Here is a 106499-nt window from a genome sequence, read left to right as displayed (position 1 = left end):
CGACCTGGCTACCGAATTTCTTGACGACCATAGAGCATTGGAACCACCTGATCCCATCCCGAACTCAGCAGTGAAACGATGCATCGCCGATGGTAGTGTGGGGTTTCCCCATGTGAGAGTAGGTCATTGTCAAGATTAAATTCCAAAATCCCTGTCTGCTCACGCAGACAGGGATTTTGTTTTTGTGGCTGAAAAAGAGCGTGCACGCCATCTCAACCACATAGCGCGCAGAACCAGTGTTTATGCTGATTTTTTTGTCAAAAAAAACCTGCGGACATGCTGTTCGCAGGTTGGGGTGAAACTAAAACGCTAATTACGAAATTATTCGCCGCGATAAATGCAGCCGCTGGTACAGGTTTCGTGAATTCTTATCGCTGACAGCTCTGGCAGCAAAGGTTTTAGCTCCTGCCATATCCACTTGGCAAGCACTTCGCTCGTTGGATTTTCGAGGCCAGGAATGTCATTCAAATAATTATGATCAAGCTGTTCATATAGAGGCTTGAAAATTGCTTTGATCTCTGAAAAGTCCCGGATCCATCCAGTCGAAGCGTCTATTTCACCGCTTAAATGGATTGCTACTTTGAATGAATGGCCGTGCAAGCGTCCACATTTGTGTCCTTGCGGGACGAAAGGAAGGCGGTGCGCGGACTCGAAGGTAAACTCTTTGAAAATTTCCACAATGTTCGAAGCTCTTGAAGAAAAGGGTCTTTCACGTGTGTGATGACAGCAGAAATAGAGTCTAACAGTTAACCCCGGTATAGCGCTCAACCTGCGCGGAACCGGAGTATGATCAGCGACAAAATGCCTGACATCTTCAGTTTAAGTTAAGCCATGACCCGTAGAGTTAACACCTCCAGCATGGAACACCATCCTCTGCGCTGGACAACAGGAGATTCCATGTACATGAGCGGGCGCGCTATAAGTCTGCTGGTTTTTATGCTTTGTGCTTTTTGCTCGCAGGCTATGGCGCGGGATTTGGGGCAGGATGAAGCGCTGCGTCTGCGTCAAAAAGGGATTATTTTGCCGTTTGAACAGTTGGTAGACAGAGCCCTTAAGCGTTATCCGGGTTCTCGATTATTGGAAGTCGAGCTGGAAAAAAAACACGGTCGTTATGTGTATGAAATCGAATTGTTGACCACGCAAGGCGTTGTGCGAGAACTCAAGTTCGATGCCCGTAAAGGTGAATTGTTCGAAGATAAGGAAGACGACTAATGCGTTTGTTGCTGGTTGAAGATCATGTGCCATTGGCTGATGAGTTAATTGCTGCCCTGACCCGTCAAGGGTATGCCGTTGACTGGCTTACAGACGGGCGTGATGCTCTCCATTCGGGGCAAAGCGAACCGTATGATCTGATCATTCTTGACTTGGGGTTACCAGGCCTTCCAGGTATCGACGTTCTGCAGAAGTGGCGCGCAGGTGGGGTGACTACGCCAGTGTTGATACTCACAGCGCGCAGTTCGTGGGCGGAACGAATTGAGGGCCTAAAGGCGGGAGCTGATGATTATCTGACCAAGCCGTTCCATCCAGAAGAACTGCAATTGCGCGTGCAAGCGCTGTTACGCAGGTCTCATGGCCATGCCAATCAACCGCTTTTAACCTCTGCAGGCCTGCAGTTGGATGAAGGGCGTCAATGTGTCACCCGGGACGGGGTCGATATTCAACTGACTTCTGCCGAGTTCCGATTGTTGCGGTACTTCATGTTGCATCCCCAACAAATCCTCTCTAAAAGCCATCTTTCGGAGCACCTCTATGATGGTGAGACAGAACGTGACTCCAATGTATTGGAAGTGCATGTAAACCATCTGCGCCGCAAGTTGGGGCGCGATGTGATTGAAACTCGCCGCGGGCAAGGATACATATTTGGATCAATCACCCCATGAGGTCGATCCAGCGCAGGCTTAGCCTTGGGCTTGTCAGTGTGTTGCTGGTAGCGGGCCTTGTGGTGGGGCAAGTTAGCCTGTGGTTATTTGAAACCGGTTTGCAGCGTTACCTGGAATCAGGTTTGCAAAATGACAGTGAAAACCTGTTGATTGCATTAAGCCGGGGGCCTCAAGGATTACAGCTGGACGAGCGACGTCTTGCACCTGCTTATCAGCGTCCGTTTTCCGGGCATTACTTCAGTATTGAGTTTGGTGATACTCACTGGAGATCTCGATCCCTCTGGGACAGTCAACTGCCAAAAACAGCCCAGCCTGGCTTGAGCGGCACACTTCAGCCGGGCCCTGAAGGCCAGATGTTGCTCGTGCTGCGCAGTGACTACAAACGTTTAGGGCAGGTGGTTTCCATCACGGTTGCCCAAGATTACTCGCCCATACGCGCCAGCCTGCGGCAAGTACAGCGCATTGGATTGGCCATGGGCGTGGCAGCGTTGATAATCATCCTGATGCTGCAACGTGTAACCGTACAACGTGCACTGCGGCCGCTGGAGATAGCCCGTAAACAAATAGCTCAGTTACAGCAGGGGCAGCGCTCTCAGTTGGATACACAAGTCCCTCTTGAGCTGGAACCGCTGGTCAAACAAATTAACCACCTCCTGGCGCACACCGAGGACACCCTCAAGCGTTCACGTCATGCATTAGGCAATCTGGGGCATGCTCTGAAAACGCCCTTGGCTGTGCTGATGAGCCTTGCCAACGACGCACGCCTCGCAGCTTATCCCGACATTCAGCGCACATTACATGACCAGCTGGAGCACATTGAGCAGCGCATGAATCGTGAGCTTAATCGGGCACGGCTCGCAGGAGATGCCTTACCGGGTGCCCAGTTTGATGCCGACGCTGAATTACCTGCGTTGCTCGCCACTTTAAGCATGATTCACGGCCAGCATCTGGCGATTACCTTTGACTCACCGCCGAACCTGCATTTGCCCTGGGATCGCGAAGACATGCTTGAGTTATTGGGCAACTTGTTGGACAACGCTTGCAAATGGGCGGATGCACGCGTCGAGCTGCGTCTACGGCAAACGACTGCCGGGTATGACATCGAAGTGCAGGACGACGGTCCAGGCATCCCGGAGGCAGAGCGCGATCAAGTGTTCAGTCGCGGTACGCGTCTCGACGAGCAGACGGCTGGCCATGGCCTTGGGTTAGGGATCGTGCGCGACATCGTCGACGCATGGGGCGGGAGCATGCAATTGACGACAGGTGAGTGGGGCGGTTTATTGGTCACCATCCAACTGGTGCAGCGTGCAAACGGGGCGACGACAGCCTGAGGCATGTCGTCGCCTTTGCACAATCAGACCCTGAACTGATCCATGAGTGTCTGTTGTTGATTGGCCAGTTCGTTAAGCGACTGACTGACCCGCGCCGATTCGTTTGCCTGTTCAGACAATGACTCGGTCACGTCACGAATAGTCGACACATTGTTGTTGATCTCTTCCGCGACCGCGCTCTGTTCTTCCGCCGCACTGGCAATCTGCAAATTCATGTCAGTAATGACTGTCACAGCATTGCCGATTTGCTGCAGTGCAGTCACGGCTTGTCCGACCTGTTCAACACTGCCTTGCGCTTGACGATGGCTATTGCTCATCGAACTCACCACCACCTGCGTGCCAGCTTGCAAGTGCTCAATGACCTGACGGGTTTCCTCGACCGATTCCTGCGTGCGACGAGCCAGGTTGCGTACCTCATCAGCCACTACTGCAAACCCGCGGCCTGCTTCGCCTGCGCGGGCCGCCTCAATAGCAGCGTTCAGCGCGAGCAGGTTGGTTTGTTCGGCAATCGCGCGAATCACTTCAAGTACCGATCCGATTTTTTCACTGTTGGCGGCCAGTCCCTCCACTTGGGTCATGGCCTCGCTCATGTCTGCAGCCAAGTGATCGATGCTGCGGGTGGTGCGATCAATGATGGTCAGACCTTCACGGGTTGCCTGATCCGCCTCACGTGCAGCTTGCGCGGCCTGAGCAGCGCTGCGGGCGACGTCTTGTGCAGTGGCGCTCATTTCGTGGGATGCCGTGGCGGCCTGATCGACCTGACGGTATTGCTGTTCCATGCCAGCGCTGGTCTGCGTGGCAATCGCCGCCGACTGATCAGCCGTACTGCGCGCATCCTGTACGGAGCGTTTAACCTCGGCGATGATCGGCTGTAATTTCTCCAGAAAGCGGTTAAACCAGCCGGCTAACTGGCCTAGCTCATCTTTTTTATCGTACGTCAGGCGCCGCGTCAGATCGCCCTCGCCACTGGCAATATCCTCCAGCATATTTGCTACGCCAAGGATCGGGCGAGTTACGCTGCGAGCCATCAACCAGACAAGCACCAGGCCTATCACCGCTGCGAGCAAGCCCAGGCTTAACTCCATCAATGCCCCGGCATTGTTGCGTTCATCAAGTTCGGCTTGCAGGGTCTCGGCAGGACCGACCAGAACTTTTTCAGGTACATCCAGTAAAACGCCCCACGGCTGGCTCCCCGGAATCGGGTAGAAAGGCGTGAGTACTTTCAGCCGGCCATGATCCCGTATGCTTTGGGCTTGCCCACCTGTGGCCATCATTTGTAGGAGCTGTGCGCCATCATTGCTGTCGACGGCGTCCAGACGCTGACTGAGTTTGCTGGCATCGGCACTGTAGCCAGCCAGCAGGCCGACCGAGCTGATAATCCCGACATGGGTCTGGCCGCCATAGAGTTTCTGGCTGGCCTCCTGGCTAAGGGCTTGCAAGCTATTGAGGTTGATATCCACCGACAGTGACGCAATCACTTTGCCGTTTACCATGAGCGGAAACACAATGCTGGTCAGCAGCACGTTTTGCCCGTCTATTTCATAAAAATAGGGCTCAATGATGCACGGTTTTAGCGTCTTGCGCGGGCATGTGAACCACGTGTTATTGGCCTGTCCGCTTGGACCGGTAGTGGTATCGGCCATATCACTTTCCGGAAGCGCCATCGACGTCAGCTTGCCCGGCGTCGGTTGCGACCAATACAGGGCAAAACGGCCCTTGTCGTTACTGCCCAGTTCTTTCTGATGATCAAACAGTGGGTCCTTTCCATCCAGTGCGTTGGCTTCAAACACCAAAGACAATCCGAGCAGGTCCGGATTTGCCTGCAAGGCCGCCTTGACCTGACGGGTCAGGTCTTCACGCAAATCAAAAGCATCCAGGAAACGCTTTTCCGATTGCTCACGCAGAAAAAGAACCTGTCGGGCGAAGCCATTTCCATATTGGTACGCATCCATGAACTGACGACTGATGGCCAACGCTTGAGCTTCGCCCTGAGATTCGATTCGGGCCTGGGCAGACTCATTAAGCATCTGGGTGCTGGAGGCTTTAACCAGCTCCGAGTTGTGCTCCATGCGATAAAGGGACAAGCCCACCAGCAACGTCACAATCGCCAATAAACAAAGTCCGGAAAGCAGGGTGATTTTCCATTGAATGGAAAGCTGTCTGATCGACATGGAGACATCCTAAAAAGAGGCTTTGTCTGTTAGCGGCCGACAGACGCATTTCTTTACCGTTGAAACCTGAAATCAGGCTTTTTAAAATTTGATTTGGCCCTGTATTTATTAGGGTTAAAGCCGGATGGATGGGGTTTGAGCACGACGCATGGCACGCGCTTTGACAAGGCGGCGAAGCTGCTGCAAAGTGTGCGCCCTCAAATAAATCCTCCTTTCCAAATCCGGCGACTGGAACAGCAGTCTTTTGCCCGGAATCATCTGCATGACGGTGTTTTTCCGTCGTGTGTGCCATGAGGTTGTAATGATAAATGCAGTTGTTGCCGCGGTCGGCATCATGTTGGTGCTCAGTCTGTCCCGTGTGCATGTGGTCATCGCCCTGATCGTCGGTGCTGTCGTTGGCGGGCTGGTGGGCGGGTTGGGTGTCGAAGCCACCCTGAATGCGTTCAACAACGGGCTGGGCGGTGGCGCGCAGGTCGCGCTTTCGTACGCGATGCTGGGGGCGTTCGCTGTCGCCATTGCTAAATCGGGCCTGGCACATGCCTTGGCTGACAAGGCACTGACACTGGTGAACACGCAACAGGCCGTTGGCGGGAATCGGGTGAAGTGGCTATTGATCGTCCTGTTACTGGTGGTGGCCATCTCCTCGCAGAACATCTTGCCGATCCACATTGCGTTTATTCCTTTGCTGGTTCCGCCGCTGCTGTATGTCCTGACCAAATTGAAAATCGACCGTCGTCTGATCGCCTGCGTCATGACGTTTGGTTTGATCACGCCGTACATTTTTTTGCCCGTGGGCTTTGGCAACATCTTTCTCAACCAGATCTTGCTGGCTAACGTCAGCAAAGGTGGCGTAGACGTCAGTCAGGTCAATGTCACCCATGCGATGGCCATTCCGGCATTGGGCATGTTGTTCGGTTTATTGGTCGCCGTGTTCATCAGCTATCGCAAAAAGCGTGAGTACGACTTGTCGAAAATCGAGCAGGTCGAGCAAGTTGCCATTCGCTACAACCCGCGCACCCTGTTGGTTGCCGGGGGTGCCATTGCGGCGGCATTCATTGTGCAGTTGTGGCTGGGCTCGATGATTATTGGCGCCCTGATCGGCTTCCTGATCTTTTCAGCTTCGGGCATTGTGCGCTGGCGTGAAACCGACGATCTGTTTACTGAAGGTATGAAAATGATGGCCATGATCGGCTTCATCATGATCGCCGCCTCGGGTTTTGCCGAAGTGATGAAAGCCACCGGTGAAGTGAAATCGCTGGTCGAAGCTTCTGCTGGCTGGATCAACCACAGTAAAGGCATCGGCGCACTGCTGATGCTGCTGGTCGGCTTGCTGGTGACCATGGGTATCGGTTCGTCCTTCTCGACAGTGCCCATCCTGGCAGCAATTTTTGTTCCCTTGTGCGTGCAACTGGGCTTCAGCCCAATGGCCATCGTTTGCATCGTCGGTACTGCTGGCGCATTGGGGGATGCCGGTTCGCCTGCTTCGGACTCAACCCTCGGCCCGACCTCCGGTCTGAACGTTGACGGCCAGCATCACCATATTTGGGATACCGTGGTGCCCACCTTCCTGCATTACAACCTGCCGCTATTGGCGTTCGGCTGGGTGGCGGCGATGACGCTGTAAACCGCTTGCCCGAAGTACCTGAATAAACAAGTTGTGTGGCGGGTCTTAACTTTGAGCGTTTCAGGCCGTTAACGCAGTACGTAGTCCCTAAATAGAGTAAAAGCCATGCGCCTGAGCCTGAAGGCAAAAGTATTGTCCCTCGCGGTGTTGCCGGTCTTGTTGTTTGCCCTGGTCATCAGCCTGACGACTGTCTGGATTTTGCAGGACCAGGCCGACAAGGAAGTTGAGGAAACCCGGCAACGCCTGCTCAATGATGCCAAGGCCACCTTGCAAAGCTACGTGGAAGTGGCGATGAGCGCGATCAAGCCCCTCTACGATGCGGCGCAACCCGGGGATGAGGCGGCACGGGCGCAGGTGATCAAGTTACTTTCCAACATTACCTATGGCACTGATGGGTACTTTTTCGGCTACGACTCGCAGACGGTGCGCCTGTTCAAGGGCAATAGCCCGGAAGGCGTCGGCAAAAACTTTCAGGACAACCGCGACCCGAATGGCGTGTACACCAACCGCGAGTTGGTACGCGTGGCCAAGGATGGCAGCCACTATGCCCAATACAGCTCATCATTGCCGGGGAACGAGCACGTACTGGTACCCAAGCTGGGCTATACCGAATACTTGCCCAAATGGGACATGGTGATAGGTACCGTTGTTAATCTGGATGGCATCGAAGCGCAGGTTGCAGAGGTCGAGGCGGGTGTCAAAGAACGCATGCGGGGCATGATCCTTAGCACCGTGGCCATCACCGTTGTCGTCCTGCTGGTGATCGCGGTGATTGGCATGCTCGTAGCCAACACCATCCTGCGACCGTTGCACCTGATGAAAGCCAACCTGGACGACATTGCAGCCGGAGAGGGTGACTTGACCCACCGTCTGGCAATCACCAGCCAGGACGAGCTCGGCGAATTGGCCAGTTCCTTCAACCGCTTCGTGGATAAAATTCACGCAATGGTTCGCCAAATCACTGACATGACATTTCAATTGACAGCGCTGGTCGGGCAAGTCTCTGAGCAGGCCCACCGGTCTGAGCAGGCGATGGAGCGTCAGCGTCACGAAACGGATCAAGTGGCCACCGCCATCAATGAAATGTCCTCGGCAGCCCAAGAAGTGGCACGCAGCGCTCAGGGCGCTTCCGTAGCGGCACAGAAAACCGATGAAGAAGGCCAAATGGCCAAGCGTGTTGTCGATGGCAGCATTCAGCAGATTCATGCGTTGGTCAGCGATATCCGCAGCAGTGGGTCTTCGCTGGACAGTTTGCAGCAGGATGTAACCTCTATTGTCAGCGTGCTGGGTGTGATCCGCTCGATTGCAGACCAGACCAACTTGCTGGCCTTGAACGCTGCCATTGAGGCTGCGCGTGCGGGTGAAGCAGGTCGAGGCTTCGCGGTAGTCGCCGATGAAGTGCGGGCGCTGGCCAGCCGTACACAGCAAAGTACGCAAGAGATTCAAGGCATGATCGACCGCCTGCAGCAGGGCACTGATGAGGCCGTCCAGGCGATGCGTCGATCGAGTGAAGCGGGTGTCGGGACTTCGGAGCAAGCCAACCAGGCAGGCGAATCACTGGACGCCATGGCGCAATTGATCGGCACCATCAACTCAATGAACGCACAGATTGCCAGTGCAGCAGAAGAACAGACAGCGGTCGCCGAAGAGATCAATCGCAGTGTTCACCAAATTGCTGTTGCCGTGGATAACGTGGCAGACGAGACCCAGCAAAGCGCTCAAACGACTCGCAGCCTTGCACAGTTGGGGCAGCGCCTCGGAGACCTGGTAGGGCAGTTTCGTATTTGATTGACAGATGCTGCCGAAGACAACGCACCTTTCGTTATCTTCGGCAGCGGTTTCAGGTTCAGGGTAATTCGATGCGGCCCATCTCGCCCGGCACGATTGGCCATTGCCCGGCCGCCCAACGCGCCCTGGCCCGTTCAATGAGTGCCTGATCGCTGGCGACGAAATTCCAGCTCATCCGGCGCGGCCCATCCAGTGGCGCGCCGCCGATGATTACGACGTGACAGGGGCTGTCAGCGCATAACGTCACGTCCTCTCCTGCCGACAGCACGTTGAGGGTGCGCACTTCCAGCGGCTCGCCATTGGCTTTCGCATCGCCTTCCAGCACATACACCGCACGCTCTTCATGCTCGGCCGGGATCACCAGGGTGGTCGCGGTTTGCATTTGTACGTCGGCGTAGAGCGTGGGGGAAAGCACGGGTACCGGCGAGGTCAGGCAAAACCCGGAACCTGCGATCAGGCAAATCCTTACACCCAGGGAATCGCTCACAGGCAGGCTATCAGCCGGGTGATAGCGATAGTGGCCAGCTCCTTGTTCCTCCTCTTTGGGAGACGCAAGCCACACTTGCAGCCCATGAATGTCAGAGCCGGCAGACAGAAAGGGTTCAGGGGTGCGCTCAATGTGAGCAATGGCGGCCCCTGCCGTCATCCAGCTGACGTCACCCGGACCGACGTGTTGATCGGAGCCCAAGCTGTCCTTGTGCTGCAAATGGCCTTGATACAAATAGGTCAACGTCGACAGACCGATGTGAGGATGCTGTCGGATATTCATACCGCGGCCTGGCAGATAGCGGGTGTGCAGGATGTGATCAAAGAATACAAAAGGGCCAACACTGCGGCATTTGGCAGAGGGTATTGGGCGCAGAATAGGTTGGCCTTCCACCTCTTCAGCACGGGGGCGAATCACGGTACGCGCAGACATGAGCCTGCTCCGGCAATCAAGGAGCGTTGAGCATACCCCAACGCTCCTTGTTAGCGCGTACCGTTTACTGGCTGAACGCGCCTTCAGACAGGTGCGTTTCAATATCAATGTGAGCGGATGTCATCAGTTTGTGGACCGGGCATGCCTCTGCAATGCTGTACAGCTGCTTGCGCTGAGCGTCCGTCAAAACGCCCTTGAGCGTCAACTTCACCATCAGCTTGTAATGGCCTTTTTTTTCCCGTTCCGCATCGTGCGTGATCTCGACGGTCACACCTGTCAGCGGAATGTCCTCTTTCTTTGCATACATCTTCAGTGTCAGCGCTTTGCAGGCGGCCAGTGACGCATCGAAGTAATCGTGAGGGGACGGCGCGCTTCCTTCGCCGCCCACACTTTTAGGCACATCGGTAAACACTTCGTAGTCATCGATCTTGATGCTGTGACGAAAACCATCATGTGACACAGTATTAACGGTAACAGTCATGGCAAACCTCGGCTTGGCAGTGAATAAATGTCCTGATCTTTATAGAGCATCTGGTGAATTCTGCGTTCCATTTAAAAACCGTCGCATGAACCCCTGAGGCCCTGATCGGGTCTACCTGTATCAATAATTGAGGATGACGCATTGAGATTCACAGCAGTGTTTTTGGCTTTTGGGGCGTTGGTGGTCAGTGCCGCGGTGGATGCTCGCGAATACGCCTACAGCGACGCGCATTTGCATTACGTGGATTTTTTCCAGGAAACCGCAGGCATGCCAGAACTGCTGCGAGCGATGGAGAAAAATCGCATCGAACACGTCATGATTTCTGGTATTCCAGTGGCAAAAAAATGGCATGAAGACGAGCCCAAGCGTCCTCGTTACTACGCCGGCGATGACGCTGACGCCTATTGGTACAGCGCCACCGATGTGTGGGTTGCCGAGGCGGTCAAGCAACTTAGCGCTGAGCAGCGTCGGCATTTTCACCCATTTCTGTCCGGCTTTAATCCGAATGACAAGAACTCCGCAGCGCACATACAGCGCATGCTCGACCTCAATCCGGGTCTGTGGCAGGGCATTGGCGAGGTATTCACCCGCCACGACGACCTGACGGCATTGATTTCCGGGGACACGCCGCGCGCCAATAATGAAGCCATGATGCGTATTTACACCTTGGCGGCCGAGCATGACCTGCCCGTCTTGGTGCACTCCAATATCACCTCCAAGCGTGAAAAAAACCCTTTGTACCTGGCAGAAATTGAAGAACCGTTGGGGCAGCATCCGGATACGCGCTTCATATGGGCACACGCCGGTACGAGCGCCGAGATTCATCGGCATCAAACGCAGATGGATTTTTTATTACCGACGCTGACACGACTATTGGCAACGTACCCCAACCTTTATGTCGACCTCTCCTGGAGCATGCTCACGCCTTATTTGCTGGATGAGCAAGGCAAGCCAAGGTCGGAGTGGGTGGCGTTAGTTGAGCGCTTCCCTGAGCGCTTCATGCTGGGGTCCGATGTAGTGGGACGTTTCGACAAATTAGGTCAGGAAATGCGAAGTTTTGATCCCTTTTTAAATGCGCTGCCTGTTGAAGTCGCTCACAACGTCGCTAAGGATAATTTTTTGGCGGTCTTACCAAAACATCAACCTTGAATGGGTCCGTTAGCGCAGATGCGTAACATTGTTTAAGTGAGTGCGGCCAGAGGCCTGGATGGAAGTAACGCGCATAAGCATGCGTGTCAGTTCAATGATGCCTCTGGGCGCGCACTCACGGATGCGGGTCAATCTGTTGGTTTACAATCCGCGAGGCGCGGGATCATTCATCCGATGATGTAATGACCTTGGAGAGTGTTTAGTTTTGCCAGCGCGGGATTGTAGTTTATTGAGGAAGACAGTAACTGAAAGTCGATTTCTCTTCTTTCACTGCTTGTTTTGCGGTCGGCGGCGGACCATGTAAGTTCAATTTCTCCGGTGTCTTCATTATGGGTGCAAGCTGTCCAGGGTTTTTTAAACAGAATTGTTCCTGGCGCCACTGTAAAAGAGACGCGCCAATAGCTGACATTCTCATCAGGTAAGTCAAGGCTAATCTTGTGGCTGTAGACGCGCCTCTTGCTGGCGTAGTCTTCCCAACTGGCCAGCAGCGCTTCTCGCATATTCAGTTCTACCCGGGGATCAAAAGGTGCTCTGACTCTCAATGGGGTAGAGACGCCTGGCACCCCTTCAGGGCTGTAATACGTGAATGTACCCAGCTCTACCACGCTTGCGTCTGCAGGTAAGCCACGAGGTGTCACCGTGACGAAAATCTCGGGCTTCCAATGTTCTGAATTGTAGGTAGGTGTGTAGTACCAATGTCCGTCACAACCATTGGCATGCGGTTGGTAACCATATTGCGTGTTGTACATGAAAATGGAGTCAACTTTACTGCCGTTGTGCATGACCGCTTCAATCCTCGCCCCGATGCGCTCCTTTTCGCCTGTTGTTTTTAGCTTGATAGTGAGTGTGCTCTTAACGCCATTGATGGCGTCTGGTAACGCCGGTTGCGTCATGTTCGTCATGATCGGTTTCATCGCTCTTCCTTGTGCGCGTGAGTATTTATGTTGAATAGGACTGTATTAACTAACCGTAGTCGATGCGAACCGTAATGCAGTAAATCGATGTTATTAAATGTGACTCAGTGCATTCAAATAATCAGAACTTACGGGCGCTCTATCCGCAGTAAATGATTCTGTTGTTTTATGGCGTTAAGGGGGCGTGATCGGAAGTGGTCAAGTGGAGGGGTAACAGGCACTTAGTGCAGCGCTGTTTTCAACGCTCCAATACTACGGATGTAGCAAAGTAGCGGGCATAAAAAAGCCCTGAGCATGTCAGGGCTTTTTTAATGAGGCCAGGGATGAGCTTATTTGCCAGCCCAGCGCTTCAGAACCAGCGTGGCATTGGTGCCGCCGAAACCGAAGCTGTTGCTCATGACAGTGTCGATTTTTGCATCTTCACGGGTTTTGGTCAGGATCGGCATGTCAGCGACCGCCGGGTCCAGTTCCTCAATGTTGGCCGAGCCGGCAATGAAGTTGCCTTCCATCATCAGCATGCAGTAGATCGCTTCGTGAACGCCTGCGGCGCCCAGGGAGTGACCCGACAGGCTCTTGGTGGAGCTGATGGCTGGCGCGTTTTCGCCGAACACTTCTCGCACGCCTTTCATCTCGGCAATGTCGCCTACCGGGGTCGAGGTGCCGTGGGTGTTGATGTAGTCGATAGGCGCGTCAACGGTAGACATCGCCATCTGCATGCAGCGAATGGCGCCTTCGCCGCTTGGGGCAACCATGTCGTAACCGTCGGACGTTGCACCGTAACCTACGATCTCGGCGTAGATTTTGGCGCCACGGGCCAGCGCGTGCTCCAACTCTTCAACCACAACCATGCCACCACCACCGGCAATGACGAAACCGTCACGCTTGGCGTCGTAGGCACGTGAGGCTTTTTCCGGCGTGTCGTTGTACTGGCTGGAGAGGGCGCCCATGGCGTCAAACAGGAACGACTGGCTCCAGTGCTCTTCTTCACCACCGCCGGCAAATACGATGTCTTGCTTGCCCATCTGAATTTGTTCCATGGCGGTACCGATGCAATGAGCACTGGTGGCGCAGGCAGACGCGATGGAGTAGTTCAGGCCCTTGATCTTGAACGGTGTAGCCAGGCAAGCCGATACGGTGCTGCTCATGGTCCGCGTTACACGGTATGGGCCAACACGTTTCACGCCTTTTTCGCGCAGGATGTCGAGCGCTTCCATCTGGTTCAGGGTCGATGCGCCGCCCGAACCGGCAATCAGGCCGGTACGCGGGTTGGAGACTTGCTCCTCGGTCAGGCCCGAATCAGTGATGGCGTCTTTCATGGCCAGGTAAGCGTAAGCAGCTGCGTGGCCGACGAAACGATAAATCTTGCGATCGATCAGTTCTTCGAGGTTCAGGTCAATGGAGCCGGAAACCTGGCTACGCAGACCCATTTCGGCATATTCCGGGTTGAATCGGATGCCAGGGCGACTTGCACGCAGGTTAGCGGAGACGGTCTCTTTGTCATTGCCCAGGCACGAAACGATGCCCAGACCAGTGATAACGACGCGGCGCATGCGGATAACCCTTAGAAGTTGTCAGTTGAAGTGAAAACGCCGACGCGAAGGCCTTCGGCGGTGTAAATTTCGCGACCGTCAACGGTCACCGAACCATCGGCAATGGCCAGGTTCAGCTTGCCTTTGAGCACGCGCTTGATATGGATGTTGTAAGTGACTTTCTTGGCGGTCGGCAGTACCTGACCGAAGAATTTCACTTCACCCGAGCCCAAGGCGCGGCCACGGCCCGGCAGACCTTGCCAGCCGAGGTAGAAGCCCACCAGTTGCCACATGGCGTCGAGGCCCAGGCAACCTGGCATCACCGGATCACCTTCAAAGTGACAGGCGAAGAACCACAGGTCAGGGGTGATATCCAGCTCGGCGACCAATTCACCTTTGCCGTACTTGCCACCCTCTTCACTGATATGGGTGATGCGATCCACCATCAGCATGTTAGGGGCGGGCAGTTGCGCGTTACCTGGGCCGAACAGTTCGCCGCGGCTACAGCGCAGCAGATCTTCCCGAGTAAAGGCGTTTTGTTTGGTCATGCGAGCTCCTCAATAATCCCATGCGGCAAGGTGGGGCAAATCTTCCCGACCAACTGAAACATATCGGCTTCAGTTCGCCAGCCTACACATAGACTATTGCGTAGTAGTGAAAGTCACAGCGCCAAGGGCACAAATGTACACTTGTTCACTGAAATTTAAATTCAGGCCGGTTCAGGGCCCCAATCGGGTGCCTAAGACTGCCGCACTTTTAGGTTTTACGCCAGTCGCAGGTAGGCTAATAGCCATAAGTTACTGGACCCAGCGCAGCAGTATTTGTTCCAGATCAGTGCGTTTGAACGGCTTGGCCAGGTAATCGTTCATTCCGGCTTGCAGGCACGCTTCGCGGTCGCCCTGCAACGCGTTGGCAGTCAACGCGATAATAGGCACGTCCCTGCAACCCGCCAATTGGCGGATCTGTCGGGTCGCCTCATAACCGTCAATGACCGGCAGCCTGCAGTCCATCAGGATTGCAGTAAACGCTTCAGTGTTGGCCCGATGGATGGCCTGAGCACCGTCACTGACCATGCTCACTTCATACCCCAGGCTGCTAAGCATGGCTTCGATAACGGTCTGGTTGACCGGGTTGTCTTCCACCAGCAGTACCTTGCGTCCTTTAATGCATGCGCTGTCCGCAGTCATCGTCGGCCTTTGGTTAATGGCAATGCGCTGGTGCAATTCCAGGGGGATTTCCAGGGTGAAGACTGAGCCGTGAGCTTCTTCGCTCTGGGCAAGCAAGCGACCGCCCATGCGTTCCGCCAGGGTGCGAGCGATGGGCAAGCCAAGCCCGGTGCCACCGTAACGTCGTGAAATCGAACTGTCGGCTTGCTGGAAAGCCTTGAACATCGACTCAAGTTTGTCTGCGCCGATCCCGATCCCGCTGTCGCGTACCGTGCAAGTGAACCAGATGAGTTCATGATCCAGCGGTTGCCAGGCAGGCTCGATGCTGACTTGACCCTGCTCGGTGAACTTCAGTGCGTTGCCGATCAGGTTCACCAGTATCTGACGAATCCGGGTTGGGTCGCCCAGTACATGCAGGTCCTGCAGACCGTCCGCCATGTTCAAGTTCAGTTTCAAGCCCCGCTGTACGGCACTGTGCTGAAAAGCTTGCGCGCAATTGCCCACCAGCTCGGCAAGGTTGAACGGGATTTGCTCCAGCTCCAGGGTTGAACGCTCGATTCTGGAGAAATCGAGGATGTCATTGATCACTTTGAGCAAGTGTTCCGTGGACTCCGATGCCAGGGCGGCGTACTCGGCCTGTTCGTCTGTCATGTGGGTGGTTTCGAGCAATTGCAGCATCCCCAGAACACCGTTCATCGGGGTCCGTAACTCATGGCTCATCATGGCCAGAAAGTCGGTTTTTGCGCTGTTGGCGCGCTCTGCTTCCTCGCGGGTCTGTATCAACTGGGCAATCGCTGTCTGCTGTTCACGGCTGGCCTGTGCCAGACCTTCTGCCAGGTTATTGATGTGCCGGGCCAGGCTGCCGAGTTCCCCATCGTCAACCACCGGTAAAGGCGTGTTGAAATGGCCCTGTTGAATAGCCTTCACCGCATCGCTCATGTCGCTGATGGGGCGGGAGAGGTTGGAAGCCAGGCGCCGGGCCAGTAAGTAGGTAAAGCCCAAGGCAAACAGCGCAAGTATCATGGCTTTTAACAGGATGTCCTGCTGGCGCTGGTTGAAGGCATCACTGGACATGCCGACCAACACCCGCCCCAGATAATCCTCGGTCGCAGGTGTCATGGGATCGTTATCGGGCTTTCCTGAAATGCTCTGCACCCTGACAGGCGCCTGAAACACTTCCACATCGTTGCTGCGCCCTGTTTCATTCAACGGTTGCTCTGCATGCACCAATACGTTGTTGCCCCGATCCTGAACCTGGACGAATTGCACGTGCGGTGTGTTCAACGAGGCTTTCATCAAGGTTTCCAGCACATGCGTGTTGCCGGAAATCACCCCGAACTCAGTGGCGGGGGCCAGTTGGTTGGCAATCAGCTGGCCTGTGTGGTTGAGCTCTTGACGCAAGTCCTGCAGGCGCACGAAGGTAAAAAAGCTGATGAGCAGCAACGTCAGTAGCAGGGCGGGGCCCAAACTCATCATTTGGGTGCGGGCGTGAATATCCCAGCGGCGTCGGTCAGCCATGAGTGTGAGGTTCCGTAAGCCGGCGCCAGGGTGCCGAGATCAGCCGTGACGTGCAGTCAGTCATGCATGTGTACAGCCAGGCTGCCTCGTGTGTGAATGAATGGGCGGCATGTTAACCGAGCTGAATCAGTTTTCCAGTCAAAACCCTGCACTTTCTGAGGGAACAGACGCGCCTGGTCGCTGCAGGGGGGACTGGTCGCAGCGGATGTGCTCCGTATAATGCCGCCATTGCCACGGCTAGATGGATAACGGGATTGCTATGACTGAACAGCGCGCTATTGCGGTCTTGGGGGGCGGGAGTTTTGGCACCGCGGTGGCCAACCTGCTGGCGGAAAACGGTCACCCGGTACGTCAATGGATGCGCGACCCGGTGCAGGCCGAGGCGATTCGGCTTAACCGTGAGAACCCTCGTTACCTTAAAGGCATCAAGATTCATCCCGGCGTTGATCCGGTCACTGACTTGCAAGCCACCCTCGACGCATGTGAATTGTGTTTTGTCGCCTTGCCTTCCAGCGCGTTGCGTACTGTGCTGTCAGCGCATGCCGATCGCTTGAGTGGCAAGATGCTGGTCAGCCTGACCAAGGGCATTGAAGCCCACAGCTTCAAGCTGATGAGCGAAATCCTTGAGGAGATCGCCCCGCAAGCCCGGATTGGCGTGTTGTCGGGGCCTAACCTGGCGCGCGAAGTCGCGGAGCATGCGCTCACGGCCACGGTCGTTGCCAGTGCTGATGAAGCCCTGTGTACGCAGGTTCAAGCGGTTTTGCACGGTCGCACGTTTCGCGTATACGCCAGTGCCGACCGCTTTGGCGTAGAGCTGGGTGGGGCGCTTAAAAACGTCTATGCAATTATTGCCGGCATGGCGGTAGCCCTTGGCATGGGGGAAAACACCAAAAGCATGTTGATTACCCGTGCCTTGGCAGAAATGACGCGATTTGCTGTCAGTCAAGGCGCCAACCCGATGACATTCCTGGGATTGGCCGGGGTAGGCGATTTGATCGTGACCTGTTCTTCCCCTAAAAGCCGTAACTATCAAGTGGGGTTCGCCCTGGGTGAAGGCCTGAGCCTGGACGAGGCGGTCTCGCGCCTTGGGGAAGTGGCGGAAGGCGTCAACACGCTGAAAGTGCTCAAGGCCAAGGCCCAAGAGCTGAATGTCTATATGCCGTTGGTGGCGGGTCTGCATGCCATCCTGTTTGAAGGGCGTACCCTCAATCAGGTGATTGAAGTGCTAATGCGGGCCGAGCCCAAGACAGACGTCGATTTTATTTCCACCAGTGGTTTCAACTGAGCTCGACAGGAGCAGCCCATGAATGACAATCCGAATGCCCCCAAGTACGAATCCATAGTGTTGCGTGTGCTGTGGATGCTGGTTTTTCTGCTGGTTTGGCAAGTTGCGCAGTTAGTACTGGGCGGCCTGGTACTGGTGCAGCTGATTTATCGGCTGGTGTATGGCGCACCCAACGGCGGTCTGATGAATTTCGGTGACACGTTGAGTCAGTATTTGGCGCAAATCGGCCGCTTTGGCAGTTTTCATACTGAGCAAAAGCCTTGGCCTTTTGCTGACTGGCCTGCATCCCGAGCGCCAGAAGGTGAAGCGCCGTATGCCGAGCCTGCGTCGCAGACCAAGCAGCCATGAAGCTGTGGATTTTGCGTCATGGTGAAGCGCAACCGCACGCCCCCCGTGATGCGGAGCGCAAGCTCACCGAGCTTGGGCGTCAGCAGGTAGTGCGCAGCGCGGCCCACTTGATAGGCCAACCGCTGGATTGCATCCTGGCCAGTCCGTATGTCCGGGCTCAGCAGACGGCCGCCCTCGTGCGCGACGCGCTGGGCTTTTCTGCGGCTCTGAAAACCGTGACGTGGCTAACCCCTGAAAGTGATCCCAAGTTCGCCGTCAGCCAACTGCCGGATGCCGGTAATGTGCTGTTGGTCAGCCATCAACCCTTAGTAGGTGACCTGATCAGTCTGTTGCAGCATGGCCACTGTCGGCAGCCTCAACCTATGCACACCGCCAGCCTGGCAGAGCTCGAAGGTGAGTGGCCGCTCGCTGGCAGCCTGCGCTTGCTGCATGTGTGGCACCCGTAAGCGCAGCACGTCGCATCGCTGACGAGCCCCATTCAAATACGTTCTGCGTTGATTGCCCTGAACCGGCCCCGGCAAGCGGCACAGTTGCGCCCTCGACATATTTTGTGGCAAGACTGTATGCCTCTCACCGATCAAGGACTGAGCAATGAGCGTGTGGACAACCCCGCCAGATCTGGCACATCTCAATGCACTTCGCAAAAACTCCATTTGTGAGGTGCTGGATATCACCTTCGATGCGTTCGATGACAACTCCATCACCGCGAGCATGGTGGTCGATCATCGCACCCATCAACCGTTTGGCCTGCTGCACGGTGGGGCATCGGTGGTATTGGCTGAAACCCTGGGGTCGATGGCCAGCTATATGTGCATCGACCCAAAAAAGTTTTACTGCGTAGGACTTGAAGTCAACGCCAACCACCTGCGCGGTGTGCGCAGCGGGCGAGTGAGCGCGGTCGCACGGCCTGTGCATATCGGTCGAACGACCCATGTCTGGGATATCCGTCTGACCGATGACAGTGGCAAACTCAACTGCATTTCCCGGCTGACAATTGCGGTTGTACCCCTGGGTCAAACACCCCCGCTCGCGGAGTAATCGGCCAGGCGATGGCCGTAGTGGCGTCATTGATGGCGCATACGGTCGTTGCTGTTAAGAATTTTCCTACAGACAATAAGGCTAATTCCTAGTTTGGATGCCTTATATGTCCCGGCAGATTTTCTTCGCCCATGCCAATGGCTTTCCCTCGGGCACGTACGGCAAATTGTTTGCTGCCCTGGCGCCTGACTATCGTGTGGCGCACCTGCCCCAGCACGGGCACGACCCGCGTTTCCCGGTTGACAACAACTGGCGCAACCTGGTCGACGAACTGATCTACCACCTTGAGCAGCAGGAGGGCCCGGTGCTGGGGGTGGGCCACTCATTGGGCGGCATGTTGCACTTACATGCGGCCATCCGTTGCCCGCAGCTCTACAAAGGCGTGGTAATGCTTGATTCGCCGGTCTTGACGCGTACGGATCAGTGGGTGATTCGCGCCGCCAAACGCTTTGGCCTGATTGATCGCCTGACGCCTGCCGGGCGTACCTTGGGCCGTCGTGAAGAGTTCACTGACCGCGAGGCTGCGCGCGCGTACTTCGCCGGGAAATCGCTGTTTCGCAGCTTCGATCCGGAGTGTTTCGACGCCTATCTGGAGCATGGTTTACAGACGATGGATGACCGCTTGTGCCTGAGCTTTGATCCCGCCACGGAGATCGATATCTACCGCAGCGTGCCCCACACCAGCCCGGGTCTGGTCACGCAATTGCAGGTACCGCTCACGGTGGTGCGTGGGCGCGACAGCCGGGTGGTTATGCGCCATCATGCCAACGCCGTAGCGCGCTTGCCGCTTGGTGAAGCCTTGAGCGTGCCGGGCGGGCATATGTTCCCGCTTGAGCAGCCGCACGATACTGCCCGCTTGTTGAAGATGATTTTTAGCCGCTGGCAAGCCCGTAATTCCGGCCTTTGAGAGTGTACGCATGAGTCCCGTGGTTGAAGAGATCCGTCTGAGCCTGCCGCATATTGAACTGGCGGCGCATGTGTTCGGGCCCGAAGACGGCATTCCGGTCATTGCGCTGCATGGCTGGCTGGACAATGCCAACAGCTTTGCGCGATTGGCGCCAAAGCTACACGGATTGCGTATTGTGGCGCTGGATCTGGCCGGGCATGGCCATTCCGCCCACAGGCCACCTGGGGCCAGTTACTCCCTGTGGGATTATGCTTTCGATGTATTGAGCGTGGCCGAACAGCTGGGCTGGGAGCGTTTTGCGCTTTTGGGCCACTCCTTGGGGGCGATTATTTCGGTGGTGGTGGCCGGTTCGTGCCCTGAGCGTGTCACGCATCTGGCGCTCATTGATGGTGTGATGCCGCACACCGGAACTCAACACAACACCGCTGAGCGCATGGGGCAGGCGCTGCAAGCCCAACTCCAGCTGAACCACAAACGCAAGTCGGTGCACAAAACCTTCGACCGTGGCGTCGAAGCGCGCATGAAAGGTATGGTCGCCGTCAGCCGCGAAGCGGCGCAGTTGTTGGCTCAACGCGGGTTGATGCCGGTGCCGGGCGGATACAGCTGGCGCAGCGACAGCCGCCTGACGCTACCCTCACCGCTGCGCCTGACCGATGAACAAGCCCTGTCTTTCGTAGAGCGTGTGAGTTGTCCTGCCACCCTGATCGTGGCCGAAGAGGGCATGCTGGCCACCCATCCCGAGCGGCTGGATAGACTACCCTTTAACCTGGAACGGTTACCCGGTGGCCATCATTTGCACATCAATGACGAATCCGGGGCAATCCTTGTTGCAGACTGTTTCAATCGGTTCTTCGCTGCTCCTTGACTTGCGGCGACCAACTGCCGAGGCTTGGCGGGTTGAAATGGGAGACAACCATGATAGATCTCTACACCGCTGCGACCCCGAGAGGCCACCCGATCTCTTTCGTAAACAGGCTGATTCACCCTTCACCTGCGGGTGACGCGTGCCGATGAAATTGACCAATCGCTTGATCGGCGTACTGGGTTTGAGTTGCCTGAGCCCTTTGTTGTGGGCGGCCGATGTACCAGGCAGTCAGGATTTGCAGGACGTGCCACGGCTGGCTGACGCACAAATTGTCGATTACACCGTTAAGCCGGATGTCGAGCGTATCTACCCGATGGGGCCGATCCGCAAAATAAGCGGGCGCCTGCGCTTTGACGGGCAAGTGGATGCGCGGGGGCAGACCACCGCTATCACGTATGAACTTCCCACCGGCCATTCGGCCACCGAAGCCTTTACGGCTGCGCGCAAGGCGCTGCAAAACAAGAACGCTGAGTTATTGTTCTGGTGCCAGGCGCGGGACTGCGGAGAAAGCAGTCTTTGGGCCAATGAGGTGCTAGGCAACGCCAAACTGGTGGGCTCCGATGAGCAACAATCCTATCTGTTGATCCGGATGGCCGCCCCAGAGCGCAATCGATTGGTGGCGCTGTATGCCATCAACCGGGGTAACCGAAAAGGGTACCTGCACGTAGAACAGCTCGTGGCCACTACCGATCTCGGGGTCTTGTTGCCTACGCCTGCAACGCTGCAGCGTCAACTGAAAACCACCGATTCGCTGGATTTCCCGACGCTGACGCAAGCGCCCGACGCTCCATGGCTGCCGTTAATCAGCCGTGCTTTAACGCTCGATACCACCACGCGGGTCAGTTTGAGCGGCGTCAAGGCGGGTGCCTGGCGTGAGGCCCTGATCAAGAGCGGCGTGCGCGCCTCGCGTCTTGAACTGAGCGACAGCGAAACCCCAGGGTTGCATATCGAGTTGCTGCGCTAAGCACTGCCCACGACGGCTACACTTCGCGTAGCCGTCGTCTTTTTGTTTTCGAATTTCTGTGGAATACACATGCTCAATAACGATCGCCTGCTGGTGCAAATCCTGCTGCTGGTGTTGTTCGGTGCCAGCCTGTGGGTCATGGCACCTTTCTGGTCGGCCCTGTTCTGGGGGGCTGTTCTGGCGTTTGCCAGCTGGCCGCTGATGCGGTTGCTGACCCGTTGGCTCAATGGTCGCGAATCATTGGCTGCTGGCATTTTGACCTTGGGGTGGATGTTGCTGGTGGCCGGACCGCTGGTGTGGCTGGGTTTCAACTTGGCCGATCACGTGCGCGACGCCACGACGTTCGTGAAAGATGTGCAGTTGGAAGGCTTGCCCGAAGCGCCGGCATGGCTGGCTGGCATTCCGCTGGTAGGAGAACGGCTGGTGGGCATCTGGGACACCATCGATGAGCAGGGCGCTGCGATGATTGTCGCGGTCAAACCGTACTTGGGGCAGGTGGGTAATTGGTTGCTGGCCCGCAGTGCGCAGATCGGCGGCGGGATCCTGGAGCTGACCCTCAGTATTGTCTTTGTGTTCTTTTTCTATCGTGATGGCCCGCGGCTGGCGACATTTGTACACCGTTTACTCGAACGCCTGATCGGTGAGCGCGCGTCTTACTACCAGGAACTGGTGGCGGGCACTATTCAGCGAGTGGTCAACGGGGTGATCGGTACGGCGGCGGCGCAAGCGTTGCTGGCGTTGATCGGCTTCCTGATTGCGGGCGTGCCGGGTGCGCTGGTGCTGGGCCTCGCCACGTTCCTGCTCAGCCTGATTCCGATGGGCCCGCCCTTGATCTGGATTCCGGCCACGGCATGGCTGGCCTGGAAAGGCGATTACGGGATGGCGATTTTTCTCGGTATCTGGGGCACGCTGATCATCAGCGGCGTGGACAACGTGCTCAAGCCTTACCTGATCAGCAGGGGCGGCAACCTGCCGTTGGTCATTGTGCTGCTAGGGGTGTTTGGGGGGTTGATTGCGTTCGGCTTTATCGGCCTGTTCATCGGCCCGACCTTGCTGGCGCTGGCCTACAGCCTGCTGGTGGACTGGAGCGCCAGCCATCAAAACAAAGCCCAGGGTTAAACACCCCCGCATGCAATGATGAAGGCGTGAGGCTGCGGCGCATCGCAGCCTCACACGTATGTCAGACGCTTTTCACGATTTTCCCTTCAACTTCGTCCTTCATGCGCAGCAATTCATCGCCTGCGCGTTCAATGTCAGAACGCACGCTGTGCAGTTGCTGGCGACTTTTTTCCAACAGGCGTTTGGTGGAGCTGTGGCCGGTTATGCCGCGCTTGAGTGCCATGGCACCGATGCCCACTTGGATCAGGCCGATAAACCCGCCGCGGCGAATGCCTTTGCCGAGCATGACCACGCCGCCCGCCAAAGAGCCCACGCGCTCCCAGCCCTCTACGTTTTGATACGGCACATCGTTATAGGCCGGGGATTCAATGCGCTCTACAGGATTTCTGTTGGTCATGCTCTGTCTCCAAGGGATGGTGGATACAGAGCTGACTGTCAGCGAAGGCGTGTCGTTCCCTTGAAGGGCATGTGGGGGTCAGAATTTAGGCCCTGATCGGGTGTTGTTACCCTTGGCCAAACGGTCGTAAAGCACCACGTTGACGGTGGCCGCGAGGTTCATGCAGCCGTTGGTCGGGATGTAAATCACATCCTCACACCAGTCCAGTATTTCTTTATCCAGTGAACCGTCTTCCGGCCCGAACACATACAGCGCACGATCCGGATGGGTGTACTCAGGCAAGGAGCGGGCGCCCTCTACCAGCTCCACCGCCACAGGAATGCAGCCCAGTGGCAGGATCTTTTTCAAGTCATCAATGCCAATCAGCGGAATGTCCTGATGCACTTTTTTCGTGTCGGTGACGAAGTCTCGGGCGCGTTCATAGCGCTTGCCGGTGTAGAACACTGACGCCACGTTATAGCAACCAGCCGCACGCATCACCGAGCCGACGTTTTCCGGTGATTTGGGGTTATACAAACCAATGCAGCTGTACCGTTTGTTCGCCACGTGCCCGAGCCCTTCAGAAAAAAGACGCGAGTATACGCCTGTTGAGGCTGATCCGGAGCCGCCCAGTCGGCTGCGGCTCCGGCAGGCGCGTGGCTATTCGTCCTTTTTCATCAACCCGGCCAGTGCGGCGAACGGGTTGTGGGTGGCCTTGGCCACTTTCGGGCTACTGGTCGAGCTGTCCGAAAAGTATTGCTGGTCGGTGTAGCGCGAGTGTTCGTTGTCATGGCAGTACAGGCACAACAACTCCCAGTTGGAGCCGTCCTGCGGGTTGTTGTCGTGGTTGTGGTCGCGGTGGTGCACCGTCAGCTCACTCAGGCGTTTGCCTGAGAACTCACGGGCGCAGCGGCCACACACGTGCGGGTACATTTTCAGGGCTTTGTCGCGGTAGCCCATTTCACGGTCACGCTGGGCATCGGCCAGGATGCGATCCAGCTTCGCGGTATGGGAGGGAGGGTTGGCCGAGCTCATGGGTTCACCTTTCAAGACGAATGACGGTCAGGTCGTTTAGTTTAGCTGTTGATCAGCCTTTGATTTTTTCAGCAATCCAGATGGTATGCCGCGTGCCTTTGTTGCCGTGGGCGAAGACTTGCACTTCCTCGGCCTTGAAACCGGCCTTGCGCAGTTTGTCGGAAAACTGCCTGTCTGCGCTGGCGGACCATACCGCCAGCACGCCTTTAGGGCGCAAGGCCTTGGCGCATGCGCTTAACCCGCCAGCCGAGTACAGCCAGCTGTTGGCTTTTTGAGTCAGGCCTTCGGGGCCGTTGTCGACATCCAGCATGATGGCGTCAAACCCGTTGGGTTCGGCTTGCAGCACATTGGCCACGTCTTCCTGGCGGATCACCGTGCGCGGGTCCTGCAACGGATTGCCGGCTTTTTCGCCCAGCGGGCCGCGATTCCACTCCACCACCCCCGGCACCAGTTCCGCCACCACCACTTCGGCTGTTTTGCCCAAGTGCTTGAGAGCGGACGCCAGGGTGAAACCCATGCCCAAACCACCGATCAGCACGCGCGATTGCGGACGTCCTGCGACCTTGCGGCAGGGGATTTCGGCCAGAGCGTCTTCCGAGCCGTGCATGCGCGTGTTCATCAATTGGCCGCCGTCGCCCCCCTGGATCTTGATCACGAAGTCCTCGCCATACTCAAACAGGCACAGGGCGCCGCCGTTATCGGGGATCGGAGTGGTGTCGAGCAGAACAAAACGTTTCATGGGTATCTCATAGAAGAGGACAAAAACCGCAGGTTACGAGTAGCCTGAGGGCAGACAAGCCGGTCTGGCAACGGAGTGACTGATGAAACGCACTATTCTAACGGCCATTGCAGGGGCGGCGCTCTCGATAAGTGCAGCGCAAGCGGGCGGGTTAAGCCCGGTTCCCGTTATGCCGGTAACCCCCGCACCCGGTTCGCCCGGCACTGCGACCCCCACGCCTTATCCGCAGATTACTCCGCGGCCAGTGCCCAAGCCCGTGGCAGGCAGCGGCAGTTTGATCCCGCTGCCACCCATCGACTTGCCCCAACCGCCACCCAAAGACCAGCCCTTACCGGGGCTCGACAGCAAAGACCTGAAAATCAAGCCGGCTGCTGATTGAGCCCGGCCGCGGCAACAGGTGCGGGCTGTTGGTTAAATGCCCAGCACCTTGAACACAAATGCGTATTCCAGCGCCACGTCGCGCAACGCCTGATAGCGTCCGCTCATACCGCCGTGGCCAGCGTCCAGTTCAGTCTTGAGCAGTAACAAATTGTCGTCTGTTTTGCTGGCGCGCAATTTTGCCACCCATTTGGCCGCCTCCCAATACTGCACGCGGCTGTCGTTGTACCCGGCAATGACCAGCATCGCGGGGTAAGCCTGTGCCCGAACGTTTTCATAAGGCGCGTAAGCCTTGATTCGCTCATAGACGTCGGGCTCCTGCGGATTTCCCCATTCGTCATACTCGGTAACGGTCAACGGCAAGTCAGGGTCGAGCATGGTGTTGAGCACGTCGACAAAAGGCACCTCGGCAATGGCCGCCTTGAACAGCTCGGGGCGTTGATTGAGGACAGCACCGATCAACAGGCCGCCTGCGCTGCCGCCACTGATGACCAGTTGCTCGGCCTTGGTCAGCCCTTGAGTTATCAAATGCTCCGCGCACGCGATGAAATCGCTGAAGGTGTTGTGCTTGTTCTCCTGCTTGCCTGCGCGATACCAGGCTTCACCCAGCTCGCCGCCGCCCCGTACGTGAGCGATCGCAAACGCCACGCCGCGATCGAGCAGGCTCAGGCGCGCATGGGAGAACCATGGGTCGAGGCTTTCGCCATAGGCGCCGTAACCGTACAGGTACAGCGGCGTCGGCTGGCCAAGGGCGCTGCGCTTGACCACCAGGCTGATCGGCACCTGGGTGCCATCAGGGGCGGTAGCCCACAGGCGCTGGCTGACGTAATCGTCGGGATTGAACGGACCCAGTACCGGGGTTTCCTTGAGCACGCATTGCTCGCCAGTACTCAGCGTCAGTTGACGCACGTGCGCGGGGCGGTTCAGCGCCTCATACCGCAGGCGGATATACGGGTTGTCAAATTCAAGACTGTCTTGCACATACAGGCTGTAAGCCGCATCGGGCAATTGCACGCGATAGGGCGTTCCACCGTGCGGGCGGATTTCGATGATCGGCAGCCCACCTTCGCGCAGGCTTAAACACAGGGCGTTGGCATTGAGGGTCAGGCCTTCGAGCATGACCTTGTCGTCGTGGGCGATCAGCAACTGCCAGGCCTCGCGGGTCGGCGTAGACCCTTGAGCGTGATACAGCGCAAAGTTGATGCCGTCCTGATTGGTGCGGATAAACCAGCTCCACTGACCTTGATACAGCCCGTGATCGACGCTGTAATCGTGGCCTTCCACACGTGGCGCGAGGCAACGGAACGGGCGTGTCGGGTGATCGGCATCCAGAACCCAGTTCTCACTGGTGGTTTTGCTGTTGAGCAGCAGGATGAGCTGGTGCTCTGAGCTGGAGCGGTAGCAATGCAGGAAAAAACGGCCATCCGGCTCGTGGAATACGTCGTGCGCGCCCGATTCTGTGAGGGTGTGGCGCAACAGTTTGTGCGGACGATGGGTGTCGTCCAGGGTTGCGAAAAACAGCGTCTGGCTGTCATTGGCCCAAGTCATGGTGCCATCGCAGTCCTCGAACGGCAGCTCGGTCACCGTGCCGCTGGCGAGTTCCTTGACGAACAGGCGGTAGGTTTCTTCGCCGCTGGTGTCGAGGCTGTAAGCCAGCCGCTGATGATCCGGGCTGATGCTGAACGCGCCCAGAGATAAAAAACCGCCCTCGGCCAGCGCATTTGGGTCCAGCAGCAATTGCTCCGCTGTTTCGTCTACCTGCTGGCTGTCGTCGGCCGGACGCGGGCAACGGAAATGACGGGGGTATTCTTCTCCTGCCTGGGTGCGGGTGTAGTACAGATAAGGGCCCCAAGGCGACGGCAATGAAAGATCGGTCTCGCGAATGCGGCCCTTGATCTCCTCAAACAATGCTTCACGTCGCCCGGCTTCGTCAGCCAACTGGGCTTCCTGATACTGGTTTTCCGCTTTCAGGTAATCCAAAACCTCTTTGCTGTCGCGGTTTTGTAACCACGCATACGGGTCTGAACCTTGAAGCGTGGGTGCGACTGGAGCGCCATTTGCGTAGGTAGATTCGGTCATTTAGTGCTCTCGGAAACCTGAATGAAAAGACGCCGTGCTGACGGCGGGGCAGCCGCACTGGCTAAAAGCCGTTATCATAGCGCCTCATTGCCTGCCGACCATGGATACCATGACCGAGAACGACTATCTGATCGCCTGGGGCCTTTATGCCTTAGCCGCTTTGGGCTGCCTGCTCGTAGGGTGCCGCCTGACCCGCTTCATGTGGCGCTGGTTGCGTGAACCGTTGCGGGTGCTGATGGCCGTGCTGCTGTTCAGTCCGACCATCATTGACCCTGTCAAAGAAAAGTTTGCACCTGCGATCGCCATCACCGCCCTCGATCTGGCGTTCAAGGTGGGCAACAACGCATGGCGGGCCGTGTCCGACTTGTTGATGTACACCATCATTGCGTTTTGCCTGTACGGGCTGTTTGTGCTGATTCGCTGGCCCATTGAGCGCGCGAGTAAAGCCCGGCGTGCGCAAGCGGCGGCGGCCGAGCAGGCCCGCCAACACGACCCTGAAGACGATCAGCCCTTCGGTACTGCTGGAGACGACCGCTACGGCCGTCCGGTAACGCCGCGGGTCAGCGGTACTACCCGGGTTGAACCCAGGTTGTAACTTTTTTCCGTCGAGCCTGAATGCGAGAGTGCGAGCGTGTGTGAATTACTGGGCATGAGCGCCAACGTGCCGACCGATATTGTGTTCAGCTTCACCGGCCTGATGCAACGCGGCGGGCGTACCGGCCCGCACCGCGACGGCTGGGGCATTGCATTCTACGAGGGGCGCGGGCTGCGTCTGTTTCAGGACCCGGCTGCCAGTTGCGACTCCGAAGTCGCACTGTTGGTCCAGCGCTACCCGATCAAAAGCGAAGTGGTCATTGGCCACATCCGCCAGGCCAATGTCGGCAAGGTCTGCCTGTCCAACACCCATCCGTTTGTGCGCGAACTGTGGGGGCGCAACTGGTGCTTCGCCCACAACGGTCAGTTGGCTGACTTCAATCCGGCCGTCAGTTTCTATCGGCCGATAGGCGACACCGACAGCGAGGCCGCCTTTTGCGACGTGCTTAATCGGGTACGCGAAGCGTTCCCGGAGCCGGTGGACGTCGAAACCATTCTCCCGGTGCTGGTGGCGGCGTGTGCGGAGTATCGCGGCAAAGGCGTTTTCAACTGCCTGCTCAGTGATGGCGACTGGTTGTTTTGCTATTGCTCGACCAAACTGGCGCACATCACCCGTCGAGCGCCCTTTGGCCCGGCGCGGCTTAAAGATGTCGACGTGATCGTGGATTTTCAGGCAGAAACCACCCCTAATGACGTGGTGACGGTCATCGCCACCGAACCGTTGACCGAAAACGAAACCTGGACGCGCTATGCGCCGGGCCAGTGGGGCTTGTGGCGACGCGGCGAATGCGTCAGCCAGGGCACAACCGAATAAGGATGGGCAAGCATGTTCCTGAGTTACCTGCGGTTGGTGTTGTTCACCCTGGGCTTGTTGATCGGCGTGCAAGTGCCGGGTTTTATCAATGACTACGCCAATCGTGTGGAAGCTCACCTGATTGAAGCGCAAACCGGTTTGGCCGGGTTTCAAAACACCGCCAACCAGTTTTTCAACGGCGACTTGCAAGCACTGGTGGCGCACTATCAGGACAGCGAAGACCCAGTGTTTCGCAGCGATGCGTCAAGCCTCAATACGTTGTTGACCCGTCAACGCCTGCTGGATAACCAGTTCCAGGCCATGCAAGGGCCGTGGTACATGCGCGCCCTGCAAGTGGCATATGCGGCAGATCCTGCGATTCGTCAGGAAACCTTCGACGCATACACCTATCAGGTGCTGCTGTCGCCCACCGCCATTGGCTGGGCCATGGCCGGGGCTCTGCTGTTTTCCTTCGTCATCGAAGGGGTGTTGCGGCTCATTGATTGGGTGGTGCTGGGCGGCAAGCGTCAGCGCGAACGCATTGCGCGCCGTGAGCGCAGTTACTGAGCCTCTAAACCCGTCGTGGCTGCCTGAGCCGGCCATCGCGCACCGGCGGTTCGGTAGCCGCTAAATAGCGGCCCCCCACGGCAATCAATTTTTTTTATCCCGGTGTCCGGCTTTTATTAGTTGGACGAACAGCGTACGCCTGTCGAAAAATGTCCTACTTCTAAATTATAAAAAACACCACAGGAGCATCATCGTGAGCCGCCTGTTATTGAACTGCGACATGGGTGAAAGTTTTGGCAGCTGGACCATGGGCCTGGATGCCGAGGTGATGCCCTTCATTGATTGCGCCAACATCGCGTGCGGCTTCCATGCCGGTGATCCGGGGATCATGCGCAACACCGTGGCGCTGGCGCTGGCGCACGGGGTGCAGATCGGCGCCCATCCGGCGTATCAGGATCTGGCAGGATTCGGCCGTCGCTCCATGGCTTATACCGCGCAGGCGTTGCAAGACCTGTTGCATTACCAGATCGGCGCCCTGGATGGCATCTGCCGTGCTCAGGGCACTCGCGTCAGCTACGTCAAGCCCCACGGTGCGCTCTACAACGACATGATGGCCAACCCCGAGCAGTTGCGCGCGGTGGTGCAGGCCGTTGCGGCCTACGACGCGAGCCTGCCGCTGATGCTGATGGCGACCCGTGATAACAGCGTCGCACACGCCATCGGCGATGAGTTTGGCGTCACCCTGTGGTTTGAAGCGTTTGCCGATCGCGCCTATGACGCGGCTGGGCACCTGGTCTCGCGTCAACTGCCGGGCGCGGTGCACCACGAGCCGCAGCGGATCGTTCAGCAAGCGTTGACCCTCGCCGCAGGCCAACCGCTGACAGCGATTGATGGCAGCCCCTTGCACCTGCACGCTCACACGTTGTGCGTGCATGGCGACAACGCCAGTTCAGTGGCCGCCGTGCAGCACATCCGTATGGCCCTCAACGGGCAATCGGCATGAAGCCGCGTATTGAGGTGGCAGCCATCGACTGCCTGATGTTGCGGCTGTTCGACGAGATTGCTGAACACAACATGCCGTGGATGCTGGCCGCCACAGAGCGGGTGCGCAGCGGCTTTGCAGGTTTTCTGATCGATCTGGTGCCGTCCTACACCACGTTGATGATTCACTACGACGGGCTGGCGCTGAGCCCGGCCCAGGCGCGTGAACTCATTCATCAAGCAATGACCGACCTGCAACCCGAAACCCGGGACCGTGGCCAATGCCATGTGTTGCCGGTGTGGTACGACCTGAGCGTCGGGCCCGAACTGACGTTGCTGGCGCAGCGCACGGGGTGGTCGCAGCGCGAAGTGATTCGCCGTCACAGCGAGCGTCCGTATCAGGTGTTCGCGCTGGGGTTCGCCCCCGGTTTTGCCTTCATGGGGCTGGTGGACGAGGTGCTGGCTGCGCCACGCCTCAACACGCCGCGTAAACGGGTGGCAGCGGGCAGTGTCGGGATTGCCGAACGCCAGACCGCGGCCTATCCGGCCCAGTCGCCCGGCGGCTGGAACCTCATCGGGCGCACGCCGGTCAGGCTGTTTGACCGGGAGCGAGAGGGGTACAGCCTGTTGCAACCCGGCGACCGCGTGCAGTTCGAGCCAATCAGTCATAGCGAATTCATCCGCCTGGGCGGCGACGACACCCCACAGGAGCCCTTGGCATGAGCCAATTGTTGATTCAGGCCAGCACCCCGTTATGCCAGTTGCAGGATGCAGGGCGTTTTGGGGTCCGGCATTTGGGCGTGACCCAAGGCGGTGCGGCCGATTGGCAGTCGATGACGTGGGCCAACTGGCTGTTGGGCAATGAGCTGGAGGCAGCGGTGATTGAAATCACCCTGGGCGGTTTTAGCGTAATGGCTCAGTGCGATTGCACGTTAGCGCTGGCGGGCGCGGACCTGGCCGCCACTGTGGATGGCCAGCCGCTCAAACCGTGGCGCAGTTTCAGCCTGCGCCAGGGGCAGACCCTGTGTTTCGCGCAGCCACTCGACGGTGCTCGGGCCTACCTGGCCGCGCCGGGAGGCTTTGACGCGCCGCGTGTGTTGGGCAGTTGCGCCACGGTCGCCCGGGAGCAGTTGGGTGGGCCGGATGGCAGGGGGAATGCGCTGGAGAAAGGCGCCGAACTGGGCTTCAGGGACGCCCGGCCGGCATTACGTGAAATGAATCACGCCTGGATTCCCGCGTTCACCGGCGTCCCGTTGCTGGACATGATCATTGGCGCACAGATCGGCGATTTCAGCGGGCAAAGCACGTTTGACGCCTTCAATTGCCCGTGGGTGCTCGACAGCCGCGCCGACCGCATGGGCATCCGTTTGCTGGGGCCGACGCTGGTGTATCAAGGGCCACCGATGATTTCCGAAGGGATTGCGTTGGGGGCGGTGCAAGTGCCGCCAGATGGCCAGCCCATCGTGTTACTCAATGACCGACAAACCATTGGTGGCTACCCGCGACTGGGGGCATTGACGCCGCTCTCATTGGCGCGGCTGGCACAATGTTTGCCGGGGCAACGTGTGTCGCTGCACCCGACCACGCAGGAAGCCGCGCAGCGCCAACAGGTGGAATGGATGCAGCGCGTCAAGCGCGTCTGAACTTCACCCCGGCGAGGAGGGTGCGTTGCTTCATTTCGCCAAAAAACGCATCCCTTCTTCTAGCCCCTCCAGCGTCAGCGGGTACATGCGGTCTTCAATCAAATCCCGCACGATGCGTGTTGAGGCGGTGTAGTTCCACGTGTCTTTGGGGTACGGGTTGATCCAGATGAGCTTTTTATATTTCTCCATAAAACGCTGCATCCACAGGTAACCCGGTTCTTCGTTCCAGTGCTCCACGCTCCCCCCGGCATGGGTGATTTCGTAAGGGCCCATGGCCGCGTCGCCAATAAAGATCACTTTGTAATCAGCGCCGTATTTGTGCAGCACGTCCTGGGTGGCAATGCGCTCAACCTGACGCCGCTGGTTGTTCTTCCACACCGATTCATAAATGAAGTTATGGAAGTAGTAGTACTCCAGGTGTTTGAACTCAGTCTTGCAGGCTGAGAACAGCTCTTCGCAGATCTGTACATGGGAGTCCATCGAGCCGCCAATGTCGAACAGCAACAGCAGCTTGATGGAGTTGCGCCGCTGCGCACGCATCTGGATATTCAGCAGGCCGGCGTCGCGGGCGGTGTGGTCGATGGTGCCGTCGATGTCCAGTTCATCTGCCGCGCCTTGGCGTGCGAATTTTCGCAAGCGGCGTAGCGCGACTTTGATGTTGCGCGTGCCCAACTCGACCTGATCGTCGAGGTTTTTATACTCGCGCTGTTCCCAGACTTTTGCCGCCTTGCCCTGACGCGCTCCGGCATCACCGACGCGAATGCCTTCGGGGTGGTAGCCGCCTGAACCGAACGGGCTGGTACCGCCGGTGCCGATCCACTTGTTACCCCCGGCGTGGCGTTCCTTTTGCTCTTCCAGGCGCTGCTTGAACGCTTCGATGAGCTTGTCCAGGCCCCCCAACGACTGGATCTGCGCACGCTCTTCATCGCTCAACGAGCGCTCGAACTCTTTGCGCAGCCATTCGTCCGGAATCAAGGCTTCAAGGTGTTCATTGAGGGTTTGCAGCCCGTTGAAATAAGCACCGAAGGCGCGATCAAACTTATCGTAGTGGCGCTCGTCCTTGACCAGAATGGTGCGCGCCAAAAAGTAAAATTCGTCCATGTCGGCGAAGGTCACCCGGTGTTTGAGCGCATTGATCAGGTCCAGCAGCTCACGCACCGAGACCGGCACCTTGGCTGCGCGCATTTCATTGAACAGATTCAGCAACATGCTTATCGCCTCGGGTCCATCAACGATTGCCGCGACGGCTCATGAACGCCAGGCGCTCAAGCAATTGCACGTCCTGCTCGTTTTTCACCAGCGCGCCCGCCAGCGGCGGGATGGCCTTGGTCGGATCACGCTCGCGCAATACCGCTTCGCCAATGTTGTCGGCCATTAGCAGCTTGAGCCAATCCACCAGCTCTGAAGTCGACGGTTTTTTCTTCAGGCCGGGCACTTTGCGCACATCGAAGAACACGTCGAGCGCCTCGCTGACCAGTTCTTTCTTGATGTCGGGGAAATGCACGTCGACGATTTTTTGCAGGGTGGTGCGGTCAGGGAAGCTGATGTAGTGGAAGAAGCAGCGGCGCAGGAAGGCGTCCGGCAGCTCTTTCTCGTTGTTGGAGGTAATGATGATGATCGGGCGCACCTTGGCTTTGATCGTTTCGTCGGTCTCGTAAACGTAGAACTCCATCTTGTCGAGTTCTTGCAGCAAGTCATTCGGGAACTCGATGTCGGCCTTGTCGATTTCGTCGATCAGCAAAATCACCCGTTCTTCGGCCTCAAAGGCTTCCCACAATTTCCCTTTTTTCAGGTAGTTGCGCACGTCGTGGACTTTGTCGACGCCCAGTTGGGAGTCGCGCAGGCGGCTTACCGCATCGTATTCATACAGGCCCTGATGGGCTTTGGTGGTGGACTTGATGTGCCAGGTGATGAGCTTGCAACCGAAGGACTCGGCCAGTTGCTCGGCCAGCATGGTCTTGCCGGTGCCGGGCTCGCCTTTGACCAGCAGCGGGCGTTCCAGGGTGATGGCCGCGTTGACCGCCAGCTTCAGGTCATCAGTGGCCACGTAGGCGCGGGTACCTTCAAACTTCATCTGCACATCCTCAAACCATGACCCCGGTCTGCACAGGGCAGGGCGGGTGACTAATAAAAAAGCATGTCCGACTATAACGCGGCACCCGCGTTGCGTGAACGCAAACGCCTCATTCAGTCTGTGAACGGGCCGTCACGGCATGACTGGACGCACGCGAACACGAAGCCTACCCTTGAAGCCTTTCCGAAAAGTGCATAAGGGACCCCCCGTCATGAGTCGCATTTTTGCAGATAACGCTCAATCCATCGGTAATACGCCGCTGGTACAGATCAACCGCATAGGGCCCCGTGGCGTCACTATTCTGGCCAAGATCGAAGGGCGCAACCCGGGGTATTCGGTTAAATGCCGGATAGGCGCCAACATGATCTGGGACGCCGAGAGTCGCGGTGTGCTCAAGCCAGGCATGACCATCATCGAGCCCACGTCGGGCAATACCGGTATCGGCTTGGCCTTTGTGGCCGCTGCACGCGGTTACAAACTGATGCTGACCATGCCTTCATCCATGAGCCTTGAGCGTCGCAAAGTGCTCAAGGCGCTGGGCGCCGAGCTGGTCCTCACTGAGCCGGCCAAAGGCATGAAAGGCGCCATCGACAGGGCTGCTGAAATCCAGGCCAGCGACCCATCGAAATACTTTATGCCCCAACAATTCGAAAACCCGGCCAACCCTGCAATCCACGAAAAAACCACTGGCCCTGAAATCTGGAACGACACCGACGGGCGTGTCGATGTACTGGTGTCAGGTGTGGGCACGGGCGGCACGATTACGGGTATTTCGCGGTATATCAAGCACACACTGGGTCAACCGCTGATGTCAGTTGCCGTTGAACCCATCACTTCGCCAGTCATCACCCAGGCGCTGGCCGGTCAGGCAATTCAGCCTGCGCCGCACAAAATCCAGGGCATCGGTGCCGGTTTTGTGCCGAAAAACCTTGACCTGTCGATCGTCGATCAGGTCGAACTGGTCAGTGACGATGAGTCCAAGGTGATGGCGCGGCGCCTGATGGATGAAGAAGGCATCCTGTGCGGCATCTCCTGCGGTGCGGCCATGGCGGTGGCCGTGCGTATGGCTGAAAAGCCGGAAATGCAGGGCAAAACCATTGTCGTGATCCTGCCGGACTCGGGCGAACGTTACCTGTCGAGCTTCTTGTTCAGCGACCTGTTCAGTGAGCAGGAACTCGAGCAGTAAGACGCACTGTAGTTGCTGTTGCAGGCTGCGAAGGGGGAGTGCAAAGCGTTCTTGTGCACGCATCGCACCTTTCGCACCCTGCGTCTGCAACGGGCTTTGCCTGACTCACATCAAGCGATTTCCCCTCGGCTTATGCTATTTAATGCGCTGTTACGTAATGCTTAACACTGAATGTTGGATCACGCGGGTTTTGTCCTGCGCCGGTAGTGTTTATCATGCCCGGCTGCCACATCGGGCTATCGGTGCCGCACAGTTTTTTCGAGGAGTTGTTGCATGACCTTATCCTTCGCCATCAAGGCAGGGCTGATACTGCTGTTTGTCGGCAGCATCCTTTACGTGCATTTGCGCGGTAAGGCGCGTTTGCCGGTGTTGCGTCAGTTCGTCAACCACTCCGCTTTTTTCGCGCCGTACAACGCCTTGATGTACCTGTTCTCCGGTGTGCCTTCCAAGCCTTATCTGGACCGCAGCAAATTCCCCGAGCTGGATATCCTCAAGGACAACTGGCAGGAAATCCGTGAAGAAGCCATGCACCTGTTCGACGAAGGCTATATCCGCGCCGCCGAGAAGAACAACGACGCAGGTTTCGGTTCTTTCTTCAAAAAAGGCTGGAAGCGCTTTTACCTCAAGTGGTACGACAAGCCATTGCCTTCCGCTGAGCTGCTGTGCCCGAAAACCGTGGCGCTGGTCAACAGCATTCCTAACGTCAAAGGCGCGATGTTTGCGCTGTTGCCGGGCGGCAGTCACCTCAACCCGCACCGTGACCCGTTTGCCGGCTCGCTGCGTTATCACCTCGGGCTGTCGACGCCCAACTCCGATGCGTGCCGCATCTTTGTGGACGGCGAGGAGTACGCATGGCGTGATGGCGAAGACGTGATGTTCGATGAGACGTACGTGCACTGGGTCAAAAACGAAACCGACATCACCCGCGTCATCCTGTTCTGTGACGTGGAGCGCCCGTTGACCAATCGCATCATGACCCACATCAACCGTTGGGTCAGCGCTCAGTTGGGCAAAGCCACCGCGCCGCAAAACCTGGATGACGAACGTGTAGGCGGCATTAACAAAGCCTACGCATGGAGCAAACGCTTCAGCGATCGCTTCAGTGGCGTGGTCAAGCAGTGGAAACGCCGTAACCCCAAGCTGTACCGCATCTTGCGCCCGGTGTTGGCGGTGCTGGTGCTGGTGCTGCTGTGGCGCTGGTTGTTCGGTTAACGTATTGCAAATTGTATCGGGCGCTGGTTGTAGTCGGCGCTCACTACCCTTCACAGCGATCAGCTCATGCCGGTTTCCCTTCCACGCCGCGTTGTCGATTCAGCAGTCACTGCTGACGCAGTGCCGTGTGCGAATCAGCAACCGGGGCAGATCAGTCACTATCCCCCTCCTGTCAGCAGCACTGTGGTGTACGTGGTCGTATCGCCACCGGGTGTTGTGACGGGCTGAGCCGAGTCGTCGGTTGCCCGTACCCGTCTGAAAACCACTGAACTTCAGCCTTGGCTGAGTTGGCTTTTTTGCCTGATGACAGGTGTTACTCATGTTTTCGATCTCAAAAGAATCCGCGCTGGCGGCTGCCTCCACCTGTGCGTTTGTGTTGCTGTGGAGCAGCGGCGCGATTTTTTCCAAATGGGGGTTGGCCCACGCGTCGCCCTTCGCTTTTTTGTTGATTCGCTTTGCCATCGCGTTACTGGCGCTGGTGCTATTGATCCCGTTGCTCAAGCTCCAGCGTCCGCGAGGTGCCCGAGCGGTGTGGTATGCGTTGGTCACGGGCGCCGTCTTGCTGGGCGCCTACCAGATTTTTTATATGCTGGCGCTGGCTCTGCACATCACGCCGGGTGTGATGGCCACGGTCATGGGCGTCCAGCCGATTCTGACCGCCGTGATCCTGGAGCGGCGCCAGTCCTGGAGTCGACTGCTGGGGTTGTTTCTGGGGTTGGCCGGGCTGATTCTGGTGGTCTATCAAAGCATCGGTCTGGCCGGGATGTCGTGGCAGGGCATGCTATTGGCGGTACTGGCGTTGATGAGCATGACCCTTGGCACCCTGATGCAGAAGCGCATCACTGATAACCCGCTGGGCACCTTGCCGGTGCAGTACTTCGCCGGGTTAGTGGTATGTGCACTGTTTGTACCGTTTCAACCCTTCAGCATTCAGTACAGCGCGGGCTTTGTGATACCGGTGCTGTGGATGGGACTGGTGGTCTCGGTGCTGGCCACCTTGCTGCTGTACCGGATGATTGCGCGGGGCAACCTGGTCAATGTCACCAGCCTGTTTTACCTGGTGCCTGCCGTCACGGCGGTCCTGGACTACCTGATTTTCGGCAATACCCTCGCAGCCTTGAGCCTGTTGGGCATGGCCATGATCATCGTTGGCCTGATGTTTGTGTTTCGTAAAACCGCGTAATCGCTGACCCAGGCTGCGAAGGGAGCCTTCGGCTTGCTTCGCAGCGTGCTTCATTCCTTTGTCAGGGCCGGGCGGGTCTGAGCACCAACCACAGCGCCACGGCGATCAGCAGCCCGCCATACACATGCGCCATCGACAACGGTTCGTCCAGAAACAGCGCGCCCCACAGCACGCCGAACGGCGGGATCATAAAGGTCACGGTCATGGACTTGACCGGGCCGATGCTGGTGAGTAGCCGGAAGTACAAAATGTACGCAAACGCTGTGCACAACAGGCCCAACCCCAACAGAGACAACCACACGCTCATCCCGCCCCAACTGGCGGGTGGCTGATGGATCAGGCTGACCGCAAACAGCGGCAGCAGGAACAGCGTGGCCCCGAGCATGCTGCCCAGCGCTGAAAGTCGCGGGTCCAGGCCGCCTTGTTGATCCAGCCAGCGGCGCGCCAAAAAGCCGGCGAAACCGTAGCAGGTCGTAGCCAGCAAGCAGGCGAGGGCGCCCATCAGCAAATCCATGTCAAACGCGACAGGCCCCGCCCGGGTCAGAATACCCACCCCCAGCAGGCCCAAAAACACCCCCGCCATTTTGGTCAGCGTGAGTTTTTCGCTGAAAAACAGACCGCCAATCAACACCCCCATCAGCGGCGTGGTGGCGTTGAAAATGGCTGAGTACCCGGCAGGTAGCACTTGGGCTGCCACGGAATACAACGTGGCCGGTATGCCGGAGTTGATGACCCCGAGAATCAGCACCACGTTGAACTTACCGCCGAAATTCCAACTAACGCGCATCAGCGCCAGAATGACCAACAAGCCGGTGGCCGCGATGGACACACGAAAAAAAGCGGTCGGTAGGGAGCCGAGAACCGGTGCGATTATCCGCATAAACAAAAAGCTGGCGCCCCAAATGCCTGCTAGCGACAGCATGCGCACGATATCGACGAGTTTCACGGTTGTTTCCTTACGCGTTTGGTGGCGGGCAGTGTAGGGGATGCAGCGCACAAGGCAATGGTTGCGTCTGGTAACAATTGGCCTCTAAGCTCAGGCGAACACCCCCATCAACGACGTTCGTGCAGAGGTTCACCCATGCCCCGTACCTGGCCGGCCGACGCCATCGCGACACTGATTCTCGATGGCTTCGATGATTACCGTGAGCACTTTCGGCACATCACAGACGGTGCCCGTGCCCGTTTTGAAGGTGCGCTGTGGCAGGACGCGCAGGAGGCTTCAGCGGCACGGATCAACCTCTACGAGCAAAAAGTCAGTCAGGTCAGCCAGCGCTTGCAATCGGCGTTCGGTGAACAGGGGTTGCTGGACGCCAGCCAGTGGCCGTTGGTCAAGCGCGCTTACATCCGGCTGATTGACCCGCGGCTGGACGATGAGTTGGCCGAGACTTGGTACAACTCAACGTTTTGCAGCCTGTTCAGCCACGACCTGATCAGCGACGAGTGCATGTTTATTCACACCACGCGCCCGGCCTTGCGTCAGCCGCGGGCCGCACAAACCCGGACATATCGCCCTGCAGGGCAGTTAAGCCTCACACTCACGCAGATCTTCAGTGACTTTGCGTTCAGCGAGCCGTACGCCGATTTACCAGGGGATGTGCGAAGGCTGGAAGTACACCTGCGTGAAAATCTGCCCGACTGGGTGTGCAAAGACCCGGACATGCACATCGAACTGTTTGGCTCGGTGTTGTATCGCAACAAAGGGGCCTACTTGGTGGGGCGTCTGTACACCCGCGACGAACAGTGGCCGCTGGTGATCCCGCTGCTGCACCGCGAAGGACGGGGCATTCAGATTGACGCCTTGATCACCGATGAAGCCGAGGTGTCGATCATCTTCTCCTTCACCCGTTCGTACTTCATGGTCGACGTGCCAGTGCCAGCGCAGTTTGTCGGCTTTCTCAAACGCATCCTGCCGGGCAAGCACATTGCCGAACTCTACACCTCCATCGGTTTTTACAAGCACGGGAAGTCCGAGTTCTACCGCGCCCTGATCAACCACCTGGCCACCACGGATGACCGCTTCATCATGGCCCCCGGCGTGCGCGGCATGGTCATGACCGTGTTTACCCTGCCGGGCTTCAACACCGTGTTCAAACTGATCAAGGACAAGTTTTCACCCTCGAAAAACGTCAACCGGGCCACGGTCATCGAGAAATACCGGCTGGTCAAAAGCGTGGATCGGGTCGGGCGCATGGCCGACACCCAGGAGTTCGCGGATTTCCGTTTTCCGCTCAGCAAGTTCGAACCCGAATGCCTGGCCGAACTGTTGGACGTGGCTCCCTCCACGGTTGAAGTTGAAGGCGACACGGTACTGATTCGCCACTGCTGGACGGAGCGGCGCATGACCCCGCTCAACCTGTACCTGGAACACGCCAACCCCGCGCAAATCCGTGAAGCCCTCGACGACTATGGGCTGGCGATCAAACAACTGGCGGCGGCCAACATCTTCCCGGGCGACATGCTGTTGAAAAACTTCGGTGTCACCCGCCACGGCCGAGTGGTGTTCTACGACTACGACGAAATCTGCTTTCTGACCGAAGCCAACTTCCGCCACATCCCCCAACCGCGCACCCCTGAAGACGAAATGGCCAGCGAGCCGTGGTATTCCATAGGCCCGCTGGACGTGTTCCCCGAAGAGTTTCCGCCGTTCCTGTTTGCCGATGCCCGCCAGCGCCGTTTGTTCGACGAGCTGCACGGCGAGATCTACGACGCCGATTACTGGAAAGGCCTCCAAGCCTCCATCGCGTCTGGCAAGGTGATGGACGTGTTTCCTTATCGGCGTCGGGGGTGAGGGTATCGGACGACCTTGCACCTCTCAGAGAATTTGACAGGGTTGGCGTTTTTTGACGCCTCGTTGCTACCTTCAAATTAGCCCCGTTTTGCTACAGATTCGTGCTTGGCACCCTAAATCTGCGACAATCCGCCCCCTGCATTTACCAAGACTTTTACGCACCTGATGACTGACGAATCGCCTGCTATCGACAAGCTGTTGAAAAACCTCGATCACGCCATGATTGCCGACCGCCACAAGCTGCGTCGGCAGTTGCACGAGCTGCGCAAAAAACCGGACGACGCCAAGCTGGCAGCCTGGGTAGCGCGGGTCGAGGCGTCGTGCGCGCAGGTGACAGCGCGGGCGGCCAGTGTGCCGTTGATTCGCTATGACGAACATTTGCCGATCGCCGCCAAGCGCGATGAGATCAAGGCCGCGCTGCTCAAGCATCAAGTGCTGATTCTGGCCGGTGAAACCGGTTCAGGCAAAACCACCCAGTTGCCGAAAATCTGTCTGGAAATCGGGCGCGGTCAGCACGGTTTGATTGGCCATACGCAGCCCCGGCGCATCGCGGCCCGAAGCGTGGCCAGTCGCGTGGCCGAAGAGCTGGGTACGCCGTTGGGCGCGCTGGTCGGCTATCAGGTGCGGTTTGAGGATCAAAGCGATTCCAACACGCTGATCAAATTGATGACCGACGGGATTCTGCTGGCCGAAACCCAGCACGACCGCTTTCTGGAACGCTACGACACGATCATCGTCGACGAAGCCCACGAACGCAGCCTGAACATCGATTTTTTGCTCGGTTACCTGAAAATCCTGCTGCCCCGGCGTCCGGACCTCAAGGTCATCATTACGTCGGCCACCATCGATCTGGAGCGTTTTTCCAAGCACTTCAACGATGCGCCCATCGTGGAAGTGTCTGGCCGCACGTTCCCGGTCGAGACCTGGTATCGCCCGTTGACCTCGGAGCAGGACGAGGAGGGCAACAGCGTCGAAGAGGACTTGAGCGTCGATCAGGCGATCATTGCGACGCTGGACGAAATTGCTGCCCATGAACGCCATGAGCGCAAAAGCCCCGGCGACGTGCTGGTGTTTTTGCCCGGCGAGCGTGAAATCCGCGATGCTGCCGACATGCTGCGCAAAGCCCAGCTCAAGCACACCGAAATCCTGCCGTTGTATGCCCGACTGTCTCCGGCGGAGCAGCAGCGGATCTTCCAATCACACCCTGGGCGCCGCGTGGTGCTGGCGACCAACGTGGCGGAAACGTCCCTCACGGTGCCGGGCATTCGCTACGTGATCGACAGCGGCACCGCGCGCATCAGTCGCTACAGCTACCGGGCTAAAGTCCAGCGTTTGCCGATCGAAGCCATTTCCCAGGCCAGCGCCAATCAGCGCAAAGGCCGATGCGGGCGGGTTGAGCCGGGGATTTGTGTGCGTTTATACGCCGAAGAAGACTTCAACGGGCGCCCGGAATTTACCGATCCCGAGATTCTTCGCACCAACCTCGCTGCGGTAATCCTGCAAATGCTGCACTTGCGTCTGGGGGAAATAACCGCGTTCCCGTTCATCGAACCGCCAGACGGCAAAGCCATCACGGACGGCTTCAACCTGTTGCAGGAGCTGTCCGCCGTCAACCGCGAGAACCAGCTGACCCCACTGGGGCGCCAACTGGCGCGCCTGCCGGTCGACCCGCGCATGGGGCGCATGCTGCTTGAAGCGGCGAAGCTCGGCAGCTTGCAGGAAGTGTTGATCGTGGCCAGTGCGATGTCGGTGCAAGACCCGCGCGAACGTCCACCGGAGCGTCAGCAGGCGGCCGATCAGGCCCACGCGCAATGGAAGGATGTGGATTCGGACTTTGCGGCGCTGATCAATGTGTGGCGTGGTTTTGAAGAGCAGCGCCAAGCGCTGACCGCCAGCCCTCTGCGCAACTGGTGCCGCAAGAACTTCCTGAACTACCTACGTTTGCGCGAGTGGCGCGACTCTCACCGCCAACTGAGCCTGATCTGCCGTGACCTGCAACTGTCGGTCAATAAAGAACCGGCGGATTATCCGAAACTGCACAAAGCCGTGTTGTCGGGTTTGCTCAGCCAGATCGGACAGAAGTCGGAAGACGGCGATTATCTGGGCGCGCGTCAGCGTCGATTCTGGATTCACCCGTCTTCGGGGTTGGGCAAAAAACGCCCGCAATGGTTGATGACCGCCGAACTGGTGGAAACCACCAAGCTGTATGCGCGCATGGTGGCCAAGATCGAACCGGACTGGATCGAGCCATTGGCCGGGCATCTGGTCAAAAAGAATTACGTTGAGCCGCACTGGGAGAAAAAACGCGGCCAAGTGGTGGCATTTGAGCAAATCACGCTGTTCGGTTTGATCGTGGTGGGCCGTCGCCCTGTGCATTACGGGCCGATTGACCCGGTGTTGTCCCGCGAGCTGTTTATCCGCGAAGGCCTTGTACGCGGTGAGATCCAGTCGCGGGCCAAGTGCCTGGCGGCCAATGCCCGGTTGCTGGAACAGCTCGACGAACTTGAGGCCAAAGCCCGCCGTCGTGACATTCTGGCGGACGAAGAGACGCTGTTTGCGTTCTACGACGCGCGCTTGCCCGCCGAGATCCATCAGACCGCGACCTTCGACAGCTGGTACCGGGTCAACAGCCAGAAAGACCCGCAGCTGTTGATCATGCGAGAAGAAGACGTGCTGGCCCGCGAGGCCACTGAAATTACCGCCCAGCATTACCCGGACACGTTGCGGCTGGGGGAGTTGACGCTGGAACTCAGTTATCACTTTGAGCCCAATCACCCCCGTGACGGCGTGACAGTCAAAGTGCCAGCGCCGCTGCTGTCTGTTCTGCCGCCCGAGCGCCTGGAATGGCTGGTGCCGGGGATGATCGAGGCCAAGTGCATTGCGTTGGTGCGCAGTCTGCCCAAGGCTTTGCGCAAAAACTTCGTGCCGGTGCCGGACTTCGTCAAGGCTGCCTTGCAGCGTATGGAGTTTGGTCAGGGCTCGTTGCCACAAGCGCTAGGACGTGAACTGCTGCGCATGACGGGCGCGCGGGTCAGTGATGAGGCGTGGGCCGAGGCCGCGCAGCAGGTCGAAAGCCATCTGCGGATGAACCTGGAGATCGTCGACGCCAATGGCAAGTTCCTTGGCGAGGGCCGCGATCTGGCCGAACTGACCGCGCGATTTGCTGAAGCCAGCCAGGCCGCCCTTGCGGTGCCGCAGAGCGCCAAAAGCCAGCAGCCCGTGGAAGCCAAAGTCTTTGCCCCGGTGGCGGAGAAAACCCAGCAAAAGATTGCCGGTCTTTCAATGACGGTGTACCCGGCGCTGGTAGAAGAGGGCAATACGGTCAAGGAAGGTCGATTCTCGACCCCGGCCGAGGCGGAATACCAGCATCGACGCGCCTTGCAACGCTTGTTGATGCAGCAGTTGTCGGAGCCTGCGAAGTTCCTGCGGGGCAAGTTGCCGGGGCTGACCGAGCTGGGCTTGCTGTACCGTGAGTTGGGACGGGTCGACAGTCTGGTGGAAGACATTCTGCTGGCCAGCCTCGACAGCTGCATTCTTGAGGGCGAGGCCGTGCTGCCTCGTGATGGCGCCGGGCTGGCTTCGCTGGCCGAGCGCAAGCGCGCAGGCTGGACGGAGCATGCGGAGAAACTGGCGAAGCTGACGTTGGAGATCCTCACACTGTGGCACGGCCTGCAAAAGCGTTTCAAAGGCAAGATCGACCTGGCCCAAGCCGTGGCGTTGAATGACATCAAGCAGCAACTGAGCCATTTGGTGTACCCGGGATTTGTTCGGGAAACCCCGCCGATGTGGCTCAAGGAACTGCCGCGTTACCTCAAGGCCATTGAGTTGCGCCTGGAAAAACTGCCGGGTCAGGTGCAAAAAGACCGGGTGTGGAGTGGCGAACTCGGCGGGCTGTGGGCGCAGTATCAGGCCCGAGCAACCAAGCATGCGCAGGAAGGCAAGCGCGACCCGCAACTGGAGTTGTACCGCTGGTGGCTGGAAGAATACCGGGTGTCGCTGTTCGGTCAGCAGCTGGGCACCAAGGTGCCGATTTCTGACAAACGCCTGAGCAAGCAGTGGAGTCAGGTAGAGGCTTAACCATCACCCTGGCCCCTTTACAGGGTCAGGGGCATCATTGCGGCTATAACGCAAATGTTGCCGTTTATGGCAAACTTCGCGGCTATAACATCCAGACACGAACAGGACCCAAGGCACTTCACTTCCCTTGTCCGGGGTGAGTCCTTTTATGATTTGGTACGAAAGTACCAATATTTTCTGCTTGAACAGAACAGAGGAACGACCGTGCATAACGTCGTCATCAGCGGCACCGGCCTGTATACCCCGGCCAACAGCATCTCCAACGAAGAGCTGGTGCAGTCTTTCAATACCTATGTGCAACAGTTCAACGCCGAACACGCGGCTGCCATCGAGGCCGGTGAGATCCAGCCTCTGGCTGAATCCAGCGCGGCCTTTATCGAAAAAGCGTCCGGCATCAAAAGCCGCTTTGTGATGGACAAGGACGGCATCCTTGACCCGCAGCGCATGCGCCCGCGCTTGCCGGAGCGCTCCAATGACGAAATGTCGGTGCTCTGCGAAATGGCGGTTGGCGCGGCGAAACAGGCGTTGGAGCGCGCAGGCAAAACCGCTGCCGATATCGACGGTGTGATCGTGGCGTGTTCCAACTTGCAACGCCCGTACCCGGCCATTGCTATTGAAGTGCAACACGCGCTGGGCATTCAGGGGTTTGGTTTTGACATGAACGTCGCCTGCTCGTCCGCGACTTTCGGTATCCAGACCGCCAGCAACAGTGTGCAGTTGGGCCAGGCCCGCGCGGTGCTCTTGATCAGTCCGGAAGTGTGCACCGGCCACCTGAACTTCCGTGACCGCGACAGCCACTTCATCTTTGGTGATGCCGCCACGGCGGTGGTCATCGAACGTGCCGACCTGGCAACCTCTGCGCATCAATTCGACATCGTTAGCAGCAAGTTGCTGACGACCTTTTCGAACAACATCCGCAATAATTTCGGTTTCCTCAATCGCGCCTCGGACGAACCTGCTGACAGCCCGGACAAACTGTTCGTGCAGGAAGGGCGCAAAGTGTTCCGTGACGTGTGCCCGATGGTGGCCGAACTGATCGGGCAGCACCTGGAAGAAAACCAGCTGGACGTGGCGCACGTGAAGCGTTTCTGGCTGCACCAGGCCAACCTGAGCATGAACCACCTGATCGTCAAGCGTTTGCTGGGGCGTGAAGCCTCCGTTGAAGAAGCACCTGTGATTCTTGATACCTACGCCAACACCAGTTCGGCGGGGTCGGTGATTGCCTTCCACAAATACCAGGACGACTTGCCCGGCGGCGCGCTGGTCATTCTCAGTTCGTTCGGTGCGGGCTACTCCATCGGCAGCGTGATCTTGCGCAAGCGTTAATCCCGTCGCAGGGGCGTTGCCCGCGTGTGGCAGCGGCCCTGCCATTGTGAGGCCTGATGGCTGACTCTGAACTGCTTTCCCGCCTGTTGGCCGGTGAAGAACGCGCGTTTCGCGAACTGGTCAGCACCTATCAAGGCGCCATGCGTGCCGTGGCGTTTGCGATTGTCGGCACCCGTCACGCCGATGAAGCCGTGCAGGACGCCTGGCTGTCGGTCGTGCGCAACCTGGATGGATTCGAAGGCCGTTCCAGCCTGAAAACCTGGTTGCTGACGATCACGGCCAACGCTGCCAAAAACCGTTACAAGCAGAACCGGCGCGAAGTGCTACTTGATGACCTGCCGTCGCCCCACGGCAGTGTTGACGATGACCGTTTCTCCAGTGATGGCCATTGGCTGTTGGCGCCGTTTGCCTGGCATCAGGACACCCCGGAAGCCTTGCTGACTGAGGACGAACTGCGCGAGTGCCTGGAGCACACGCTGCTCAGCCTGCCGCAGTTGCAAAACAGTGTGCTGGTGTTGCGTGAGCGCGAGGGGTTGGCGCTGGAAGAGATTTGTAATCTGCTGCAGATAACGCTCTCTAATGCCCGGGTGCTGATACATCGGGCCCGGCTTAAAGTCTTTGCGACGGTGGAGCATTTCGAGGAAACCGGTGAATGTTGACCTGCAAGCAGCAAGTAGCGCGTTCAAGTGACTATCTGGATGGCCAGTTGACCTTTCGTGAGCGGTTGCTGGTGCGTCATCATTTACTGTTTTGCCCCAACTGCCGTCGGTTCATCAAGCAAATGCGGTTGCTCAATGCCACCCTCAAACGCTTGCCGCAGGCACCGCCAGCGGATTTGGAGGCGACGATTGAGCGAATGCTGCGTGAGCGGTCGGGTCACAAACAAAGGGATTAAAGACAAGGCGCCGTCGACGGATGAGAGGGGATCGACGGCGCCGTTTCTTTAATTCCAGTGTTGTTTAGAACTTGGCTTCTACATCCAGTTGTAGGGTGTTGGTGTTCGCGTCTTTCTGCGTTGTGGTGGCGTAGTCGGCCTTGGTCAGGTAGTACGTCACGCCGACACCGAAGTTCTTGTCGATTTCGTAACCCAGTTTGACCTTGTGCCCACGCGAGCCCGTGGTGCCGTTGGCAAAGTCGGAGTCAGTGAAGGCACCGACCACGGCGTTACGTTGAACGTCGCGGTAGTTGTAGTCCAGGCTGAAGGCATCCAGCTTGCTTTTGAAACCCACCAGCCAAGCGTCGTCCTGATCGCTGTCGGTGGCGGCGTTGTGCACGTACTGACCGTACAGCGACAGAGGCAGTGGCAGGTTGGCGATGTCGACCTGACCAAAACCTTCATACAGGCGGAATTCGCTGGTGCTGTTGCCATTGACGGCCAGTGCGCACGGCGTGGTTTTGGTGCCAGTGGTCGGGCACTTGCTGTCATCGTCGTTTTTGTAGCCATACACGCTGCCGCCCAAGGTTACTTTGAGGCTGTCGTTGGGTGCGAAACGTGTACCCAACTGGCCGGCATACATGCTCAGGTCGTGACGAAACTGCACACCTTCGCCGTCGACGTTGTCCTTGAGGGTGTAGTAACCCGCACTGCCGAACATTTCGACACCGCTGTTACCCAGGTCGTGTTTGTACGTCGCGGCGACGCCTTCGGGGTTGATATCGCTGTCCCAGATCACATCACCGATGCTGACCCAGGGTTGTGGCATTTTGCCGCCGATCAAGTGCAAGTCTTTGACGGCGGTCGGGTGATAGTCGATGTAAGCCTGATCCAGCCACAGCTGTTTCTTGTCGAAATAGTTGTCCAGGTCCTGGTTAGTCGAACGCGCATCGTCTCCGCCGCCGGTGGCGATACGAATGCCGGTGTTCACTTGCGGGTTGATCTGCGTGTATGCCCCCAGGCGTGCACGGATACGCTGGCGGTCCTTGTTCTTGCCGTCGGACTCGCCGTCGATTTTGATGTTTTCATGGCGCACCCGCACGTCACCCTTGAACTCGGTCTTGGCGGCCCAGGCCACTTTTTGTTCAAACGCACTGAGGTCGGATTTTTTCACCTGATTGGCGGCAGCTTCCTGCTGAGCCTGTTTTTCACTGGCGAGTTCGGTTTGCAACTCGGCGTATTGCCCTGGGGAGATGGACCCGTTTGCCTTGAGCATTTCCAGCAGTTTGGCATCGACTCCGGCGCTGGCCGGAATACTCATGGCTAACGCCAGGCCGCCACATAGTCCCGCCGCAACCCGTGTAGATACAAGACGCATATGAATCTCCCAGTGGTGGAATGGCGATGACCATCCCCGGAAAAACGGCCCTTGGTGGGCTCAAAATGGGTGCGGGGCGAGTGTGTTATTGGCGTGTTGGCAGCCGTCCACTCATAACCCCGCGCTCTAAGAAGCGGCGCCAGTATCGCGGCTGGATATGACAGAAAAGTGGCAAAATGATAGCAAGTCCGTGACACCGTTCCAGCCCTCGGTTCGCAGGCGTTGTCGGATGATGAGGTGTCGCCCAGACCCTGTTTATTGCGGTAGTCGCTATCAGGCACAAGGTGTTCAAGGGCGTTTTCAAACACTGGCGGGGTGATACCATCGCCGCTCTGAAGCGCGTGCCGGAGCCCCTCAATGCCGTTACATCGTCTGGACAGTCTGTCGGCTATCAGCGCCCCTGAATGGGATGCCTTGGTCCCGACCTCCCAACCTTTTTTGCGTCATGCTTTTCTCAGCGCGCTTGAAGACAGTGGCAGCTTGAACCCGCACTCAGGCTGGCAGCCCGAGCATTTGTTGCATTACGCGGACGGCACCTTGCAGGCCGCGTTGCCCAGTTATCGCAAATGGCATTCCTATGGCGAGTATGTGTTTGATCACGAGTGGGCCAACGCCTGCGATCGTGCGGGTATTGAGTATTACCCCAAGCTGTTGACTGCCGTGCCTTTCAGTCCTGTGAGCGGGCCGCGCCTATTGGCCGCCAGTGCCGAGCAAGGGCGTGAGTTGTTGGCGGCGTTGCCCGGCTATCTGGAGGTCGAAGGGCTGTCCGGCGCGCACATCAATTTCACTGACCCGTTGGCAGACAGCGCGCTGGCGCAACAGCCCGGCTGGCTGCAACGTCTGGGCTGCCAGTTTCATTGGCAAAACCGTGATTACCGGGATTTTCAAGACTTTCTCGATGCGCTCAGTTCGCGCAAACGCAAACAAATGCGCAAGGAACGCGAGCAGGTCGCGGGGCAAGGAGTTGCATTTGAGTGGCTAGAAGGTCGACAGGTGAGCGAGGCGCAGTGGGATTTCGTCTACGCCTGTTACGCGCACACCTACGCCGTGCGTCGACAAACCCCGTATTTAACCCGCGAGTTCTTCAGCCTGTTGGCCGAACGCATGCCTGAAGCCATCCGCGTGGTAGTGGCCAAACAGGGCACTACACCGGTTGCCATGGCGTTCAGTCTGGTAGGGGGCGACAGTCTGTACGGCCGTTACTGGGGCTGCCTGGCCGAATTCGATCGTCTGCACTTTGAAACCTGTTTTTACCAGGGCATGGAGTACGCCATCGCCCACGGTATTCAGCGTTTCGATGCCGGCGCTCAAGGTGAGCACAAGCTGATCCGCGGCTTTGAACCGGTGATTACGCACTCATGGCACTACCTGCGGCATCCGGGGCTCAAAGCCGCTGTCAGCGATTTTCTGGAGCGCGAACGCGTGGGCGTAATGGCTTACGCCGATGAGGCGAGGTCGGCGCTGCCCTACCGGCAGGCCTGAGCCACGCCTCGTTGCGCGTCAGTGGTGTTCCTTGCCCAGCCATCGGTAGGTCAGCCCGCCGATGGCCGCGCCCACCAGTGGCACCAGCCAGAACATCCACAGTTGTTGAATCGCCCAGCCTCCCACAATCAGCGCCGGTCCCGTGCTTCGGGCGGGGTTGACTGAGGTGTTGGTCACGGGAATCGAGATCAGGTGGATAAGGGTGAGCGCCAGCCCGATGGCAATCGGCGCCAGCCCGGCCGGTGCCCGTTTATCCGTGGCGCCCATGATGATCAGAATGAACATGCTGCTCATCACCAGTTCGCACACCAGCCCTGCGGTCATGGAATAACCCCCCGGCGAGTGCTCGCCATAGCCATTGGCAGCCAGCCCGCTGACGGCCAGGTCGAACCCGGGTTTACCGCTGGCGATGAAATACAGCACGCTGGCGGCAATGATCCCGCCCACAACTTGAGCCCCGATGTAGGCGGGCAGTTCTTTGGCCGGGAAGCGTCCGCCTACCCATAAGCCGAACGACACGGCGGGATTGAGGTGACACCCGGAAATATGGCCGATAGCGAAAGCCATCGTTAGCACCGTCAAACCAAAGGCCAGCGCGACCCCGAGCAATCCGATGCCGACATCAGGGAAAGCAGCGGCCAGTACCGCGCTGCCACACCCGCCGAGGACTAACCAGAAAGTGCCGATCAACTCTGTGATGGAGCGTTTGAACAGGTTCATGTCAGGGTCCTGGATAGATGGCTTGATCTATCAGTGATCACTGGGCGCATCCTGCATGTTTAACGACAGAATTCCTCCGAATCCTTTATTCATTACAGCAGTCGGCAACGGATTTTCCATTGCCCATAAAAAAGCCAGAGCCCTTTAAAACCGGGCCCTGGCGATGTGTTTCAGGGGGTTTACATGCGGTGTTTTTTTGGATCAGTCGATACCGACAAAGCCACCCGTTTGATGTTGCCACAGACGTGCATATAAACCGCCATGGGCGAGCAATTCGGCATGGGTGCCGCTTTCTGCGATACGGCCTTTTTCCAGTACCACCAACCGGTCCATGCGGGCGATGGTGGACAGCCGGTGGGCAATGGCGATCACGGTTTTGCCTTGCATAAGGGTTTCGAGGCTTTCCTGAATCGCCGCTTCAACCTCAGAGTCGAGCGCTGAGGTGGCTTCGTCCATGATCAGGATCGGCGCATTTTTAAGCAGCACCCGTGCAATCGCAATGCGCTGGCGCTGCCCACCCGACAATTTGACCCCGCGTTCGCCCACATGGGCGTCAAAACCGGTGCGGCCCTGTGCGTCGGACAGCAGCGGGATGAACTCATCGGCCCTCGCTTTGTGCACGGCGGCCCACAATTCTTCGTCGCTGGCGTCCGGCTTGCCATACAGCAAATTGTCGCGGATCGAGCGGTGCAGCAACGAGGTGTCTTGAGTGATCATGCCGATTTGTTCGCGCAGGCTTTCCTGCGTCACCTCGGCAATGTTCTGATCGTCGATCAGGATGCGGCCGCCTTGCAGGTCATACAGCCGCAGCAACAAGTTGACCAGCGTCGATTTACCCGCGCCTGATGGGCCGATCAGGCCGATTTTTTCTCCGGGTTTGATGGTCAGGTTCAGGTCGCTGATGATCCCGCTGCGTTTACCGTAGTGGAAATCCACGTGCTCGAAACGCACTTCGCCACGGGTCACGCTGAGGCGGGGGGCGTTTTCGCGGTCAGTGACCGCCACCGGCTGGGCAATGGTTTGCAGGCCATCCTGGACCATGCCGATGTTCTCGAAGATGCCATTGACCACCCACATGATCCAGCCGGACATGTTGACGATACGAATCACCAGGCCCGTGGCCAGGGCGATGGCGCCGACGCTGATCAGCGACTGGCTCCACAGCCACAAGGCCAGGCCGCTGGTGCTGACAATCAACAGGCCGTTCATGCTGGTGATAGTGACGTCCATGCTGGTCACGACACGGCTGGCCAACTGGGTTTTTTCAGTTTGCTCAATGATGGCTTCGCGGGCGTACTGCTGCTCGTAATGGGTATGGGCAAATAACTTGAGGGTGGTGATGTTGGTGTAGCCATCGACGATGCGGCCCATCAGTTTGGAGCGCGCATCGGAGGACACCACGGAGCGTTCCTTGACCCTCGGCACGAAGTAATAGAGTGCACCGATATACAGCACGATCCAGGTCAGCAGCGGAATCATCAGGCGCCAGTCCGCCTCGGCAAACAGCACCAGCGAACTGATGGCGTAGATCAGCACGTGCCACAGGGCATCGACGGCCTGCACAGCTGAGTCGCGCAACGAGTTGCCGGTTTGCATGATGCGCTGGGCGATGCGCCCGGCGAAGTCGTTCTGGAAGAAATTCAGGCTCTGCCTGAGCACATAGTTATGGTTCTGCCAGCGGATCATGCTGGTCATGCTGGGGCTCAGGGTTTGGTGGACGAGCAAATCGTGCAGGCCGAAAAAGACCGGGCGAATGATCAGCGCCACCACGGCCATCCAAATCAGCTCGGCACTGTGGACCCTGAAAAAGTCAGTGTTGGGCGTGCCTTGAGCCAAGTCGATCAAGGTACTCAGGTAACTGAACAGGGAAACTTCAATCAGCGCTGCCACCAGCCCGACCACCAGCAATGCGGCAAAAATTGGCCAGACCTGACGCAAGTAATACAGATAAAACGCCCAGACCGTCGCGGGTGGCGCAGAGGTGGGCGGTTCGCGGAAGATATCGATCAGTTTTTCAAAACGGCGATAAAGCATGGGCACTGACGCCCGCAGCGCGGGCTCTCCTTTCGTGGTGTGACCGCTGACCCGATGACTGCGCGGCGATTGAAGAGTGCGAGCCGCTCAAGCAGCGTTGGCAGCGCGCACGCTTGGGCAGCGGCTACGTTCAAGGGCAGCGGTCTACGCTTCCTGCAAGACTCAATCCGTCAGTCAATGCGCTTGGCAGACTTAATCAGGACCGGGTCGATGGGCACGTTTTGCATGCCTTGTTTGGTAGTGGTTTGCGAATTGACGATTTGGTCCACAACGTCCATGCCATTGACCACCTTGGCGAACACGGCGTAGCCGGCATCACGGCCCGGGTCGAGGAATGCATTGTCGGCCACGTTAATAAAGAACTGGCTGGTGGCGGAGTTCGGGTTGGAAGTGCGTGCCATCGACAACGTGCCACGTACGTTGTGAAGGCCGTTGGAGGCTTCGTTCTTGATGGGGTCGCGGGTCGGCTTTTGCACCATTTGCGCTGTAAAACCGCCGCCTTGCACCATAAAGCCCGGGATCACGCGGTGGAAAATGGTGTTGTTGTAGAAACCATTGTCGACGTAATCCAGGAAGTTCTTGCTGCTAATCGGGGCCTTGACCGGGTCCAGCTCAATCTCGATCTGGCCAAAACTGGTATCCAGCAGCACGTGGGGAGCCTTTGGAGGTGTGCCCGCCATCAGGTTGGCGGCAAACAGCAGGGCGCCAGCGGCGAGGACAATTTTTTTAAGCATGGGTGTGATCCTGAAATAGTGGGGGTGACGGTTAAGTGTCACGCAGACACACAAGCAGATGTCGCGAGTGGTGGACAGGATATGCCCGAATCCGGTTCCTGCCCACCGCTGTCACGCTTGCAGGGGCGCTGCAAACGGTGCGTCCAGCGGGGCCGTGTCGAAGGTGCGTAATAGCTCGACAAGAATTTGCGTGGCAGGCCCCAAGGGTTTGTCTTTGTTGGAGTACAGATAAAACACCGGGTGACGTGTGCCGCCTTGATGAAGTGGCAACGGTTTAAGCACGCCTTCGTTGATTTCCCGTTCAATCATGTGCCGCGGCAGCCAGGCAAACCCCAGCCCACTGCCGACAAAGGCTGCAGCGGTGGCCAGGCTGCCGACGGTCCAGCGCTGCTCTGCACCCAGCCAGCCCATGTCACGGGGTTGCTGGCGGCCAGAGTCGCGAATGACCACTTGCAGCTGGCTCTCCAGGTCCTGGAATTGCAACTCACGCTGCAGGCGATGCAATGGATGGTCGGGGTGGGCCACGGCGACAAACTCCACAGCGCTAAGCTCGGTGCCCAGATAACCCGGAATGTTGAAGCTGCTGATGGCCAGATCGGCCACGCCTTCGAGCAACACTTCTTCAACGCCGGACAGCACTTCTTCGCGCAATCGCACCCGGCAGCCTCGGCTCTGCGGCATAAATGCAGTCAAGGCGCGGACCAAACGTGCGTTGGGGTAGGCAGCATCGACAACCAGGCGTACCTCAGCTTCCCAGCCTTGCTCCATGTGATGGGCCAGGTCTTCGAGCTGGCTGGCCTGTTTGACCAGTTGCCGGGAGCGGCGCAACAACACGCTGCCAGCCTCAGTGAGCACAGCCTTGCGCCCATCGATGCGCAGCAGCGGCACGCCGAGCTGATCCTGCATGCGGGCCACGGTGTAACTGACGGACGATTGCGAGCGGTGCAGCACTTCGGCAGCTTGGGCAAAGCCGCCATGGTCGACCACCGCTTGCAGGGTGCGCCATTGATCAAGGGTCACGCGGGGCGCTTTCACGATGAGTACCTCTGAAAATGAATAGATGAAGGCGGAGGTAGCCGCTTTGGGTCAAGAGAAGTGGGGCTGATGTTCGCACCGACACAACGATTAATAAACAACTTTATAGATAGGTTGTAGCAGGTATTTGCGCTTTTTCATCGAAGCTGTGCCCTATAACCTTCACTTCATCGCCTTACAGCATTTAGAGATGGAGCCTACCTATCATGTCCCGTGTTTTGATCATCGAAAGCAGTGCCCGCCAGCAGGATTCCTTTTCCCGTCAACTGACCCGGCAATTCATTAGCCAATGGCAAGCGGCGCATCCGGCTGACCAGATCACGGTCCGCGATGTGGCACGCAACCCCGTACCGCACCTGGATGCCAACCTGCTGGGTGGCTGGATGAAGCCTGAAGACCAGCGCAGCGAGGCGGAGCACGCCGCGTTGCAGCGCTCCAACGAACTGACCGATCAGTTGCTGGCTGCCGATGTGCTGGTCATGGCAGCACCGATGTACAACTTCGCGATCCCCAGCACGCTCAAGGCCTGGCTGGATCACGTATTGCGCGCCGGCGTGACGTTCAAATACACCGAAACCGGGCCACAGGGTTTGCTGACGGGCAAAAAAGCATACGTGCTGACGGCGCGGGGCGGCCTATATGCGGGTAGCACCACGGACCATCAAGAACCCTACCTGCGTCAGGTGATGGCGTTTATCGGGATTCACGATGTGACCTTTATCCACGCAGAAGGTATGAATCTGGGTGGGGACTTCCAGGAAAAGGGATTGAACCAAGCCAGATCCCTGATTTCAGAGATTGCATGACGTCTTAATCGGCAGGTAATCGCCCGTTGGCTTAATCGCTTCATTGCTCCTTCAAGCATGCGGTTCGCGCATCGAACCTCCCTTTGCACTTTGCTTCTGAGTGCTCCAGCCCGATCAGCTTTTAGCTGTATCGGGTTTTTTTTGCCCGGGATTTCGTTGCCGGTGGAAAACCGCTAAGGTCGCGCTCATTCCGTTGGGCGGCAGGCGAAAGAGTTATGGGCTATTTATTGATTGTTACGCTGATTCAGGCGTTTTCCTTCAGCCTGATTGGCGAGTACCTGGCAGGTCACGTTGACAGTTACTTCGCCGTTCTGGTGCGGGTCGTGCTGGCGGGGCTGGTGTTTATCCCGCTAACTCGCTGGCGCGCGGTTGAGCCGGGTTTCATGCGCGGCATGCTGCTGATCGGCGCATTGCAATTTGGCATTACCTACGTGTGCCTGTATTTGAGTTTTCGCGTCCTCGCCGTGCCGGAAGTGCTGCTGTTTACCATCTTGACGCCGCTGCACGTGACGCTGATTGAGGACGCGCTCAACCGTCGTTTCAACCCGTGGGCACTGGTCGCGGCGGTGGTGGCCGTGAGCGGTGCGGCAGTCATTCGTTTTGACAGCATTAGCCCGGACTTTTTCAAAGGCTTCCTGCTGCTGCAACTGGCCAACTTTACCTACGCTGCCGGGCAGGTGATGTACAAGCACCTGGTGGCGCGCTACCCCAGCGACCTGCCGCACTATCGGCGTTTCGGATATTTCTACCTGGGCGCACTGGCCGTGGTGCTGCCGGCTTTCCTGCTGTTCGGTAAAGCCCATTTCTTGCCCGACGCGCCATTGCAATGGGGGGTGCTGCTGTTTTTAGGGTTGGTATCGACCGCGCTGGGCATGTACTGGTGGAACAAGGGCGCCTGTCTGGTCAGCGGGGGCACGCTGGCCGTGATGAACAACCTGCACGTGCCGGTGGGCTTGTTGCTTAACCTGTTGATCTGGAATCAGCACGAGCCGCTGGGGCGGCTGTTCTTGGGCGCGTTGGTGATACTCGTCGCCGTGTGGCTCAGTCGCCTCGACCGCAGGCCAGTGAGCAGCTAAGGTCACGGGGACTATCCAGCATCCAGAGGAGAGCAGGGATGACCGTCAGAGTGTTGATATTGCCCGGGTTACTTGATTCAGGTCCCGATCATTGGCAATCCCGTTGGGAGCAGCGTTTCAGCGGCTTGAAACGCGTTAAACAGAGCGACTGGCAGACGCCATCTTGCGCCGATTGGGTGCAGAAATTGCACAAAGAGGTGACGAAGAATAATCGCCCTGTGGCCCTGGTGGCGCACAGCCTGGCCTGTACCTTGATTGCCCTGTGGGCACAGGAATACCCGGAAGCGGCAAAGCGGGTGAGGGGGGCGTTGCTGGTGGCGCCCAGTGATACTGAAGCTGAGAGTTATCCGTCAGGCACACAGGGTTTCACCCCCATGCCTTTGAACCCGCTGCCGTTTCAGTCCATCACGGTCGCCAGCACTGACGATCCCTACGTCACACTTGAGCGGGCAAGGGTTTTTAGCGAGGCGTGGGGCAGTACAAAGCTGCAAATACTCGACAGCGCGGGGCACATCAATGCGCAAAGCGGTTTGGGACATTGGCCGCTTGGGATTAGCCTGTTGTTTGACCTGACGGGAGACCAGCAATTCCATACCGCTGCCGGTCACTGAGTAATACGGCCAATGCAGGAGCGCCAGGCGGCAGCTCCTGCTCTTCAGATCATGCGTTTCAGTCGTCAGCGTTGGCCGCTTCAGGCACCACCAATGGTGTTTTGATCTTGTTCAGCAGCCCGTTGCGCAAGTCATTGCCGCTCGGTTGCTGATAAACGCTGAGGCCGAACTCCGGCATCACCGACAGCAAGTAGTCAAAAATGTCGCCCTGGATTTGCTCGTATTCGTCCCACACCGTGGTGCGGGTAAAGCAGTACACCTCCAGCGGCACGCCCTGAGCGGTGGTCTGCATCTGGCGCACCATGCAGGTCATGTTCGGCTGAATCTCGGCATGGCTTTTCAGGTACGCCAGCGCGTAGGCGCGGAACGTACCGATGTTGGTCATGCGCCGACGGTTGGCCGACAACGCGGCAACGTTGCCCTGGGCTTCGTTCCAGCTCTTGAGTTCGGCTTTTTTGCGCGTCAGGTAATCGCGCAACAAGCGCACTTGCTCCAGCCGCTCTTCTTGTTCATCGGTGAGAAAGCCGATTTCGGCCGCATCAATAAACAAGCTGCGTTTGATCCGGCGTCCACCGGACTGCTGCATGCCGCGCCAGTTTTTAAACGACTCGGACATCAGGCGCCAAGTCGGAATCGAGACGATGGTTTTGTCAAAGTTTTGCACCTTGACCGTATGCAGGGTGATGTCGATGACATCGCCGTCGGCGCCTACTTGCGGCATTTCGATCCAGTCGCCTACGCGTAGCAGGTCATTACTGGTCAACTGCACACTGGCGACGAACGACAGCAGGGTATCTTTGTAGACCAGCAAAATGACCGCAGACATCGCGCCCAGGCCCGAGAGCAGCAGCATGGGTGAGCGGTCGATCAGGGTGGCGACGATGATGATTGCCGAAAACACATACAGCAGCATTTTGGTGAGCTGCACATAGCCTTTGATCGGGCGGGTTTTGGCGTAGTTGGTACGCGAGTAGATATCCAGCATCGCGTCCAGCAGTGCGCTGATGACCCGTGTCAGCACGAAAATGGTAATGGCCAGCGCCAGGTTGCCGAGGAAGTGGCGACCGTTGTCGCTCATGTCCGGCACCAGGTTGCGCCCGAACTGCACCATCAGTGACGGCGTCAGTTGCGCCAGGCGGTGGAACACCTTGTGCTCGCGCAAGTCGTTGATCCAGTGCAGCGCCGGTTGGCGGGCGAGGATCTTGGTCACTCGTAAAATAACAATGCGTGCAATGTGGCCTGCGATCAGCGCGATGCTCACCAGCACGATCAGGCCGAGCAGCGCCGACAGCCAGGGATGATCGTCAAGGTTGGCCCAGAGCGTCTGGAATTGAACCCAGAGTTGTTGAATATCCATAAGCGAAAACGTTACCCCAAAAGTAAATGGCGCGTGAATTAGAGCATTTACTGGCGCTTTAGGGGCTGACGTAGGACTAAAGACCTTAAAAAAGCAGTTGTTTCGCGCCGTTTGTACAAAGAAACTCGGCCTCAGCGCTCGAAACCGTTACTCTATGCCGCTGATTTTTTGCATTTCTTCGAGGTAGCACCCGTGTTTTCCGATTTCGCCCTGCACGAACGCCTGCTTAAAGCTGTGGCCGAGCTTAAATTTGTCGAGCCTACGCCTGTGCAAGCAGCGGCCATTCCGCTCGCGCTCGAAGGGCGTGACCTGCGGGTGACAGCTCAGACCGGGAGTGGCAAAACCGCCGCTTTCGTCCTGCCGATCCTGAACCGCCTGATCGGCCCGGCCAAAATCCGCGTGAGCATCAAAGCGCTGATCCTGCTGCCGACCCGCGAGCTGGCACAGCAAACGCTGAAAGAAGTGGAGCGTTTCTCGCAATTCACGTTCATCAAATCCGGCCTGATCACCGGTGGTGAAGACTTCAAGGTTCAGGCCGCCATGCTGCGCAAGGTGCCGGATATCCTGATCGGCACGCCGGGCCGTCTGCTGGAGCAACTGAACGCGGGCAACCTGGACCTCAAGGAAGTTGAAGTGCTGGTGCTCGACGAAGCCGACCGTATGCTCGACATGGGGTTCTCCGAAGACGTTCAGCGTCTGGTGGATGAATGCCCTAACCGCCAGCAGACCATGTTGTTCTCGGCCACCACCGGTGGTTCGGGCCTGCGTGAAATGATTGGCAAGGTACTGACCAATCCTGAGCACTTGCAGCTCAACCAGGTCAGCCAGCTGAATGCCACCACGCGTCAGCAGATCATCACTGCCGACCACAACCAGCATAAAGAGCAGATCGTTAACTGGTTGCTGGCGAACGAGACTTATCAAAAGGCCATTATTTTCACCAATACCCGTGCCATGGCTGACCGTATTTACGGCCGTCTGGTGGCGCAGGAGTACAAGGCGTTTGTCTTGCACGGTGAGAAAGACCAGAAAGACCGCAAGCTGGCCATTGACCGCCTGAAGCAGGGTGGCGTGAAAATTCTGGTGGCGACCGATGTCGCAGCCCGTGGTCTGGACGTTGAAGGCCTGGACCTGGTGATCAACTTCGACATGCCGCGCAGTGGCGACGAGTACGTGCACCGTATCGGTCGCACCGGCCGTGCGGGTAATGATGGCCTGGCGATCTCGCTGATCTGCCACGGTGACTGGAACTTGATGTCCAGCATCGAGCGCTACCTCAAGCAAACCTTTGAGCGCCGCACCATCAAGGAAGTCAAAGGCACGTACGGCGGTCCGAAAAAGGTCAAGGCTTCGGGCAAGGCGGTCGGCGTGAAAAAGAAAAAGACGGATGCCAAAGGCGACAAGAAGAAGTCAGGCGCCAAGGCTCCTACCAAGCGCAAGATTGCCAATCGCCCCAAAACTGACGCTCTGTCGCTGGTCAGCAAGGACGGTATGGCGCCGCTCAAGCGTCGCAAGCCAGAAGCACCGGCAGCGGAATAACGCGCCCGCGTGCTCTGCCAAAACCCGGCTCAGGCCGGGTTTTTTTTGCCCGCTAAACTGCGTATGAACGACTGCGAGGTTTGTCAGTCACTACTTAGGAAGGCTCTTTTATCCAACCGTACGGAGAGTGAAGCTGATGAATATTTACAACTGGCCCCTGATTGAATGTCTTTTGCACAAGGCTCAAAACGGTGCTGGCGAGCCGTTTACCCCGCGTGTGTACGCTGAAGAGCTCGCCGTTACCATGAGCAACAGGGGCGACCCTGTGGGTAACCTTGATGAGTTCAAAGTGCTGGCCACGGATTACGAAGCCATGTTGTTAAAGCAGGGTTACATCGAGCCGCGTCGTGAAAGCGAAGGCGGAACGGGTGAAAACTATGAGCTGACAGAGCGTGGGTCTCGCTTGCTAAGCCTGATCGACAGCTCAATACCGGGCGACAGCCATCCGTTAGAGGTGCTGGATGCGCAACAGGATCCGCTCGATCCGCAGACCTTTGATGCGCTGACTGCGCAGCCGCAAATTGCTTGAATGACGCTGCGGTAGTTGCAGGATCAGTAAAACGCGCGCTCGGCCTTGAAGGTGACCAGTCCGTCACATTGCGCGTTTTGCCCCGAATAGGCTGAGCATTGCGTGCCATCAAGGTTTGAGTCGCTGTAGATCAGATTCAGATCAATGCCCATGAACGGGCGTGAGAATTTGATCGACCAGTCATTGAAGGTGCGCACACTCCCGCCCTCGGCAATCGAGACCGGCGAGCTGAGCTGGTGCGTGGTGTATTTCATGCTTACGCCAATGCCCAAGGGCTGGTTGACACCCAAATCTGCAAACAGGGTGGTGTCCTTTCGGTCCGGGTCGTTGCTGAAGGCCGCGCCGAAGCGGGTGCCCAGAATGGTCAGCCCGGCATAGAACTGTTGGCTGTCGAGCGGGCTGAGCTTGGGGTAGCTGTAGTGAATCATTCCCATCTCATAGCTCAAGGTCTGGTCGAAGGGGTGTTTGTAGCCCAGATAAGAGTCGATTTCGAGGTTCGTGCCAGGCTTGATGCCCATGGTGGGCGCCCATTGGCCGACGTACCAGCCGCTGTCGTGGGTCAGGTCAAGGCCGCCGTGGAAGGTTGAACCCGCGCTGGTGGGTTTGACCAGGCCCTGTGCCATGCTGCGGCTGGGTTGAGTGGCCAGTTTGAGGTCGAAATCCCCCAGCTCGCGGGAGAAGACGTGTGCATCAACTAACGTGCTGGTCAACAGGGTGCCGGCCAGCATCAATGCCCGGGTGAGCATGGTTCCCTCCTGTATAGGCTCAAAGGCTTGATCTAGAGGCCTTAGAGGATACGGATGAATGCCGGGCACAGGGTGCCGTTGGTCGATTACTCGACGATGGGAGGCGGATCGGGGAGTAGGGCTCGGTAGTCCTAGCGCTTTGTAGGCAAAGCGCAAGAGGACCAGGTCATGCGAGGGGTATTACTTTTTGCCGAGCGTGATTTGCTTGGACGGGCCGAAAGTTTGACCGCTGACACCTTTATCAATTTGCTGAATTTCGCCACCGGATTTCAGGAAGGCGGCAATTTGTGCATTGATAGAATCACTGGTTTCAACAGCAGGAGCTGGCTTTGCTTTGCTGGCGGATGCTTTTACACGCATGGCGGCTATTGACCTGTAGAAAATAACTTGGCCAGCGATAATACCTGAAAGGCTTGACAATTGCTTGTTAAATATCGGCGTAAAATAATTAACGCGTGCGAACATAAGTATGTTGAACCGCTTATTACTCCGCTAACTCGCTGTTTTAATTCATAACGGCGGGCGTTTTTTTAGCCTTTTGCTACTGCCTTTCAGCGCCGGCGGACTGACGAGCGGCACTTGGTAGCGCCCGCGCATGCCGCCAAATCAGGCGTGGCGCAGATTTTTTAAGGCCGCGACCTTGCGGCTTCGATCTGCCCGCCCAAACTCGGGTAGAATGCCGCCCACGTAATGAGGGTATTGGACATGGCTTTAATCGGTCGCTACAACAGTTTGCAAGTGGTTAAACACACTCACTTTGGTTTGTATCTCGATGGCGGGGCTGACGGGGAAATCCTGTTGCCCAATCGTTATATTCCCAAGGATATTCCCAGTGAAGATGAAGATTGGCTCAACGTATTTGTTTATTTGGACAGTGACGACAAGTTAATTGCCACCACTGAAAAACCAAAAGTTCAGGTCGGTGAATTCGCCAGTCTTAAAGTGGTTGAAGTTAATAGCATCGGTGTTTTCCTGGATTGGGGTTTGCCCAAGGATTTGCTGCTGCCGTATTCGGAAGAAAAGCGCCAGATGAAGGCGGGCGAATACGTGGTGGTGCACGTCTATCTGGACAAACATACGCGCCGCATTACGGCCACTGCGCGTCTGGACCGTTACCTGGATAAAACCCCGGCCACCTATCAAGTGGGGCAGGAAGTCGACTTGCTGGTGGCTGAAGCCACTGACATGGGTTTCAAGGCGGTGATCAACAACAAGCATTGGGGCCTGATTCACAAGAATGAAATCTTCAAGTTCATGCGCGCAGGCAAGCAAGAGAAAGGCTTCATCAAAGAAATTCGGGCAGATGGCAAGATCAGCCTGAGCTTGCAGCCGGTCGGCCAAGAGGCCGCCAGCAGCCTGAACTCGAAGATCCTCGGCAAATTGCGCGAAAATGATGGGGTGCTCCCGGTGAGCGATAAAAGCGCCCCTGAGTTGATCAGCAGCCTCTTTGGTGTGAGCAAGGGCAACTTCAAAAAAGCCATCGGTTCGTTGTACAAGGAAGGCAAGATTACGATCCACCCGGACCGTATCGAATTGATCTGATCCACCAGCCAAGAGGGTTGTCGAGATGAGGAAAAGTGTTTGGGCGTACATCGGCGTATTACTGGCTTTCCTGATTCTCGACGGCCTGTGGTTGGGCGTGCTCATGAGCTCTACCTATAAAGAGCTGTTCGGCCCCTTGATGCTGGCCTCCCCCAACTGGGGGCCGGCGGCTGTGTTCTATTTGCTGTATGTGGTGGGCGTGGTGTTTTTTGTCGTGCGCCCGGCGTTGGCCCACGGCAGTGCGCGCAGGGCGGCGGTCACCGGCGCCTTCTTTGGCCTGATCGCCTACGGCACCTATGACATGACCAACTGGGCCACCCTCAATGGCTGGTCGGCGCAACTGGCGCTAATGGACATGGCATGGGGCACTTTGCTGACATGCCTGGCCTCGCTTTCAGGTTATTGGACTGCCCGTAAAATGGCTGCGTGACAGACGTGCGTGACCGACGCGTTCTTTGATGGACCCAGGGTGTTGATATGAATGTTTCGCGGCGGCCGACGGATGCGTTTGCACTGCAAGTGATGGTGGGTCTTTGCCTGATCTGGGGCGTGCAGCAAGTGGTGATCAAGACGGCGGCCCCGGACATCGCGCCGGTCATGCAGGCGGCAGGGCGTTCCGGGATTTCAGCGTTGCTGGTGGGCTTGCTGATCTGCTGGAGAGGTGGCTGGGACCAAGTACCGGCTACGTGGCGCGGTGGCTTGCTGGCTGGCAGTCTGTTCGGTCTGGAGTTCTTCTTTATTGCCGAAGGTCTGCAACTGACCAGTGCCGCGCATATGTCGGTCTTCCTTTACACAGCCCCCATTTTTACTGCCCTTGGCGTCAACTGGCTGTTGCCCAGTGAGCGCTTGCGACCGTTGCAGTGGCTGGGGATCTTTCTCGCGTTCCTCGGCATCGTGTTTGCCTTCGCGGGCGGCGTGTCGTTGGCCGACATGGATCGCAACATGCTGTTGGGCGATGCCTACGGGATTTTCGCCGGCATGGCCTGGGGCGCGACGACGGTAGTGGTGCGTGGCTCGCGATTGTCTGAAGCACCGGTCACCCTGACCCTGTTTTACCAATTGATGGTCGGTTTTATTGGGTTGCTGGTGATCGCGGCAGCCAGTGGCCAGATCAGTCATGTCAGCCTGACCACCGTGGCGGTGGCCAGCGTGCTGTTTCAAGGGTTAGTGGTGTCGTTTTTCAGTTATCTGGTGTGGTTCTGGATGCTCAAGCGTTATCTGGCGTCCAACCTGGCGGTGTTCTCGTTCATGACCCCGCTGTTCGGCGTGACCTTTGGCGTGCTGGTGCTCGACGAGCCGCTGAGTTTCAACTTTGTCGTCGGTGCCGTCCTCGTGCTGTTCGGCATCACATTCGTAAGTGCAGAGCAATGGTTGCGGCGGCGTCTACGCACGCTGTTGGGCCATTGAGCGCGTGCAACGCCGGGTCTAGGGTAAGAGGCTGCAACATGGCGTAATGCCTTCAGTGCAACTTGCTGCATTGGCATGAGTCAGAGTTGTGCGAGATTAGCCTAAAGTTCATTGACTTCTGGCAAGCATTGCGTAGGACTTAGGACTATTATCTGTACGAAGCGACCAAAGATTAAGGGTCGCCGTCGTCACCCCAAGGGGGATCTATGAAAGATAAACTGCAAAGCTGGCTGCATGACTTGGGCGTAGCGCTGGGCCTGATTGAGCCGCCGCTGCAACCTGTACCAATTCCGGTCGAGGAACCGCGTCGTCGCCCGCAACGCCGCCGCTAGGTTCTCACCTGCAGGAGTTGGCTGTCATGAAAAAACGGGTACGACTTGCGTCGTCGCACCCGCTGAATAACGCATTGAGTCAAACAAAAGCCCTTATGCCGTGCGGGTCACCGGGGCAAGTCGCCACGCCATCAGGCTGATCCGTGCGTCATTCACCCCGATAACGCCGAGGTGTAGTTGATCGGTCTCTTGACATACAGCCCCTCCTTGAACATAAACCCCCTCGCTGTAATCAAGCTCAGATTCTTGCTGCAAATTTGAAGAGTTTTTGATCCATGTCTCGTGCCCAATGCCCACTCTGCTTACGCCCTCAATCCCACTGTTTATGTGAACTGATCCCCCGGTTGGATAGCCGCACCCGAGTGTTGGTGCTGCAGCATCCTAGCGAGGTCAACCATGCGCTCAATACGGCGCGTCTGGCTGCGCTGGGGCTGATAAATGCCGAGCTGCGGGTCGGAGAAACGTTTGATGATCTGGACGTGCTGCTTAACGCACCGGGGTATCAGGTGCGGTTGTTATTCCCGGGGGACGATGCACAGTTAATTGGGGCGCCATCCTCTTTAGAGGACAGTCGTCCATGGTTACTGGTGGTGCCGGACGGCACGTGGCGCAAGGCACGCAAGCTGCTGCACCTCAATCCGGGGTTGGCGCAACTGCCGCGCGTAACGCTGGCGCCGGGGGCTGTGTCGCGCTATCGCCTGCGCAAGGCACCGGGGCCGGGGGCTTTGTCTACGCTGGAAGCCATTGTGCAAACCCTGGACATTCTTGAAGCACCGACGTCTTTTGCGTCCCTGCTGCGCCCCTTTGAAGCCTTGATCGAGGGGCAGATTGCCGCGATGGGGCACGACACCTTCCAGCGTAACCATGGGCAGGCTTGAGTTGGAGGGCTCGACCAGAAGGTGAGGGAGAGTCAGGGCTTTTCGAGGGTTTTTTGACGCAGGATGTAAATGCTGACCAGCACTGCACTGGTCAACATGAAGCCGCGGGCCCAGGGGAGCGGCACCAGGTAGCACGACACGCCAATGCTCAACCACATCAAACCGATTGCATAGACTTTGCCTTTAAGCGGGATACCGTTGCCGTCCAGGTAATCGCGTATCCAGGGTCCCAGTCGCGGGTGATCCACCAGCCATTGATAAAAGCGCGGGGAGCTGCGAGCGAAACAGGCGGCGGCCAAAAGCAGAAACGGGGTGGTGGGCAAGACGGGGAGGAAGATACCGATAACCCCCAGCGCTACACTCAGCCAGCCGATGGCGAACAGTGTGTAGCGCAGCAACCGGGGCCGGTTGCCGGGTAAGGGGTTAGCCACTGATCACTCAGTGATGACGAGGTTTGAGAATCGCCGGTTTTTCATCAGGTGCCTGGCACAACAGGTACAGGGCGGTCAGCGCCTCGGGGATCTGAACGATCATGTCGTCCATCAGGTTGGCGTCCTTGGCGATGTCTTCGAACTCGGGTTGTTCGTCGAACAGGCCCGATCCGACCATGATCGGCAGGAGCATTTCGCTGACTTCGTCTTCAGCGGTTTCAAACCAGGCTTCTTCACGCATGAATACGCCTTCCATAAAGCCGATGCACCAGCCGCGCAGCTCGGAATCGTCCGGCTCATCACCCAGATCCAGGTCGCACGGCAGCTCGAACTCTTCGTCGGATGCCAGTTGGCGGGCGATGTGGGCCTTGAGTTGAATCAGTGTGGCTTCGATCTCTTCGCGCTGGGCGTCGTCTTTGTAATGCGGTGGCTCAGAGAAAACAGCGTCGATCCACTCGCGCTCAGGAACGTCTTCAGCGCAGATGGAAAGGGCGGTCAGAAAGCCGTGGGTGGCCACGTAGTCCAGCGCCTCGTCATGCAGATCGTCAGCGTCGAGGAAGACTTGCAGGCGGGTTAGTTGCTCAGCGAAGGACATTAGGACTACCTAGAAAATATACGATGCCGAATTCTAGGCTTTCTTGAGCCCGCAGGCCAGCCGCAGCACGCATTTGCCATCACTTCCCGGTGATCGGTCACGCAATCACAAGGCCCTGCGCAGTAGAGCGCTCGGGTATACTGCCGCGTTTTGTGATGCCCTGCGCTGTATGCAGTGCGTCCCGCGCTGTGTGCCCGGGCCTTTGAACGGGCCCGAGGCCGCGCCGGACGCCCCGCGTGCGCAGGGGTGTTTCAGCGATTTCTGGAGTTTCTATGCTCGAACAGGCTCAACGCGTACTCAAAGACATCTTCGGCTACGACAGTTTCCGTGGCCGTCAGGGTGACATCATTGAGCGCGTGGCCAGTGGCGGCGACGCGTTGGTGCTGATGCCGACCGGCGGCGGAAAATCCTTGTGCTTCCAGGTTCCGGCCTTGTTGCGTGACGGGTTGGCGGTGGTGGTCTCACCCTTGATCGCGCTGATGGACGACCAGGTCGCTACCCTGGAAGAACTCGGTGTGGCAGCAGCCTCACTGAATTCGACGCTGAGCGCTGAGCAGCAGCGTGATCTGGCCAATCGGATCAAGCGTGGCGAAGTAAAAATGCTTTACCTGGCGCCCGAACGACTGGTGCAGCCGCGCATGATGGCTTTTTTGCAGAGCCTCGATATTGCGCTGTTTGCCATTGACGAAGCCCATTGTGTGTCCCAATGGGGGCATGACTTCCGCCCGGAATACCTGCAGTTGGGCCAGTTGGCCGAAATGTTCCCCCAGGTGCCGCGCATCGCCCTGACCGCTACCGCCGATAAACGTACCCGCGAAGAAATCGTCACCCGGCTGCACCTGCAAGACGCTGAGCGTTTTCTGTCGAGTTTTGACCGCCCGAACATCTTTTACCGCATTGTGCCCAAAGAACAGCCGCGCAAGCAGCTGCTGGCGTTTCTTTCCGAACGGCGCAGCGATGCAGGCATTGTTTACTGTCTGTCGCGTAAAAAGGTGGATGAAGTCGCGCAGTTCCTCTGCGACCAAGGATTTCCGGCACTGCCGTACCACGCCGGTTTGCCCAGTGAGACCCGTGCTGCTAACCAGAAGCGCTTCCTGAACGAGGAAGGCCTGATCATGGTCGCGACCATCGCGTTCGGCATGGGCATCGACAAATCCAACGTGCGGTTTGTGGCGCATCTGGATTTGCCCAAGTCCCTTGAGGCGTACTACCAGGAAACCGGTCGTGCCGGTCGTGACGGTTTGCCGGCCGACGCGTGGATGGCTTATGGCCTGCAAGATGTGGTGATGCTCAAGCAAATGCTGCAAAACTCAGAGGGCGACGAGCGCCACAAGCGTCTTGAGCATCACAAGCTCGATGCCATGCTCGCCCTGTGTGAAGAAACGCGCTGCCGCCGTCAGACGCTGCTGGCCTACTTTGACGAAGACATGCCGCAACCTTGCGGGCATTGCGACAACTGTGTCGACGGTGTGCAAACCTGGGACGCCACCGAGCCGGCGCGCCAAGCGTTGTCGGCGATTTACCGCACCGGGCAGCGTTATGGCACCGGCCATTTGATCGACGTGCTGTTGGGCCGCGACAATGAAAAAGTCCGCAGTTTCGGGCATCAGCATTTGTCCGTTTTTGGCGTGGGCAAAGACCGTTCCGAAGGCGAGTGGCGCACCCTGTTCCGACAGTTGGTGGCCCGTGGTTTGGCTGATATTGATATCGAAGGCTACGGCGGCTTGCGCTTGAGCGACAGTTGCCGGCCATTGCTGCGCGGGGAGGTGACCCTTGAACTGCGTCGCGAACTCAAGCCGCAAACCACTGTGCGCAGCAGTTCTGCCAGCCCGGCCAGCCAGCTGGTGCGTGGCGAAGAGCGCGAACAATGGGAAGCACTGCGTGCACTGCGCCGCAAGCTGGCCGAAGAGCACGGCGTACCGCCTTACGTCATCTTCCCCGACTCAACCTTGCTGGAAATGCTGCGCAGCCAGCCCACCTCGTTGTCCGACATGGCCAAGGTCAGCGGCATTGGGGCGCGCAAACTGGAGCGTTACGGCGAAGCATTCCTCGAAGTACTGGGTGGGCAGGCCGAAACGCCGAAAGTGGTGGCCGATATTCGCCACGAGCTGATCAGCCTGGCCCGTGCAGGCATGACGCCGATGCAGATCGCCGGTCAGTTGCAGTGTTCTGAAAAGAATGTTTACACAATGCTGGCCGAAGCCATTGGTCGCCAGGAACTCTCGCTCGAGCAGGCGCTGGACCTGCCAGAAGCGCTCATGGAGGAAGTCCAGGACGCTTTCCTGGACGGTGAAGGCGAGCTGCCGAGCGTGGCCAGCATCGCTGAGCAATTCAAGGGCCGGGTACCCGAAGGTGTGCTGTATTGCGTGCGCGCAGCCTTGCAATCGGAGTTTGAAATTTAAATCAAACAGCGATATGTAACGTTTCAGTGACTTCAGGGTCTTGCCTATTAACAGGCTCCATGCTTAGCTGCCTAACAATTAGTTTCACTCTATTTCAGTCTAATCATTGAGTTTTTTATGCCTTTAACCGATCAACACCGTTTCGGTATGCAACTGGCCCAAATGTCTCGCGGTTGGCGTGCCGAACTGGATCGGCGCCTCGCGGGTCTGGGGTTGTCGCAGGCGCGCTGGCTGGTGCTGTTGCATCTGGCCCGTTTTGAAGGGGCGCCCACTCAGCGCGAGCTGGCTCAAAGCGTTGGTGTAGAAGGGCCAACGCTTGCCCGTTTGCTGGACAGCCTGGAAGCGCAGGGCCTGGTGCAGCGCCATGCTGTGATGGAAGACCGCCGGGCAAAAAAAATCGTTTTGAGTGAGACCGCTCGGCCCTTGATTGGCCAGATTGAAGCCATTGCTTCGGCCCTGCGCCAGGAGTTGTTTGTGGGCATTACCGAAGAAGAACAACAGATCTGCATGCGGGTGCACAAGCGGATCCTGGACAACCTCGAAAAAAATTGAGCAACCTCCTTTCCTGCAAGGGCCTGCGCCAGCCCTTGCAGTCCAGACGTCAGAACGTCTGTCCCAGATTCAAATACAACGCCTTCTGATCATCATCATTAAAGCCATAGCTGAAGTTGAGCGGGCCCAATGGTGTGTCGAACCCGATAAAGACGCTGGCGGCATTGATGTAACCGCTGTCGAATTCATTGTCGTTGTTCCAGGCGCGCCCGCGCTCCAGCGAGGCACCCGCATACAGCGGGAAATCAAACGGCAAGTAGGAGCGCGGCGTCAGGCGGCGGTAGTAGACGGCGCGCATCAGGCTGATGTTTTGCCCTGAGATGGCGTCCTGACGGAACCCGGACAGTTGCCGCGCACCGCCTAGCAGGAAGCTGGAGGTCACCACTTCGGCCTTGTCCAGTGTGCGTCCGTAGCGTCCACCCAGAATCCATGTGTTGGGACCGGCGCTCAGCGCTTTGTCCAGGTGGAATTCCCACTGGCGGTAACGATCGTCCGACCCAAGCGCCGGGTCGAACTGACGCACGCTTAAGCCAATGTCTTCGCCCTCATGGGGGAAGTACACGTTATCCAGCGAGTCGAATGAGTACTTAATGTCATAAAAGCCTTCGTTGAAGCTGGTGCTCGGCAGGTCGCGTTCGCCAATTCTCACGTCCGCTTTACCCCACGCTTCACCAACACCCAGACGAATCTCACCGCTATTGCCAATTTGACGGCCAAAGTTCAAGCCAAAACCGTAGCGCTCCAGCCGGTACTCGGCAATCGGGTCATTGTCGAGAATGGCTTCTACGTTCTGCGACTGTGCATGCAGGTAGGGCGCGACAAAATACCGCGAACCCGCATCGAGTGGCTGATAGAACTCGCTGTACAGCTCTTGCTGATCGCCGATCTGCACCCGCGTCAGCCATTCGGCGCCCAGGGTGTTGATGCCGTTGACCCGGTAACTGGCGCCGATGTTGAAGGCGCTGTCGCCTCGCATGTCGTCGGACAGGTTCAGCCCCAGGCGTAGGTAATCGGTGCCGCTGCGTTTGCCGCGTGCGCTGATGACCAGGGTCCGCTCATTGCCCTTGTGCACCACGCGGTATTGCACCTGTTCGAAATAATCCAGCCCGTACAACGTGCCCATGTCCCGCTGCAGGCGACCCAAGTCCAACGGCTCGCCCACGGGTTGGCGGATGTAATAGCGAATCACCGAGTCGCCGATTTTCGAGTCGTTTTCGATTTTGATGGCGGTGATGACCGGGGTGCGCTCTTCGGGAGAACGGGCGGCGTTGAGCTGTGCGTCAGACGGCTGACGCAACCCGCGCATGCGCGTGGCGAGGACTTGAGTGGCGCGGTAGCCAGCGTCAATGATGTCTTGCGAGCGGCCAAAGTCGGTCACGCCATAACTGGCCAGTGCGGGCTGGATCAGGATGTCGTCGGGCGTCAAGGAGGCCAACTGCACTTCGGAGTTGCTGCGGGTCATCAGCGTGATGGATTGATTCAGGATGTCGAATACCGTGTTGAGCTGCTTGCGGCCGCGCAATGGCGTGCCGATATCGACCACGATCACCAGGTCGACGCCCATTTCGCGGGCCACATCCACGGGGATGTTGTCGACCATGCCCCCGTCCACCAGCAACTGCCCGTTGATCTCGACCGGTGCGAACACAGCCGGAATCGACATGCTGGCGCGGATCACTTGCGGGAGGTGGCCTTTGCGAAAAACCACCTTCTCGCCATTGACGATGTCGGTGGCCACGGCGCGAAACGGGATCGGCAGCTTGTCGAAATCGCGGACATCACTGCTGTGTGCCAGCAGACTTTCGAGCAGCAATGACAGGTTTTGCCCCTGAATCACGCCGAGCGGCAGGCCCAGGCTGCCATCATCACGGAAGCTCAGTTTTTGCTTGACCAGAAAGTCGCGGTCATCCTGTTTACGTCGGAACGGGACGTCTTCGCGCGCCGGCGCGTCGGACAGCGCTTCTTGCCAATCGATGCCGAGTGCGAGTTTTTCCAGTTCGTCGATTTTGTACCCCGAGGCGTACAGCCCTCCGATCACTGCGCCCATGCTGGTGCCCGCGATCGCGTCAATGTGGATGCCTTGCTCTTCCAGCGCCTTGAGCACGCCCACGTGGGCCAGCCCGCGGGCAGCGCCGCCGGAGAGTACCAGCCCGATTTTCGGCTGCGTTTTTTCAGCGGCAAACAGCACCAATGGGCACAGGCAAAGCAGTAAACAACAAAGCAGGCGGCGCATCTTGAATCTCTGGGCAAGCGACAAAGGCGGCTATTATAGCGGCGCCTTTCTCTTCAAGAGCTTTCGAACATCATGTCAATGAACAAGCCGCACATCGTCATCACGTATTGCACTCAATGCCAATGGCTACTGCGCGCGGCGTGGCTGGCTCAGGAACTGCTCAGCACCTTCGCGGACGACCTTGGGCGTGTGGCGCTGGAGCCGGGCACTGGTGGTGTCTTTCGCATCACCTGTGACGACGTGCAGATCTGGGAGCGCAAAACCGACGGTGGCTTCCCGGAGGCCAAGGTACTCAAGCAGCGGGTGCGGGACCAGATTGACCCGCAACGCGACCTGGGGCACAACGACCGGGCTCAGTGAGCGGCGTCCGGCTTCACGTTGGCCGGGACGGGGCCACTGGCCATACGGCTGGAAACCACAATCGCGATGATGATCAGCGCGCCGCCCAGCAGCATGCGCAGGCTTGGGGTTTCGTGGAACAACAGCCACGCCAGTGTGATGCCATACACCGGCTCTAGCGCGAACACCACGGCCGCCGTGCGGGCCTTGATGACCGCGAGGCTGGCCACGAACAGGCTATGGGCGACGCCGGTGCAGAGCACGCCGAGCAGGCCGATCCACAGCCAGTCGAGCGGGCGTACGGTGCTCAGTTGCGGCGCGCCAAACGGCAGCAGACACACAGCGACCACTGCGTTTTGCCACATGGCCGCTTGCACGGCGGGGACGCGCCCGGCATTGGCGCGGTTGTTGAGTGACAACAATGAAAACGTCAGGCCTGAAGCGATGGCCCACAGCAGCCCTTCCGTGGCCTGACTCGCCAGGTCAAAACTGGGGGTGACCAGAATCAGCCCGACGCTGACCAGTACCACCAACACGATTTCGTTGAAGCGAATGCGCTCGCGAAAGATCAGCCCTTCGAGCAGCACGGTAAACGCCGGGAAGCTGGCAAAGCCCAAGGTGGCAATGGCGACCCCGGCGACCTTGACCGCGATAAAAAAACTCACCCAGTGCGCGGCCAGCAGCAATCCGCTGAGCAGCAGGTTGCGAGCGTCTTTTAACGTAATCGGGTGCCAGCGCGATTGCCGGGAAAGGCTGGCGAAGCAGGCGAGGGCGATGACGGCGAAACCGGCGCGGCCCAACACAATCACACTGGCCGACGCCGCCGCAAGTTTGCCGAACACGCCGGTGAGGCCAAACATCAACGCGCCGATATGCAAGGCGCCCAAGGCGGTACGCGGAGTCATTACAATCCTTAAGTCTTTTCAGGCTTGGCGTGCAGTCTAGGGGGTCGGGCGAGCCGTTGTCTGTCGCGAAACAGGGCTTAATTGTCGCCAGACTCGCGGCGCAATGCGCGAGGGGACGCGCCGAACTCGCGCAGCATGGCCGCGGCAAAAGCACTTTGTGAGTTGTAGCCGACGCGGCTGGCCACCTCACCCACTGCCAGCGAGGTCTGGCGCAGCAGGTACAACGCGTGACGCAAACGGCGCTGGCGAGCGTAGTCCATAGGCGTTTGCCCGCACTCGCTAAGAAAGCGGCTGTGTAAACGGGCGCAGGACAGACCTGCAACACGTGCCAGATCGGCCACTTGCAGCGGGTAAGCAGCGTTCTGATCGATGTAGGCATCGAGCGTGGCAAAAGGCAGGCGTTTACCCGGGGCAGGGCTGGAGGCGTTCAAACTGGCGAGCAACAGGATCGCCCCTTGCCGGGCGATCAACGGGTCTGCTACCGGGCTTGCGGCGAGCCACTGCACCAGTTGCTCTTGACGCGGGTCGAGGGTGTGTTGGGCTGCGGTGCCCAGCAAGCGTCGACAGGCCTCGGCGTGGGTGCCCAGCGTGTCGTCGAGCCATTGCTCGTCAGGCACATCCAGCACCAGGCATCGACTGCCCTGCGGGCTGTCGCAGGCATGGTGGGCACCGGCAGGGATCACCATGACGTGTTGCTGGCGCAACAGGCTGGCACGACCCTCGACTTCAAAATCAAGGGCGCCGGACACATTGATCACCATTTGCGCATGTTCATGAACGTGAGCAATCACGTCTTCATGGTAGTGGCGCAGGGAAAGAATGTGGCCCATTGAGACCTCCGGTCAGTGCCGCCAAAATGCCGGGATGCACAGCACGAACACGGTGATGATCTCCAACCGCCCGAGCAGCATGCCCAACGACAGGATCCACTTGGCCGCATCCGGCAGACTGGCGAAGTTGCCGGACGGGCCAATGATTTCGCCCAGCCCGGGACCCACGCCGGACACCGTACTGGCCGCGCCGGTCAACGCCGTCATCCAGTCCAGCCCCAGCAGCGACAGCGCCAGTGCAATCACGCAGATAGTGATGGCAAAGAAGAATGAAAACGTCAAAATCGAACGCACGATTTCTTCGTCGAGCCGATGGCCGTTGTATTTCTGTTTGATAACGGCGCGCGGGTGAATCAACTGATTAAGGTTGGCCTTGAGCAGGATGTACGCAACCTGAAAGCGGAAAATCTTGATCCCGCCCGCCGTCGAGCCGGAACAGCCGCCGATGAAGCCCAGGTAGAAAAACAGCATCAGTGAGAAGTTGCCCCACAAGCTGTAGTCGCCCAGCGCAAAACCGGTGGTGGTGACCACTGACGTTACGTTCAGCGCAACGTGGCGGAAGGCGTCCCACCAGGGCATGTCGGTGGTCCACCACAACCATGCGCTCAGTACCAGCCAGGTCACCAGCAGCAGGCCCAGCAAGCCTTGCACCTGCTGGTCCTTGATCAAGGCTTTGCGATGGCCGCGCAGGGTGGCGACGTAGAGCGTGAAGGGCATGCTGCCCATGATCATGACGCCGATGGCCACCCAGTGCACCGCCGGTTGCGACCATTTGGCCAGCGACTGGTCGGAGGTCGAGAACCCGCCGGTGGAAATGGCTGACATGGCATGGTTGATCGAATCGAACACGCTCATCCCGGCCCACCAGAATGCGAGGCTGCCGAGGATCGTAATACCGACGTAGGTCGCAACAATAAGGCGCGCAACCATGTGTGAGCGCGGCATGACTTTTTCGGAACGGTCAGAGGATTCGGTCTGGAACAGGCGCATGCCACCGATGCGCAGCAGCGGCAGGATCGCCACCGCCATGCCGATAAAGCCGATACCACCGAGCCAGTGCAGCATGGAGCGCCACATCAGTATGCCGGGGGACATGGTGTCCAGCCCGCTCAAGACAGTGGAGCCGGTGGCGGTGATGCCGGACATGCTTTCGAAAAACGAGTCGGTGTAACTGATGTGCTGGGTGAGCAAAAACGGCAGCGCAGCAAAGATGCACACGATGAGCCAGCTCGACACGGTCAGCAGGTACATGTCACGGGGGCGCAGGTGTACTTGCTCGGGGCGGCCCGGAAGCACCAGTGCCAGGCCGGCGATGAAGGTGATCAGGCTGGCCCACAGAAAGGACGGCAGATCGCCCATATGGTCGTAAATGACCAGGGTGAGCATGGGCACGGCCATGCTGATTGCCAACGTAATCAGGAAGATGCCGATTACAAAACCAATGATGCGTAGAGTCGGCAACGCCATGAAGTCAGCTCGGGCATGAAAGAGGGGCGCCATTCTACCTGTGGGCCCGGCTATGTAAACCGCCAGACATTGAGGAGATACCGTTAGAATAGCCGCACATTTTCTTCAGGAGGTGGCCAATGGAGGCTCTCGACGCTTTGCTCAATCGTGTTTCTGCCCCGCGTCTGGTTGAACCGGCGCCCACGGCCGAGCAACGTGAGGTACTGTTTGCGGCCGCCCTGCGCGCGCCGGATCACGGGCAATTGCGCCCATATCGGTTTTTGAGCATCGAAGGCGATGCGCGCAACCGTTTGGGTGAAGTCCTGGCGCAGGCCGTGCAGGCCCAGGGTGGCGAGGTGACGGAGGCTGCGTTGGACAAGGCGCGTGCCATGCCCCTGCGCGCACCGTTGGTGGTGGTGGTGATTGCGCGCTTGCAGGATCACGTCAAAGTGCCCAAAACCGAGCAGTTGATTACTGCTGGCTGTGCGGCGCACGCCATTGAACTGGCGGCTTATGCGCAAGGCGTTGGCGCTGTGTGGCGCACGGGCGAGTTGTCCCATGCACCGTTGGTCACGGCCGCTTTAGGGTTGCAAGAAGGCGAAGAAATCATCGCGTTCCTGTACCTCGGCACACCGCTCAAAGAAATGCGCGATGCGCCCAAGGTCGATACTGCTGAATTTGTACAGGTGTGGTCGGCGGCCAACTGATCGCAACCCGCCCGCGCTGACCGGCCGTGCGAGGCTGCTTTACAGGTTGCCGTCAGGTATCAACGGCAACTCCAGCGTGGCGATGAACCCGCCTTCGGGGTGGTTGGTCACGATCAGCCTTCCGCCATGCCGTTCAGCAGCGCGCCGGGCGATGGCCAGCCCAAGACCATGGCCTGCGGCTGTCTGGCCGGGCGCGCGAAAGAACGGCTCGCCCAATTGGGTCAGGTGCTCGGGCGCCACCCCCGGGCCGTGATCGCGCACGCTAACGTTGATGTGCTCGCCTTCACGATACGCCCGCAATTCAATCGGCTGGCCGGGCGGGTTGAAGCGCTGCGCGTTGCGCAGCAGGTTATCCACGGCACGCTCAATCATAGTGGGCCAGCCCGTCAGGCTCAGCCCCGGCTCGGCCTCCAGTTGAATCCTTTGCTCCGGTGCGCTTAGGGCCGCGTCTTTTTGCAGGTTATTGAGCAACGGGTTGAGGTCAACGTGCTCGGCGCTGGCCTGGTCGGCGTCTACGCGGGCCAGCGCCAGAATTTCACTGATCAAAGATTCCAGCCGGTCACATTCGCGGGTCAGGCGCGGCCATAGCTTTTCGCGTTCTTCGGGGCCTGCGCGTTCAGCCAGCGCTAATGCGATGCGCAGACGCGCCAAGGGTGAGCGCAACTCGTGGGACACGTCGCGCAGCAGTTGACGCTGGCTGCTGATCAAGCTTTGCAGGCGCGCGCCCATACGGTTGAAGTCGGTGGCCAGGACACCAAACTCGTCGCGCCGCGAGGCCAGCCGCGCCAGGCTGTTCTGCTGGTAGGTGGTTTGTCCCAGGTCATGCACGGCCACGCGCAAGCGGCTGAGCGGGCGGGTGATTGACAAGGTCACCAGCAAGCTGAAGAGGGTCAGCACCACCAGCGCTATGCCCAGCGCACTCAGTGGCCAGATCAGGCTTTGACGGTGCCAGGCGTCCAGTTCTGGGTGCGGGATGCGGTAGATCAGCAGGTACGTGTCGGCTGTTTGCGGGCTGGTGTACTCGACGGTCAGGCGGCGCCATGGCAACGGGTCTTCGCCCGGATGCTGGCGGGCCTCCCAGGCAGCCGCCCGGCGTGGGAAGGTGCCGCGCACCACAGGGTCGCCGCTTTCGTTGAGCACCTGCACATCAATGTGATAACGGCGCTTGCGCCGCTCAAGGAATTCCTGGGCTGCGTCTGCGCCCTGGGTTTCATAGCGCTGGGTCCATTCTTGCGCCAGATTCGAGATGCCGGGGTGGCGGCTCAGAATCCACGCGTCCTGGTTGAGCATGTGCCCCAGCAAGAGTGACAGCCCGGCGACCAAGGCTATCGCCAGCCAAAAGCTGGCCAGAATGCGCCAAAACAGTGATCGCACGGTAGGTCCTCATCATGACGTGAGTGAAACGCGCAAAGCCCAACGGCTGGGAGGCCGTTGGGCTTGGCATGTGCGCGGATTATTGCGCTTTTTGAGTTTGCTGTGCTTTCCAGTCTTTGAACTCTTTCCATTCAGCTTTACGTTCGGCGCGCTGCTTTTGCATTTCGTCGAAGCGCTTTTGCTGTTCAGGCTTGAGCAGGGCACGAATGTCCTTCTGGGTTTTTTCGTGCTTGGCTGCGATTTCGTCTTTCAGCGCTTTTTGATCAGCGGCTGGCAGTTTTTCCAGGTACTTGTCGACCAACTGTTTGCGTTCGTGCATTTGCTCGCCCATCAGCTTGCCGATTTGCTGGCGCTGTTCGCGGGTCAAGTCCAGTTGGCTGTAAGGTGCGTCGCCGCGACCATGGTGTTCACTGCCGTGACGTGGACCCATTGGGCCTTCGCTACCCGGCATGGCCATTGCGACGGTTGGCAGAGCTGCAGCAAACATCAAAGCAATAAGCGTCTTACGCATGGTGTGTCTCCTTTTAGTACGTTCCGGTGAATCCGGATGCGCTCAGTTTAGGGACATCAAGGTCAAGCGCTGTCAGCCAAGCGTAAAGCTTGAGTAAAGAGGGGTTTGCCTCGGGTTTACACACGCGCATCAAGCGCTATAGAAATACCCGCGGCTGCGCAGTGCCACAATGCGCGGGCGACCGTCCGGATGAGGGCCGATCTTCTTGCGCAGGTTGCTGACATGCATGTCCAGGCTGCGGTCATACAATGTCAGTTTGCGGCCCAGCGCCAGTTGCGCCAGTTCCTGCTTGTCAAGCGGCTCGCCCGGTTGGCGCAGCAGCGCTTCGAGGATGCGGCTTTCGGAGACAGTGAGGGTGATGTCATGTTGATTGAGGGTGACCACGCCGCGCATGGGGCTGAAGCACAGGTCGCCCAGCTCCATCTGGCTTGACGCGGGCGCCGGGTGGCTGCGTCGCAGCACGGCACGCAGGCGCGCGGTCAGCTCCCGCGGGTCGCAAGGCTTGGCCAGGTAATCATCGGCCCCCAGCTCCAGCCCCAGAATGCGGTCCAGCGGCTCGCCCCGGGCCGAGAGCATCAGCACCGGCAGCTCCGGGTGGTCGTTACGCAATTGCTTAAGCAGTTCCAGGCCGCTGCCGTCGGGCAGCATCACATCCAGAACTACGGCGTCGGGGCTTGATTCGCTCAATGCCTTGCGTGCGCTCAAACCATCGTGGCAAGCGCGCACATGAAAGCCTTCCTGGCTCAGCCAGCTGGTCAGGAGTTCACACAACTCCTGGTCATCATCTATCAGTAACAGGTCGCTCATGACTCACTCTATTTATAGCCATTGCCGACGCTGTTTACGTCCGCCGCCGGCGAAGATACCGCAGAGTAGGGCCAATAGGGCAACTGCGCCACCAATCACAAACCACTGTTGTGAATCAGTCAGCAGGTTAAAACCCGGGCTGGAACCGTTTTTTTCGAGCTGCTGCTTGAGTTGCTGGTTTTCCTTGCGCAGTTGTGCGAGCTGGCTGCTTTCGCGCGTGGTGTCGGCGTTTTTCAGGGCCTGAGTCAGTTCACCGCGCAGGCGTTCACTGTCGGCCAGGCGCTGCTGCAAGTCAGTGATGCGCGCACCGGCGCTCAATGAAAGCGGCACGGAAGTATCGGGGGCGGGAGCGTCTTCAGCATGGGCGAGATGGCCCAGCGATAACATGATCAACAGCACACACAGCAAACCTTGGCGCATCGCAACTCCTCATTCCTGGCGGGATTCGGAGAGGTTGTCGGCCGCTGATCGGAAAGAATGAGGCCAACAGCGCAGCGAACCGCAGGTGCGGTCACGCTGCGCCGTGGGCTCAGGGCAGAACTTGCTTGAACGGCTTGACGGTCACGTGGGCATACACGCCGGCAGCCACGTACGGATCGGCGTCGGCCCATGCTTGCGCAGCGCTGAGCGAGTCGAACTCCGCGACAATCAGGCTGCCGCTGAAACCGGCCGGGCCCGGGTCATTGCTGTCGATGGCCGGGTGCGGACCAGCCAGGACCACTCGGCCTTCCTGTTTGAGTTGCTGCAAGCGCTCAAGGTGCGCCGGGCGTGCGGCCAGACGTGCTTCAAGCGAGTTGTCGACATCAGTGGCAATGATTGCGTAGAGCATGTCAATCCTCGGTTTTGGAGGTTGGAGTGTCGGAATCATGCAGGTGGCGCGACAGGTAAATGCCCTGGCCCACCAGGAACAGCACGGTCATGCCGAGGCTGCCGAAGACTTTGAAGTCGACCCAGATGCTCTGGAAAGTGAACGCCACAAACAGGTTGGCGGCACCGCAGAACACAAAAAAGGCGATCCACGCCAGGTTCAGGCGTGTCCACACGGCATCCGGCAGGCTCAGGGCGTGGCCCATGACGCGTTTGATCAGCAGTGTGTTACCGATAAAGTGGCTACCGGCAAACACCAGCGCAAACAGCCAGTTCACCACCGGGGCTTTCCACTTGAGGAAGGTCTCGCTGTGGAACGCAAGCGTCAGGCTGCCGAATACCAGGCAGGCAATCAGCGTCAGCCATTGGCTTTTTTCAAGTTTGCGTTGTTTGAAAAACAGAATGCCGTACACCACCAATGAGCTGATGATCAGCATGGCGGTCGCGCTGAAAATGCCCCCGAAGGTCAGGCTATGGCCTGCAATGTCGACGGCGCGTGGCTCGATTTTGTAGACGATGAAAAACAGTAGCAGCGGGATGAAGTCGATGAATTGTTTCACAGTGGCAGCCAGAAGCAGGATGTGGCGGCATAATAACAAACATCAATGACAGCGAAAGCGTCAGCTAGAGGTTATTAAATCCCCGTGGAAATTGACTTGCATTGCCATAGCACAGCGTCGGACGGCGCGTTGGCGCCTGCGGTTCTGGTGGCGCGTGCGTTCGAGAAAGGTGTGCGAGTCCTGGCCCTGACCGATCACGACACACTTGAGGGCCTTGATGAGGCTCGCACAGCGGCTCAGGCGCTGAACATGCAACTGGTGAACGGCGTTGAATTGTCCTGTACCTGGGGCGGCGCCACGATTCATATATTGGGTTACGGTTTTGACGTTCAGGCCCCGGCGTTGGTCCAGGCCATTGCGGCGTTGCATGATGGTCGCTGGCTAAGGGCCGAAGAAATCAGCCGCAAGCTTGCCCTTAAAGGCATGCCCGGCGCACTCGAAGGCGCGCGGGCCATTCAGGCTGCGCTGGGTGACAGCGGTAACGCCCCGGCGCGTCCACATTTCGCTGATTTTCTGGTCGAGGCCGGCTACGTCAAGGACCGCGCCGAAGCGTTTCGCAAATGGCTGGGTGCCGGCAAGCTGGGCGACGTCAAGCAGCATTGGCCGACGCTGGAAGAGACCGTGGGCACCCTGCGTGCAGCAGGGGCCTGGGTCAGCCTGGCGCATCCTTCGCATTACGATTTCACTCGCAGCAAGCGTCGGCGCCTGATTGGCGACTATATTCAAGCGGGAGGTCACGCAATCGAGGTGGTCAATGGCTATCAACCCGCCGATCAAGTGGGCAGCCTAGCGATTCTGGCCCGTGAGTTCGGTTTGCTGGTGACTGCCGGCAGCGATTTTCATGGCCCGGGAGGATGGTCCGAGATCGGCGAATACCGCCCGCTACCGGACGACCTGCCGCCTCTGTGGTCTCGTTTCAAATTGGACCCGTCCACAGCCAACGTCTGAACAGGTACACAACGTGAGTCAATTTTTCCAGATTCATCCGGAGAATCCTCAGCCGCGTCTGATCAAACAGGCGGTCGAGATCATTAAAAAAGGCGGTGTGGTGATTTACCCCACCGATTCGTCCTACGCTGTCGGTTGCCAAATGGGCAACAAGGATGCGATTGATCGCATCAAACGCCTGCGTAATCTGGACGACAAACACAACTTCACTTTGATGTGCCGCGACCTGTCGCAACTGGGCCTGTTCGCCAAGGTCGATACCGGCACGTTCCGGTTGCTTAAGGTTCATACGCCGGGCCCGTATACGTTCATTCTCAACGCCACCCGTGAAGTGCCGCGCCTGCTGTTGCATCCCAAGCGCCGTACCATCGGCATGCGCGTGCCCAGCCATCCGCTGGCCTTGGCCCTGCTGGCTGAACTGGGCGAGCCGCTGATGAGTGTCACGCTGATCATGCCGGGTGAAACCGAGCCGATGGAAGATCCCTACGAGATCCGCGACAGGCTGGAAAAACAGGTCGACCTGATCATTGATGGCGGTTTCGGTGGGCACAAAGCCAGTACCGTAATCAGCCTGGTGGATGACGAACCGCAGGTGGTACGGGTGGGTTGCGGTGATCCCACGCCCTTTATGGTCGAGGCCTGATGTCTGACGTTGAAGTGATTGAACCTGTAGACCCGCAAGCCGATGCGCAGCAAGAGTTGCCGTTCGCCATGGTCTACGGCCAGGCCGTCATTGAAATGCCGCAAGACCTGTACATCCCCCCGGATGCGCTGGAGGTGTTTCTCGACGCGTTCGAAGGCCCGCTTGACTTGCTGCTGTACCTGATCCGCAAACAGAATATCGACATCCTCGACATCCCGGTGGCGGAAATCACTCGCCAGTACATGGGGTATGTCGAGCTGATGAAGACCGTGCGTCTGGAGTTGGCCGCCGAATACTTGGTGATGGCGGCCATGCTGGCCGAAATCAAATCGCGCATGCTGTTACCGCGTTCAGCCGAGGTTGAAGAAGACGAGGGCGACCCACGTGCCGAACTGATTCGCCGCTTGCAGCAGTACGAGCGTTTTAAAGCTGCGGCGCAAGGCATTGACGAGCTTGAGCGGGTAGGGCGTGACGTGTTTGTGCCCAAACTGGATGCCCCCGAAGCCCGGGCGCGCAAGCTGGTGCCGGACGTGGCCCTTGAAGAGTTGTTGATGTCGATGGCCGAGGTGCTGCGGCGTACCGACATGTTTGAAAGCCATCAGGTCAGCCGCGAAGCCCTGTCCACCCGCGAGCGCATGAGCGATGTGCTGGAACGCCTGAAAGGCGGTGGCTTTGTGCCATTTGTCGAACTGTTTACGGCACAAGAAGGGCGTTTGGGTGTGGTGGTGACGTTTATGGCCATCCTTGAGCTGGTCAAGGAATCCTTGATCGAGTTGGTGCAAAACGAGCCCTACGCGGCGATCCATGTGCGGGCGCGAGCCGAATAAAGAGCTGAAACCATGAATTTGACTGATCCCCGCGAGCTGGCCCTGTTGCTGGAGGCGTTTCTGTTGGCCTCGGGCAAGCCGCAAAGCCTTGAGCGTTTGTTCGAGCTGTTTGAGGAGGGCGAGCGTCCGGAGCCGCCCGTGTTTAAAAAAGCGTTGGAGCTGCTGCGAAAATCCTGCCAGGGCCGCTCTTTTGAGCTTAAAGAGGTAGCGTCCGGCTACCGCCTGCAAATCCGCGACACGTTTTCGCCGTGGGTCGGGCGTTTGTGGGAAGAGCGCCCGCAGCGCTATTCCCGGGCGATGCTTGAAACCATGGCGCTGATCGCTTACCGACAGCCCATCACCCGTGGCGAGATCGAAGATGTGCGGGGCGTGGCGGTCAATAGCCACATCGTCAAAACCTTGCTGGAGCGTGAGTGGATTCGCGTCGTGGGCTATCGCGAAGTGCCGGGCCGTCCTGCGATGTTTGCCACCACCAAGGCATTTCTCGATCACTTCAACCTGAAAAACCTTGACGACCTGCCGCCACTGGCTGAATTGCGCGAACTGGAGCCCGACCCGATTCTCGATTTCGACGATGCGCCTGTGCCCGAGCACATTCAGGCGTTGGCGGATGCCAGCGCCGAGCCTGAAGAGCCGAAAGACGAAACCAGCTTCCGCACCCTGTTGACGGAACTGGATTCCATGGAAGAAGGTCTGAAAATCGACTTTGACGACTTGCTGCGTGACGACTTGGCCAAAGAGGCGGTTGCGCCTGAAATGGCGGTTGAACCTGAAGTCGAACCCGCGCTGCAACCAAGTGATGCAGAGCAGGCACGTAGCCAGTTGCTGGCGGCGGTGGCGGCGCTGGAGTTACAGCCCGGAATGAGCGACGAAGACGCCGAAGCGCGGGCATTGGCCGAAGCCATCGAGCAGGAGCGTCTTGAACGCGAAGAGTGATCCGGCCGACCGCGCATTCTCAGCGACCCCACGTAACGGGAGCACAGGTGATGAGTTCAACCAAAGATCCCTGCATCAGCGTCTGCAAGTTCTCCGATGACGTCTGTATCGGGTGCGGGCGCACCAAGCGTGAAATCAAGGCCTGGAAGAAACTCGACAAAGACGAAAAGCGTGGGGTGCTGGCGCAAGCTGACCTGCGTTTGCTTGCGCTTGGCGCCACCGGCCGGCGGAAAAAGAAATAGACCGGGCAGAACACGCCCGGCCTTTGATGCGAAATGCGCAAGATCAGCGTATGATTCGCGACCCTTCGGCGCGCAGTCGCGTGCCAGGGCCTATTTTTAACACTTCAGGCGCCCGCCTGAATTGACACACCGGGAGGTGCCCAGATGAGTGATTTAACCCCTAAAGACGACCAGGAAATTGGCCCAGCAGGCGAGAAGCTGCAAAAGGTCCTCGCCCGTATTGGCGTCGGTTCGCGTCGCGACGTAGAGGCCTGGATCAGCCAGGGCCGGATCAAGGTCAATGGCAAGGATGCAACGCTGGGTTTGCGCGTTGACCTGCATGACGCCATTTCCATCGATGGCAAAGTGATCAAGCGCGAAGAGGCTGCCGAATCGGTGCGCCGCGTGATCATGTACAACAAGCCCGATGGCGAAATCTGCACCCGTGACGACCCTGAAGGCCGTCCAACCGTGTTCGACAAATTGCCGCGTCCGAAAGAAGGCCGCTGGATCAATATCGGTCGTCTCGACATCAACACTACCGGTTTGCTGATGTTCACCACTGACGGTGAGCTGGCCAACCGCCTGATGCACCCTTCCTACGAAATGGACCGTGAATACGCGGTACGTGTGCGTGGTGAAGTGGATGACGAGATGATCGAGCGCCTCAAGGCGGGCGTGGTGCTGGAAGACGGCCCTGCGCGCTTTACCGACATCAAACAGGCACCGGGTGGCGAAGGGTTCAACCACTGGTATCACTGCGTGGTGATGGAAGGCCGTAACCGCGAAGTGCGTCGTCTGTGGGAATCCCAAGGGTTGGTGGTCAGCCGCCTGAAACGCGTGCGTTTCGGCCCGGTGTTCCTCAACTCTGACCTGCCGATGGGTCGCTGGCGTGAAATGAGTCAGTACGAGGTGGACATCCTCAGTGCTGAAGTCGGTCTCACACCGGTTGCCATGCCTGAGATGAATGCCAAGAGCAAAGACAAGCTTGAGCGTATGCAGCGCAAGTCGTCGCGTCCTGTGGCCCGTGCCGACCGTGTTGCCCGCACCTTGCGCCCTGCCAACGGTGAGCCTGCTGCCCCGCGTCCAGCGCGCCAGCCGCACATCGAAGGTGAGCGCCCGGGTCGTCCGGCCCGTGATGAGGCTGCGCGTCCTGCGCGCAAGCCAGCCGGCCGCACTGATCGCGTGCCTGCGGGCCGCGGTGCGCCGGTTGCCGAGCGCCCGAGCGACGTCAACAAGCGTCCTGCCAAGCCGTCTCGCCAGGGTCCAAAACTGGTTGACGATGCGCCGTCAGGCAAGCGTCGTGGCGCCCCGGCCGGTTCGGGTCAGCGTCCTGGCTTCGGTCGTCGCAAGCCGCAATAAGCGTTTAACGCCGTTCAAGAAACGCCAGCCTTCGGGCTGGCGTTTTTTTTTGGGGTTTCAAAAACCCGATCCGCACAATGGCGCTGCCAGCTGACTGAGTGTTTGGTTTATTCATTCAAAATCAATGAATTAGACCTGCGGCAATCGGTCGCTCAGTGCCACGGGGCGTTTACAGTGGAAATATTTCTTTACGAGTCGTCAAGTAAACGTGACGTTTTGTGCCGTTTATCAAGCGTTCGCGCGAAATGATCACTTTGTGTATAGGAAATGTTCCGCGTTTTACAGATTTGTGACGTTTGAGGACTCATCTGCGGCTTGTTTCGTATTGCAAGCGGCGGTGTGATGGGATCTTGCCTTCGAGCAGGTGTACAATGCGCGGCGTTTTACCTGTGACTCAATTGCGTACCCGCGCATTTTGCGCCGCTCAGCGATGTGCTGACTGGCCAAAACCTCGAGGCAAACCCGCCTTGTAAACTCCGCGATGCCATAAGCATTGCGGGTCCGATTCCGTCACAGATAAAAACAAACAGGTGACGCATGACTCGTGAAACAACCTTGGATTCCTGGCGCCTGCGCTGGGGTTTGATTTGTGTTGTAGACCCTTCGATCACTGCCGGTGCTCAAGCGAAAACGCACTGAATGACATCAAACCTTGTGTGGGACCCTTTTCAATGAGTGGACAAACCTCGCATTCGGGCGAGCTTAAACGCGGCCTGAAAAATCGTCATATCCAACTGATTGCCCTGGGTGGCGCGATTGGTACAGGCCTGTTCCTCGGCTCGGCCGGTGTGCTGAAATCGGCCGGCCCGTCGATGATTCTGGGCTATGCGATCTGCGGCTTTATTGCCTTCATGATCATGCGCCAGTTGGGCGAAATGATTGTCGAAGAGCCGGTTGCCGGCTCTTTCAGCCACTTTGCACACAAATACTGGGGCGGTTTCGCTGGCTTCATGTCGGGCTGGAACTGCTGGGTGCTGTACATCCTGGTAGGTATGTCAGAGCTGACCGCGGTCGGTAAGTACGTGCACTACTGGTGGCCCGAGATCCCGACCTGGGCCTCGGCGGCGGCTTTTTTCGTGCTGATTAACGTCATCAACCTGACCAACGTCAAAGTCTTTGGCGAGGCTGAATTCTGGTTCGCCATCATCAAGGTCGTGGCCATTGTCGGCATGATTGCTCTGGGCAGCTATTTGCTGGTCAGTGGCAGCGGCGGCCCGCAAGCGTCGGTCAGCAACCTGTGGGAACACGGCGGGTTTTTCCCTAATGGCATGACCGGCCTGGTGATGGCCATGGCGTTCATCATGTTCTCTTTCGGTGGGCTCGAAATGCTCGGTTTCACCGCCGCTGAAGCCGACAAGCCGCGCACCGTGATCCCGAAAGCGATCAATCAGGTGATCTACCGCATCCTGATTTTCTACATCGGCGCCCTGGTAGTGCTGTTGTCCCTGACGCCATGGGATTCGCTGCTTGAAACCCTGAACGCCGGTGGCGACAGCTACAGCAGCAGCCCGTTCGTGCAAGTGTTCTCGATGCTGGGCAGCAACACTGCGGCACACATCCTCAACTTTGTGGTCTTGACCGCTGCATTGTCGGTGTACAACAGCGGCACGTACTGCAACAGCCGCATGCTGTTGGGTATGGCTCAACAAGGTGACGCACCGAAAGTGCTGTCCAAAATCGACAAGCGCGGCGTGCCGGTAAACTCGATTCTGGCCTCGGCTGCCGTGACCGTCATTGCGGTGCTGCTCAACTACCTGATGCCTCACGATGCACTGGAACTGCTGATGTCGCTGGTGGTAGCTACCTTGGTCATCAACTGGGCGATGATAAGCTTTTCCCACGTCAAGTTCCGCCAGCACATGAACAAAACGGCACAAACCCCGTTGTTCAAGGCCTTGTGGTACCCCTACGGCAACTATGTGTGCCTGGCGTTTGTGGCGTTCATTCTGGTCATCATGCTGATGATCCCGGGCATCCGCGTGTCGGTTTACGCGATCCCGGTGTGGGTGATCTTCATGTGGGTCTGCTACCTGATCAAGAGCAAGCGCGAGGTGCACGCCTCGGCAGCGGCTTACAGTTCAGCCAAATAAGCTGAGCGGTTCGTCATGACAAACCCGGCCATTGCGCCGGGTTTGTCGTTTGTGGGGTATCCTGCAGGCCCTGATAAAGGACCCTTTTTAATGCTGGTCATCTCCAACAACGTCCACATCCCTGACGCCGAGATCGAACTCACGGCCATTCGCGCCCAGGGTGCGGGCGGGCAGAACGTCAACAAAGTTTCAAGCGCCATGCACCTGCGCTTCGACATTCCCAACTCGTCCTTGCCGCCGTTTTACAAGGAGCGGTTGCTGGCGCTGCGTGACAGTCGGATTACCAGTGAGGGCGTGCTCATCATCAAGGCGCAGCAATACCGTACCCAGGAGCAAAACCGCGCCGATGCCCTTGAACGCTTGCTTGAGCTGATCGTCAGTGCAACCAAGGTGGAGAAAAAACGTCGTCCGACCAAGCCGACGTTGGGGTCTAAAACCCGTCGGCTGGAGTCCAAGAGCAAGCGCGGCACGATCAAGGCCGGGCGCGGCAAAGTGGATTTCTAGGCGTCGCTGGTTAGCGGTTGCGTGCCTGTCGGTACAGATACAGGCTCAGCATCAGCCCGCTGAACGCGGCCAGTGCGGCGAACAGGAAGATCGACGCAAAGCCGAAACCGGCTGCCACGGCGCCCACCAGCGGGCCAGTAATGCCCAGTGACAAGTCAATGAACAGCGAATACGCCCCAACGGCCGCGCCCCGGCTGGAAGCGGGCACCAGGTTCACCGCCTCGACCCCCAAGGCCGGGAACACCAGCGAAAAGCCAAACCCGCTCAATGCCGCACCGGCCAATGCCAGTTGCGGGTTTGGCGCCAGCCATAACAGCAGCAAGCCCACGGTTTCGACGCTCAGGCAGGCGATCGCTACCCGGAAGCCGCCAAGGCGATTGATCATGTTGCCAAACAGCAGCCGCGCCCCGATAAAGCTGGCGCCAAACAGGCTCAGGCACAGGACGGCGTTTTCCCAGTTGCGGGTTGCGTAGTACAGGGTGATAAACGTGGCGATGGTGCCAAAACCGATGGAGCCCAGTGCCAGCCCGGTGCCATGGGGCAGCACCCGGCCCAGCACATGCAGGAACGGCAGGCGTACGCCACTGACAATCGGCGCGGCCAGCTTTGGCCATGCCAGCAGCAGGCCCAGGGCGGCCAAGGCGATGATGCTTGCGCCCATGCTCCACATGCCCCAATGGTTGACCATCATTACCCCCAGCGGCGCGCCGATGGCGATTGCGCCGTAGCTGGCGATACCGTTCCAGGAAATGACCTTGGCCGTGTTCTGTGCACCGACGCGACCGATGCCCCAGCCGATCGAACCCGAGCCTACCAGGCTTTCGGCGCTGCCCAATACCAGTCGGCCGAGCAGCAGGCTGATGAGGCTCAATGCAGGCATGGCCGACAACCCGCTGGACACCAGCATGAAGACGCCGCTCAGCCCGCACCCGGCCAGGCCATACATCACTGCGCGTTTGCTGCCCAGGTTGTCGATGATGCGGCTGGCATAAGGGCGGCTGAGCAAGGTGGCCAAATACTGCACGCTGATCACCAGCCCGGCGATGACCGTGCCGTAGCCCAAATGGTTGTGCACGTAGCCGGGCAGAACGGCCAGCGGGATGCCGATATTCAAATAGCCAATGAAGGTAAACAGAACGATGGACACCACTTGCAGGGTGATCGCCAGTGGACGTTGTTCGGTCATGGGGCAGGTCCTGCGGGGTTAGAGCGGTGCAACCAGTCGGGTTGCGATCAGGGCGGCCAGTGCGTTTTCTTGCGTGCCGAAACGCTGGAGCAGGGTGGCTTGTTTTTCCGGGGTAAGACGGTCCCACAGCTCGATCATTTGCTCGGCTGTGCCGATCAGTACGCTGGCCTGTGTGTCGTCGAAAGAGTCAGTCACGCTGTTGTCCGGGGGAATAGAGAAGAGGGGCGATTGTGTCAGGCGGTATGAAAAGCTGAAAGCTTTTCGCACCGCCTGAGTGCGAACCGTCAGTCTTCGCTGTCGGCCTTGAGGCTTTCAGGCGCCTCGTCCAGTGCGGTTTTTTCGCCGCTGGTGTGTTGCGGGGTTGGCTGCTGAGTTTCATGCAGGCTTGGGAAGGGGAGGTTTGGGATTTCGTGCATCGTCGCGCTCCTCGCAAGGTGTGTTTTTAAATCGCCGGGTAACTCCGCGCTTTTAAAAAGCTAGGGCAGGATACATGACCGGGTGTGACAATTTGTCTTTTTTTATATCTGGCGGGGGATGGTGGCGAACGTTTCATGTAGCGGTTGTCGTGTTGCTGCCGGAGCGAATGTGCCCGCTCCGGCAGATTCAACGCGTCAGTGCGTGCAGACCTGTGCGATGGCTTTAGCCAGCAGGTTCAGGCGTGTGCCGTCGACCCCGGCCATGTTGGCGCGTCCAGAACCGACCATGTACACGCTGTGCTTGTCGCGCAGCAATTGCACTTGATCGGCGCTCAAACCAGTGTAGGAAAACATCCCGCGCTGTTGAGTGATATGAGCAAAATGCTCGGCCAGGCCAAAGGGCGTCAGTGCCTCCACCAGACCGCTGCGCAATTGCGCGATCCGGCTGCGCATGGCTTCTACTTCAGCGGCCCACAGGGTTTTAAGTTGCTCGTCACCCAGGATGGTCGCCACCACCGCAGCGCCATGGTCCGGCGGGTTGGACCACAGGTTGCGCGCCAGGTAGGCCAGTTGACTGCGGATGTCCGTCAGTTTCTCGGCGTCACTGGCGCACACGATCAAGGCACCCACACGTTCGCGGTACAGGCCGAAGTTTTTCGAGCAGGAGCTTGTGATCAGCAGTTCAGGCAGTTCACGGGCAAACAGGCGCGTGGACCACGCGTCTTGCTCAAGGCCATCACCGAAGCCCTGATAGGCGAAATCGATCAGCGGCAACAGCTCGCGACGCTTCACCACGTCCAGTACCTGATGCCAGTCGTCTTGCGACAGATCGAAGCCGGTCGGGTTGTGGCAGCAGGCGTGCAACAGCACCACGTCACCTTTGGGTGCCTGTTCCAGCGCCGCCAGCATCGCGGCCACGCTTAGCGTGTTGTCACTGCCCACATACGGGTAGTGGCTGATCTTCAACCCGGCGGCGGCAAAAATGGTTTCGTGGATCGGCCAGGTCGGGTCGCTTAACCAGATACCACGCCCCGGCAAGCATTGAGCAATAAAGTCGGCACTCAAGCGCAAGGCACCGGTGCCACCCGGGGTTTGGGTGGCGCCGGCGCGTTTGGCGCTCAACAGTGGCGAATCGGCACCCAGCACCAGTTCGCTGATCAACTGGCCAAAACGGCTGTCGCCATGCCCGCCGATGTAGGTTTTGGTCTGCTGCTGGTCCACCAGGCGCTGTTCGGCCTGTTTGACCGATTTCAAAATCGGCGTCAGCCCGTTGGCATCCTTGTACACGCCCACGCCCAAATCGAACTTGTTCGGGTTGGTGTCCTGATTGTAGGCGTCCATCAGGCCCAGAATCGGGTCCCCCGGTACCCGGCCAATGGCCGCGAAGTGCTTCATTTGCGGCCTTCGGCGGTTTTAGCCACTTCGTCAGTGCGCGCGGCCATGATGAAGTCGTTACGGTGCAAGCCCTTGATGGAGTGGCTCCACCAGGTCACGGTCACTTTGCCCCACTCAGTCAGCAGGCCCGGGTGATGGCCTTCCGCTTCGGAAATTTCACCGACGGCGTTGGTGAATGCCAGGGCGAATTTGAAGTTTTTGAACAGAAAGACCTTTTCCAGTTGCATCACGCCGTCGCGAACTTCGATGTTCCAGTCCGGGATCTGTTTGATCAGTACCGGCAGTTCTTCGTCGCTGACCTGTGGAGCATCGGCGCGGCAGGCTTCGCAGTGGGCTTGGTTCAGTGCGTTCATGGTGTGTTCCTGAAGTCAGTTTTTCTTATGTGTGCAAAAAAGTAAGCAAAGGGGCGGATCACGCCGCCTTGGGTTTAGGCGGAAACTTGGGCGCATGCAGGCCCAGCGCCATGCCTTTTTCAACCAGCCCCATGATGTCTTCATGGGCGAGGTCGAACAGTCGCTTCAAGTCCGGCAAGACAAAATACAGCGGCTGCAAAATGTCGATGCGGTAAGGCGTGCGCATCGCCTCCAGCGGGTCGAAGGCCTGATGTTCCGGTTCTGAGGACAGGCTGTAAACCGTTTCTTTTGGCGATGAAAGAATCCCGCCGCCATAGATGCGTTTGCCCTCAGGCGTATCCACCAGCCCGAACTCAATGGTCATCCAGTACAGGCGGGCCAAATACACGCGCTGTTCCTTGGTGGCTTGCAAACCCAGCTTGCCGTAGGTGTGGGTGAACTCTGCAAACCAGGGGTTGGTCAGCAGTGGGCAGTGGCCGAAAATCTCGTGAAAAATGTCAGGCTCTTGCAGGTAATCCAGCTCTTCAGGCGTGCGAATAAATGTCGCGACCGGAAACTGCTTATTGGCCAGCAATTCGAAGAAGGTTTGAAACGGGATCAGCGCCGGGACGCGTGCGACCTGCCACCCCGTGGTTTCACCCAGGACTTTGTTGATCTCGCTCAACTGCGGAATGCGGTCGTGGGGCAAGCCCAGTTTGTCGATGCCTTGCATGTACTCAGGGCAGGCACGGCCTTCAAGCAACTTCAACTGGCGGGTGATCAGCGTGTTCCACACCCCGTGCTCGGCAGGTGTGTAGTCGATAAAGCCATCGGCATCAGGCTCGCGGGCGACGTATTTCGTTTGCTTCATGGGGCTCTCCGCAAGGAAATCGTTTTTATTATTCGGTGTGTGGCGATGACCTAGTGATACCCCAAAAGACCCGAGAGTGGTGCTGGCGAAAAGCCGTTAATGCTGGGATGATGCACGGCATTCGTAAACTATTCGTTACGAGTTGGGTTCCGGGCAGAGCTTCTTATGCCAATCGAACGTCAAACTGTCACAAAAACGTGACGTTGAAATCGCCGGTAGCGCACAAACGCACTGCTGCCTGGACCCTTCGCCCACCTATTCGAGCCTGCCGCCATGCGCATCAAAGTTCACTGCCAAAACCGGATTGGCATCCTGCGTGACATCCTCAACCTGTTGGTAGCCTACGGTATCAACGTCAAGCGCGGTGAAGTGGGCGGCGACCAGGGCAATGCGATCTACTTGTATTGCCCGAACCTGATTAACCTGCAGTTTCAGGCGCTGCGCCCCAAGTTCGAGACCATCGCCGGTGTCTTTGGCGTCAAGCGCGTAGGGCTGATGCCCAGCGAGCGTCGGCACATGGAGCTCAATGCATTGCTCGGCGCGCTGGAGTTTCCGGTCTTGTCCATCGACATGGGCGGCTCCATTGTGGCGGCCAACCGCGCTGCGGCTCAGTTGCTCGGGGTACGCGTGGATGAGGTGCCCGGCATCGCGCTGTCGCGCTACGCCGAAGATTTCGACCTGCCGGAGCTGGTGCGCGCCAACAAGTCGCGGATCAACGGGTTGCGGGTCAAGATCAAGGGGCACGTCTTTCTGGCGGATATTGCGCCCCTGCAATTGGAAAGCGATGACAGCGAGGCCATGGCCGGCGCCGTCCTGACCCTGCACCGCGCCGACCGCGTGGGCGAGCAGATTTACAACGTGCGCAAACAAGAGCTGCGCGGCTTTGACAGTATTTTCCAGAGTTCCAAAGTGATGGCCGCGGTGGTGCGTGAGGCGCGGCGCATGGCGCCTCTGGATGCCCCTCTATTAATAGAAGGCGAAACCGGTACGGGCAAAGAGCTACTGGCGCGCGCCTGCCATCTCGCCAGCCCGCGCGGGCAGTCGCCGTTGATGGCACTCAACTGCGCCGGATTGCCGGAGTCCATGGCCGAAACCGAGCTGTTCGGTTACGGCCCCGGGGCTTTTGAGGGGGCACGGGCCGAAGGCAAGCTCGGGCTGTTGGAGCTGACCGCAGGCGGTACGTTGTTTCTCGATGGTGTGGGCGAAATGAGCCCGCGGTTGCAGGTCAAACTCCTGCGTTTCTTGCAGGATGGTTGCTTCCGTCGGGTGGGCAGTGATGAAGAGGTCTACCTCGATGTGCGGGTGATGTGCGCCACCCAAGTGGATTTGTCGGAACTGTGCGCAAAAGGTGAATTTCGTCAGGACCTTTATCACCGCCTGAACGTGCTGTCGCTGCACATCCCGCCTTTGCGCGAATGCCTGGACGGGCTTGAGCCGCTGGTCGAGCATTTTCTGGATCAGGCCAGCCGTCAGATTGGCTGCGCGTTGCCGCGCCTGGCGCCCGCTGCGATGGACCGCCTGCGTCATTACCACTGGCCGGGCAATGTGCGCCAATTGGAAAACGTACTGTTTCAGGCCGTGTCTTTGTGTGATGGCGGCGTGGTCAAGGCTGAGCACATTCGCTTGCCGGATTACGGGGTGCGTCAGCCGCTGGGCGAGTTTTCGATGGAGGGCGGGTTGGATCAGATTGTCGGCCGTTTCGAGAAAACGGTGTTGGAACGTCTGTATTCCGAACATCCCAGTAGCCGTTTGCTCGGCAAGCGGCTGGGTGTTTCGCACACCACCATCGCCAATAAACTGCGCGAATACGACATCCTCAAACCCGGCAAAGACTGAGCCAGGCGTGTAATCGCTGCACCGGCACGGTGTCGCATGGGCGACGCCTTGCCGCAAACGGCACCCTTGCGCCGTTTTTACGTCTTATCGTCCTCTTCACTTTCCTGTCGTTTACCTCCTGGCCCAATCAAACCGGGCTTTTTCGCCGTCAAAAAAAAGTTGGTGCGCAAATTGCTTAGAGCTCTGCAGTACAGCGGTGGGCGGCAAGCGTCCGTCAGGCAGAGGAAAGACTGTGGACAAGTACCTTTATGTGGCAATGACCGGCGCCAGCCAGAACGCACTGGCGCAGAAGGCGCATGCCAACAATCTGGCGAACATCTCAACCAACGGTTTTCAACGTGACCTTGAACAGGCGCGTTCGATGCCGGTGTTCGGCGACAGCTTTCCGGCGCGTGCCTTTGCACTGTCGGAACGCCCGGCCACGGACTTCACACCCGGCGCACTGGTAGAAACCGGGCGTGACCTGGACGTGGCGGTGCAGGGCAATGGCTGGCTGGCCGTGCAAGCGCCTGACGGCAGCGAAGCCTACGTGCGCACGACGAGCATGAACGTCGATGCCCTGGGCATTTTGCGGGCCGGCAACGGCATGCCGATCATGGGCAATGGCGGGCCGATTGCCGTACCGCCGCAGCAACAGATCGAAGTCGGGGAAGATGGCACCATCAGCATCCGCGCCATGGGCGAAGGCCCGCGGGTGATGGCTGAAGTCGACCGGATCAAGATGGTGCAGCCCGACCTGAAGAACATGACCAAGGGCCTCGACGGTTTGATCCACACCAAAGACGGTCAGCCAGCGGTGGCGGATGCCAACGTGCGTGTGGTGTCGGGCTTTCTGGAAGCCAGCAACGTCAACGCGGTGGATGAAATGACCTCGGTGCTGGCGCTGGCCAAGCAGTTCGAGCTGCACATCAAGATGATGAACACCGCCAAAGAAGACGATCAGGCCATGACGCGCGTCCTGTCCATCAGCTAATTATTTAACGCGGCGCCGAAAAACCGGCGCGCGAGGAGAACTGCATGCTTCCGGCACTCTGGGTTGCTAAAACAGGTTTGGCTGCACAAGACACCAACCTGACCACTATTTCCAACAACTTGGCCAACGTATCGACCACGGGCTTCAAGCGTGATCGGGCCGAGTTCCAGGACTTGCTTTACCAGATCAAACGCCAGCCCGGCGCGCAATCGACCCAGGACAGCGAGTTGCCTTCGGGCCTGCAAGTGGGGACGGGTGTGCGCATCGTGGGCACGCAGAAGAACTTTCAGGCCGGTAGCCTGCAAACCACCGAGCAGCCGCTCGACCTGGCCATCAACGGCCGTGGTTTTTTCCAGATCATGCAGCCGGACGGCACCACGTCCTACACCCGTGACGGTACTTTCCATCTCGATTCCAACGGCCAGATCGTGACGGCCAATGGTTTTGCGCTGGAGCCGGCGATTGTGGTTCCGCCTGACGCGCAGACCTTCACCGTGGGCCAGGACGGCACCGTGTCGGTGACCATCGCCGGCAACCCGGCCGCGCAAGTGATCGGTAACCTGCAAACCGCCGACTTCATCAACCCGGCCGGCTTGCAGGCTCAGGGCGGCAACCTGTTCCTGGAAACCGCTTCCAGCGGTGCGCCGCAAATCGGTACACCGGGCCTGAACGGTTTCGGTCTGACCATGCAAAGCATGCTTGAGACGTCCAACGTCAGCACCGTGGAAGAAATGGTCAACATGATCACCACGCAGCGCGCCTACGAGATGAACTCCAAAGTCATCTCTACCGCCGACCAAATGCTGTCGTTCGTTACGCAAAATCTGTAATCACGTAGACAAGGCGGCCTGACGGTCGCCTGCACGCGCGGGAGAGGTCATGAAACGCTTGTTTTCTGTTCTGGCATTGGGCGGTATCACCTTGCTGGCCGGCTGTGTCAGCCCACCACCACGGGCGAACGATCCGTACTATGCGCCAGTGTTGCCGCGCACGCCGTTACCGGCGGCGGCCAATAATGGCTCGATCTACCAGGCAGGCTTTGAACAGAACCTGTACAGCGACCGCAAGGCGTTCCGGGTCGGTGACATCATCACCATCACCCTGAACGAGAAAACGCAGGCGAGCAAAAACGCCAACTCGCAGATCGGCAAGAACAGCAACACCAGTATCGGCCTGACCTCGTTGTTCGGCAGTGGCCTGACCACCAACAACCCGCTGGGCAGTGGTGACCTGAGCCTGAACGCCGGGTACAGCGGCAGCCGCGCCAGCAAGGGCGACAGCAAGGCCGGGCAGGGTAACAGCCTGACCGGTTCGATTACGGTGACGGTGGCTGACGTCTTGCCCAACGGCATCATCGCGGTACGCGGCGAGAAGTGGATGACCCTCAATACCGGGGACGAGCTGGTGCGTATTGCCGGTCTGGTGCGTGCCGATGACATCGCCACCGACAACACGGTGTCGTCGACCCGTGTGGCCGATGCGCGCATCACTTACTCGGGCACCGGCTCGTTTGCCGATGCGAGTCAGCCGGGCTGGTTCGACCGTTTCTTCCTGAGCCCGCTGTTCCCGTTCTAAGCGAACCTTTTATCAGTGTTTTTATTCAAGTGATGGCCCGAACCATGTTCAACCTCAAGCATCTGCTGGCAGCCGTACTGCTACTGTCCACAGCCCTTGGCGCCCACGCCGAGCGGTTGAAGGACATCGCCAGCATTTCTGGCGTGCGGTCCAACCAATTGATCGGCTACGGCTTGGTGGTCGGGCTTAACGGCACGGGCGACCAGACCACGCAAACCCCGTTTACCCTGCAAACGTTCAACAACATGCTGTCGCAATTCGGCATTAAAGTGCCGCCGGGTTCGGGCAACGTACAGTTGAAAAACGTCGCCGCGGTGTCGGTCAGTGCAGACTTGCCCGCGTTTGCGAAGCCGGGGCAGGTGGTTGATATCACCGTTTCCTCCATCGGTAACTCCAAAAGCCTGCGCGGCGGGACGCTGTTGCTGACACCGTTGAAAGGCATCGATGGCAATGTGTATGCCATCGCCCAGGGCAACCTGGTGGTGGGCGGTTTTGATGCGGAAGGTCGCGACGGCTCGAAAATCACGGTTAACGTGCCCTCGGCCGGCCGTATTCCCGGCGGTGCTTCGGTTGAGCGCGCCGTGCCCAGTGGTTTCAACCAGGGCAACAGCCTGACGCTGAACCTCAATCGCTCTGACTTCACCACCGCCAAGCGCGTGGTGGACAAGATCAATGACTTGCTCGGCCCTGGCGTCGCGCAAGCCATCGACGGCGGCTCGATCCGCGTCACCGCGCCCCTGGACCCAAGCCAGCGCGTGGACTACCTGTCAATTCTGGAAAACCTGGAAGTGGACCCGGGCCAAGCGGTGGCCAAAGTCATCATCAATTCGCGTACGGGCACTATCGTAATCGGCCAAAACGTCAAGGTATCGCCTGCGGCGGTGACCCACGGCAGCTTGACCGTGACCATCACCGAAGACCCGATTGTCAGCCAGCCCGGTCCGTTGTCCAACGGCCAGACGGCTGTGGTGCCGCGCTCGCGGGTTAATGCGCAACAGGAAGCCAAGCCGATGTTCAAGTTCGGTCCGGGCACCACACTGGATGAAATCGTACGTGCGGTGAATCAGGTGGGGGCGGCGCCAGGCGACTTGATGGCGATTCTTGAAGCACTGAAACAGGCCGGCGCGCTGCAAGCCGACCTGATTGTGATCTGAGGCCGGCATCATGGATATGCGTAAGAGTGGTGTCGTCAGCGGCAGTGATTCGGGGGCGTTCACCGACCTGAACCGTCTGAACAACCTGAAAGTGGGCGACCGCGAAAGCGACGGCAACATGCGCAAAGTGGCGCAGGAATTCGAGTCGCTGTTTCTCAACGAAATGCTCAAGTCGATGCGCTCGGCCAACGAAGTGCTGGGCAAGGACAACCCGCTCAACACCCCGGCGGCCAAGCAGTATCAGGAAATGTACGACCAGCAGTTGTCCGTGACGTTGTCGCGGCAGGGTGGCGGCATTGGCCTGGCAGACGTGTTGATGCGTCAGATGTCGAAAAACAAAGCGGCCGTGCCGGGCGAAACACCCGCGGCTACGGCCCTGACCGCTGAGGCCAAGGCCGCCACCCCAACCGCAGCGGTGACCCCGGCTGACAGCCCGTTTATCCGTTCCAATGGCCAGCGGCCGTTGTGGGCGGCGCGGGTGGCGCTGGCACCGGGTGCAGGGCAGGGCGGCCATCAAAATGACATGGCACTGCTCAATCAGCGGCGTCTGGCCTTGCCCACCAAACTCACCGACCGGTTGCTGGCAGGCATTGTGCCATCGGCTGACCCGGCCCGCGCCACGATCAATACGGCGGCAGTGCCGGAGCGCACCAGCGCGTCAATGGACGCCGTGCTCAAGGGCAGTCGGCAGCCGATGGTCAGTGCCGCTGGCGCGCAGGGGCGGATGCAGGTGTATGGCCGTGCCGTGGCCCAGCCACCCTTGGCGCCCGCCAAAAAAGCCTTTGAATCGCCGGATGCGTTCGTGGCCACCATGTTGCCGATGGCCCAGCAAGCCGCCGACCGCATCGGCGTCGACCCGCTGTACCTGGTGGCGCAAGCGGCACTGGAAACCGGCTGGGGCAAATCGGTCATGCGTCAACAAGATGGCACCAGCAGCCACAACCTGTTCGGCATCAAGGCCACCGGCAGTTGGCAGGGTGCTCAGGCGCGTGCCATCACCAGTGAGTTCAAAGGCGGGCAGATGGTCAAGGAAACGGCGGCCTTCCGTTCCTACGACTCTTACCAGGACAGCTTCCACGACCTGGTCACGTTGTTGCAGAGCAACAATCGTTATAAAGAAGTGCTGAGCGCTGCCGATAAACCAGAACAATTTGTACGCGAGCTGCAGAAGGCCGGTTACGCAACCGACCCGAATTACGCCAGCAAGATTTCGCAGATAGCCAAACAAATGAAGACCTACCAGAGCTATGCCTCAACAGGTTCCTTCGCGCATTTATAAGGTTTGAACCATGGCGAGTTTGATCAACATCGGGATGTCGGGGCTGAACGCCAGTCAAGGGGCATTGGCCACGGTCGGCAATAACATTGCCAACGCCAACGCGGCGGGCTATTCGCGCCAGCAAATCGTGCAGGGCACGGCAGGCTCGCAGCAAGTGGGCGGGGTCTTTATCGGCACCGGCACCACGCTGGCGGACGTGCGTCGCGTCTACAACGCCTACCTCGACGCCCAGTTGCAAACCACCACATCGCTCAATGGCGACGCGCAAGCCTACCTCGACCAAATCGGCCCGATCGACAAACTGCTGTCGGATAAGAGCACGGGCGTGTCGGCGGCGTTGAGCAGTTTCTTTGCCTCGCTGCAGACCGCAGCGGCAGCACCGGGCGACGCGTCGTCTCGTGACTTGCTGCTGGGCAATGCCAAGACCCTGAGCAACCGTTTCAACGCCATTGCCAGCCAGCTCAACCAGCAAAACGAAGGCGTCAACAGCCAGCTGGAAACCCTGACCTCTATGGTCAACCAGCACACGGCGACCATTGCTTCGCTGAACAAGCAAATCGCCCAGGCGACGACGGGCGGCAACACGCCCAACGACCTGCTGGATGCGCGTAACGAAGCTGTCCGTTCGCTCAACGAACTGGTCGGCGTGACGGTGCAAGAGCACGACAACGTGTACGACATCACCCTCGGCACCGGGCAATCGCTGGTGTTGGGCAACACGTCCAATACGTTGTCGGCCGTGCCGGGTAAAACCGACAAGAGCCAATACACGATCCAGATCAACTACGCGTCTTCCAGTTCGGATGTGACGTCTGTCATCAGCGGCGGCAAGATCGGCGGCCTGCTGCGTTACCGTGATGATGTGCTGGCGCCTGCGATCAATGAGCTGGGGCGCACCGCGCTGGTGGTTGCCGATGCGATCAATCAGCAACTGGGGCAGGGCCTGGATGCTAACGGCGAATTCGGCGCGTCACTGTTCAACAACATCAACAGTGCCAAAGCCATCAGCGAACGCAGCCTGGCCTCGACCGGCAACAGCGCCGGGTCAGGCAATCTGGATGTGACCATTACCAACAGCGGCGCGCTGACCACCTACGACTATGAGGTGACGTTCAGCAGCAGCAATGACTACACGGTGAAGCGTTCCGACGGCACGGTCATGGGCGCTTACAAACTGGACCAGAAGCCAGCACCTGAAATTGACGGTTTTACCCTCAATCTCAATGGCGGTGGTCTGGATAAGGGCGACACGTTCAAAGTCAGCCCGACCCGCAGTGGCGCGACCAATATAGGCGTGCAAATGACCGACGCCAGCAAGTTGGCGCTGGCCGGCCCGCTGGTGGCGAGCCAGGGTGGCTCCAACAGCGGCACCGGTTTGGTCGGTGGTCTGGACTTATCCCAGGCGCTGAATATCTACGGCGGCGCGGACCTGGGCCTGGCGCAAAGCGAGATCGAAGGCGCCATGCCTGTTCGTCTGGCATTTGATGAAGCGGCCAACGGCGTTCAGGGCTATCGCGTACTGAATGAAAAAGGCGAAGAAATCGGCAAAGGCACGATCGTGCCGGGTCAGGACAACAAGGTCACGATCAATGTGCCGGTACTGGACGCCGCCGGTCAGCCGGTGCTGAATCCGGACGGTTCGAAGAAAACCGTCGGCTTCGAGACCACCATCAGTGGTTCTCCCGGTAAGGGCGACAGCTTTGACATCAAGTTCAACAAAGACGGCAAGGCGGACAACACCAACGCCAACAAACTGCTCGACCTGCAAACCAAACCCACCGTCGGCGTGAACAGCGGCGGCGGTGGCGTGAGCATGGCCACGTCCTACAGCCAGTTGGTGTCCAAGGTGGGCGGCAAGGCCAGCCAGGCTCAAGTTGACGGCACGGCCACCAATGCAGCGTTGTCTTACGCAGCTGCCAGCCGCAGCTCGGTATCGCAGGTCAACCTGGACGAAGAAGCGTCCAACCTCGTCAAGTTTCAGCAGTACTACACGGCATCGTCGCAGATCATCAAGGTCGCGCAGGATACCTTCACGACGCTGATCAACAGTATTTAAGGGAGTTATCGACGATGCGTATTTCTACTGCCCAGTTCTTCGAGACCACCTCGTCCAAGTACCAGAGCAATTACTCCTCGGTGATTAAAACCCAGGAGCAGATCGATTCCGGCGTGCGAATCCAGACAGCCGCCGATGACCCGGTCGGTGCCGGGCGCCTGCTGCAACTGCAGCAACAGCAAGACATGCTGGCGCAGTACACCACTAACATGAACAGCATTAAATCGTCTCTGGCCAATCAGGAGTCGGTGCTCGACACGATCAACAATGCCCTGCAAAAAGCCAGCGAGCTGGCGTTGCAAGCGGGCGGTGGCGTGGTCAGTGATGCAGACCGGCTGTCGATAGCCAATGAATTGGGCAATATCGAAGATCAGGTGTTCAGCCTGCTCAACAGTAAGGACGCTTCGGGTAACTACATGTTTTCCGGCTCCAAAACCGATACGCCGCCGTATACCCGTAACAACGACGGGACCTACACCTATCAGGGTGATGACACGCAACTGAACCTGAAGGTGTCTGACACGCTCACCCTCGCGGGCAGTGACACTGCCAAAAGCATCTTTGATGGTGCTATCAATACCGGTCGCACGCAGGCTGAACTCACCACCAAGCCCGCGACGGCTGTGGATGGCACGGTCTCGGTGTCGGGTGGCCTGATCACCTCAAGTCCTGTGTTCAACAAAGATTTTTCCCAGGGCCAGCCTTATCAGGTGGAGTTCCTCAGCAGCACGCAGTACGTGGTGCGCGACGGCTCGGGCAACGACATCACCTCCGAGGTGCCGGGTAACGGCGTGTTCGACGCCACCAAGGAAGGCGCTCATAGCATCAGCCTGCGGGGGGTGGATTTTGATATCAACCTGAACCTCAAGGACATCGCGGCAGCGGATCAGGACGATGCGGTCAAGGGCCACATCTTTACCCTTGAAGCCAAGCCGGACTCGTTCAACGCATCACGTTCGCCGGGTAATGCTTCGACCGCGCAAATCACTGGCAGCACCGTTAACGATCCTAAGGCCTATGGCGACAGCTTTCCGGCCAGTGGCGCGGTGATCAAATTCACCAGCGACACCGAGTATGAAATTTATGCTCAACCCATGACGGCCAACAGCAAGTCGATTGCCAAGGGCACCATGACGGGCGATTCACTGACGGCGATGGGCGTGACGTTTGACTTTAACGGCGCGCGCGCAGCGGGCGACCAGTTTGTGGTCAGCGCAAATAATCATCAGAGTCAGAGTGCGCTGGACACCATCAGCCAGTTGCGACAAGCGCTGGCCACGCCCAGTGATGGCGATGTGCTTGCGCAGCAGAAGCAGCGGGATGCGATCAACTCGGCCATTGGCAACCTGAAAAACGCCAGTGCCGGTGTCGACACTGCGCGGGGTTCGATTGGCGCACGATTGAAAGCCGTGGACACCCAGACGGCCGAAAACGAAAGCATGGTGATGGCCAACAAGTCGACGATTGCGGCTATTGGCAACACGAATCTGGCCGGGGCATCCATTGATCTGGCCTTCCAGAAAGCCATGCTCGAAGCCTCGCAGTTGGCCTTCGTGAAAATCTCCCAGTTGAGCCTGTTCAACAAGATCTGATCCCGCCTTGTGCGCCGTGACAGCCTCTCGATGAGTGGCTTGTCACGGCGAGCGCACTGTAAACCCTCTCTTTTCCCCGGCTGGCGGCCCCTGTGGCGGCATCAGCGTGCGCGTGATTATCTGAAAGTCGCGTTGAAACGTTTTGTATAAACCACACAAAATAGAGTGACCTATGAGTCATAACGCGCATCTTCACTGTATCGTGTGAAACGTACGGGCGGGTGCCGGGCTTTTCACAGGCCGTTTTGGGTATTTTCAGGCATCCACATTCGCTGCATTTTTGGCGCGGCGAAGCCCTTTTATTGTTAACGCCCCTCGATTCCTGAGCGGGTGATCTCCAGCTATTCAGTATTGGGAAGCCACAATGATTGGCATTAAAAGCATCGCCAGTTACGTGCCTGCAAACGGCGTAGACAACTATGCCCAGGGCGCGAAGTTCTCCAAGGACGAAGAATTTATTCTGGGCAAGATTGGTTCGGCATTCCTGCCGCGCAAAGATGCTGACCAGGAAACCTCGGATCTGTGTGTCGAAGCGGCCAATGCGCTGTTCGCCAATAACCCTCATCTCAAGCGCGAGTCCATCGATGCGCTGATCGTCATCACCCAAAACGGTGATGAAGAAGGCTTGCCCCATACCGCCGCCATCGTGCAGGACAAGCTCGGCCTGCCGACCCACGTCGCGGCATTTGATATTTCCCTCGGCTGTTCAGGCTATGTGTACGGCCTCTACGCGATGAAGGGCTTCATGGAAGCCACTGGCCTGAAAAACGGCCTGCTGATCACCGCTGACCCGTACTCCAAAATCGTCGACCCGGAAGACCGCAACACCACCATGCTGTTCGGTGACGCCGCCACGGCCACCTGGATGGGCGAAGACGCGCTCTGGCAGCTGGGCAAGGCCAAGTTCGGCACCGACGGTTCGGGCGCGCCGCACCTGAAAGTTACCGATGGCGTGTTCTTCATGAACGGGCGTCAAGTGTTCAATTTCGCGTTGCTCAAAGTGCCGGCGCACTTGCACGAGTTGCTCGATGAATCGGACCTCAAGGCTCAAGACATCGACGCGTTCTGTATCCACCAGGGCAGTGCGGCCATTGTGGATGCCGTGGCGCGGCGTTTTGAAGGCGAGCCCGAGAAGTTCATCAAGGACATGGTCGAGACCGGTAACACCGTGTCGTCGAGCATTCCGCTGCTGCTGGAAAAACACGCCATGGACACCACCTGGAAGCGCGTGGCGCTCAGTGGCTTTGGTGTGGGCCTGTCCTGGGGCTCGGCGATCATCTACCGCCCTTAAGTCGTTTTATGCAATTACCCAACGCCCGTGGCCGCCAAAGCCATGGGCGTTTTGCATTCTGCGGCCGCTTAACCCCCTGAAATACAAGGGATGGCACCCGGCCAGTAAAAAAATTCAAAAAAGCCCTCAAGCAACCTGCTTTCACGACGATAACTATTACGAAGGTTCTCTAGGCCACACCCGGCGGTTGCCAGGGCCGGAAGCCGCAGTATTCAACCCACGAGGAATTCGTCATGGCTTTATCAGTAAATACCAACATCACGTCGCTGGGTGTTCAGAAGAACCTCAACAAGGCTGCCGACGCTCTCAGCACTTCGATGAACCGCCTGTCTTCTGGCCTGAAAATCAACAGCGCCAAAGACGACGCGGCCGGCATGCAAATCGCCAACCGTCTGGGCAACCAGGTGAAAGGTCTGAACGTAGCCATCGCCAACGCCAACAACGGCGTTTCGATTGCTCAGACCGCTGAAGGCGCAATGCAAGAGTCCACCAACACCCTGCAACGTCTGCGTGAGCTGGCTCTGCAAGCTTCCAACGGTGACAAAAGCGACGCTGACCGTGTGTCCCTGCAGCAAGAGTTCACCGCTAAAGTGGGCGAGCTGACCCGTACCGCCAACACCACTACCTTCGGTGGTCGTAACCTGCTGGACGGTTCGTTCAACAACGTGGCTTTCCAGATCGGTGCTGACGCCAACCAGACCATCTCCTTCGGCATGACCGACATCAGCGCCACTGGCCTGAAAGGTACTTACAGCGAAGCCAAAACCAATGGCGCAGCCATGGCTGGCCTTACCGCTACTTCGATCGGTTCGGCTGTCAATGCCTCGGTTACTGGCGCAGCTGCAGCCGTCCCGCCAACGGCTGACACTACTGTAAAAATCAACGGGACTGATGTTGCACTGGCTAAAGATGCCACGGCAGCTGATATGGCGAAAGCTATCAATGATGCGGGTATCTCGGGCGTTTCGGCTTCGGCAGACACAGCTGGCAAAATTACCCTAAAATCTGCCAATGCTGACCTGGTTGTAGCTGGCACTGCTGGCGCCGCAGCCCTGGGCGTTGCAGAAGCAACTACCAAGGCTGAAGATTCCCTGGTGCCTGCCGGTACCATCACCGTTAACGGTGAAGACCTCGTTCTTGCGGGTACTGAAAAAGTCAGCGAGGTAGTTACCAGCATCGCTAGCATGGCAGGTATCGCTTCGGCCAAGCTGAATAACGGCCGTATCGAAATCACTTCTAAAGATGGTTCTGATGTCGCGCTGAGCAATAAAACCAGTGGTGCTCTGTCGGCTCTGGGTCTGGCTCCTGGCACTTCGCAGGCCAAGCTGCAGGCCGATACTTCGATTAGCCTGAATGGCGTTGAAGTCAAGTTCAAGAAAGGTGACACCGCTGACGCGATCGTTTCTTCGATTAACAGCGCAAGCACTGGTGTCACTGCCAGCAAGAACTCTGACGGTACCTTGGCTCTGTTTGCTGACAAAGATATTGTGATTGCCGACGGTAGCGCAGGTGGCGGTCTTAAAGCTCTGGGTCTGGACGCAGGTAAAACTGCAGCCGTGACTCTGGAAACCACCGTTTCCGACCTGAGCGTTCTGACTGCTGCTTCCGCTCAGCAAGCGATCCAGGCTCTGGACGGCGCCATGCAACAGATCGACAGCCAGCGTTCGCAGCTGGGTGCCGTTCAAAACCGTTTCTCAAGCACCGTGTCCAACCTGCAAAGCATCGCGCAGAACTCTACCGCTGCTAAAGGCCGTGTAGAAGACGCCGACTTCGCCGCTGAAACCGCTGAGCTGACCAAGCAGCAAACCCTGCAACAGGCTTCCACTGCGATCCTGTCTCAGGCTAACCAATTGCCATCCTCCGTACTGAAACTGCTTCAGTAATCACGGCGCTTGGTCAATAGCGGAAGGGCGCGTTTACGTGCCCTTTCGTTTTTTCAGTGTTGAGGTGATGACATGGACATGAGCGTCAAGCTGAACGCGGCTTACACCGCCACTGTTGCTCAACAAGCTGCTACGGCATCGACTCCGGCTCCTGCCGCCCCGTCCACGGTTCAAGACGCAGTGACCCCTGCGCCAGCGCCCAAGCGCGAAGACCTGGAAAAGGCCGTCAACGACATTCGTGAGTTCGTGCAGTCCACCCAGCGCCAGCTGGATTTTTCCATTGACGACTCCACCGGTGTGGTCGTGGTCAAGGTAATCGCCACGCACAGTGGTGAAGTGATACGTCAACTCCCCTCAGAAACCGCATTGAAGCTGGCTCAAAGCCTGAGCGATGCCGGTAGTTTGTTATTTCAGACAAATGCCTGAGGTGGCATGAATTTTGTTGTTGTCTGCCGAGAAGGTGCAGTTAGCCAATAAAACGGCAGCCAACGAAAAGGAGATAAAAAGATGGCCAGTTCAACGATAAGCGGCGTCGGTTCGGGGGTTGATACACAATCCATCGTCAAGGCTCTGGTGGCTGCCGAAAAGGCACCTAAACAGGCGCAGATCACCAAGCAGCAAACCACGACCACGATCCAGCTTTCAGCATTGGGTACGGTGAAAGGCGCGCTTGATGCTTATCGCACGGCCATCGGCAAGCTCAAGGATGCGTCAAGCTTCAGTGGCTTGGCAGGCACTACCTCGGATGAGAAAAAATCCAAGGTAACCATCGATGCCACGGCGTCTACGGGCAAGTACGACTTGGTCGTGCACAACCTCGCAACCGCTTCCAAGGTGAGTAGCCCGGTCTTTGCCGGGGGGAATTCGGCCGTCGTCAACAGCGGTGATGAGGCAACCACGCTGACCATTTCGCAATCGGGTGTGGATTACGACGTGAACGTGCCCGCGGGTGCGACCATGAAAGAAGTGCGTGAAGCCATTAATACGCAGCTTCAAAGCAAAGGTATCAGTGCCAACGTTTTGAATGATGCAAGCGGTTCACGGCTTGTGCTGACGTCGTCGACTATGGGTAAAGGGACTGAAATTACCATGAGTGGTAATTCTTCTTTATCTGAGGGCTACACCACGCTGGTTGAGCCGAAGAACGCCACGTATTCGATTGATGGGCTGGAAATGGAGTCTGCCAGCAATAAAGTGGACTCGGCCATCAGTGGGGTAACGCTGGAGTTTTTAGTGGGTGGTGATGCCGCGTCGACCATTTCGGTAGGTGCCAATACGGACACATTGAAAACCTCTGTGCAGGCATTTGTCACGGCTTACAACGCATTGATGGGGTCCATTAATACCCAGACCAAAGTGACTGCCACCGGTGATTCGGCCACCACCACTTCCGGGGCGTTGACAGGCGATGCATCCATGCGTCAATTGGTGTCAGGCCTGCGTAATGAGTTGCTGAACAGCAGCGGCTCGAATGCGGCCATAGGCCTCGCGCAGATGGGCGTAAGCACTGACTCTAAAAC

The 106499-nt window shown here is 58.3% G+C and carries 105 protein-coding genes, 1 rRNA gene and 2 pseudogenes (1 of these 108 running past the window's edge); 65 read left to right on the top strand and 43 right to left on the bottom strand.

Features of this window, described 5'->3' with window-relative positions; all coding sequences use genetic code 11:
• Positions 1–19: 19 nt before the first annotated feature.
• Positions 20–135 (top strand): 5S ribosomal RNA (gene rrf / locus HBN61_RS02230).
• Between the two features lie 186 nt (positions 136–321).
• On the opposite strand, the gene queD is transcribed toward rrf, so the two are convergent.
• Positions 322–678 (bottom strand): 6-carboxytetrahydropterin synthase QueD, encoded by a 357-nt coding sequence (gene queD / locus HBN61_RS02225; protein ID WP_094992385.1) that lies wholly within the window; start codon positions 676–678, stop codon positions 322–324.
• A gap of 219 nt (positions 679–897) precedes the next feature.
• Here queD and HBN61_RS02220 point away from each other — a divergent pair, with 219 nt between their 5' ends.
• Genes HBN61_RS02220 through HBN61_RS02210 form a run of 3 tightly spaced genes read left to right on the top strand, consistent with a single transcriptional unit; the run spans position 898 to position 3211 of the window.
• The gene (locus HBN61_RS02220; RefSeq protein WP_169963639.1) at positions 898–1212 is read left to right on the top strand and encodes a PepSY domain-containing protein; all 315 of its coding nucleotides are present in this window, start codon (positions 898–900) and stop codon (positions 1210–1212) included.
• Positions 1212–1880, top strand: coding sequence for a response regulator transcription factor (locus HBN61_RS02215; protein ID WP_094992383.1), 669 nt, complete (start codon positions 1212–1214; stop codon positions 1878–1880). The genes HBN61_RS02220 and HBN61_RS02215 overlap by 1 nt, the downstream gene beginning before the upstream one ends.
• Complete coding sequence (locus HBN61_RS02210; protein ID WP_094992382.1) at positions 1877–3211, top strand: ATP-binding protein; 1335 nt, start codon at positions 1877–1879, stop codon at positions 3209–3211. Before HBN61_RS02215 ends, HBN61_RS02210 begins: the two co-directional genes overlap by 4 nt.
• A 23-nt stretch (positions 3212–3234) precedes the next feature.
• On the opposite strand, the pseudogene HBN61_RS22890 reads toward HBN61_RS02210, so the two are convergent.
• Together HBN61_RS22890 and HBN61_RS22885 are read right to left on the bottom strand one after the other, a co-directional pair.
• Positions 3235–3750: pseudogene (locus HBN61_RS22890) on the bottom strand (methyl-accepting chemotaxis protein); the annotation flags it as partial.
• Between the two features lie 342 nt (positions 3751–4092).
• Positions 4093–5163: pseudogene (locus HBN61_RS22885) on the bottom strand (methyl-accepting chemotaxis protein); the annotation flags it as partial.
• A gap of 523 nt (positions 5164–5686) precedes the next feature.
• Between HBN61_RS22885 and HBN61_RS02200 the strand changes: the two are divergent.
• Together HBN61_RS02200 and ctpM are read left to right on the top strand one after the other, a co-directional pair.
• Entirely contained in the window at positions 5687–7006 is a 1320-nt protein-coding gene (locus tag HBN61_RS02200; RefSeq protein WP_170046080.1) for a GntT/GntP/DsdX family permease, read from the top strand.
• A gap of 105 nt (positions 7007–7111) precedes the next feature.
• Positions 7112–8794 carry a methyl-accepting chemotaxis protein CtpM gene (gene ctpM, locus HBN61_RS02195; RefSeq protein ID WP_169963612.1) on the top strand — a complete coding sequence of 561 codons (1683 nt, stop codon included), beginning with the start codon at positions 7112–7114 and terminating at the stop codon, positions 8792–8794.
• Between the two features lie 58 nt (positions 8795–8852).
• Here the strand turns inward: ctpM and HBN61_RS02190 are convergent, their stop codons facing one another.
• Both HBN61_RS02190 and HBN61_RS02185 read right to left on the bottom strand, forming a co-directional pair.
• Positions 8853–9713 (bottom strand): pirin family protein, encoded by an 861-nt coding sequence (locus tag HBN61_RS02190; protein ID WP_170046071.1) that lies wholly within the window; start codon positions 9711–9713, stop codon positions 8853–8855.
• 64 nt (positions 9714–9777) lie between these two features.
• Entirely contained in the window at positions 9778–10194 is a 417-nt protein-coding gene (locus HBN61_RS02185) for an OsmC family protein (protein ID WP_170046070.1), read from the bottom strand.
• A gap of 141 nt (positions 10195–10335) precedes the next feature.
• Here HBN61_RS02185 and HBN61_RS02180 point away from each other — a divergent pair, with 141 nt between their 5' ends.
• The gene (locus HBN61_RS02180; protein WP_094992376.1) at positions 10336–11343 is read left to right on the top strand and encodes an amidohydrolase family protein; all 1008 of its coding nucleotides are present in this window, start codon (positions 10336–10338) and stop codon (positions 11341–11343) included.
• A gap of 167 nt (positions 11344–11510) precedes the next feature.
• Here the strand turns inward: HBN61_RS02180 and HBN61_RS02175 are convergent, their stop codons facing one another.
• From HBN61_RS02175 to HBN61_RS02160, 4 genes are all read right to left on the bottom strand, one after another.
• Positions 11511–12257 (bottom strand): hypothetical protein, encoded by a 747-nt coding sequence (locus HBN61_RS02175; RefSeq protein ID WP_169963606.1) that lies wholly within the window; start codon positions 12255–12257, stop codon positions 11511–11513.
• A 329-nt stretch (positions 12258–12586) separates the two neighbouring features.
• A complete protein-coding gene (fabB, locus tag HBN61_RS02170) occupies positions 12587–13807 on the bottom strand; it encodes a beta-ketoacyl-ACP synthase I (RefSeq protein ID WP_047276123.1) in 1221 nt (406 codons plus the stop codon).
• An 11-nt stretch (positions 13808–13818) separates the two neighbouring features.
• On the bottom strand, positions 13819–14334 hold the full coding sequence (gene fabA, locus HBN61_RS02165; RefSeq protein WP_032859207.1) for a 3-hydroxyacyl-[acyl-carrier-protein] dehydratase FabA: 516 nt from the start codon (positions 14332–14334) through the stop codon (positions 13819–13821).
• A gap of 249 nt (positions 14335–14583) precedes the next feature.
• Positions 14584–16470 carry a response regulator gene (locus HBN61_RS02160; RefSeq protein ID WP_170046069.1) on the bottom strand — a complete coding sequence of 629 codons (1887 nt, stop codon included), beginning with the start codon at positions 16468–16470 and terminating at the stop codon, positions 14584–14586.
• 259 nt (positions 16471–16729) lie between these two features.
• Between HBN61_RS02160 and HBN61_RS02155 the strand changes: the two genes are divergently transcribed.
• The 8 genes from HBN61_RS02155 to HBN61_RS02120 all read left to right on the top strand — a co-directional run bounded on the left by HBN61_RS02155 (position 16730) and on the right by HBN61_RS02120 (position 22996).
• Positions 16730–17755, top strand: coding sequence for an NAD(P)H-dependent glycerol-3-phosphate dehydrogenase (locus tag HBN61_RS02155; protein WP_169963604.1), 1026 nt, complete (start codon positions 16730–16732; stop codon positions 17753–17755).
• A gap of 18 nt (positions 17756–17773) precedes the next feature.
• Entirely contained in the window at positions 17774–18103 is a 330-nt protein-coding gene (locus HBN61_RS02150) for a DUF4389 domain-containing protein (RefSeq protein WP_094992372.1), read from the top strand.
• The gene (gene sixA, locus HBN61_RS02145; protein ID WP_169963602.1) at positions 18100–18549 is read left to right on the top strand and encodes a phosphohistidine phosphatase SixA; all 450 of its coding nucleotides are present in this window, start codon (positions 18100–18102) and stop codon (positions 18547–18549) included. The genes HBN61_RS02150 and sixA overlap by 4 nt, the downstream gene beginning before the upstream one ends.
• Positions 18550–18694: 145 nt before the next feature.
• On the top strand, positions 18695–19141 hold the full coding sequence (locus HBN61_RS02140; protein WP_094992370.1) for a hotdog fold thioesterase: 447 nt from the start codon (positions 18695–18697) through the stop codon (positions 19139–19141).
• A 106-nt stretch (positions 19142–19247) separates the two neighbouring features.
• On the top strand, positions 19248–20048 hold the full coding sequence (locus tag HBN61_RS02135) for an alpha/beta fold hydrolase (protein WP_170046068.1): 801 nt from the start codon (positions 19248–19250) through the stop codon (positions 20046–20048).
• Positions 20049–20058: 10 nt separating this feature from the next.
• Entirely contained in the window at positions 20059–20913 is an 855-nt protein-coding gene (locus HBN61_RS02130) for an alpha/beta fold hydrolase (protein WP_094992368.1), read from the top strand.
• A 145-nt stretch (positions 20914–21058) separates the two neighbouring features.
• On the top strand, positions 21059–21877 hold the full coding sequence (locus HBN61_RS02125; protein ID WP_170046067.1) for a DUF4892 domain-containing protein: 819 nt from the start codon (positions 21059–21061) through the stop codon (positions 21875–21877).
• A 69-nt stretch (positions 21878–21946) separates the two neighbouring features.
• Positions 21947–22996, top strand: coding sequence for an AI-2E family transporter (locus tag HBN61_RS02120; protein ID WP_094992366.1), 1050 nt, complete (start codon positions 21947–21949; stop codon positions 22994–22996).
• A 61-nt stretch (positions 22997–23057) separates the two neighbouring features.
• On the opposite strand, the gene HBN61_RS02115 is transcribed toward HBN61_RS02120, so the two are convergent.
• The 4 genes from HBN61_RS02115 to HBN61_RS02100 all read right to left on the bottom strand — a co-directional run bounded on the left by HBN61_RS02115 (position 23058) and on the right by HBN61_RS02100 (position 25146).
• Positions 23058–23393: a DUF2892 domain-containing protein gene (locus HBN61_RS02115; RefSeq protein WP_094992365.1), complete on the bottom strand. Its 336-nt coding sequence runs from the start codon at positions 23391–23393 to the stop codon at positions 23058–23060.
• A 78-nt stretch (positions 23394–23471) separates the two neighbouring features.
• The gene (locus tag HBN61_RS02110; protein ID WP_047276062.1) at positions 23472–23939 is read right to left on the bottom strand and encodes an RNA methyltransferase; all 468 of its coding nucleotides are present in this window, start codon (positions 23937–23939) and stop codon (positions 23472–23474) included.
• A 93-nt stretch (positions 23940–24032) separates the two neighbouring features.
• Entirely contained in the window at positions 24033–24407 is a 375-nt protein-coding gene (locus HBN61_RS02105; protein ID WP_094992364.1) for a YajD family HNH nuclease, read from the bottom strand.
• Positions 24408–24459: 52 nt separating this feature from the next.
• Entirely contained in the window at positions 24460–25146 is a 687-nt protein-coding gene (locus HBN61_RS02100) for a spermidine synthase (protein WP_170046066.1), read from the bottom strand.
• Between the two features lie 82 nt (positions 25147–25228).
• Between HBN61_RS02100 and HBN61_RS02095 the strand changes: the two genes are divergently transcribed.
• Positions 25229–25525 carry a hypothetical protein gene (locus HBN61_RS02095; protein ID WP_094992362.1) on the top strand — a complete coding sequence of 99 codons (297 nt, stop codon included), beginning with the start codon at positions 25229–25231 and terminating at the stop codon, positions 25523–25525.
• Positions 25526–25557: 32 nt separating this feature from the next.
• Here the strand turns inward: HBN61_RS02095 and HBN61_RS02090 are convergent, their stop codons facing one another.
• Positions 25558–27603 (bottom strand): S9 family peptidase, encoded by a 2046-nt coding sequence (locus tag HBN61_RS02090; RefSeq protein WP_170046065.1) that lies wholly within the window; start codon positions 27601–27603, stop codon positions 25558–25560.
• 100 nt (positions 27604–27703) lie between these two features.
• Here HBN61_RS02090 and HBN61_RS02085 point away from each other — a divergent pair, with 100 nt between their 5' ends.
• From HBN61_RS02085 to HBN61_RS02060, 6 genes are all read left to right on the top strand, one after another.
• Positions 27704–28198: an MFS transporter gene (locus HBN61_RS02085; RefSeq protein ID WP_169963591.1), complete on the top strand. Its 495-nt coding sequence runs from the start codon at positions 27704–27706 to the stop codon at positions 28196–28198.
• A gap of 36 nt (positions 28199–28234) precedes the next feature.
• A complete protein-coding gene (locus tag HBN61_RS02080) occupies positions 28235–29011 on the top strand; it encodes a class II glutamine amidotransferase (protein WP_094992360.1) in 777 nt (258 codons plus the stop codon).
• Between the two features lie 12 nt (positions 29012–29023).
• Entirely contained in the window at positions 29024–29557 is a 534-nt protein-coding gene (locus HBN61_RS02075; RefSeq protein WP_170046064.1) for a DUF2937 family protein, read from the top strand.
• 193 nt (positions 29558–29750) lie between these two features.
• Positions 29751–30500 (top strand): 5-oxoprolinase subunit PxpA, encoded by a 750-nt coding sequence (locus HBN61_RS02070; RefSeq protein ID WP_169963589.1) that lies wholly within the window; start codon positions 29751–29753, stop codon positions 30498–30500.
• The gene (locus tag HBN61_RS02065) at positions 30497–31201 is read left to right on the top strand and encodes a 5-oxoprolinase subunit B family protein (RefSeq protein WP_170046063.1); all 705 of its coding nucleotides are present in this window, start codon (positions 30497–30499) and stop codon (positions 31199–31201) included. The genes HBN61_RS02070 and HBN61_RS02065 overlap by 4 nt, the downstream gene beginning before the upstream one ends.
• On the top strand, positions 31198–32121 hold the full coding sequence (locus HBN61_RS02060; protein ID WP_170046062.1) for a 5-oxoprolinase subunit C family protein: 924 nt from the start codon (positions 31198–31200) through the stop codon (positions 32119–32121). The genes HBN61_RS02065 and HBN61_RS02060 overlap by 4 nt, the downstream gene beginning before the upstream one ends.
• Before the next feature lie 30 nt (positions 32122–32151).
• Here HBN61_RS02060 and HBN61_RS02055 read toward each other — a convergent pair whose 3' ends face one another.
• Together HBN61_RS02055 and HBN61_RS02050 are read right to left on the bottom strand one after the other, a co-directional pair.
• A complete protein-coding gene (locus HBN61_RS02055) occupies positions 32152–33330 on the bottom strand; it encodes a vWA domain-containing protein (RefSeq protein WP_094992355.1) in 1179 nt (392 codons plus the stop codon).
• Positions 33331–33349: 19 nt separating this feature from the next.
• On the bottom strand, positions 33350–34195 hold the full coding sequence (locus HBN61_RS02050; protein WP_094992354.1) for an AAA family ATPase: 846 nt from the start codon (positions 34193–34195) through the stop codon (positions 33350–33352).
• Positions 34196–34406: 211 nt separating this feature from the next.
• Between HBN61_RS02050 and cysK the strand changes: the two genes are divergently transcribed.
• From cysK to HBN61_RS02035, 3 genes are all read left to right on the top strand, one after another.
• On the top strand, positions 34407–35381 hold the full coding sequence (gene cysK / locus HBN61_RS02045) for a cysteine synthase A (RefSeq protein WP_170046061.1): 975 nt from the start codon (positions 34407–34409) through the stop codon (positions 35379–35381).
• Between the two features lie 273 nt (positions 35382–35654).
• Positions 35655–36593, top strand: a complete 939-nt coding sequence (locus tag HBN61_RS02040; RefSeq protein ID WP_169963581.1) for an aspartyl/asparaginyl beta-hydroxylase domain-containing protein — start codon at positions 35655–35657, stop codon at positions 36591–36593.
• 319 nt (positions 36594–36912) lie between these two features.
• On the top strand, positions 36913–37776 hold the full coding sequence (locus HBN61_RS02035) for a DMT family transporter (protein WP_170046060.1): 864 nt from the start codon (positions 36913–36915) through the stop codon (positions 37774–37776).
• Between the two features lie 61 nt (positions 37777–37837).
• On the opposite strand, the gene HBN61_RS02030 is transcribed toward HBN61_RS02035, so the two are convergent.
• Entirely contained in the window at positions 37838–38722 is an 885-nt protein-coding gene (locus HBN61_RS02030; protein ID WP_170046059.1) for an EamA family transporter, read from the bottom strand.
• A gap of 135 nt (positions 38723–38857) precedes the next feature.
• Between HBN61_RS02030 and aceK the strand changes: the two genes are divergently transcribed.
• From aceK to HBN61_RS02005, 5 genes are all read left to right on the top strand, one after another.
• Complete coding sequence (gene aceK / locus HBN61_RS02025) at positions 38858–40567, top strand: bifunctional isocitrate dehydrogenase kinase/phosphatase (RefSeq protein WP_170046058.1); 1710 nt, start codon at positions 38858–38860, stop codon at positions 40565–40567.
• 165 nt (positions 40568–40732) lie between these two features.
• A complete protein-coding gene (gene hrpA / locus HBN61_RS02020) occupies positions 40733–44644 on the top strand; it encodes an ATP-dependent RNA helicase HrpA (protein ID WP_094992348.1) in 3912 nt (1303 codons plus the stop codon).
• Positions 44645–44848: 204 nt separating this feature from the next.
• Complete coding sequence (locus HBN61_RS02015; RefSeq protein WP_170046057.1) at positions 44849–45970, top strand: beta-ketoacyl-ACP synthase III; 1122 nt, start codon at positions 44849–44851, stop codon at positions 45968–45970.
• A 56-nt stretch (positions 45971–46026) separates the two neighbouring features.
• The gene (locus tag HBN61_RS02010; RefSeq protein ID WP_094992346.1) at positions 46027–46629 is read left to right on the top strand and encodes an RNA polymerase sigma factor; all 603 of its coding nucleotides are present in this window, start codon (positions 46027–46029) and stop codon (positions 46627–46629) included.
• A complete protein-coding gene (locus HBN61_RS02005; RefSeq protein WP_169963577.1) occupies positions 46623–46865 on the top strand; it encodes an anti-sigma factor family protein in 243 nt (80 codons plus the stop codon). Before HBN61_RS02010 ends, HBN61_RS02005 begins: the two co-directional genes overlap by 7 nt.
• Positions 46866–46929: 64 nt before the next feature.
• On the opposite strand, the gene HBN61_RS02000 is transcribed toward HBN61_RS02005, so the two are convergent.
• Positions 46930–48222 carry a putative porin gene (locus tag HBN61_RS02000; protein WP_169963575.1) on the bottom strand — a complete coding sequence of 431 codons (1293 nt, stop codon included), beginning with the start codon at positions 48220–48222 and terminating at the stop codon, positions 46930–46932.
• Positions 48223–48579: 357 nt separating this feature from the next.
• Between HBN61_RS02000 and HBN61_RS01995 the strand changes: the two genes are divergently transcribed.
• Positions 48580–49704, top strand: a complete 1125-nt coding sequence (locus HBN61_RS01995) for a GNAT family N-acetyltransferase (protein ID WP_170046056.1) — start codon at positions 48580–48582, stop codon at positions 49702–49704.
• 18 nt (positions 49705–49722) lie between these two features.
• Here HBN61_RS01995 and aqpZ read toward each other — a convergent pair whose 3' ends face one another.
• From aqpZ to HBN61_RS01975, 4 genes are all read right to left on the bottom strand, one after another.
• On the bottom strand, positions 49723–50424 hold the full coding sequence (aqpZ, locus tag HBN61_RS01990) for an aquaporin Z (RefSeq protein WP_094992342.1): 702 nt from the start codon (positions 50422–50424) through the stop codon (positions 49723–49725).
• Positions 50425–50625: 201 nt separating this feature from the next.
• Complete coding sequence (locus tag HBN61_RS01985; protein WP_169963571.1) at positions 50626–52458, bottom strand: ABC transporter ATP-binding protein; 1833 nt, start codon at positions 52456–52458, stop codon at positions 50626–50628.
• 170 nt (positions 52459–52628) lie between these two features.
• A complete protein-coding gene (locus HBN61_RS01980; RefSeq protein WP_094992340.1) occupies positions 52629–53192 on the bottom strand; it encodes a peptidylprolyl isomerase in 564 nt (187 codons plus the stop codon).
• 111 nt (positions 53193–53303) lie between these two features.
• The gene (locus HBN61_RS01975) at positions 53304–54227 is read right to left on the bottom strand and encodes a PA3225 family LysR-type transcriptional regulator (protein ID WP_170046055.1); all 924 of its coding nucleotides are present in this window, start codon (positions 54225–54227) and stop codon (positions 53304–53306) included.
• Positions 54228–54433: 206 nt separating this feature from the next.
• Here HBN61_RS01975 and HBN61_RS01970 point away from each other — a divergent pair, with 206 nt between their 5' ends.
• The 3 genes from HBN61_RS01970 (at position 54434) to HBN61_RS01960 (ending at position 56720) form a co-directional block, all read left to right on the top strand.
• A complete protein-coding gene (locus HBN61_RS01970) occupies positions 54434–55033 on the top strand; it encodes an FMN-dependent NADH-azoreductase (protein WP_170046054.1) in 600 nt (199 codons plus the stop codon).
• A 215-nt stretch (positions 55034–55248) separates the two neighbouring features.
• A complete protein-coding gene (locus HBN61_RS01965; protein ID WP_170046053.1) occupies positions 55249–56109 on the top strand; it encodes a carboxylate/amino acid/amine transporter in 861 nt (286 codons plus the stop codon).
• Between the two features lie 38 nt (positions 56110–56147).
• Positions 56148–56720, top strand: a complete 573-nt coding sequence (locus HBN61_RS01960; RefSeq protein WP_170046052.1) for an RBBP9/YdeN family alpha/beta hydrolase — start codon at positions 56148–56150, stop codon at positions 56718–56720.
• Positions 56721–56778: 58 nt separating this feature from the next.
• Here the strand turns inward: HBN61_RS01960 and HBN61_RS01955 are convergent, their stop codons facing one another.
• Positions 56779–58077 (bottom strand): mechanosensitive ion channel family protein, encoded by a 1299-nt coding sequence (locus HBN61_RS01955; RefSeq protein WP_094992335.1) that lies wholly within the window; start codon positions 58075–58077, stop codon positions 56779–56781.
• A gap of 192 nt (positions 58078–58269) precedes the next feature.
• Here HBN61_RS01955 and HBN61_RS01950 point away from each other — a divergent pair, with 192 nt between their 5' ends.
• Together HBN61_RS01950 and HBN61_RS01945 are read left to right on the top strand one after the other, a co-directional pair.
• A complete protein-coding gene (locus HBN61_RS01950; RefSeq protein ID WP_094992391.1) occupies positions 58270–59616 on the top strand; it encodes a DEAD/DEAH box helicase in 1347 nt (448 codons plus the stop codon).
• 136 nt (positions 59617–59752) lie between these two features.
• Entirely contained in the window at positions 59753–60145 is a 393-nt protein-coding gene (locus tag HBN61_RS01945) for a transcriptional regulator (protein ID WP_094992334.1), read from the top strand.
• Positions 60146–60168: 23 nt separating this feature from the next.
• Here the strand turns inward: HBN61_RS01945 and HBN61_RS01940 are convergent, their stop codons facing one another.
• Positions 60169–60891 carry a TorF family putative porin gene (locus HBN61_RS01940; protein WP_170046051.1) on the bottom strand — a complete coding sequence of 241 codons (723 nt, stop codon included), beginning with the start codon at positions 60889–60891 and terminating at the stop codon, positions 60169–60171.
• A 180-nt stretch (positions 60892–61071) separates the two neighbouring features.
• Positions 61072–61251, bottom strand: coding sequence for a PFL_1563 family small protein (locus HBN61_RS01935; RefSeq protein ID WP_019410559.1), 180 nt, complete (start codon positions 61249–61251; stop codon positions 61072–61074).
• 345 nt (positions 61252–61596) lie between these two features.
• Between HBN61_RS01935 and HBN61_RS01930 the strand changes: the two genes are divergently transcribed.
• The 5 genes from HBN61_RS01930 (at position 61597) to HBN61_RS01915 (ending at position 65050) form a co-directional block, all read left to right on the top strand.
• Entirely contained in the window at positions 61597–62433 is an 837-nt protein-coding gene (locus HBN61_RS01930; protein WP_094992332.1) for a CvfB family protein, read from the top strand.
• A 25-nt stretch (positions 62434–62458) separates the two neighbouring features.
• The gene (locus HBN61_RS01925; RefSeq protein WP_094992331.1) at positions 62459–62863 is read left to right on the top strand and encodes a DUF2177 family protein; all 405 of its coding nucleotides are present in this window, start codon (positions 62459–62461) and stop codon (positions 62861–62863) included.
• Positions 62864–62910: 47 nt separating this feature from the next.
• Positions 62911–63840: a DMT family transporter gene (locus HBN61_RS01920; RefSeq protein ID WP_170046050.1), complete on the top strand. Its 930-nt coding sequence runs from the start codon at positions 62911–62913 to the stop codon at positions 63838–63840.
• A gap of 206 nt (positions 63841–64046) precedes the next feature.
• Positions 64047–64172, top strand: a complete 126-nt coding sequence (locus tag HBN61_RS22555; protein ID WP_262373483.1) for a PA1414 family protein — start codon at positions 64047–64049, stop codon at positions 64170–64172.
• Between the two features lie 275 nt (positions 64173–64447).
• On the top strand, positions 64448–65050 hold the full coding sequence (locus HBN61_RS01915) for a tRNA-uridine aminocarboxypropyltransferase (RefSeq protein ID WP_169963565.1): 603 nt from the start codon (positions 64448–64450) through the stop codon (positions 65048–65050).
• 32 nt (positions 65051–65082) lie between these two features.
• Here the strand turns inward: HBN61_RS01915 and HBN61_RS01910 are convergent, their stop codons facing one another.
• On the bottom strand, positions 65083–65481 hold the full coding sequence (locus tag HBN61_RS01910) for a DUF454 family protein (protein WP_169963563.1): 399 nt from the start codon (positions 65479–65481) through the stop codon (positions 65083–65085).
• Between the two features lie 7 nt (positions 65482–65488).
• A complete protein-coding gene (locus HBN61_RS01905; protein WP_094992328.1) occupies positions 65489–66076 on the bottom strand; it encodes a UPF0149 family protein in 588 nt (195 codons plus the stop codon).
• A gap of 272 nt (positions 66077–66348) precedes the next feature.
• On the opposite strand from HBN61_RS01905, the gene recQ reads away from it, so the two are divergent.
• Both recQ and HBN61_RS01895 read left to right on the top strand, forming a co-directional pair.
• Entirely contained in the window at positions 66349–68478 is a 2130-nt protein-coding gene (gene recQ, locus HBN61_RS01900) for a DNA helicase RecQ (protein WP_094992327.1), read from the top strand.
• A 117-nt stretch (positions 68479–68595) separates the two neighbouring features.
• Positions 68596–69030, top strand: coding sequence for a MarR family transcriptional regulator (locus HBN61_RS01895; RefSeq protein ID WP_094992326.1), 435 nt, complete (start codon positions 68596–68598; stop codon positions 69028–69030).
• Between the two features lie 49 nt (positions 69031–69079).
• Here HBN61_RS01895 and HBN61_RS01890 read toward each other — a convergent pair whose 3' ends face one another.
• Positions 69080–71263, bottom strand: a complete 2184-nt coding sequence (locus HBN61_RS01890) for a patatin-like phospholipase family protein (RefSeq protein WP_170046049.1) — start codon at positions 71261–71263, stop codon at positions 69080–69082.
• A gap of 72 nt (positions 71264–71335) precedes the next feature.
• Here HBN61_RS01890 and HBN61_RS01885 point away from each other — a divergent pair, with 72 nt between their 5' ends.
• Positions 71336–71623 carry an Rdx family protein gene (locus HBN61_RS01885; RefSeq protein ID WP_170046048.1) on the top strand — a complete coding sequence of 96 codons (288 nt, stop codon included), beginning with the start codon at positions 71336–71338 and terminating at the stop codon, positions 71621–71623.
• Here HBN61_RS01885 and HBN61_RS01880 read toward each other — a convergent pair.
• The 3 genes from HBN61_RS01880 to HBN61_RS01870 form a co-directional block, all read right to left on the bottom strand.
• Entirely contained in the window at positions 71617–72507 is an 891-nt protein-coding gene (locus tag HBN61_RS01880; RefSeq protein ID WP_094992323.1) for a DMT family transporter, read from the bottom strand. The two genes, HBN61_RS01885 and HBN61_RS01880, sit on opposite strands and share 7 nt — an antisense overlap.
• Before the next feature lie 77 nt (positions 72508–72584).
• Complete coding sequence (locus HBN61_RS01875; protein WP_170046047.1) at positions 72585–73337, bottom strand: helix-turn-helix transcriptional regulator; 753 nt, start codon at positions 73335–73337, stop codon at positions 72585–72587.
• Positions 73338–73349: 12 nt separating this feature from the next.
• Complete coding sequence (locus tag HBN61_RS01870) at positions 73350–74804, bottom strand: TrkH family potassium uptake protein (protein WP_094992389.1); 1455 nt, start codon at positions 74802–74804, stop codon at positions 73350–73352.
• Positions 74805–74923: 119 nt separating this feature from the next.
• Between HBN61_RS01870 and HBN61_RS01865 the strand changes: the two genes are divergently transcribed.
• On the top strand, positions 74924–75490 hold the full coding sequence (locus HBN61_RS01865) for an NAD(P)H nitroreductase (RefSeq protein WP_169963551.1): 567 nt from the start codon (positions 74924–74926) through the stop codon (positions 75488–75490).
• A 39-nt stretch (positions 75491–75529) separates the two neighbouring features.
• Here the strand turns inward: HBN61_RS01865 and HBN61_RS01860 are convergent, their stop codons facing one another.
• From HBN61_RS01860 to HBN61_RS01835, 6 genes are all read right to left on the bottom strand, one after another.
• Positions 75530–76864, bottom strand: a complete 1335-nt coding sequence (locus tag HBN61_RS01860; protein ID WP_170046046.1) for an ATP-binding protein — start codon at positions 76862–76864, stop codon at positions 75530–75532.
• 79 nt (positions 76865–76943) lie between these two features.
• Complete coding sequence (locus tag HBN61_RS01855; RefSeq protein WP_094992319.1) at positions 76944–77375, bottom strand: Spy/CpxP family protein refolding chaperone; 432 nt, start codon at positions 77373–77375, stop codon at positions 76944–76946.
• A gap of 129 nt (positions 77376–77504) precedes the next feature.
• A complete protein-coding gene (locus tag HBN61_RS01850) occupies positions 77505–78182 on the bottom strand; it encodes a response regulator transcription factor (protein ID WP_094992318.1) in 678 nt (225 codons plus the stop codon).
• Between the two features lie 12 nt (positions 78183–78194).
• On the bottom strand, positions 78195–78602 hold the full coding sequence (locus HBN61_RS01845) for an SH3 domain-containing protein (protein ID WP_170046045.1): 408 nt from the start codon (positions 78600–78602) through the stop codon (positions 78195–78197).
• Positions 78603–78711: 109 nt separating this feature from the next.
• Positions 78712–79011 (bottom strand): YciI family protein, encoded by a 300-nt coding sequence (locus HBN61_RS01840; protein WP_094992316.1) that lies wholly within the window; start codon positions 79009–79011, stop codon positions 78712–78714.
• 1 nt (position 79012) lies between these two features.
• The gene (locus HBN61_RS01835) at positions 79013–79609 is read right to left on the bottom strand and encodes a septation protein A (protein WP_094992315.1); all 597 of its coding nucleotides are present in this window, start codon (positions 79607–79609) and stop codon (positions 79013–79015) included.
• 84 nt (positions 79610–79693) lie between these two features.
• Between HBN61_RS01835 and HBN61_RS01830 the strand changes: the two genes are divergently transcribed.
• The 8 genes from HBN61_RS01830 to arfB all read left to right on the top strand — a co-directional run bounded on the left by HBN61_RS01830 (position 79694) and on the right by arfB (position 87140).
• On the top strand, positions 79694–80557 hold the full coding sequence (locus HBN61_RS01830) for a PHP domain-containing protein (RefSeq protein ID WP_169963542.1): 864 nt from the start codon (positions 79694–79696) through the stop codon (positions 80555–80557).
• Between the two features lie 13 nt (positions 80558–80570).
• Positions 80571–81200, top strand: coding sequence for an L-threonylcarbamoyladenylate synthase (locus HBN61_RS01825; protein ID WP_170046044.1), 630 nt, complete (start codon positions 80571–80573; stop codon positions 81198–81200).
• Positions 81200–82027 (top strand): segregation and condensation protein A, encoded by an 828-nt coding sequence (locus HBN61_RS01820; RefSeq protein WP_094992312.1) that lies wholly within the window; start codon positions 81200–81202, stop codon positions 82025–82027. Before HBN61_RS01825 ends, HBN61_RS01820 begins: the two co-directional genes overlap by 1 nt.
• 12 nt (positions 82028–82039) lie before the next feature.
• Positions 82040–82963 (top strand): SMC-Scp complex subunit ScpB, encoded by a 924-nt coding sequence (gene scpB / locus HBN61_RS01815; RefSeq protein ID WP_170046043.1) that lies wholly within the window; start codon positions 82040–82042, stop codon positions 82961–82963.
• A 50-nt stretch (positions 82964–83013) separates the two neighbouring features.
• Positions 83014–83205 (top strand): DUF1289 domain-containing protein, encoded by a 192-nt coding sequence (locus tag HBN61_RS01810; protein WP_094992310.1) that lies wholly within the window; start codon positions 83014–83016, stop codon positions 83203–83205.
• A gap of 144 nt (positions 83206–83349) precedes the next feature.
• Positions 83350–84546 carry a 23S rRNA pseudouridine(2605) synthase RluB gene (rluB, locus tag HBN61_RS01805; RefSeq protein ID WP_169963536.1) on the top strand — a complete coding sequence of 399 codons (1197 nt, stop codon included), beginning with the start codon at positions 83350–83352 and terminating at the stop codon, positions 84544–84546.
• Between the two features lie 671 nt (positions 84547–85217).
• Positions 85218–86636 carry an amino acid permease gene (locus HBN61_RS01800; protein WP_094992308.1) on the top strand — a complete coding sequence of 473 codons (1419 nt, stop codon included), beginning with the start codon at positions 85218–85220 and terminating at the stop codon, positions 86634–86636.
• 90 nt (positions 86637–86726) lie between these two features.
• A complete protein-coding gene (arfB, locus tag HBN61_RS01795) occupies positions 86727–87140 on the top strand; it encodes an alternative ribosome rescue aminoacyl-tRNA hydrolase ArfB (RefSeq protein WP_094992307.1) in 414 nt (137 codons plus the stop codon).
• Between the two features lie 10 nt (positions 87141–87150).
• On the opposite strand, the gene HBN61_RS01790 is transcribed toward arfB, so the two are convergent.
• The 6 genes from HBN61_RS01790 to phhA form a co-directional block, all read right to left on the bottom strand.
• Positions 87151–88326, bottom strand: a complete 1176-nt coding sequence (locus tag HBN61_RS01790; protein ID WP_170046042.1) for an MFS transporter — start codon at positions 88324–88326, stop codon at positions 87151–87153.
• 18 nt (positions 88327–88344) lie between these two features.
• Positions 88345–88521, bottom strand: a complete 177-nt coding sequence (locus HBN61_RS01785) for a hypothetical protein (RefSeq protein WP_094992305.1) — start codon at positions 88519–88521, stop codon at positions 88345–88347.
• 89 nt (positions 88522–88610) lie between these two features.
• Complete coding sequence (locus HBN61_RS22550; RefSeq protein ID WP_262373482.1) at positions 88611–88742, bottom strand: hypothetical protein; 132 nt, start codon at positions 88740–88742, stop codon at positions 88611–88613.
• A gap of 195 nt (positions 88743–88937) precedes the next feature.
• On the bottom strand, positions 88938–90137 hold the full coding sequence (locus HBN61_RS01780) for an amino acid aminotransferase (protein ID WP_170046041.1): 1200 nt from the start codon (positions 90135–90137) through the stop codon (positions 88938–88940).
• Positions 90134–90490 carry a 4a-hydroxytetrahydrobiopterin dehydratase gene (locus tag HBN61_RS01775; protein ID WP_094992303.1) on the bottom strand — a complete coding sequence of 119 codons (357 nt, stop codon included), beginning with the start codon at positions 90488–90490 and terminating at the stop codon, positions 90134–90136. Before HBN61_RS01775 ends, HBN61_RS01780 begins: the two co-directional genes overlap by 4 nt.
• Before the next feature lie 58 nt (positions 90491–90548).
• A complete protein-coding gene (gene phhA, locus HBN61_RS01770; RefSeq protein WP_094992302.1) occupies positions 90549–91340 on the bottom strand; it encodes a phenylalanine 4-monooxygenase in 792 nt (263 codons plus the stop codon).
• A gap of 273 nt (positions 91341–91613) precedes the next feature.
• Between phhA and HBN61_RS01765 the strand changes: the two genes are divergently transcribed.
• From HBN61_RS01765 to fliD, 12 genes are all read left to right on the top strand, one after another.
• Positions 91614–93176, top strand: a complete 1563-nt coding sequence (locus HBN61_RS01765) for a sigma-54-dependent transcriptional regulator (protein WP_094992301.1) — start codon at positions 91614–91616, stop codon at positions 93174–93176.
• A 232-nt stretch (positions 93177–93408) separates the two neighbouring features.
• Complete coding sequence (locus HBN61_RS01760) at positions 93409–94149, top strand: flagellar basal body rod protein FlgF (protein ID WP_170046040.1); 741 nt, start codon at positions 93409–93411, stop codon at positions 94147–94149.
• 44 nt (positions 94150–94193) lie between these two features.
• On the top strand, positions 94194–94979 hold the full coding sequence (gene flgG / locus HBN61_RS01755) for a flagellar basal-body rod protein FlgG (RefSeq protein ID WP_047275985.1): 786 nt from the start codon (positions 94194–94196) through the stop codon (positions 94977–94979).
• Between the two features lie 49 nt (positions 94980–95028).
• Positions 95029–95724 carry a flagellar basal body L-ring protein FlgH gene (gene flgH, locus HBN61_RS01750; RefSeq protein ID WP_094992300.1) on the top strand — a complete coding sequence of 232 codons (696 nt, stop codon included), beginning with the start codon at positions 95029–95031 and terminating at the stop codon, positions 95722–95724.
• A 44-nt stretch (positions 95725–95768) separates the two neighbouring features.
• Complete coding sequence (locus HBN61_RS01745; protein WP_094992299.1) at positions 95769–96878, top strand: flagellar basal body P-ring protein FlgI; 1110 nt, start codon at positions 95769–95771, stop codon at positions 96876–96878.
• Positions 96879–96888: 10 nt separating this feature from the next.
• On the top strand, positions 96889–98157 hold the full coding sequence (flgJ, locus tag HBN61_RS01740; protein ID WP_170046039.1) for a flagellar assembly peptidoglycan hydrolase FlgJ: 1269 nt from the start codon (positions 96889–96891) through the stop codon (positions 98155–98157).
• A gap of 10 nt (positions 98158–98167) precedes the next feature.
• Positions 98168–100213 carry a flagellar hook-associated protein FlgK gene (gene flgK / locus HBN61_RS01735; protein WP_170046038.1) on the top strand — a complete coding sequence of 682 codons (2046 nt, stop codon included), beginning with the start codon at positions 98168–98170 and terminating at the stop codon, positions 100211–100213.
• A 14-nt stretch (positions 100214–100227) separates the two neighbouring features.
• On the top strand, positions 100228–101805 hold the full coding sequence (locus tag HBN61_RS01730) for a flagellar hook-associated protein 3 (protein WP_170046037.1): 1578 nt from the start codon (positions 100228–100230) through the stop codon (positions 101803–101805).
• Positions 101806–102169: 364 nt separating this feature from the next.
• On the top strand, positions 102170–103096 hold the full coding sequence (locus HBN61_RS01725; protein WP_047294556.1) for a ketoacyl-ACP synthase III: 927 nt from the start codon (positions 102170–102172) through the stop codon (positions 103094–103096).
• 233 nt (positions 103097–103329) lie between these two features.
• Positions 103330–104979 carry a flagellin N-terminal helical domain-containing protein gene (locus HBN61_RS01720; protein ID WP_170046036.1) on the top strand — a complete coding sequence of 550 codons (1650 nt, stop codon included), beginning with the start codon at positions 103330–103332 and terminating at the stop codon, positions 104977–104979.
• Between the two features lie 72 nt (positions 104980–105051).
• Positions 105052–105405, top strand: coding sequence for a flagellar protein FlaG (locus HBN61_RS01715; protein WP_094992294.1), 354 nt, complete (start codon positions 105052–105054; stop codon positions 105403–105405).
• 81 nt (positions 105406–105486) lie between these two features.
• Positions 105487–106499 carry the 5' portion of a flagellar filament capping protein FliD gene (fliD, locus tag HBN61_RS01710; protein WP_169963526.1) on the top strand. 355 nt of this gene lie beyond the right edge of the window, so only the first 1013 of its 1368 coding nucleotides appear in the window; the start codon lies at positions 105487–105489; its stop codon lies off the right edge, out of view.

The organism is Pseudomonas sp. WS 5071 (assembly GCF_012985765.1).
GTDB classification, from domain to species: Bacteria; Pseudomonadota; Gammaproteobacteria; order Pseudomonadales; family Pseudomonadaceae; genus Aquipseudomonas; species Aquipseudomonas lundensis_A.
This window is presented reverse-complemented; position numbering and strand designations above follow the sequence as displayed.

What these genes read in the sequence shown, in the direction of transcription:
- HBN61_RS02220 (WP_169963639.1), top strand. Translation starts at nt 898, where the DNA reads ATGTACATGAGCGGGCGCGCTATAAGTCTGCTGGTTTTTATGCTTTGT.
- HBN61_RS02215 (WP_094992383.1), top strand. Translation starts at nt 1,212, where the DNA reads ATGCGTTTGTTGCTGGTTGAAGATCATGTGCCATTGGCTGATGAGTTA.
- HBN61_RS02210 (WP_094992382.1), top strand. Translation starts at nt 1,877, where the DNA reads ATGAGGTCGATCCAGCGCAGGCTTAGCCTTGGGCTTGTCAGTGTGTTG.
- ctpM (WP_169963612.1), top strand. Translation starts at nt 7,112, where the DNA reads ATGCGCCTGAGCCTGAAGGCAAAAGTATTGTCCCTCGCGGTGTTGCCG.
- HBN61_RS02190 (WP_170046071.1), bottom strand. Translation starts at nt 9,713, where the DNA reads ATGTCTGCGCGTACCGTGATTCGCCCCCGTGCTGAAGAGGTGGAAGGC.
- HBN61_RS02185 (WP_170046070.1), bottom strand. Translation starts at nt 10,194, where the DNA reads ATGACTGTTACCGTTAATACTGTGTCACATGATGGTTTTCGTCACAGC.
- HBN61_RS02175 (WP_169963606.1), bottom strand. Translation starts at nt 12,257, where the DNA reads ATGAAACCGATCATGACGAACATGACGCAACCGGCGTTACCAGACGCC.
- fabB (WP_047276123.1), bottom strand. Translation starts at nt 13,807, where the DNA reads ATGCGCCGCGTCGTTATCACTGGTCTGGGCATCGTTTCGTGCCTGGGC.
- fabA (WP_032859207.1), bottom strand. Translation starts at nt 14,334, where the DNA reads ATGACCAAACAAAACGCCTTTACTCGGGAAGATCTGCTGCGCTGTAGC.
- HBN61_RS02160 (WP_170046069.1), bottom strand. Translation starts at nt 16,470, where the DNA reads ATGGCTGACCGACGCCGCTGGGATATTCACGCCCGCACCCAAATGATG.
- HBN61_RS02155 (WP_169963604.1), top strand. Translation starts at nt 16,730, where the DNA reads ATGACTGAACAGCGCGCTATTGCGGTCTTGGGGGGCGGGAGTTTTGGC.
- HBN61_RS02150 (WP_094992372.1), top strand. Translation starts at nt 17,774, where the DNA reads ATGAATGACAATCCGAATGCCCCCAAGTACGAATCCATAGTGTTGCGT.
- sixA (WP_169963602.1), top strand. Translation starts at nt 18,100, where the DNA reads ATGAAGCTGTGGATTTTGCGTCATGGTGAAGCGCAACCGCACGCCCCC.
- HBN61_RS02140 (WP_094992370.1), top strand. Translation starts at nt 18,695, where the DNA reads ATGAGCGTGTGGACAACCCCGCCAGATCTGGCACATCTCAATGCACTT.
- HBN61_RS02135 (WP_170046068.1), top strand. Translation starts at nt 19,248, where the DNA reads ATGTCCCGGCAGATTTTCTTCGCCCATGCCAATGGCTTTCCCTCGGGC.
- HBN61_RS02130 (WP_094992368.1), top strand. Translation starts at nt 20,059, where the DNA reads ATGAGTCCCGTGGTTGAAGAGATCCGTCTGAGCCTGCCGCATATTGAA.
- HBN61_RS02125 (WP_170046067.1), top strand. Translation starts at nt 21,059, where the DNA reads ATGAAATTGACCAATCGCTTGATCGGCGTACTGGGTTTGAGTTGCCTG.
- HBN61_RS02120 (WP_094992366.1), top strand. Translation starts at nt 21,947, where the DNA reads ATGCTCAATAACGATCGCCTGCTGGTGCAAATCCTGCTGCTGGTGTTG.
- HBN61_RS02115 (WP_094992365.1), bottom strand. Translation starts at nt 23,393, where the DNA reads ATGACCAACAGAAATCCTGTAGAGCGCATTGAATCCCCGGCCTATAAC.
- HBN61_RS02105 (WP_094992364.1), bottom strand. Translation starts at nt 24,407, where the DNA reads ATGAGCTCGGCCAACCCTCCCTCCCATACCGCGAAGCTGGATCGCATC.
- HBN61_RS02100 (WP_170046066.1), bottom strand. Translation starts at nt 25,146, where the DNA reads ATGAAACGTTTTGTTCTGCTCGACACCACTCCGATCCCCGATAACGGC.
- HBN61_RS02095 (WP_094992362.1), top strand. Translation starts at nt 25,229, where the DNA reads ATGAAACGCACTATTCTAACGGCCATTGCAGGGGCGGCGCTCTCGATA.
- HBN61_RS02090 (WP_170046065.1), bottom strand. Translation starts at nt 27,603, where the DNA reads ATGACCGAATCTACCTACGCAAATGGCGCTCCAGTCGCACCCACGCTT.
- HBN61_RS02085 (WP_169963591.1), top strand. Translation starts at nt 27,704, where the DNA reads ATGGATACCATGACCGAGAACGACTATCTGATCGCCTGGGGCCTTTAT.
- HBN61_RS02075 (WP_170046064.1), top strand. Translation starts at nt 29,024, where the DNA reads ATGTTCCTGAGTTACCTGCGGTTGGTGTTGTTCACCCTGGGCTTGTTG.
- HBN61_RS02065 (WP_170046063.1), top strand. Translation starts at nt 30,497, where the DNA reads ATGAAGCCGCGTATTGAGGTGGCAGCCATCGACTGCCTGATGTTGCGG.
- HBN61_RS02060 (WP_170046062.1), top strand. Translation starts at nt 31,198, where the DNA reads ATGAGCCAATTGTTGATTCAGGCCAGCACCCCGTTATGCCAGTTGCAG.
- HBN61_RS02055 (WP_094992355.1), bottom strand. Translation starts at nt 33,330, where the DNA reads ATGTTGCTGAATCTGTTCAATGAAATGCGCGCAGCCAAGGTGCCGGTC.
- HBN61_RS02050 (WP_094992354.1), bottom strand. Translation starts at nt 34,195, where the DNA reads ATGAAGTTTGAAGGTACCCGCGCCTACGTGGCCACTGATGACCTGAAG.
- cysK (WP_170046061.1), top strand. Translation starts at nt 34,407, where the DNA reads ATGAGTCGCATTTTTGCAGATAACGCTCAATCCATCGGTAATACGCCG.
- HBN61_RS02040 (WP_169963581.1), top strand. Translation starts at nt 35,655, where the DNA reads ATGACCTTATCCTTCGCCATCAAGGCAGGGCTGATACTGCTGTTTGTC.
- HBN61_RS02035 (WP_170046060.1), top strand. Translation starts at nt 36,913, where the DNA reads ATGTTTTCGATCTCAAAAGAATCCGCGCTGGCGGCTGCCTCCACCTGT.
- aceK (WP_170046058.1), top strand. Translation starts at nt 38,858, where the DNA reads ATGCCCCGTACCTGGCCGGCCGACGCCATCGCGACACTGATTCTCGAT.
- hrpA (WP_094992348.1), top strand. Translation starts at nt 40,733, where the DNA reads ATGACTGACGAATCGCCTGCTATCGACAAGCTGTTGAAAAACCTCGAT.
- HBN61_RS02010 (WP_094992346.1), top strand. Translation starts at nt 46,027, where the DNA reads ATGGCTGACTCTGAACTGCTTTCCCGCCTGTTGGCCGGTGAAGAACGC.
- HBN61_RS02005 (WP_169963577.1), top strand. Translation starts at nt 46,623, where the DNA reads ATGTTGACCTGCAAGCAGCAAGTAGCGCGTTCAAGTGACTATCTGGAT.
- HBN61_RS02000 (WP_169963575.1), bottom strand. Translation starts at nt 48,222, where the DNA reads ATGCGTCTTGTATCTACACGGGTTGCGGCGGGACTATGTGGCGGCCTG.
- HBN61_RS01995 (WP_170046056.1), top strand. Translation starts at nt 48,580, where the DNA reads ATGCCGTTACATCGTCTGGACAGTCTGTCGGCTATCAGCGCCCCTGAA.
- aqpZ (WP_094992342.1), bottom strand. Translation starts at nt 50,424, where the DNA reads ATGAACCTGTTCAAACGCTCCATCACAGAGTTGATCGGCACTTTCTGG.
- HBN61_RS01985 (WP_169963571.1), bottom strand. Translation starts at nt 52,458, where the DNA reads ATGCTTTATCGCCGTTTTGAAAAACTGATCGATATCTTCCGCGAACCG.
- HBN61_RS01980 (WP_094992340.1), bottom strand. Translation starts at nt 53,192, where the DNA reads ATGCTTAAAAAAATTGTCCTCGCCGCTGGCGCCCTGCTGTTTGCCGCC.
- HBN61_RS01970 (WP_170046054.1), top strand. Translation starts at nt 54,434, where the DNA reads ATGTCCCGTGTTTTGATCATCGAAAGCAGTGCCCGCCAGCAGGATTCC.
- HBN61_RS01965 (WP_170046053.1), top strand. Translation starts at nt 55,249, where the DNA reads ATGGGCTATTTATTGATTGTTACGCTGATTCAGGCGTTTTCCTTCAGC.
- HBN61_RS01960 (WP_170046052.1), top strand. Translation starts at nt 56,148, where the DNA reads ATGACCGTCAGAGTGTTGATATTGCCCGGGTTACTTGATTCAGGTCCC.
- HBN61_RS01955 (WP_094992335.1), bottom strand. Translation starts at nt 58,077, where the DNA reads ATGGATATTCAACAACTCTGGGTTCAATTCCAGACGCTCTGGGCCAAC.
- HBN61_RS01945 (WP_094992334.1), top strand. Translation starts at nt 59,753, where the DNA reads ATGAATATTTACAACTGGCCCCTGATTGAATGTCTTTTGCACAAGGCT.
- HBN61_RS01940 (WP_170046051.1), bottom strand. Translation starts at nt 60,891, where the DNA reads ATGCTCACCCGGGCATTGATGCTGGCCGGCACCCTGTTGACCAGCACG.
- HBN61_RS01935 (WP_019410559.1), bottom strand. Translation starts at nt 61,251, where the DNA reads ATGCGTGTAAAAGCATCCGCCAGCAAAGCAAAGCCAGCTCCTGCTGTT.
- HBN61_RS01930 (WP_094992332.1), top strand. Translation starts at nt 61,597, where the DNA reads ATGGCTTTAATCGGTCGCTACAACAGTTTGCAAGTGGTTAAACACACT.
- HBN61_RS01925 (WP_094992331.1), top strand. Translation starts at nt 62,459, where the DNA reads ATGAGGAAAAGTGTTTGGGCGTACATCGGCGTATTACTGGCTTTCCTG.
- HBN61_RS01920 (WP_170046050.1), top strand. Translation starts at nt 62,911, where the DNA reads ATGAATGTTTCGCGGCGGCCGACGGATGCGTTTGCACTGCAAGTGATG.
- HBN61_RS22555 (WP_262373483.1), top strand. Translation starts at nt 64,047, where the DNA reads ATGAAAGATAAACTGCAAAGCTGGCTGCATGACTTGGGCGTAGCGCTG.
- HBN61_RS01915 (WP_169963565.1), top strand. Translation starts at nt 64,448, where the DNA reads ATGTCTCGTGCCCAATGCCCACTCTGCTTACGCCCTCAATCCCACTGT.
- HBN61_RS01905 (WP_094992328.1), bottom strand. Translation starts at nt 66,076, where the DNA reads ATGTCCTTCGCTGAGCAACTAACCCGCCTGCAAGTCTTCCTCGACGCT.
- recQ (WP_094992327.1), top strand. Translation starts at nt 66,349, where the DNA reads ATGCTCGAACAGGCTCAACGCGTACTCAAAGACATCTTCGGCTACGAC.
- HBN61_RS01895 (WP_094992326.1), top strand. Translation starts at nt 68,596, where the DNA reads ATGCCTTTAACCGATCAACACCGTTTCGGTATGCAACTGGCCCAAATG.
- HBN61_RS01890 (WP_170046049.1), bottom strand. Translation starts at nt 71,263, where the DNA reads ATGCGCCGCCTGCTTTGTTGTTTACTGCTTTGCCTGTGCCCATTGGTG.
- HBN61_RS01885 (WP_170046048.1), top strand. Translation starts at nt 71,336, where the DNA reads ATGTCAATGAACAAGCCGCACATCGTCATCACGTATTGCACTCAATGC.
- HBN61_RS01880 (WP_094992323.1), bottom strand. Translation starts at nt 72,507, where the DNA reads ATGACTCCGCGTACCGCCTTGGGCGCCTTGCATATCGGCGCGTTGATG.
- HBN61_RS01875 (WP_170046047.1), bottom strand. Translation starts at nt 73,337, where the DNA reads ATGGGCCACATTCTTTCCCTGCGCCACTACCATGAAGACGTGATTGCT.
- HBN61_RS01870 (WP_094992389.1), bottom strand. Translation starts at nt 74,804, where the DNA reads ATGGCGTTGCCGACTCTACGCATCATTGGTTTTGTAATCGGCATCTTC.
- HBN61_RS01865 (WP_169963551.1), top strand. Translation starts at nt 74,924, where the DNA reads ATGGAGGCTCTCGACGCTTTGCTCAATCGTGTTTCTGCCCCGCGTCTG.
- HBN61_RS01855 (WP_094992319.1), bottom strand. Translation starts at nt 77,375, where the DNA reads ATGCGTAAGACGCTTATTGCTTTGATGTTTGCTGCAGCTCTGCCAACC.
- HBN61_RS01850 (WP_094992318.1), bottom strand. Translation starts at nt 78,182, where the DNA reads ATGAGCGACCTGTTACTGATAGATGATGACCAGGAGTTGTGTGAACTC.
- HBN61_RS01845 (WP_170046045.1), bottom strand. Translation starts at nt 78,602, where the DNA reads ATGCGCCAAGGTTTGCTGTGTGTGCTGTTGATCATGTTATCGCTGGGC.
- HBN61_RS01840 (WP_094992316.1), bottom strand. Translation starts at nt 79,011, where the DNA reads ATGCTCTACGCAATCATTGCCACTGATGTCGACAACTCGCTTGAAGCA.
- HBN61_RS01820 (WP_094992312.1), top strand. Translation starts at nt 81,200, where the DNA reads ATGTCTGACGTTGAAGTGATTGAACCTGTAGACCCGCAAGCCGATGCG.
- scpB (WP_170046043.1), top strand. Translation starts at nt 82,040, where the DNA reads ATGAATTTGACTGATCCCCGCGAGCTGGCCCTGTTGCTGGAGGCGTTT.
- HBN61_RS01810 (WP_094992310.1), top strand. Translation starts at nt 83,014, where the DNA reads ATGAGTTCAACCAAAGATCCCTGCATCAGCGTCTGCAAGTTCTCCGAT.
- rluB (WP_169963536.1), top strand. Translation starts at nt 83,350, where the DNA reads ATGAGTGATTTAACCCCTAAAGACGACCAGGAAATTGGCCCAGCAGGC.
- HBN61_RS01800 (WP_094992308.1), top strand. Translation starts at nt 85,218, where the DNA reads ATGAGTGGACAAACCTCGCATTCGGGCGAGCTTAAACGCGGCCTGAAA.
- arfB (WP_094992307.1), top strand. Translation starts at nt 86,727, where the DNA reads ATGCTGGTCATCTCCAACAACGTCCACATCCCTGACGCCGAGATCGAA.
- HBN61_RS01790 (WP_170046042.1), bottom strand. Translation starts at nt 88,326, where the DNA reads ATGACCGAACAACGTCCACTGGCGATCACCCTGCAAGTGGTGTCCATC.
- HBN61_RS22550 (WP_262373482.1), bottom strand. Translation starts at nt 88,742, where the DNA reads ATGCACGAAATCCCAAACCTCCCCTTCCCAAGCCTGCATGAAACTCAG.
- HBN61_RS01780 (WP_170046041.1), bottom strand. Translation starts at nt 90,137, where the DNA reads ATGAAGCACTTCGCGGCCATTGGCCGGGTACCGGGGGACCCGATTCTG.
- HBN61_RS01775 (WP_094992303.1), bottom strand. Translation starts at nt 90,490, where the DNA reads ATGAACGCACTGAACCAAGCCCACTGCGAAGCCTGCCGCGCCGATGCT.
- phhA (WP_094992302.1), bottom strand. Translation starts at nt 91,340, where the DNA reads ATGAAGCAAACGAAATACGTCGCCCGCGAGCCTGATGCCGATGGCTTT.
- HBN61_RS01765 (WP_094992301.1), top strand. Translation starts at nt 91,614, where the DNA reads ATGCGCATCAAAGTTCACTGCCAAAACCGGATTGGCATCCTGCGTGAC.
- flgG (WP_047275985.1), top strand. Translation starts at nt 94,194, where the DNA reads ATGCTTCCGGCACTCTGGGTTGCTAAAACAGGTTTGGCTGCACAAGAC.
- flgH (WP_094992300.1), top strand. Translation starts at nt 95,029, where the DNA reads ATGAAACGCTTGTTTTCTGTTCTGGCATTGGGCGGTATCACCTTGCTG.
- HBN61_RS01745 (WP_094992299.1), top strand. Translation starts at nt 95,769, where the DNA reads ATGTTCAACCTCAAGCATCTGCTGGCAGCCGTACTGCTACTGTCCACA.
- flgJ (WP_170046039.1), top strand. Translation starts at nt 96,889, where the DNA reads ATGGATATGCGTAAGAGTGGTGTCGTCAGCGGCAGTGATTCGGGGGCG.
- flgK (WP_170046038.1), top strand. Translation starts at nt 98,168, where the DNA reads ATGGCGAGTTTGATCAACATCGGGATGTCGGGGCTGAACGCCAGTCAA.
- HBN61_RS01730 (WP_170046037.1), top strand. Translation starts at nt 100,228, where the DNA reads ATGCGTATTTCTACTGCCCAGTTCTTCGAGACCACCTCGTCCAAGTAC.
- HBN61_RS01725 (WP_047294556.1), top strand. Translation starts at nt 102,170, where the DNA reads ATGATTGGCATTAAAAGCATCGCCAGTTACGTGCCTGCAAACGGCGTA.
- HBN61_RS01720 (WP_170046036.1), top strand. Translation starts at nt 103,330, where the DNA reads ATGGCTTTATCAGTAAATACCAACATCACGTCGCTGGGTGTTCAGAAG.
- HBN61_RS01715 (WP_094992294.1), top strand. Translation starts at nt 105,052, where the DNA reads ATGGACATGAGCGTCAAGCTGAACGCGGCTTACACCGCCACTGTTGCT.